At 70.8% G+C, this 110,817-nt stretch carries 110 protein-coding genes, 1 other RNA gene and 1 pseudogene (3 of these 112 running past the window's edge); 71 read left to right on the top strand and 41 right to left on the bottom strand.

Translation table 11 applies throughout. The features are described 5' to 3' along the window. Positions 1-16: the 3' portion of an ATP-binding protein gene (locus RIC31_RS20640; RefSeq protein ID WP_350112141.1), read on the top strand. The gene continues 1,556 nt to the left of window position 1, outside the view; only the last 16 of its 1,572 coding nucleotides appear in the window; its start codon lies off the left edge, out of view; it ends in the stop codon at positions 14-16. Then, positions 1-611: the 3' portion of a response regulator transcription factor gene (locus RIC31_RS20645; RefSeq protein WP_350112143.1), read on the top strand. It extends 7 nt beyond the left edge of the window; 611 of the gene's 618 nt are visible here — the last part of the coding sequence; the start codon falls outside the window, past its left edge; its stop codon occupies positions 609-611. Before RIC31_RS20640 ends, RIC31_RS20645 begins: the two co-directional genes overlap by 23 nt. Positions 612-985: 374 nt before the next feature. Continuing rightward, entirely contained in the window at positions 986-1,540 is a 555-nt protein-coding gene (locus tag RIC31_RS20650; protein ID WP_350112145.1) for a PAS domain-containing protein, read from the top strand. Here the strand turns inward: RIC31_RS20650 and RIC31_RS20655 are convergent. The 5 genes from RIC31_RS20655 to RIC31_RS20675 form a co-directional block, all read right to left on the bottom strand. Continuing rightward, positions 1,537-2,295, bottom strand: a complete 759-nt coding sequence (locus RIC31_RS20655) for a hypothetical protein (protein ID WP_350112148.1) — start codon at positions 2,293-2,295, stop codon at positions 1,537-1,539. The genes RIC31_RS20650 and RIC31_RS20655 overlap by 4 nt on opposite strands. 98 nt (positions 2,296-2,393) lie before the next feature. Then, complete coding sequence (locus RIC31_RS20660) at positions 2,394-3,287, bottom strand: HpcH/HpaI aldolase/citrate lyase family protein (protein WP_350112151.1); 894 nt, start codon at positions 3,285-3,287, stop codon at positions 2,394-2,396. A 20-nt stretch (positions 3,288-3,307) separates the two neighbouring features. Beyond that, positions 3,308-4,516 (bottom strand): CaiB/BaiF CoA transferase family protein, encoded by a 1,209-nt coding sequence (locus RIC31_RS20665; RefSeq protein ID WP_350112154.1) that lies wholly within the window; start codon positions 4,514-4,516, stop codon positions 3,308-3,310. After that, entirely contained in the window at positions 4,516-5,451 is a 936-nt protein-coding gene (locus RIC31_RS20670) for an NAD(P)-dependent oxidoreductase (protein WP_350112157.1), read from the bottom strand. The genes RIC31_RS20665 and RIC31_RS20670 overlap by 1 nt, the downstream gene beginning before the upstream one ends. Positions 5,452-5,560: 109 nt before the next feature. Continuing rightward, positions 5,561-6,448: a LysR family transcriptional regulator gene (locus tag RIC31_RS20675; RefSeq protein WP_350112160.1), complete on the bottom strand. Its 888-nt coding sequence runs from the start codon at positions 6,446-6,448 to the stop codon at positions 5,561-5,563. Between the two features lie 71 nt (positions 6,449-6,519). Here RIC31_RS20675 and RIC31_RS20680 point away from each other — a divergent pair, with 71 nt between their 5' ends. Further along, positions 6,520-7,539 carry a permease gene (locus RIC31_RS20680; protein ID WP_350112163.1) on the top strand — a complete coding sequence of 340 codons (1,020 nt, stop codon included), beginning with the start codon at positions 6,520-6,522 and terminating at the stop codon, positions 7,537-7,539. 18 nt (positions 7,540-7,557) lie between these two features. Here RIC31_RS20680 and RIC31_RS20685 read toward each other — a convergent pair whose 3' ends face one another. Further along, a complete protein-coding gene (locus RIC31_RS20685) occupies positions 7,558-7,956 on the bottom strand; it encodes a hypothetical protein (RefSeq protein ID WP_350112166.1) in 399 nt (132 codons plus the stop codon). A gap of 49 nt (positions 7,957-8,005) precedes the next feature. On the opposite strand from RIC31_RS20685, the gene RIC31_RS20690 reads away from it, so the two are divergent. Beyond that, positions 8,006-9,013 (top strand): RluA family pseudouridine synthase, encoded by a 1,008-nt coding sequence (locus RIC31_RS20690; RefSeq protein ID WP_502990137.1) that lies wholly within the window; start codon positions 8,006-8,008, stop codon positions 9,011-9,013. A gap of 76 nt (positions 9,014-9,089) precedes the next feature. Then, on the top strand, positions 9,090-9,986 hold the full coding sequence (rpoH, locus tag RIC31_RS20695; RefSeq protein WP_350112172.1) for an RNA polymerase sigma factor RpoH: 897 nt from the start codon (positions 9,090-9,092) through the stop codon (positions 9,984-9,986). Between the two features lie 64 nt (positions 9,987-10,050). Here rpoH and RIC31_RS20700 read toward each other — a convergent pair whose 3' ends face one another. Next, a complete protein-coding gene (locus tag RIC31_RS20700) occupies positions 10,051-10,548 on the bottom strand; it encodes a hypothetical protein (RefSeq protein WP_350112174.1) in 498 nt (165 codons plus the stop codon). A 52-nt stretch (positions 10,549-10,600) separates the two neighbouring features. Beyond that, positions 10,601-12,601, bottom strand: coding sequence for a hypothetical protein (locus RIC31_RS20705; RefSeq protein WP_350112177.1), 2,001 nt, complete (start codon positions 12,599-12,601; stop codon positions 10,601-10,603). Between the two features lie 134 nt (positions 12,602-12,735). On the opposite strand from RIC31_RS20705, the gene RIC31_RS20710 reads away from it, so the two are divergent. Then, positions 12,736-13,026, top strand: a complete 291-nt coding sequence (locus tag RIC31_RS20710; RefSeq protein WP_350112179.1) for a hypothetical protein — start codon at positions 12,736-12,738, stop codon at positions 13,024-13,026. Positions 13,027-13,035: 9 nt separating this feature from the next. Here the strand turns inward: RIC31_RS20710 and RIC31_RS20715 are convergent, their stop codons facing one another. Then, positions 13,036-14,334, bottom strand: coding sequence for an adenylosuccinate synthase (locus tag RIC31_RS20715; RefSeq protein ID WP_350112181.1), 1,299 nt, complete (start codon positions 14,332-14,334; stop codon positions 13,036-13,038). Continuing rightward, positions 14,331-15,524, bottom strand: a complete 1,194-nt coding sequence (locus RIC31_RS20720; protein ID WP_350112184.1) for an ATP phosphoribosyltransferase regulatory subunit — start codon at positions 15,522-15,524, stop codon at positions 14,331-14,333. Before RIC31_RS20720 ends, RIC31_RS20715 begins: the two co-directional genes overlap by 4 nt. Before the next feature lie 155 nt (positions 15,525-15,679). On the opposite strand from RIC31_RS20720, the gene RIC31_RS20725 reads away from it, so the two are divergent. The 7 genes from RIC31_RS20725 to RIC31_RS20755 all read left to right on the top strand — a co-directional run bounded on the left by RIC31_RS20725 (position 15,680) and on the right by RIC31_RS20755 (position 23,928). Continuing rightward, positions 15,680-16,228 (top strand): carboxymuconolactone decarboxylase family protein, encoded by a 549-nt coding sequence (locus tag RIC31_RS20725; RefSeq protein WP_350112187.1) that lies wholly within the window; start codon positions 15,680-15,682, stop codon positions 16,226-16,228. Between the two features lie 159 nt (positions 16,229-16,387). After that, entirely contained in the window at positions 16,388-17,149 is a 762-nt protein-coding gene (locus RIC31_RS20730) for a hypothetical protein (RefSeq protein ID WP_350112190.1), read from the top strand. 123 nt (positions 17,150-17,272) lie between these two features. Next, on the top strand, positions 17,273-18,562 hold the full coding sequence (locus RIC31_RS20735; RefSeq protein ID WP_350112193.1) for a sarcosine oxidase subunit beta family protein: 1,290 nt from the start codon (positions 17,273-17,275) through the stop codon (positions 18,560-18,562). A gap of 12 nt (positions 18,563-18,574) precedes the next feature. Then, on the top strand, positions 18,575-18,874 hold the full coding sequence (locus RIC31_RS20740) for a sarcosine oxidase subunit delta (protein ID WP_350112196.1): 300 nt from the start codon (positions 18,575-18,577) through the stop codon (positions 18,872-18,874). A 184-nt stretch (positions 18,875-19,058) separates the two neighbouring features. Beyond that, positions 19,059-22,076: a sarcosine oxidase subunit alpha family protein gene (locus RIC31_RS20745; protein WP_350112199.1), complete on the top strand. Its 3,018-nt coding sequence runs from the start codon at positions 19,059-19,061 to the stop codon at positions 22,074-22,076. Then, on the top strand, positions 22,069-22,680 hold the full coding sequence (locus RIC31_RS20750; RefSeq protein WP_350112202.1) for a sarcosine oxidase subunit gamma: 612 nt from the start codon (positions 22,069-22,071) through the stop codon (positions 22,678-22,680). Before RIC31_RS20745 ends, RIC31_RS20750 begins: the two co-directional genes overlap by 8 nt. Before the next feature lie 54 nt (positions 22,681-22,734). Continuing rightward, positions 22,735-23,928: an alpha/beta hydrolase family protein gene (locus tag RIC31_RS20755; protein WP_350112204.1), complete on the top strand. Its 1,194-nt coding sequence runs from the start codon at positions 22,735-22,737 to the stop codon at positions 23,926-23,928. Positions 23,929-23,945: 17 nt separating this feature from the next. Here the strand turns inward: RIC31_RS20755 and RIC31_RS20760 are convergent, their stop codons facing one another. From RIC31_RS20760 to RIC31_RS20785, 6 genes are all read right to left on the bottom strand, one after another. After that, the gene (locus RIC31_RS20760; RefSeq protein WP_350112207.1) at positions 23,946-24,371 is read right to left on the bottom strand and encodes an OsmC family protein; all 426 of its coding nucleotides are present in this window, start codon (positions 24,369-24,371) and stop codon (positions 23,946-23,948) included. Positions 24,372-24,461: 90 nt separating this feature from the next. Further along, positions 24,462-26,117: an ABC transporter ATP-binding protein gene (locus tag RIC31_RS20765; RefSeq protein ID WP_350112210.1), complete on the bottom strand. Its 1,656-nt coding sequence runs from the start codon at positions 26,115-26,117 to the stop codon at positions 24,462-24,464. 4 nt (positions 26,118-26,121) lie between these two features. After that, a complete protein-coding gene (locus tag RIC31_RS20770; RefSeq protein WP_350112213.1) occupies positions 26,122-27,183 on the bottom strand; it encodes an ABC transporter permease in 1,062 nt (353 codons plus the stop codon). Positions 27,184-27,193: 10 nt separating this feature from the next. Then, entirely contained in the window at positions 27,194-28,150 is a 957-nt protein-coding gene (locus tag RIC31_RS20775) for an ABC transporter permease (protein ID WP_350112216.1), read from the bottom strand. Positions 28,151-28,288: 138 nt separating this feature from the next. Then, on the bottom strand, positions 28,289-29,653 hold the full coding sequence (locus tag RIC31_RS20780; protein WP_350112219.1) for an ABC transporter substrate-binding protein: 1,365 nt from the start codon (positions 29,651-29,653) through the stop codon (positions 28,289-28,291). Positions 29,654-30,385: 732 nt separating this feature from the next. Continuing rightward, entirely contained in the window at positions 30,386-31,402 is a 1,017-nt protein-coding gene (locus RIC31_RS20785) for a hydroxyacid dehydrogenase (RefSeq protein WP_350112222.1), read from the bottom strand. A gap of 176 nt (positions 31,403-31,578) precedes the next feature. On the opposite strand from RIC31_RS20785, the gene RIC31_RS20790 reads away from it, so the two are divergent. Then, positions 31,579-31,866, top strand: coding sequence for a hypothetical protein (locus RIC31_RS20790; protein WP_350112225.1), 288 nt, complete (start codon positions 31,579-31,581; stop codon positions 31,864-31,866). A gap of 27 nt (positions 31,867-31,893) precedes the next feature. On the opposite strand, the gene RIC31_RS20795 is transcribed toward RIC31_RS20790, so the two are convergent. Then, on the bottom strand, positions 31,894-32,634 hold the full coding sequence (locus RIC31_RS20795; RefSeq protein WP_350112228.1) for a DUF3750 domain-containing protein: 741 nt from the start codon (positions 32,632-32,634) through the stop codon (positions 31,894-31,896). A gap of 40 nt (positions 32,635-32,674) precedes the next feature. Further along, positions 32,675-34,081: an FAD-binding oxidoreductase gene (locus RIC31_RS20800; RefSeq protein WP_350112231.1), complete on the bottom strand. Its 1,407-nt coding sequence runs from the start codon at positions 34,079-34,081 to the stop codon at positions 32,675-32,677. 230 nt (positions 34,082-34,311) lie between these two features. Here RIC31_RS20800 and RIC31_RS20805 point away from each other — a divergent pair, with 230 nt between their 5' ends. Continuing rightward, on the top strand, positions 34,312-35,157 hold the full coding sequence (locus RIC31_RS20805; RefSeq protein WP_350112234.1) for a flagellin family protein: 846 nt from the start codon (positions 34,312-34,314) through the stop codon (positions 35,155-35,157). A gap of 30 nt (positions 35,158-35,187) precedes the next feature. On the opposite strand, the gene RIC31_RS20810 is transcribed toward RIC31_RS20805, so the two are convergent. Together RIC31_RS20810 and RIC31_RS20815 are read right to left on the bottom strand one after the other, a co-directional pair. Further along, the gene (locus RIC31_RS20810; RefSeq protein ID WP_350112237.1) at positions 35,188-35,727 is read right to left on the bottom strand and encodes a cysteine hydrolase family protein; all 540 of its coding nucleotides are present in this window, start codon (positions 35,725-35,727) and stop codon (positions 35,188-35,190) included. Next, complete coding sequence (locus RIC31_RS20815) at positions 35,712-38,231, bottom strand: glycosyltransferase (RefSeq protein WP_350112240.1); 2,520 nt, start codon at positions 38,229-38,231, stop codon at positions 35,712-35,714. The genes RIC31_RS20810 and RIC31_RS20815 overlap by 16 nt, the downstream gene beginning before the upstream one ends. Before the next feature lie 155 nt (positions 38,232-38,386). On the opposite strand from RIC31_RS20815, the gene RIC31_RS20820 reads away from it, so the two are divergent. From RIC31_RS20820 to RIC31_RS20845, 6 genes are all read left to right on the top strand, one after another. Next, positions 38,387-38,731 (top strand): PilZ domain-containing protein, encoded by a 345-nt coding sequence (locus RIC31_RS20820; RefSeq protein WP_350112244.1) that lies wholly within the window; start codon positions 38,387-38,389, stop codon positions 38,729-38,731. A gap of 66 nt (positions 38,732-38,797) precedes the next feature. Beyond that, on the top strand, positions 38,798-39,532 hold the full coding sequence (locus tag RIC31_RS20825) for a TerB family tellurite resistance protein (protein WP_350112248.1): 735 nt from the start codon (positions 38,798-38,800) through the stop codon (positions 39,530-39,532). An 18-nt stretch (positions 39,533-39,550) separates the two neighbouring features. Then, the gene (locus tag RIC31_RS20830; RefSeq protein WP_350112251.1) at positions 39,551-41,407 is read left to right on the top strand and encodes an ATP-binding cassette domain-containing protein; all 1,857 of its coding nucleotides are present in this window, start codon (positions 39,551-39,553) and stop codon (positions 41,405-41,407) included. Next, positions 41,404-42,273 (top strand): DMT family transporter, encoded by an 870-nt coding sequence (locus tag RIC31_RS20835; protein ID WP_350112254.1) that lies wholly within the window; start codon positions 41,404-41,406, stop codon positions 42,271-42,273. Before RIC31_RS20830 ends, RIC31_RS20835 begins: the two co-directional genes overlap by 4 nt. Further along, on the top strand, positions 42,270-42,974 hold the full coding sequence (locus RIC31_RS20840; RefSeq protein WP_350112257.1) for an N-acetylmuramoyl-L-alanine amidase: 705 nt from the start codon (positions 42,270-42,272) through the stop codon (positions 42,972-42,974). The genes RIC31_RS20835 and RIC31_RS20840 overlap by 4 nt, the downstream gene beginning before the upstream one ends. A 152-nt stretch (positions 42,975-43,126) precedes the next feature. After that, the gene (locus RIC31_RS20845; protein ID WP_350112260.1) at positions 43,127-44,380 is read left to right on the top strand and encodes a type III PLP-dependent enzyme; all 1,254 of its coding nucleotides are present in this window, start codon (positions 43,127-43,129) and stop codon (positions 44,378-44,380) included. 55 nt (positions 44,381-44,435) lie between these two features. Here RIC31_RS20845 and RIC31_RS20850 read toward each other — a convergent pair whose 3' ends face one another. Then, entirely contained in the window at positions 44,436-45,086 is a 651-nt protein-coding gene (locus RIC31_RS20850; protein WP_350112262.1) for a glutathione S-transferase family protein, read from the bottom strand. 121 nt (positions 45,087-45,207) lie between these two features. Here RIC31_RS20850 and rnpB point away from each other — a divergent pair. The 3 genes from rnpB (at position 45,208) to RIC31_RS20865 (ending at position 48,542) form a co-directional block, all read left to right on the top strand. Continuing rightward, positions 45,208-45,654: RNase P RNA component class A (gene rnpB, locus RIC31_RS20855), an RNA gene on the top strand. 76 nt (positions 45,655-45,730) lie between these two features. After that, on the top strand, positions 45,731-46,324 hold the full coding sequence (locus RIC31_RS20860; protein WP_350112265.1) for a PAS domain-containing protein: 594 nt from the start codon (positions 45,731-45,733) through the stop codon (positions 46,322-46,324). An 85-nt stretch (positions 46,325-46,409) separates the two neighbouring features. Next, positions 46,410-48,542: a PBP1A family penicillin-binding protein gene (locus RIC31_RS20865; RefSeq protein WP_350112270.1), complete on the top strand. Its 2,133-nt coding sequence runs from the start codon at positions 46,410-46,412 to the stop codon at positions 48,540-48,542. 25 nt (positions 48,543-48,567) lie between these two features. Here RIC31_RS20865 and RIC31_RS20870 read toward each other — a convergent pair whose 3' ends face one another. After that, positions 48,568-48,777 carry a hypothetical protein gene (locus RIC31_RS20870; protein ID WP_350112273.1) on the bottom strand — a complete coding sequence of 70 codons (210 nt, stop codon included), beginning with the start codon at positions 48,775-48,777 and terminating at the stop codon, positions 48,568-48,570. 406 nt (positions 48,778-49,183) lie between these two features. On the opposite strand from RIC31_RS20870, the gene mraZ reads away from it, so the two are divergent. The 20 genes and pseudogenes from mraZ (at position 49,184) to RIC31_RS20970 (ending at position 69,418) form a co-directional block, all read left to right on the top strand. Then, the gene (mraZ, locus tag RIC31_RS20875; RefSeq protein ID WP_350112276.1) at positions 49,184-49,657 is read left to right on the top strand and encodes a division/cell wall cluster transcriptional repressor MraZ; all 474 of its coding nucleotides are present in this window, start codon (positions 49,184-49,186) and stop codon (positions 49,655-49,657) included. Then, positions 49,654-50,646 (top strand): 16S rRNA (cytosine(1402)-N(4))-methyltransferase RsmH, encoded by a 993-nt coding sequence (gene rsmH, locus RIC31_RS20880; protein ID WP_350112280.1) that lies wholly within the window; start codon positions 49,654-49,656, stop codon positions 50,644-50,646. Before mraZ ends, rsmH begins: the two co-directional genes overlap by 4 nt. After that, complete coding sequence (ftsL, locus tag RIC31_RS20885; protein ID WP_350112283.1) at positions 50,646-51,041, top strand: cell division protein FtsL; 396 nt, start codon at positions 50,646-50,648, stop codon at positions 51,039-51,041. The genes rsmH and ftsL overlap by 1 nt, the downstream gene beginning before the upstream one ends. Beyond that, entirely contained in the window at positions 51,038-52,735 is a 1,698-nt protein-coding gene (locus tag RIC31_RS20890; protein WP_350112286.1) for a peptidoglycan D,D-transpeptidase FtsI family protein, read from the top strand. The genes ftsL and RIC31_RS20890 overlap by 4 nt, the downstream gene beginning before the upstream one ends. Continuing rightward, complete coding sequence (locus RIC31_RS20895) at positions 52,722-54,197, top strand: UDP-N-acetylmuramoyl-L-alanyl-D-glutamate--2,6-diaminopimelate ligase (protein ID WP_502990138.1); 1,476 nt, start codon at positions 52,722-52,724, stop codon at positions 54,195-54,197. The genes RIC31_RS20890 and RIC31_RS20895 overlap by 14 nt, the downstream gene beginning before the upstream one ends. After that, positions 54,194-55,618, top strand: a complete 1,425-nt coding sequence (locus RIC31_RS20900) for a UDP-N-acetylmuramoyl-tripeptide--D-alanyl-D-alanine ligase (protein WP_350112288.1) — start codon at positions 54,194-54,196, stop codon at positions 55,616-55,618. The genes RIC31_RS20895 and RIC31_RS20900 overlap by 4 nt, the downstream gene beginning before the upstream one ends. A 4-nt stretch (positions 55,619-55,622) precedes the next feature. Next, on the top strand, positions 55,623-56,711 hold the full coding sequence (gene mraY / locus RIC31_RS20905; RefSeq protein ID WP_350112291.1) for a phospho-N-acetylmuramoyl-pentapeptide-transferase: 1,089 nt from the start codon (positions 55,623-55,625) through the stop codon (positions 56,709-56,711). A gap of 4 nt (positions 56,712-56,715) precedes the next feature. After that, on the top strand, positions 56,716-58,122 hold the full coding sequence (gene murD / locus RIC31_RS20910; protein ID WP_350112294.1) for a UDP-N-acetylmuramoyl-L-alanine--D-glutamate ligase: 1,407 nt from the start codon (positions 56,716-56,718) through the stop codon (positions 58,120-58,122). Continuing rightward, positions 58,119-59,243, top strand: coding sequence for an FtsW/RodA/SpoVE family cell cycle protein (locus RIC31_RS20915; protein WP_350112297.1), 1,125 nt, complete (start codon positions 58,119-58,121; stop codon positions 59,241-59,243). Before murD ends, RIC31_RS20915 begins: the two co-directional genes overlap by 4 nt. Further along, positions 59,240-60,394, top strand: coding sequence for an undecaprenyldiphospho-muramoylpentapeptide beta-N-acetylglucosaminyltransferase (gene murG, locus RIC31_RS20920; RefSeq protein ID WP_350112300.1), 1,155 nt, complete (start codon positions 59,240-59,242; stop codon positions 60,392-60,394). Before RIC31_RS20915 ends, murG begins: the two co-directional genes overlap by 4 nt. Next, positions 60,391-61,835: pseudogene (murC, locus tag RIC31_RS20925) on the top strand (UDP-N-acetylmuramate--L-alanine ligase); the annotation flags it as partial. The gene murG and the pseudogene murC, both read left to right, overlap by 4 nt. After that, entirely contained in the window at positions 61,815-62,771 is a 957-nt protein-coding gene (gene murB / locus RIC31_RS20930; RefSeq protein WP_350112306.1) for a UDP-N-acetylmuramate dehydrogenase, read from the top strand. The pseudogene murC and the gene murB, both read left to right, overlap by 21 nt. Beyond that, positions 62,768-63,688: a D-alanine--D-alanine ligase gene (locus tag RIC31_RS20935; protein ID WP_350112309.1), complete on the top strand. Its 921-nt coding sequence runs from the start codon at positions 62,768-62,770 to the stop codon at positions 63,686-63,688. The genes murB and RIC31_RS20935 overlap by 4 nt, the downstream gene beginning before the upstream one ends. Next, on the top strand, positions 63,676-64,551 hold the full coding sequence (locus RIC31_RS20940; protein WP_350112312.1) for a cell division protein FtsQ/DivIB: 876 nt from the start codon (positions 63,676-63,678) through the stop codon (positions 64,549-64,551). Before RIC31_RS20935 ends, RIC31_RS20940 begins: the two co-directional genes overlap by 13 nt. A gap of 36 nt (positions 64,552-64,587) precedes the next feature. Continuing rightward, a complete protein-coding gene (locus RIC31_RS20945) occupies positions 64,588-64,779 on the top strand; it encodes a hypothetical protein (protein WP_350112315.1) in 192 nt (63 codons plus the stop codon). Between the two features lie 9 nt (positions 64,780-64,788). Continuing rightward, positions 64,789-65,886, top strand: coding sequence for a cell division protein FtsA (gene ftsA / locus RIC31_RS20950; protein WP_350112598.1), 1,098 nt, complete (start codon positions 64,789-64,791; stop codon positions 65,884-65,886). Between the two features lie 214 nt (positions 65,887-66,100). Next, positions 66,101-67,777, top strand: a complete 1,677-nt coding sequence (gene ftsZ / locus RIC31_RS20955) for a cell division protein FtsZ (RefSeq protein WP_350112319.1) — start codon at positions 66,101-66,103, stop codon at positions 67,775-67,777. Positions 67,778-67,945: 168 nt separating this feature from the next. Beyond that, complete coding sequence (lpxC, locus tag RIC31_RS20960; RefSeq protein ID WP_502990139.1) at positions 67,946-68,902, top strand: UDP-3-O-acyl-N-acetylglucosamine deacetylase; 957 nt, start codon at positions 67,946-67,948, stop codon at positions 68,900-68,902. Positions 68,903-69,053: 151 nt separating this feature from the next. Then, positions 69,054-69,287 carry an antitoxin gene (locus tag RIC31_RS20965; RefSeq protein WP_350112325.1) on the top strand — a complete coding sequence of 78 codons (234 nt, stop codon included), beginning with the start codon at positions 69,054-69,056 and terminating at the stop codon, positions 69,285-69,287. Further along, on the top strand, positions 69,287-69,418 hold the full coding sequence (locus RIC31_RS20970; protein ID WP_350112327.1) for a hypothetical protein: 132 nt from the start codon (positions 69,287-69,289) through the stop codon (positions 69,416-69,418). The genes RIC31_RS20965 and RIC31_RS20970 overlap by 1 nt, the downstream gene beginning before the upstream one ends. Positions 69,419-69,505: 87 nt before the next feature. Here RIC31_RS20970 and RIC31_RS20975 read toward each other — a convergent pair whose 3' ends face one another. Next, positions 69,506-70,408 (bottom strand): branched-chain amino acid aminotransferase, encoded by a 903-nt coding sequence (locus RIC31_RS20975; protein WP_350112330.1) that lies wholly within the window; start codon positions 70,406-70,408, stop codon positions 69,506-69,508. 129 nt (positions 70,409-70,537) lie between these two features. On the opposite strand from RIC31_RS20975, the gene RIC31_RS20980 reads away from it, so the two are divergent. The 4 genes from RIC31_RS20980 (at position 70,538) to RIC31_RS20995 (ending at position 74,937) form a co-directional block, all read left to right on the top strand. After that, positions 70,538-71,074 carry a MarR family winged helix-turn-helix transcriptional regulator gene (locus RIC31_RS20980; RefSeq protein WP_350112333.1) on the top strand — a complete coding sequence of 179 codons (537 nt, stop codon included), beginning with the start codon at positions 70,538-70,540 and terminating at the stop codon, positions 71,072-71,074. 2 nt (positions 71,075-71,076) lie between these two features. Continuing rightward, positions 71,077-71,832 (top strand): response regulator, encoded by a 756-nt coding sequence (locus tag RIC31_RS20985; RefSeq protein ID WP_350112336.1) that lies wholly within the window; start codon positions 71,077-71,079, stop codon positions 71,830-71,832. 14 nt (positions 71,833-71,846) lie between these two features. Then, entirely contained in the window at positions 71,847-73,268 is a 1,422-nt protein-coding gene (locus tag RIC31_RS20990) for an ATP-binding protein (RefSeq protein ID WP_350112339.1), read from the top strand. 82 nt (positions 73,269-73,350) lie between these two features. Further along, the gene (locus RIC31_RS20995; RefSeq protein WP_350112342.1) at positions 73,351-74,937 is read left to right on the top strand and encodes an ATP-binding protein; all 1,587 of its coding nucleotides are present in this window, start codon (positions 73,351-73,353) and stop codon (positions 74,935-74,937) included. Positions 74,938-74,943: 6 nt separating this feature from the next. Here the strand turns inward: RIC31_RS20995 and RIC31_RS21000 are convergent, their stop codons facing one another. From RIC31_RS21000 to RIC31_RS21065, 14 genes are all read right to left on the bottom strand, one after another. Further along, on the bottom strand, positions 74,944-75,306 hold the full coding sequence (locus RIC31_RS21000) for a tRNA-binding protein (protein ID WP_350112345.1): 363 nt from the start codon (positions 75,304-75,306) through the stop codon (positions 74,944-74,946). A 171-nt stretch (positions 75,307-75,477) separates the two neighbouring features. Next, the gene (locus tag RIC31_RS21005) at positions 75,478-75,909 is read right to left on the bottom strand and encodes a phasin family protein (protein WP_350112348.1); all 432 of its coding nucleotides are present in this window, start codon (positions 75,907-75,909) and stop codon (positions 75,478-75,480) included. Positions 75,910-76,059: 150 nt separating this feature from the next. Beyond that, positions 76,060-76,926: a hypothetical protein gene (locus tag RIC31_RS21010; protein ID WP_350112351.1), complete on the bottom strand. Its 867-nt coding sequence runs from the start codon at positions 76,924-76,926 to the stop codon at positions 76,060-76,062. Positions 76,927-76,999: 73 nt separating this feature from the next. Next, positions 77,000-78,151, bottom strand: coding sequence for a M24 family metallopeptidase (locus tag RIC31_RS21015; protein WP_350112354.1), 1,152 nt, complete (start codon positions 78,149-78,151; stop codon positions 77,000-77,002). A gap of 2 nt (positions 78,152-78,153) precedes the next feature. Next, on the bottom strand, positions 78,154-78,918 hold the full coding sequence (pgeF, locus tag RIC31_RS21020) for a peptidoglycan editing factor PgeF (RefSeq protein ID WP_350112357.1): 765 nt from the start codon (positions 78,916-78,918) through the stop codon (positions 78,154-78,156). A 43-nt stretch (positions 78,919-78,961) separates the two neighbouring features. Further along, complete coding sequence (locus tag RIC31_RS21025; RefSeq protein WP_350112361.1) at positions 78,962-80,062, bottom strand: class I SAM-dependent methyltransferase; 1,101 nt, start codon at positions 80,060-80,062, stop codon at positions 78,962-78,964. Next, positions 80,059-80,877 (bottom strand): prolipoprotein diacylglyceryl transferase, encoded by an 819-nt coding sequence (lgt, locus tag RIC31_RS21030; RefSeq protein WP_350112364.1) that lies wholly within the window; start codon positions 80,875-80,877, stop codon positions 80,059-80,061. The genes RIC31_RS21025 and lgt overlap by 4 nt, the downstream gene beginning before the upstream one ends. A gap of 90 nt (positions 80,878-80,967) precedes the next feature. Beyond that, on the bottom strand, positions 80,968-81,168 hold the full coding sequence (locus RIC31_RS21035; RefSeq protein WP_350112366.1) for a YgaP family membrane protein: 201 nt from the start codon (positions 81,166-81,168) through the stop codon (positions 80,968-80,970). Between the two features lie 83 nt (positions 81,169-81,251). Then, positions 81,252-82,049, bottom strand: coding sequence for an aldo/keto reductase (locus tag RIC31_RS21040; RefSeq protein WP_350112369.1), 798 nt, complete (start codon positions 82,047-82,049; stop codon positions 81,252-81,254). Further along, positions 82,031-83,197, bottom strand: coding sequence for an FAD-dependent oxidoreductase (locus RIC31_RS21045; RefSeq protein WP_350112372.1), 1,167 nt, complete (start codon positions 83,195-83,197; stop codon positions 82,031-82,033). Before RIC31_RS21045 ends, RIC31_RS21040 begins: the two co-directional genes overlap by 19 nt. A gap of 12 nt (positions 83,198-83,209) precedes the next feature. Next, positions 83,210-83,926: an alanyl-tRNA editing protein gene (locus RIC31_RS21050; RefSeq protein WP_350112375.1), complete on the bottom strand. Its 717-nt coding sequence runs from the start codon at positions 83,924-83,926 to the stop codon at positions 83,210-83,212. 16 nt (positions 83,927-83,942) lie between these two features. Beyond that, complete coding sequence (locus RIC31_RS21055; RefSeq protein ID WP_350112378.1) at positions 83,943-84,527, bottom strand: HD domain-containing protein; 585 nt, start codon at positions 84,525-84,527, stop codon at positions 83,943-83,945. A 69-nt stretch (positions 84,528-84,596) separates the two neighbouring features. Continuing rightward, positions 84,597-85,163, bottom strand: a complete 567-nt coding sequence (locus RIC31_RS21060) for a hypothetical protein (RefSeq protein ID WP_350112381.1) — start codon at positions 85,161-85,163, stop codon at positions 84,597-84,599. Continuing rightward, positions 85,160-86,233: a hypothetical protein gene (locus RIC31_RS21065; protein WP_350112383.1), complete on the bottom strand. Its 1,074-nt coding sequence runs from the start codon at positions 86,231-86,233 to the stop codon at positions 85,160-85,162. The genes RIC31_RS21060 and RIC31_RS21065 overlap by 4 nt, the downstream gene beginning before the upstream one ends. A 165-nt stretch (positions 86,234-86,398) precedes the next feature. On the opposite strand from RIC31_RS21065, the gene RIC31_RS21070 reads away from it, so the two are divergent. The 8 genes from RIC31_RS21070 (at position 86,399) to ychF (ending at position 93,030) form a co-directional block, all read left to right on the top strand. Further along, positions 86,399-86,773 carry an accessory factor UbiK family protein gene (locus tag RIC31_RS21070; RefSeq protein WP_350112386.1) on the top strand — a complete coding sequence of 125 codons (375 nt, stop codon included), beginning with the start codon at positions 86,399-86,401 and terminating at the stop codon, positions 86,771-86,773. Positions 86,774-87,113: 340 nt separating this feature from the next. After that, the gene (locus RIC31_RS21075) at positions 87,114-87,617 is read left to right on the top strand and encodes a type III secretion system chaperone family protein (protein ID WP_350112389.1); all 504 of its coding nucleotides are present in this window, start codon (positions 87,114-87,116) and stop codon (positions 87,615-87,617) included. 52 nt (positions 87,618-87,669) lie between these two features. Beyond that, positions 87,670-88,491 (top strand): pyrroline-5-carboxylate reductase, encoded by an 822-nt coding sequence (proC, locus tag RIC31_RS21080; RefSeq protein ID WP_350112392.1) that lies wholly within the window; start codon positions 87,670-87,672, stop codon positions 88,489-88,491. A gap of 79 nt (positions 88,492-88,570) precedes the next feature. Next, positions 88,571-89,221, top strand: coding sequence for a TetR family transcriptional regulator (locus tag RIC31_RS21085; RefSeq protein ID WP_350112395.1), 651 nt, complete (start codon positions 88,571-88,573; stop codon positions 89,219-89,221). A 117-nt stretch (positions 89,222-89,338) separates the two neighbouring features. Continuing rightward, on the top strand, positions 89,339-90,286 hold the full coding sequence (locus tag RIC31_RS21090; protein WP_350112398.1) for a ribose-phosphate pyrophosphokinase: 948 nt from the start codon (positions 89,339-89,341) through the stop codon (positions 90,284-90,286). Positions 90,287-90,507: 221 nt separating this feature from the next. Continuing rightward, complete coding sequence (locus RIC31_RS21095; RefSeq protein WP_350112401.1) at positions 90,508-91,140, top strand: 50S ribosomal protein L25/general stress protein Ctc; 633 nt, start codon at positions 90,508-90,510, stop codon at positions 91,138-91,140. 104 nt (positions 91,141-91,244) lie between these two features. Further along, positions 91,245-91,922 (top strand): aminoacyl-tRNA hydrolase, encoded by a 678-nt coding sequence (gene pth / locus RIC31_RS21100; protein ID WP_350112404.1) that lies wholly within the window; start codon positions 91,245-91,247, stop codon positions 91,920-91,922. 4 nt (positions 91,923-91,926) lie between these two features. Next, positions 91,927-93,030, top strand: coding sequence for a redox-regulated ATPase YchF (gene ychF, locus RIC31_RS21105; RefSeq protein WP_350112407.1), 1,104 nt, complete (start codon positions 91,927-91,929; stop codon positions 93,028-93,030). A gap of 21 nt (positions 93,031-93,051) precedes the next feature. Here ychF and RIC31_RS21110 read toward each other — a convergent pair whose 3' ends face one another. Continuing rightward, a complete protein-coding gene (locus RIC31_RS21110; RefSeq protein ID WP_350112410.1) occupies positions 93,052-93,654 on the bottom strand; it encodes a tetratricopeptide repeat protein in 603 nt (200 codons plus the stop codon). Positions 93,655-93,901: 247 nt separating this feature from the next. Here RIC31_RS21110 and RIC31_RS21115 point away from each other — a divergent pair, with 247 nt between their 5' ends. From RIC31_RS21115 to RIC31_RS21140, 6 genes are all read left to right on the top strand, one after another. Then, positions 93,902-94,099, top strand: a complete 198-nt coding sequence (locus tag RIC31_RS21115; RefSeq protein ID WP_350112413.1) for a hypothetical protein — start codon at positions 93,902-93,904, stop codon at positions 94,097-94,099. A gap of 167 nt (positions 94,100-94,266) precedes the next feature. After that, positions 94,267-97,470, top strand: a complete 3,204-nt coding sequence (locus RIC31_RS21120; protein WP_350112416.1) for a formate dehydrogenase subunit alpha — start codon at positions 94,267-94,269, stop codon at positions 97,468-97,470. A gap of 14 nt (positions 97,471-97,484) precedes the next feature. Further along, entirely contained in the window at positions 97,485-98,084 is a 600-nt protein-coding gene (gene fdh3B, locus RIC31_RS21125; RefSeq protein ID WP_350112419.1) for a formate dehydrogenase FDH3 subunit beta, read from the top strand. 15 nt (positions 98,085-98,099) lie between these two features. Then, positions 98,100-99,314: a formate dehydrogenase subunit gamma gene (locus tag RIC31_RS21130; protein ID WP_350112422.1), complete on the top strand. Its 1,215-nt coding sequence runs from the start codon at positions 98,100-98,102 to the stop codon at positions 99,312-99,314. Between the two features lie 13 nt (positions 99,315-99,327). Continuing rightward, a complete protein-coding gene (locus tag RIC31_RS21135; RefSeq protein WP_350112425.1) occupies positions 99,328-99,465 on the top strand; it encodes a hypothetical protein in 138 nt (45 codons plus the stop codon). A 109-nt stretch (positions 99,466-99,574) separates the two neighbouring features. Continuing rightward, the gene (locus tag RIC31_RS21140; protein ID WP_350112428.1) at positions 99,575-100,243 is read left to right on the top strand and encodes a dienelactone hydrolase family protein; all 669 of its coding nucleotides are present in this window, start codon (positions 99,575-99,577) and stop codon (positions 100,241-100,243) included. 10 nt (positions 100,244-100,253) lie between these two features. On the opposite strand, the gene RIC31_RS21145 is transcribed toward RIC31_RS21140, so the two are convergent. Continuing rightward, positions 100,254-101,213 carry a zinc metalloprotease HtpX gene (locus tag RIC31_RS21145; RefSeq protein ID WP_350112430.1) on the bottom strand — a complete coding sequence of 320 codons (960 nt, stop codon included), beginning with the start codon at positions 101,211-101,213 and terminating at the stop codon, positions 100,254-100,256. 216 nt (positions 101,214-101,429) lie between these two features. Between RIC31_RS21145 and RIC31_RS21150 the strand changes: the two genes are divergently transcribed. From RIC31_RS21150 to RIC31_RS21170, 5 genes are all read left to right on the top strand, one after another. Continuing rightward, the gene (locus tag RIC31_RS21150; protein ID WP_350112433.1) at positions 101,430-102,404 is read left to right on the top strand and encodes a tripartite tricarboxylate transporter substrate binding protein; all 975 of its coding nucleotides are present in this window, start codon (positions 101,430-101,432) and stop codon (positions 102,402-102,404) included. Positions 102,405-102,447: 43 nt separating this feature from the next. Then, positions 102,448-102,924 (top strand): tripartite tricarboxylate transporter TctB family protein, encoded by a 477-nt coding sequence (locus tag RIC31_RS21155; protein WP_350112436.1) that lies wholly within the window; start codon positions 102,448-102,450, stop codon positions 102,922-102,924. Between the two features lie 10 nt (positions 102,925-102,934). Beyond that, positions 102,935-104,440, top strand: a complete 1,506-nt coding sequence (locus tag RIC31_RS21160; protein WP_350112439.1) for a tripartite tricarboxylate transporter permease — start codon at positions 102,935-102,937, stop codon at positions 104,438-104,440. A gap of 39 nt (positions 104,441-104,479) precedes the next feature. Next, positions 104,480-105,847, top strand: a complete 1,368-nt coding sequence (locus RIC31_RS21165) for a serine hydrolase domain-containing protein (protein WP_350112442.1) — start codon at positions 104,480-104,482, stop codon at positions 105,845-105,847. 267 nt (positions 105,848-106,114) lie between these two features. After that, entirely contained in the window at positions 106,115-106,999 is an 885-nt protein-coding gene (locus RIC31_RS21170; protein WP_350112445.1) for a CmcJ/NvfI family oxidoreductase, read from the top strand. An 84-nt stretch (positions 107,000-107,083) separates the two neighbouring features. Here RIC31_RS21170 and RIC31_RS21175 read toward each other — a convergent pair whose 3' ends face one another. Then, entirely contained in the window at positions 107,084-107,782 is a 699-nt protein-coding gene (locus tag RIC31_RS21175) for a hypothetical protein (protein ID WP_350112448.1), read from the bottom strand. A 323-nt stretch (positions 107,783-108,105) separates the two neighbouring features. On the opposite strand from RIC31_RS21175, the gene RIC31_RS21180 reads away from it, so the two are divergent. The 3 genes from RIC31_RS21180 to RIC31_RS21190 all read left to right on the top strand — a co-directional run bounded on the left by RIC31_RS21180 (position 108,106) and on the right by RIC31_RS21190 (position 110,464). Then, a complete protein-coding gene (locus tag RIC31_RS21180; protein WP_350112451.1) occupies positions 108,106-108,873 on the top strand; it encodes a DMT family transporter in 768 nt (255 codons plus the stop codon). Between the two features lies 1 nt (position 108,874). Beyond that, on the top strand, positions 108,875-109,525 hold the full coding sequence (locus tag RIC31_RS21185) for a helix-turn-helix domain-containing protein (protein ID WP_350112454.1): 651 nt from the start codon (positions 108,875-108,877) through the stop codon (positions 109,523-109,525). 108 nt (positions 109,526-109,633) lie between these two features. Further along, positions 109,634-110,464 (top strand): hypothetical protein, encoded by an 831-nt coding sequence (locus RIC31_RS21190; RefSeq protein ID WP_350112456.1) that lies wholly within the window; start codon positions 109,634-109,636, stop codon positions 110,462-110,464. 36 nt (positions 110,465-110,500) lie between these two features. Here the strand turns inward: RIC31_RS21190 and RIC31_RS21195 are convergent, their stop codons facing one another. Continuing rightward, positions 110,501-110,817, bottom strand: partial view of an ABC transporter substrate-binding protein gene (locus tag RIC31_RS21195; RefSeq protein ID WP_350112459.1) — the 3' portion only. 1,114 nt of this gene lie beyond the right edge of the window; only the last 317 of its 1,431 coding nucleotides appear in the window; its start codon lies off the right edge, out of view; its stop codon occupies positions 110,501-110,503.

Genomic DNA, 110,817 nt, shown 5'->3' on the forward strand with positions numbered 1-110,817 from the left:
CGGTAGCACTCGTTGACGATGATCCCGGCGTGCTGGATGCGTTGGGGACGCTGCTTGCCAGCCGGGGACATGCCGTGGATCGCTACGCCAACGCGACCGAGTTCCTGGCGGCGCCGCCGGCCTGTGGGTGCGTGCTCAGCGACGTTCGCATGCCGGGCCTGAACGGACTCGAACTGCTCGCGTCTCTGCAGGCAGCCGGCGACCCGCGGCCCGTCATCCTGCTGACGGCGCATGGCGACGTCGAGATGGCGGTGCGGGCGCTCAAGCAGGGTGCGTTCGATTTCATCGAGAAGCCCTTCGAGGAGGAGCGGCTGCTCGGTGCCGTCGCCAAGGCCGTCGAGGCCGGTCAGGCGACCGCGGTCCGAATGACGGAGCTCACGGACCTGCGGCAGCGCTACGAGACACTTTCGGACCGTCAGCGCGAGGTCATGTGGCTGGTGGTCGCCGGCTACGCCAACAAAGAGATCTCGGCTCGCCTCGGGATCAGCATCCGCACGGTGGAGACCTATCGCGCCTGGGCCTTCGAGAAAATGGGGGCGAAGACCCTGGCCGAGCTGGTGCGCCACGGCATCGCGCTCGAAGAGGCGCTCGGCGAGCGGGAGAAGCCCTGACCCGACGCCGTGGCGCCCGTCTCTGCCCGGCGAAGGATTTCGACGGCACCCGGCAGCCGGTCTTCTGTGTCGAAAAGCGGCGTGCGTCGCAGCGCACCGCCAGCCTGCTTCCGTCCGGCCTCTGGAGCACGGCGTCCGGGTCCGTCTGCGCGTGCCGGTCGCACAGCGCCAGAGCCTTGGCCGAGCGGTCCCGCAGCATGGTCGGCGGCTGGCGGTCCGGCGAGAGCGGAGCTGTATCGACGTCGGGGCTGGTGTCCCGCCGCCTGGCGATTAACAGCACGTTAGGAGCTTCGTGCGATTGTCGACACCGCGCGGCAGCCGCGCGCCGGTGCAGCCGCCCGGACAGACTTCGCCAAGGGTCGCCACGCAACGCCATGATCAGCTTTCGAAGTCGCCTGTGCCAGTCACTCTACGAGTACTGGCTCGGTCTGCCGAAGCCGGCCGGTGGGATCCTGCCGCTGAAGAGTGCGCTCGACCCGGCGGCGATTCCGCGGCTGCTGCCGCGCGTCGTGCTGCACGACCTGCGCCAGCCCGGGCGCTCGATCATCCGGCTTGCCGGTACCGGCATGGCCGCGCAGTACGGCTTCGACCCGTCCGGCCACGACTACATCCAGTACGTGGCGCCCGAGCGCCGGGAGTCGGCCCTGGGCGAACTGATCAAGGTCGCCGGCCATCCCTGCGGCATGAAGGTACTGATCGAGCAGATCCAGCCGTCCGGCGCGGGCATCGTCAGCGAGTCCGCCGGCTTTCCGTTCGAGTCGGATGACGGCGGCGGGCGCTTCCTGCTGTTCGTCGACGAACCGCTGGACCGGCCGAACTACTACGATCCCCTGCGCAAGCCGCTGGAGGTCCTGACCGTGCACGAACGCCTGTACATCGATATCGGCGCCGGCGTGCCGTCGGCAGCGACGGAGCCTCGCAAGGCCTAGCCCGCGGTCGACGGCCGGGCGAGAGAATCACCGGGTTCGCCGGTCGCGGCCTCTGCGTCCCGCAGCACCGCTGCCGGATCGAGCAAATCGCGCAGGTTGCGTCTTATCTCCTGCCAGCGGAACCGCACGGAATTCAGGACGATCGGCTCGTCGACCTGCTTGAGCTCGTCGACGATCGGCGCCCAGCGCACCAGCGCCGGGGGACTCTCGACGAAGGCCTCGCCGTCGTCGGAGACCGTCGTCCAGTCGCACGCCTCGATCCTGGCCAGCACGGCGCGCGCGGTGTCGGGGAACGCCGGTCCGGCGTCCGACGGCGTCCCGGTCTCAGCCAGGATCTGCGAGACCGCCGCATGAACGATGGCTCCGGCGCGGGCCGCGACCTCGGGCCGGTCGCGGGTCAGCAGTCCGCCGGCGAAGACCGCCAGGTCCGACAGGCAGGCCAGCCACATCTGCCACTTTGCGACGTTGATCGAGCCGATGAAGCCGTCGTCGTGGAACAGCTCCGGGTACCGCATACCGGCGCGGGTGCGTACATAGCCGTACAGCGAGGTCTGAGCGACGTGGCTGGCCCGGGTCTCCAGGAACCGCTTGAGGCCGTCGCGGTCGACGATCGGCTGCCGCCGGCGGCTGCGGCCCATCCCGACGTAGTCGCGGATGGTGGACCACAGCTCCCGCGGCCGGCGCAGCGCCCGCAGCATCTCGGCCAGCCCGGTGGAAAGGGCTTCCGGCTGCTCGACCTGTTTGACACGCCGCATGCCCGCCCCCCTCGTCCGACGGCCGCGCACCGGCCTGTTCCGGCAAGCCTAGGCAGGTTCGCGGGACCGGGCAACCGTACCGAAGCCGGTCTCCGCGATCAGGATCGGCGGGCCGCGATCCGGTCGCGGGCAGCCAGGACCCGGCGGGCCCGGTCGACGATCGGCTTGTCGATCATCCTGCCCTCATACGCGACCGCCCCCAGGCCGGCGGCCAGCGCCGACTCGAACGCCGCGAGCAGGCCCTCGGCATGGGCGACCTCGGCCGCGCTGGGCGCAAAGGCGGCGTTCAGCACCGGCACCTGCGCCGGATGGATCGCCATGCCACCCTCCGACCCGGCCCGCCGGCCGGCCTCGGCGCAGCGCCGGAACAGCTCCAGGTCGGTGAACTCGGCGATCGAGCCCGGATAGCCGATCGGCATCACCCCGGCCTCGCGCGCCGCCAGCCGGACCGCCGCCTCGTAGGGCGCCAGCATCTCCGGATCGGGTTCCGGCAGGCCCAGGTCGGCCGCCAGGTCCTCGCCGCCGGCGACGATCCCGGCGACCCTCGGGCCCTTGGCGATCTCGCGGACCTCGGCGATGCCCTGGGCGGTCTCGACCAGCACGCAGAACCGGATCCCGCCGACCGGCAGGCCGCGCTCGGCCTCCAGCTCGCCGACCACCTGGTCGATCTCGACGAGGTGATGGCGCGAGTCGACCTTCGGCAGGCACAGGCCGGTCACCCCGGCGACCACCGATGCCTCCAGGTCCGGCAGCGCCAGCCGCCAAGGCCGGTTGATGCGCACCAGCAGCTCGCCGCCGCCGGCCGCCACGGTCGGCACCGCCGTCGCCAGCGCCGCGCGCGCCGCCGCCTTGCCGTCCGGCGGGATCGAGTCCTCGAGATCCAGGATCACCCCGTCGGCGCCGCGGCCCGCCGCCTTGGCGACGAACCGCTCGGCGGTCGCCGGCACATACAGCAGAGACCGCCACAGCGGCGGCTCGCCCCGTCCGGCCATTGTCCTCGCCTCGCCCGTCATCACAGTGCTCCTTCCGCCGCCAGCGCCGCCGGGTCGTGCCCCAGCCCCCGCCAGATCTCGTCGTTGTGCTCGCCCAGCTCCGGCGCCGGCCGGCGCAGCCGTCCCGGAGTCTCCGAGAGCCGCGGGATGACGTTGTGCATGGCCAGCCGGCCGGTATCGGCGTCCGGCAGCGAGACGATCACCTCGCGGTCGAGCGGGTACGGGTGCTCGGCGAGCTGGGCCACGTCGGCGACCGCCCCGACCGTCACCCCGGCCTTCTCGAAGATCGCCAGGCACTCCTCCTGGGTGCGTTCGGCCATGAACGCAGCGACGATCGGGTCGAGCTCGTGGTTGTTGCGCACCCGGTCGGTATTGGTGCGGAAACGCGGATCGTCGATCAGCTCCGGCCGGCCGATGGTCCGGAACAGCCGCTCGGCCATGGCCTGCATCGAGCCGCTGAGGGCCACGTACTTGCCGTCGTTGCACCGGTAGACGTTGCGCGGTGCGGTCTGGTTGGACAGCGAGCCGAGCCGCTCGGGCACCCGCCCGGACAGGTCGTAGTTGGCGACGATCGGGCCGAGCACCGAATGGATCGGGTCGAACAGCGGCAGGTCGATCACCTGGCCGCGCCCGCCCTTGGCCTCGATCTCGCGGATCGCCACCATCACCGAGAACGCGCCGTACAGGCCGGCGATCATGTCGGCGAGCGCCAGCGGCGGCAGCACCGGCGGCCGGTCGCCGAAGCCGTTCATGGCGGCGAACCCGCTCATCGCCTCGACCAGGCTGCCGAAGCCCGGCTTGTGCGCCCACATGCCGTCCTGGCCCCAGCCTGAGATGCGCACCACGATCAGGTCCGGGTTGCGGGCGTGCAGCACGTCCGGCCCGATGCCCATGGCCTCGAGCGTGCCGGGCTTGAAGTTCTCGACCAGCACCCGCGACGTCGCCGCCAGATCCAGCATCAGGTCGACCGCCCTCGGATGACGGAAGTCCAGGGTGACGCTCTTCTTGTTGCGGCAGTAGACCTTCCAGTGCGTCGACACGCCCTCGGTCTTCCAGTTCCGCAGGTCGTCGCCGACCTTCGGCTTCTCGATCTTGATCACCTCGGCGCCATGGTCCGCGAGGACGTGGGTCACCGCATTGCCGGCGACCAGACGCGACAGGTCCAGCACGCGGACCCCGTCGAGCGCCCCGGGCGCCTCCGGTTCCCAGGACTTTTCGACGCCGCTCATCAAGCATTCCCTTCCAGGCTGGAAATCACCGCATCGGCGATCATCGCGCCGATGCGGGCGTTGCTCTCCTCCGTCACGCCCGCGATATGCGGGGTGAGGACGAGATTCGGGCAATCCGCGAACACCGCCCCCGCCGATCGCGGGAGCGGCTCGACCTCGAACACGTCGAGGGCGGCGCCGGCGATGGCCCCGGCGCGCAGGGCCCCGGCCAGGGCGGCTTCATCCACCACGCCGCCACGCGCGGCATTGATCAGCACCGCGTCTGGCCGCATGGCCGACAGCGCGGCGGCATCGACCAGATGGCGGGTCGCCTCGGTCAGCGGGACATGCAGGGAGACGGCGTCGGCCGCGGCCAGCAGCGCTGGCAGGGTCTCGGCCCGGGTCGCATCGCCCCAGGCCGGGTCGCCCGCCGGCACGAACGGGTCGAAGGCGGCGATCGTCATGCCGAGCGCGCGAGCCCGCGCCGCGGTCTTGCGGGCGACCGCGCCGTAGCCGACCAGCCCCAGGGTCTTGCCGGACGCTTCGCGGCCGATCAGCCGGGTCCGCGGCCAGGCGCCGCCCGCGACCTCGCCGGTTGCCGCGAAGGCACCGCGCAGCAGGTGCAGGACCATGGCGACCACGTATTCGGCCACCGAGTCGTCGCCGGTACCGACCGCAGGCACCACCGTCACGCCGCGCGCCTCGGCCGCTGCCAGGTCGATGTTGTCGAGATTGACGCCGAGCCGCCCGACGATCCGCAGCCGCGGCGCCTCCGCCAGCAGTTCGTCGGTCACGCTGGTCCGGTTGCGGACCACCAGGGCCCGGGCGCGCGCCAGCAGCCGCGGGATGCGCTCCGCCCGCTCGGCCAGGCCGGGGTCGTAGACGGTGTCGAAACGCTCGGCGAGCCGCGCCACGCTGGGCGCGTCCATGAACTCGGTGATGACGATGTCGGGCATCGGGGAAGTCCGAGGCGGGGAACGGTCGTCGGACGATAGCGATCCTGCGGGCCCAGGTGAAGATCGCAGGGCCCGGGTCGCAGTCCGCCCCGCTCGCTGCCCGGCGCACCTACGCCCGGGGAAGGCCGCCGGGCGCGAACGCCGCCGACACGATCGCCGCCAGCTGGTCCGTCACCCCGGCCGGCGCGCCCGCGGAGCGGGTGAGCACGAGGTCGGTGTCGCCGAGGGCCGGGAGTACCCCGTCCGCCAGCGGCCGCAGCCCGTCGGTCAGCGCGCTGCGCGGCAGCACGCCGACGGCGACCCCGGCGGCGATGGCGGCCCGGATCCCGGCGACGCTCTCGCTGGTGCAGACGACTCGGTGGTCCAGTTCCGATCGCCCCAGCAGGTCCAGGCAGCGCTCGCGCCACCAGCAGCTCTTGTCGAACAGGGCGAGCGGCAGCGGTCGCCGGCCCTCGGCGTCGTGCAGAACCGACCCGGCCCACACGGCGGCTTCCCGGTGGACGATACGGTCGCCGGCCGAGACCTGTTCCGGCGAGTGCAGGGCGAGATCCAGGTCGCCGGCGGCCAGCATCCGGGGGAACTCGGCACTCGAACCGCACCGTAGGAACAAGCGGGCATCCGGCCGGCGTCGCGTGAACGCCGCCAGGATCCCGGGCAGCATCGTGTCGCCGTATTCCTCGGGGACGCCGAAACGGATCTCCGACGCCCCCTGGCCGCCGCGCAAGGCGGTCATGGTCCGGTCGAGGGTGTCGACCACCCGGCGCGCGACCGGCAGCAGCTGCTCGCCGGCGGCGGTCAGCGACACCCCTCGGCCGTGGCGCCGGAACAGGCGCTGACCGACCGTGTCTTCCAGCTTCTGCACCTGCAGGCTGACGGCAGACTGGGTCCGCAGGAGACGGGTCGCGCCGCCGCTGACGCTGCCCGCCTCGAGCACGGCAAGGAAGGTGCGCAACAGGTCGCTGTCCAGATGGCCACCACGTCTATCGATCAAACTCATGGCTGATATTTAAGCTATACGATTTGCGCATGAAAGCGGTGGCGGTATGACGGTCATCGGAGGATGACCCCATGATGTCCGCGCTGCAGCAGCTTCGCCGACGCCCGATCCTCGCCGCCGGTGCCGCCCTGGCGGCGGCGGCCGTGGCATCGTCGCCGACCGCCGCGGCCGAGACCCTGGCCTTCGTTGTCCGGGGTCTCCTCGAGGTCGCGCCGGTCGTCGGCGTCGGGCTCCTGCTGGCGGCATGGGTGACGGCGAGCGGCGTCGGCGACGTGACCGCGCGACTGTTCCGGGGCAATCCGGCGACCGTGGTCGTCATCGCATCGGCGATCGGCGCCGTCACCCCGGTCTGCGGCGCCACCGTCCTGCCGCTGATGACCGGCTTCCTGGCGGCCGGCGTGCCGCTCGCCCCGATCATGGCGTTCTGGCTGTCGTCGCCGGTTACCGATCCGGGACTGTTCGCGGCGACCTGGGCGGTGCTCGGTCCCGCCTTCGCCGTCGGCAAGACCGTGGCTGCCTTCGCCCTCGGGTTGCTGGCCGGCGCCGGAACGGCGGCCTTCGGCGCGACCGACATGGTCCGGCACCCGCTGCGCGCGCGCCGGGGCGCCGCCCACCCCGCCTGCCGCACCGGCTCGGCGCCCGGCTACGGTCCCCGGATCTGGCGGGACCCGGCGCGGATGCGCGTGTTCCGGGCCGAACTGCTGTGGATGGCCCGGCTGGTCACGCTCTGCCTGGCCGGGGCCTTCGCCGCCGAACACCTGCTGCGCGATCTGCTGCCGCCGGACATGATCGCCTCGGCCGTCGGGAGCGGATCGCCCTACGCCATCCCCGTAGCGGTCACGGTCGGGGCGCCACTCTATCTCGACGGCTACGCGGCACTGCCGCTGGTGCGCGGCCTGCTGGAACTCGGCATGGCCCCCGGCGCCGCGCTCGGCTTCCTGGTCGCCGGCAGCGCGGTCAGCATCTGGGGCGTGCTGGCGGTCGTCCCGGTCCTGCGGGCGTCGACCGCGGTCCTGTTCGTGGCGCTCGCCGTCGCCGGCTCGCTGGCCGCCGGCTACACCTTCGAGGGGTTCTGGGCGCTGCTTACCTGACCCCGGGGAATGGCGACCTCACGGCTGCAGCGGGTCCGGCTCCAGCCGGATCAGGCCGAGCCGGCGGCCGTTCTCCAGGTCGACCACCATCAGCGCCTTGTCGCGGCCGGCGAGCTGCAGGTGCAGCACCAGCCGGCGCTGGTCCATGGTCATGTCGAGGATTCGGGCCCGCGGCGGCAGCTGCAGCGCGATCTCGCCGAACGCCGTCGGCGGTGCCGCCGCGACCGCCACGGCGGGCTGGGCCCCGGCCTCCTTGTCGCCGGCCCCGCCGACCCGCTTGGCGACGGTCACGCCGAGCACGCCGATGCCGACCACGATCATGATGGCCATCACCGCCGCCGCCACCTTGACCGCCCCGAGATACGGCACCACCGGCCGCTTCTCCGGGGTTCCGCCTTGCCCTATGGTGCCGGCCATGATTTCCGATCCCTCGTGCCCGCTTCCGGGCGAGACTGCAGTTTCGTCCGTGGTCATCGTCGACGCCTCGCCGGAGGCGCTCGCCGCGCAGCCGGGCGACCGGATCGACCGCTGGCTGGCGCACAGCCTCGGCGCCCGCGACGACGTCCCGCCGCTGTCCCGCAACCGATTGAAATCACTCATACTGGACGGTCAGGTCAGCGCCGACGGCGCGACCATATCCGACCCCTCGGATTCGGTCAAACCGGGTGCCCGCTACCGGATCGTGGTGCCGCCGGCGGCGCCGGCCGAACCGGAGGCGCAGGACCTTCCGCTGACGGTGGTGTACGAGGACGCGGCGCTGATCGTGATCGACAAGCCGGCCGGCATGACCGTGCATCCGGCCCCGGGCGCCCCCGACGGCACCCTGGTGAACGCGCTGATCGCGCATTGCGGCGACAGCCTGTCCGGGATCGGCGGCGTCCGGCGGCCGGGCATCGTGCACCGCATCGACAAGGATACCAGCGGCCTGCTGGTGGTCGCGAAAAACGACGCCGCGCACCACGCGCTCGCCCGGCTGTTCGCCGAGCACACCATCGAGCGGGTCTACCGGGCGATCTGCTGGGGCGTGCCGGTGCCGCCGGCCGGCCGGATCGAGGGTGCGATCGGCCGGCATCCGCGGGACCGGGTGCGCATGGCGGTGCGGCCCGAGGGATCCGGCAAGCCGGCGGTCACGCGCTACCGCACGCTCCGCCGGTTCGGCGACGCCGCCGCCCTTCTGGAATGCCGTCTGGAGACCGGCCGCACCCATCAGATCCGCGTCCATCTGGCCCATGTCGGGCATCCGCTGGTCGGCGACCCGGTCTATGGCCGCGGCCGAACCGCCCGCCTGGGCGGAATTCCCGAGTCGGCAAAGGACCGGCTGCGCGGCTTCGGCCGGCAAGCGCTGCACGCGGCCGTGCTCGGGTTCATACACCCCGTCAGCGGCGAGACCCTGCGCTTCGAGAGCCCTCTCCCAGCGGATCTTGCCGATCTTCTGGGCGGCCTGGAGGGTGCCGGGCAGCATGCCCCTCTTTAAATCAGACCTCGCTGGTCCTATTTTCACCACAAAGGCGGCGCACAAGGCTTTCTAGGACAGACAGGGACCAGATGAGATGGCGGCTCCACGCGCGAGTCTTCCGGCGATCAGTGTCGAGGGAAACCTCTCCCGCTACCTCCAGGAAATCCGGAAATTTCCGATGCTGGAGCCGGGGGAGGAGTATGTCCTCGCCAAGTCGTGGCGCGAGCACGACGACGTCGAGTCCGCCCACAAGCTGGTGACCAGCCATCTGCGGCTGGTCGCCAAGATCGCCATGGGCTACCGGGGCTACGGCCTGCCGCTTGCCGAGCTGATCTCGGAGGGCAACGTCGGCATGATGCAGGCGGTCAAGCGCTTCGACCCGGAGCGCGGGTTCCGGCTCGCGACCTACGCGATGTGGTGGATCCGTGCCTCGATTCAGGAATACATCCTGCATTCCTGGTCGCTGGTGAAGATGGGCACCACCGCGGCGCAGAAGAAGCTGTTCTTCAACCTGCGGCGGCTGAAGGGCCAGATGCAGGCGATCGAGGACGGCGACCTGTCGCCCGAGCGGGTCAAGGCGATCGCCGAGAAGCTCGAGGTCTCGGAGGCCGACGTGGTCTCGATGAACCGCCGCCTGCAGAGCCCCGACCATTCGCTCAACGCACCGCTGCGCCAGGACGGCGAGGGCGAGTGGCAGGACTGGCTGGTCGACGAGGGCCAGAACCAGGAGAGCCGGTTCGCCGAGGACGAGGAACTGTCGAAGCGGCGACGCCTGCTGAACAGCGCCATGGAGACGCTGAACGACCGCGAGCGCCACATCCTCACCGAGCGTCGGCTGCGCGACAATCCGACGACGCTCGAGGACCTGAGCCAGGAATACGACATCAGCCGCGAGCGGGTGCGGCAGATCGAGGTCCGGGCGTTCGAGAAGCTGCAGAAGGCGATCCGCAACGCCGCCATCGAGGAGAAGCTGGTGCAGGAGAACCGCTGACCGCGGCTTCCCCTCGCCTGGCGTCACCGGCCACTGGCTTCACCGGCCACTGGCTTCACTGGCTTCACTGGCCGCGGCCGGGCCGGCCGGTGGCCGGCTTGGTGTCCTCTTCGTCGCGACGGCCGCCGGCGACGCCCGGGCCCCACTCCTCGACCAGGTCGCGCTGGCGCCGCCGCAGGCGCTGGATCCGCTGTTCCGTGCGCATGCCGATGAACATGCCGACGATGCTGGGCGCCACGAAGTAGATCGACCATCCGATCGCGGCCGCCCCGTACATCACCAGCCAGGTGAACGGGTCGGCGATGATCTGGAAGGCCCGCTCGTAGGAGTGGTCCTCGGTCCACAGCGTGATCATGAACGGCAGCACCCCGGTGAAGTTCATCGCGCCCACGCAAAGCGTCGCGTACTTCTCCTTGCGGCGGTCCGAGATCATCGCCCCGACGGTCGGCAGCATGCCGAGCCCCAGGATCAGGATGGTCGGCAGGGTGAACAGCCCGACCACGGCCACGATCAGGCCGAATATCGTGCGCGTGGCGGCAGTGCTGGCCGAGGTGGTGGTCATGGCGATGCTGGCATGGTCGGTCGCTGACAGGAAAACAGGCCGGACGTCATTGCTATAGCATGAACAGGATGATGACCGCGGTCGACCCGACGCTTCCGACCACACCGGATGTGACCGCGGCAACCTGTTCGCCGAGTTCGGTCGCCATGTGGTCGCGGTTCTGCAGCTCGATGCTCAACTGCTGGATCTGCGCGCCGCAGTGCTGGTGCTCCTGCTGGGCCCGGGCATAGCCCTGCTGGTCGCGCTGCACCGACTTGGTGTCGCCGTAGATGTTCTGCAGTTCGATCAGCAGCCCGGTCTCGGCGGCACGCGATATGCTCTGCTCGATGGCCTTGCGCTGCTTGAGATTGTGGAACCCGTTGATCGCCGACTTCATCAGGTCGACGAACCAGGCCGCGAGGTTCGGGGCCGGGCCGTTCTTGGTCATCGCCTGGACCCGGGCCAGCAGGGTAAGCGCCGCCAGGATGTGATCGGTGCCGGAATTGTCGGCGCCGGACAGCGGCCGCACGAATCGTTCGTCGACGTCCGGCGAGCGCGCCACCGCGAACGCCGCGATGTGCCGGTCCATCGGCCGGCCGGTGCGGTCCTTCGAGGCCGCCACCCGCTCCAGGGCCGGCACCAGCTCCTCCACCCGGGTGACGTACAGGTGCTCGATCAGCGGGCTTCGGCAGTGGATGTGGTCGTTCAGCTCGTAGAGCACGCGCTCCATTCCGAACCCCGGCCCGGTCTGGTTCAGGATCAGCGGGAGCTTGTCGTACAGCGAATACAGCTCGCTCAGGTCCGAGCGCGTGCGTGCCTGCAGCGACATCCACAGGCCGACGAAACGGCCGTTGATGAAGTCGGCGACCTTCTGCCGGACGTCTTCGCGCTCGAAGTCCAGGGCCAGCGCCGCCCCGACCCCGTCGATATGCGCCGCGAAGCCCTTGTGGCGGATCGGGGCGCCCGGGTCGAGCGCCATGCAGGCACGGGTCACCAGGCGCGGCGTCTCGGCTTCCGACGCGTTCTGGATGGCGGCCTGGCTGCCGACCACCTTGCCGACGTTCTCGACCACCTTCTCGTCGCTCAGGCTGCGCCGCAGCCAGTTGTCGAAATCGTGCCCCCGCACCACCTCGCCGGACGTCAGCCAGTTGCGTCCGAGGGCCTCGGCGACAGAGCGGACGTTCTCGTAGTCGCGGCCCGCGATGGTCATCGGCCTCGCCGCCTTGGCCGGCAGCTTGGCCTGCTTCGGGGTCAACCGCCGGCCGCCGATCCACAGCTCGACCTCGCGGACCGACCAGCGCTCGCGCGCGTCGTCGGACAGCAGGCCGCGCAGCAATTCCATCATGTTCATCTGGATGCGCGCGCCGCCGGTCAGCGCCGCATAGGACCCGAGGCTGATCTTGCGTTCGATCATCTCCGTGGCCCCGAGTTCGTGGACCGGATTGCGGCCGAGCAGCAGGAAGATGACGCAGACCCCGAGCGAATAGAGATCCTCGGCGATTCCGCCGCGGCCGCGCGCCGACGGCTCGGCCATGGCCTGCTCGAGGGTCTCGCTGAACGCCGGATTGTGCAGCCCCGGGGGCGCCGTCAGGCATTCCCCGAGGATCACGAGCTTCTTCGCCGGGTCGGAGAAGTACAGGTTGTCCGGGCGGACGGCACGATGCGGCACGCCGCGCGTCGACAGGTCCCGCAGCACGGCGATCGCCGGCGTGATGAAGCCGCGCACGATCCGCTCGTCGCTCATCGGCTCGAGCACGTCGGTGGTCGCCTGCGCCACGCGACCGCCCTGCGGGCGCTCGTAGATCAGGATCGGCAGCCGGCGCCGGGCCGGCGCCCAGGCGGCGACGCCCCACTCCACGAACCGCATCATCGCGCCGGTCGACAGGCCGCGGATCGCCTCGACGTCGCTGTGCCGGTACGGGACCCGGGCCTCGCAGACATAGGCGATCAGGTCGCCGTGCTCCTCACGGCGGGCCATCGCCGCATAGGCCTTGGCGTTCGGCATGTCGAACTGCGGCAACGGCCGGTCGGGATCGACCTCGACCCGCTCCTTGATGACGACGCGCTCGGCCATGACCCGCTCCGGTGAACCGACGCCGAAAGTCTAGCACGACCGCCGATGGTGCAAGCCCCTCCAATGGCCGATTGCCGCTGCCGCGCGCGGATGCTACGGCAGGCGGATTGATCGCCACTGGCAGAGGAAACCCCATGCGTCACGTCCAGACCGGGATCGCCGCCGTCCTGACCGCCGCGGTCCTGGCCATCGGCTCGAACGCCGGCGCCCAGACCGAGGCCAAGTGCAGCCCGGACAAGCTGTCCCAGACCCTGCATGAGCGCATGTCGAAGGACGGCAAGAGCGACGCCGAGATCCGCGAGATCCTCGACAGCTCGTTCAAGCGCCGGGTGCTGCGCGGGCGCGTCGCCGACGGCAGCGGCTGCACGGCCGATCAGACCGACAAGGCGCTGGACAGCCTGGCCGCCCGCGTCAAGCAGGGCTGACCGGCCCGTTCAGAGGCCGGAGGCGAACGGGTCGCGCACCAGGATGGTGTCGTCGCGGTCGGGGCTGGTGGACAGCAGGGCGACCGGCGCCTCGATCAGCTCCTCGATGCGGCGGATATACTTCACCGCGCTGGCCGGGAGCTGCGCCCAGGACCGCGCGCCCTTGGTGCTGTCCTGCCAGCCCTCGATGGTCTCGTAGACCGGCTCGACACGGGCCTGGGCGGCCTGCCCGGCCGGCAGGTAGTCGAGCTCCTGGCCGTCCAGCCGGTAGCTGGTGCATACCTTGATGGTCTCGAAGCCGTCCAGCACGTCGAGCTTGGTCAGCGCGATGCCGTTGATGCCGCCGGTCTTGATCGCCTGGCGGACCATCACCGCGTCGAACCAGCCGCAGCGGCGCTTGCGGCCGGTGACCACGCCGAACTCCCGGCCGCGCTCGCCGAGGGTCGCGCCGATCTCGTCGGTCAGCTCGGTCGGGAACGGCCCGGAGCCGACGCGGGTGGTGTAGGCTTTGCAGATCCCCAGCACGTAGCCGATGTTGGTCGGCCCCATGCCCGACCCCGTGGCGGCCTGGCCGGCGACGGTGTTCGACGACGTGACGTAGGGGTAGGTGCCGTAGTCGACGTCCAGCATGACCGCCTGGGCACCCTCGAACAGGATCCGCTTGTTGGCGACACGGGCCTGCTCCAGCCGCTCCCAGACCCGGCCGGCGAACGGCAGGATCTTCGGGGCGATCTCGGTCAGCGACGCCAGCAGCTCGACCGGGTCGATCTCGGCCTCGCCGAGGCCGCGCAGGTAGGCGTTGTGATGTTCCGCCAGGTACTCGATCTTGGCCTTCAGCGTCTCCGGCTCGGCGAGATCGGCAACCCGGACCGCCCGCCGGCCGACCTTGTCCTCGTAGGCCGGGCCGATGCCGCGCCCGGTCGTTCCGATCTTGCCGTCGCCGCGGGCGGCCTCGCGGGCCTGGTCGAGCCGGCGGTGCACCGGCAGGATCAGCGCCGCGGTCTCGGCGATCAGCAGGTCCTTGGGCCGCAGGTCCAGGCCCTGGCCGCGGACCCGCTCCAGCTCGTCCAGGAACGCCCAGGGGTCGACCACCACGCCGCTGCCGATGATGGACAGCTTGCCGCCCCGCACCACCCCGGACGGCAGCAGGCTCAGCTTGTAGACCTGATTGCCGATCACCAGGGTGTGCCCAGCGTTGTGGCCGCCCTGGAAGCGGACCACCACGTCGGCACGCTCCGACAGCCAGTCGACGATCTTGCCCTTACCCTCGTCGCCCCACTGGGCGCCGATCACGGCAACGTTGCTCATGCCTTGTCCTCCGACGCCCCGGGATTCTTGGTTTCCCCGAGAGCGATGATCTTGCCATTCGTCCAGACCGCGGCGCAGCGCTGGTTGCGGGCCGCGGCCTCGACATCCTCGACCGGCTCCAGACCCTGCACCGTCACCCGCCCGTCGGCGCGCAACGCCGCCGCGACCTCGCGCGGCGTGCCGTGCGGCACGAACACCGCGGACCGGCGCTGCGGTGCCGGCAGGGCCTGCAGCACCTTCTCCATGTAGAGCGTGAAACCGGTCGCCGTCTCGTTCGGGTCGCCGTTCGGCCGGTAGCGGCCGCCGCGCCCGACCTCGGCGCGCACGCCGCGCACGAACAGGCTGAAGGCGATGCCGGTGTGATACTCGAAGCCGCGGTTCTCGACCGGATCGAGGGTGATGGTGAGTTTCGGTTCGGACCCGGCGACCAGGTCGGCGACCCGGGTCAGCCGGTCCAGCGCCGCGCGCGCCTCGGCCGGCAGGTCGATGCCGGCAAGTGCCGCCAGGGCCGCATCCTTGGGCCCGGTCGCCGCCAGCAGCCGGGTCAGCACCGGCGCCACCGGCCCGCCGAGCGTCTCGACGGCGGCCGTGTCCTTGCGGTCGATCGCCGCGCGCAGCCGCGCCAGCTCGGCAGCCGGCAGGTCGAGTCCGGCCAGCACGACCGGCACCAGCGGCGGCACCAGCAGGTCGAGCGACAGCCGCTCGACACCGGCGGCCCGCAGCGCCTCGATGCCCACCAGGATGATCTCGGCGTCGGCCTCGGCGGTGGCGCTGCCGATCAGCTCGGCCCCGACCTGCACCATCTCGCGCTCGGGGCTGACCTGCTCGGCGGTGGTGTGCAGCACCTCGCCGGCATAACAGAGCCGCAGCGGCCGCGGCACGTTCTTGAGCCGGGTCGACGCGATCCGCGCGACCTGCGCCGTCATGTCGGCGCGCACGCCCATCATGCGCTGCGAAATCGGATCCATCAGCCGGAACACCCGCGACGACAACGCCGCGCCGGGCCCCTCCATCAGGCTGGTCTCGAACTCGATCAGCGGCGGCTTGACCCGCTCGTAGCCATGGGTCGCGGTGCGCGCCACCATGACCTCGATCAGCCGCGCCTCGTTCTCGGCATGCGGCGGCAGCACGTCGCGCAGCCCTGCGGGCAGCAGGGCGCGGCGGCCGAGATCGGTCTGCGTGTCGGACACGGGCTCGCAAGCCTCTTCGTCGGGCGTGGAATGGCGCCCTGTCCTAGAGGAAACCGGCGGCCGGGGCAACGGCGGGATCGATCGGCGGGCGGTCCGGCCGCGACTGGGCTATCGTGCGGTCCCCTCGACGCCGCCACGCAAGGGAGCCGACGATCATGAGCCGCATCCCCGAGATCGACCCCGTTGCCCTGACCGCCGAGCAGCGGCGGGTCCATGACACCATCGTCGCCGGTCCGCGCGGCCGGGTCCGCGGCCCGCTGGCGATCTGGCTGCAGCGGCCCGAGCTGGCCGACCGGGCACAGGCGCTGGGGCGCTACTGCCGCTACGAGAGTTCGCTGCCGCCGCGCCTGTCGGAGCTGGCGATCCTGGTCACCGCCAAGGCCTGGGGCGCCGAGTTCGAGTGGTACGCGCATGCCCCGCTGGCGCGCGACGGCGGCCTGCCGGAAACGGTGATCGAGGCGATTCGCACCGGCGTCGAGCCGACCTTCGCGGCCGACGACGAGGCGGTGGTGTACACCGTCGCCCGCGGGATGACCGCCGACAAGCGGCTGCCGCAGGATCTCTACGACCGGGCGGTCTCGGTGCTGGGCCTCGGCGGGCTGGTCGACCTGATCGGGGTGCTCGGCTACTACAGCCTGGTCTCGATGACCCTGAACGCCTTCGAGGTCGAGCTGCCGGACGGCACCCCGCCGCCGTTCGGGTGACCCGATGACCGACCCCGCGGCTGCCGGCGATAGCCGAAGGCGCCGCGGCATGACCGCGCGCTGCGGCTGAATCGACGACAACACGCTGGCCTCGTCATCGCCGATCGGGTATCGCTCGATGCAGGACCGACGGGGGGACGACGACGGAGCCTGATCGCGATGCGCCTGTTGCTCATTGGCCTTGCCCTCACCCTTTTGTCCGGCTGCGTGACCGCCGGCGGCCAGGATGCCGCCCTGTCCCAGGCCGGGGCGCCGGCACCCACCCAGCCCAATGCCCGCAAGGCCGTCCTGGCCTCGACCATGGAGGTCAAGGTCGACACTTCGGCGGTCGGCGGCATCAGCCCCGCGCAGGTCGGCGAGCGGCTGGCTCTCGTGCTCGCCACGATCACCGAGTACCGGCCCGATACCGGGACCGCCATCACCCCGATCCGCAGCGCCGTCGCCCTGCCGGACGCCAGCGGCCAGATGACGCGGACCACCGTGTACAACGACAACGCCTACCGGCAGACCATGTGGATGGACGACTACGACAAGGTCCAGCTCGACCGGCGCGACGTCGATCCCGGGTGGTACCTGATCCACAGTTTCGGCTCGACCGCCGGCTTCGCCAGGGACAAGCCGCGCAACGGCCAGCGGGGCTGCCTGCAGTACGGCGGCGCCCCGGCCCCCGGCGTCACCCCGGTCGCGCTGCGCGCCGGCGAGATCGGCTATTTCGGACATTTCGTGGTCACCATCGCAGTCGAGCCCGGCAGCGGCGACGGCCCCTATGCGCTGTCGGTCGCCGATGCCCGGATCGACCCGGCGCCGGCCGACTTGGACGACCTGCTGCGGCGCGACGGGCTGGATCCCACCTATGTCCGGCGGATCCCGGCCGACCGCTTCCCCTGCCCGTGGACCGTGCCGCGGGTCGCCACCGGCTGACGCGCCCGCGGTCCCCTCCCCCCTGAAACCGACGTCGATCCGTCGCCCCCGGCAAAACGGCTGCGGCGGCGGGTTGTACGGTGCGCGCCAGAGATACCCAAGAGCATCCGGGGAGCAGGCCGCATGGCCGAGGCAGGACGCCGGCGCGGCCCGACGGGCAAGCCGCGCTACTCGATCTTCGCGCTGGCGCGCAACGCGCTGAGCTACCACGAGAACTGGCAGGCGGCCTGGCGCAATCCGGAGCCGAAGCCCGCCTACGACGCCATCGTGGTCGGCGGCGGCGGCCACGGCCTGGCGACCGCCTACTACCTCGCCTCGGTGCACGGCATCCGCAAGGTGGCGGTGCTGGAGAAGGGCTGGATCGGCGGCGGCAACACCGGCCGCAACACCACGATCATCCGCTCCAACTATCTCTGGGACGAGTCGGCGGCGATCTACGAGCACGCCCTCAAGCTCTGGGAGGGCCTGACGGGCGAGCTGAACTTCAACCTGATGTTCAGCCAGCGCGGCGTCATCACCCTCGCCCACTCCGAGCACGAGCTGAAGGAGATGCGCCGCCGGGTCGAGGCGATCCGCCTGAACGGCATCGACACCGAGGTGCTGGACACCGCCGGGGTGAAGAAGCTGGTGCCGATCATCAACACCGACCAGAGCATCCGCCATCCGGTGATGGGCGGCTTCATCCAGCGCCGCGGCGGCACCGCCCGGCACGACGCGGTGGCCTGGGGCTACGCCCGCGCCGCCGACGACCTGGGCGTCGACATCATCCAGGGCTGCGAGGTCACCGGCTTCCTGAAGGACGCCACAGGCGCGATAGAGGGCGTCGAGACCAGCCGCGGTACCATCCGCTCCAAGCGTGTCGGCTGCGTCGCCGCCGGCCACTCGGCCGTGCTGGCCGCCATGGCCGGGTTCAAGCTGCCGATCCAGGCGCGCCCCCTGCAGGCCCTGGTGTCGGAACCGATCAAGCCGGTGATCGACACCGTGGTGATGTCGAACGCGGTGCACATGTACGTCAGCCAGTCCGACAAGGGCGAACTGGTGCTGGGGGCCGGCACCGACAGCTACAACTCCTACGCCCAACGCGGCTCGCTCAACATCATCGAGCATCAGTTGGCCGCCGCCTGCGAGCTGTACCCGATCGTCTCGCGCCTCAGGGTGCTGCGGACCTGGGGCGGCATCGTCGACACCTGCCCGGACGCCTCGCCGATCCTGTCGACCACGCCGGTGGAGGGCCTGTACTTCAACTGCGGCTGGGGCACCGGCGGCTTCAAGGCGACCCCGGGTTCCGGCCACGTGTTCGCCGACCTGATGGCCAAGGGCCGCCCGAACGCCATCGCGGCCCCCTTCGGCCTGGAGCGGTTCAGCGGCGGCTACCTGATCGACGAGCACGGCGCCGCCGGCGTGGCGCACTAGGAGGGCGGGACCATGATGCTGATAACCTGCCCGTATTGCGGCCCGCGCGACGACGCCGAGTTCAGCTACGGCAACCAGGCCCACATCGCCCGCCCGGCCGACCCGGCCGCCTGCAGCGACCGGGAATGGGCCGAGTACCTGTATTTCCGCGACAACCCGAAGGGCCCGTTCGCCGAGCGCTGGATGCACGCCGCCGGCTGCCGCCGCTGGTTCCACGTGGTGCGCGACACCAACAGCCACGCGATCCTGCAGACCTACAGGGTCGGCGAATGGCCGGACCCGGCGATCCTGGGCGGAGAGGGCAAGTCGTGATGCGGACATGCCGGGGCGGCGGGTGGGTTCCGGATCGCGCTCCGCGCGTCCGGAATGACGGAAACAGTTGGTGCCGCGCGCTGCATCACCTCCTCCCCCCGTCGTCATTCCGGACGGACGCGCCGTCCCGGCGCGGTCGAGCCGGAACCCACGGCGCGACGGGCTTTCAACGGGAGACCGACCGATGAGCCGGCAGCCCAACCGCCTGGCCGAGGGCGGCCGGATCGACCGGCGCCGGCCGCTGGCGTTCCGCTTCGACGGCCGGACCCTGCACGGCTATGCCGGCGACACCCTGGCCTCGGCGCTGCTGGCCAACGGCGTCCACCTGGTCGGCCGCAGCTTCAAGTACCACCGCCCGCGCGGCATCCTCGGGCTCGGCTCGGAGGAGCCGAACGCGCTGATCCAGCTCGGCCGCGGCAACCGCACCGAGCCGAACCTGCGGGCCACCCAGGTCGAGCTGTTCGACGGGCTCGACGCCCACAGCCAGAACCGCTGGCCGAGCCTGCGCTTCGACGTCGGCGCGGTGAACTCGGCGTTCCACCGGCTGTTCCCGGCCGGCTTCTACTACAAGACCTTCATGTGGCCGGCCTCGCTGTGGAGCACCTACGAGGAGGTCATCCGCCACGCCGCCGGCCTGGGCAGGGCGCCGGAGGGACCGGACCCCGACCGCTACGAGCGCATGCACGCCCATTGCGACGTGCTGGTGGCCGGCGGCGGGCCGGCCGGGCTGGCAGCGGCGCTGGCGGCCGGGCGCAGCGGTGCGCGCGTCGTCCTGGTCGACGAGCAGGCCGAGTTCGGCGGCTCGCTGCTGGGCGACGACGACGTGACGATCGGCGGCAGCCCGGCGTCCGACTGGATCGCCGAGGTGGTGGCCGAGCTGGAGTCGATGCCGGACGTCACGCTGCTGCGGCGGTCGACCGTCAACGGCTACTACGACCACAACTACCTGACGGTGGCCGAGCGGGTGACCGACCACCTGGGCGTCGGCCTGCCGACGGTGCCGCGCCAGCGGCTGTGGAAGGTGCGGGCCAGGCGCGTGATCCTGGCGACCGGCGCGATCGAGCGGCCGCTGGTGTTCCGCGACAACGACCGGCCCGGGGTCATGCTGTCGAGCGCCGTGCGCGGCTATGCGGTGCGCTACGGCGTGCTGGCCGGCGACCGGCCGCTGGTCGTCACTGGCAACGACGACGGCTACCGGACTGCCCTGGCCCTGGCCGACCGCCGCGCCCGGGTCGCCGGCATCGTCGACCTGCGGTCCGAGCCGCCGGCGCATCTGGTCGCCGAGGCCGGGCAGCACGGCATCGAGGTGTTCGCCGGTCACAGCGTCGCCGGCGCCCATGGCGGCCGCCGGGTCGAGGCCGCCGAGATCGCCGAGATGACGCGCGACGGCTCCGGTCTCGCCGGGACCGTGCGCACGATCGAGTGCGACTGCATCGCCATGGCCGGCGGCTTCAACCCGACGGTCCACCTGTTCTCGCAGTCGCGCGGCAAGCTGCGCTGGGACCCCGAGCGGGCGATCTTCCTGCCCGGCACCAGCCACGAGGCCGAGGTTTCCGTCGGCGGCTGCGCCGGCACCGGGAGCGTCGGCCAGGCCATCAGGGACGGCATCAGGGCGGCGGTCGAGCAGGTCCGCGGCCTCGGCCTCACGGTGCGCCAGCCGGCCGCCCCGACGGTCGAGGAACCGGGGCAGGGCGGCGGCAACCGGGTGCTGTGGATCCTGCCGTCGACCGCCCCGGTCGGCCGCAAGGGCAAGCACTTCGTCGACTTCCAGAACGACGTCACCGCCGCCGACGTGATGCTGGCGACCCGCGAGGGCTACCGCTCGATCGAGCACGTCAAGCGCTACACCACCACCGGCATGGGCACCGACCAGGGCAAGACCTCGAACGTCAACGCGCTCGCCATCGTCGGCCAGACCCTGGGGGTCGACGTGCCGGCGGTCGGCACCACGACGTTCCGGGCGCCCTACACGCCAACCACCATCGGCGCCTATGGCGGCCGCGACGTCGGCCGGCTGTTCGCCCCGGTCCGCACCACTGCCATGGACCCGTGGCATCGGGCCAACGGCGCCAGGTTCGAGCACGTCGCCGACTGGATGCGGGCCTACTACTACCCGAAGGACGGCGAGAGCTTCCGCCAGGCCGTCGACCGCGAGGTCACGGCAGCCCGCGAGGGGGTCGGCGTGCTGGACGCCTCGACCCTCGGCAAGATCGACATCCGCGGCACCGACGCCGCCGAGTTCCTGAACCGGGTCTACACCAACGCCTGGATGAAGCTCGGCGTGGGACGCTGCCGCTACGGCCTGATGCTCAAGGAAGACGGCATGGTCATGGACGACGGCGTGACCACCCGCCTCGCCGACGACCACTTCCACATGACCACCACCACCGGCGGTGCCGCCCGGGTGCTGGGCTGGCTGGAGGAGTATCTCCAGACCGAGTGGCCGGACATGGACGTGCGGCTGACCTCGGTCACCGAGCAATGGGCGGTCGCCTCGATCTGCGGCCCGAAGAGCCGCGAGCTGCTGGGTCGCCTCTGCACCGACATCGACCTCGCGAACGACGCCTTCCCGTTCATGGCGATGCAGGAAGGCACGGTCGCCGGCATCCCGGCCCGGGTGTTCCGGATCTCGTTCACCGGCGAGCTCAGCTACGAGATCAACGTGCCGACCCGCTACGGCCTGGCGCTCTGGGAGGCGCTGATGGCGGCCGGCGCCGACCTCGGCATCACGCCCTACGGCACCGAGGCGATGCATGTGCTGCGCGCCGAGAAGGGTTTCATCATCGTCGGCCAGGACACCGACGGCTCGGTCAGCCCGATCGACCTCGGCATGGACTGGATCGTGTCCAAGCAGAAGCCGGACTTCATCGGCAAGCGCGGCATGGCCCGGCCGGACCTGACGAAGGCCGACCGCAAGCAGCTTGTCGGCCTGCTGACCCAGGACCCCGAGGAAGTGCTGCCGGAGGGCGCCCAGGTGGTCGAGGTGCTGAAGCCGAAGCCGCCGATGGCGATGCTCGGCCATGTCACCTCGTCCTACTACAGCCCCAGCGTCGGCCGCTCGATCGCTATGGCCCTGATCAGGGGCGGGCACGGCCGCAAGGGCCAGACCCTGCAGGTACCGCTGCAGGGACGCACGGTGACGGTGACGGTGGCCGACAGCATGGTGTTCTTCGATCCGGAAGGGAGCCGCCGCGATGGCTGAGGCCGCCACCCCGACCCCGCGCAGCCCGCTGGACGGCTACACCGGCCCGGTCGGCGGCCCGTCCGACGCCGGCGTGGTGCTGGGCGAGCTGCGCTTCCAGGGCAAGATCAACCTGCGCGGCACGGCCGACGACAAGGCGTTCTCCGAGGCGGTCGCGAAAGCCGTCGGCCTCGCACCGCCGGCGACCCCCGGCACCGTCGCGACCGCCGGCGACCGCGCCGTCCTGTGGCTCGGCCCCGACGAGTGGCTGGTCCTCATGCCGGCCGGCGAGGAGACAGCCGTGGCGACCGCCCTGAACGCGGCGCTGGCCGGCATGCAGGCCTCGGCCACCGACGTCACCGACAACTACACGACCGTCCGGATCGCCGGCCCGAAGGCCCGCTGGGTGCTGGCCAAGGGATGGGCGGTCGACCTGCATCCCGGCGTCTTCGGCCCCGGCCGGGTGGCGCAGGGCAACCTGGCCCTGACCAACGCCATCCTGCGGCAGACGACCGACGATCCCCCAAGCTTCGAAATCCTGGTCCGGCCGTCCTTTGCGAAGTATCTGTGGGACTGGCTGACCGACGCGGCGCTGGAGGTCGGCTACCGGGTCGAGGCCGGCTGACCGGCCCGGCGCCGGTCAAGCACGAGCGCCGTCTCCGGGGGGAGGGGCCGTCGCGTGATCCGAATCCGATATCTACTGATCGTTGCTGCCGTCCTGTCCGCCGTCTCGGCGCTGCCGCCGGCGGCTGCCGCGAAGGACGGGCAGCGGGTCGACCGGAGCTTCACGGCGTCGCCGCACGAGAGCCCGCGGATCGCGCCGATCCCCGTCGACGCCCTGACGGTCGAGGCCGGCATGCTCGCGGTCACCATCGACGGCGCCGCGCAGTCCCTGCAGACCCTGACCGTGACGCCGCCCGGCCCCGGCCCGTTCCCGCTCGCGGTGATCTCGCATGGCAGCCCGCGCGACGCCGCCAAGCGAGGCGGGATCAGGCTGCGCGGCTACCTGCCGATCGCCGAGGACTTCGCCCGCCGGGGCTACAAGGCGATCGTGTTCGCCCGGCGCGGCTACGCCGGGTCGACGGGCGACTATGCCGAGAGGGCCGAGGACTGCACCGCCGACGGCTACGCCCGGGCCGGGCATGTGGCGGCGTCCGACTATCTCGCCGTCATCGCCGCCGCATCCGCGGATCCGGCGGTCGACCGGAACACCGTGGTCGCGGTCGGCCAGTCGGCCGGCGGCTTCGCGGTCAGCGCGCTCGCCGGCACGGCGCCGCGCGGCCTGATCGCGGCGATCAGCTTCGCCGGCGGCCGCGGGTCGACCAAGGACTTCACCAACTGTGACGCAGAGGGGCTGACCGGCGCCTTCGACCTGTTCGGCCGCGACGCCACGGTTCCGGTGCTGTGGCTGTACTCGACCGCCGACCGATATTTCTGGCCGGACCTGGTGCACCGCAACTTCGAGGCGTACAGCGCCAACGGCGCGCCGGTCCGGCTCGAGATGGTCGGCCCGCTCTGGTATGCCGCGGACGGCCACGAGCTGCTCGACCTGGGCGGCCGGGCGTTGTGGCGGCCGCGGATCGACGCCTTCCTGGAAGCCGTCGGGGCGCCGACCTGGAGCGCCGACCCCGGCGACGCCGCGGTCCGCCGGATCGCCGCCCCGGCCGGGCTTTCGAAGAAATGGCACGGACGCTGGCTGCGCTATCTCGGCTCGGCCGGGCACAAGGCCTTCGCGCTCGGGCCGAAGTCGCGGTTCGGCTGGGCCAGCCGGCACGAAAGCCGGGGCGCGGCGGTCGCCGCCGCACTCGATGCCTGCCAGGCAAAGGGCGACACCTGCCGGGTGGTCTCGGTCGACGGCGCGGCTGTCGACTGACGCACCGCCGGACACCGTCACCCGCCGGCGGTGTCGACGACCTCGAAGTCGTGGGTGATCTCGGCGGTCTTCGCCAGCATCGCCGAGGCCGAGCAGTACTTGTCGGCCGACAGCTGGATGGCGCGCTCGACCTTGGCCGGCGCCAGGTTGCGGCCCTTCACGATGAAATGCATGTGGATGCGGGTGAACACCTTCGGCTCGGTCTCGGCCCGCTCGGCCTCCATCTCGACGATGCAGTCCTCGACCGCCTCGCGGCCCTTCTCCAGGATCTGCACCACGTCGAACGCGGTGCAGCCGCCGGTGCCGATCAGCACCAGTTCCATCGGGCTCGGCCCCGGGGTCGGCCCGTCCGGCGTCGCCCGGGTTCCCAGGACGATCTTGTGCCCGGTACCGGACTCGCCGACGAAGGTCCGGTCCTCAACCCACTTGATACGCGCCTTCATCGCCGCTCCTCGCCTCGCTTGCCGAACAGGTCGGCGGGCACAGTACGACGCTCCGGGGGCGACGGTGTAGGGGCGTTCTGTACGACGGCGTCAGACGTTGGCGGCGTCGCCGATATTGTCGACCCCCCGCTCCTCCAGCACCGTCGACAGCCAGTTCGGGTCCATCTCCGGGACCGAGGACAGCAGCAGGTCGGTGTAGGGATGGTGCGGCGGCGTGAACATCTCGTTCTTCGGCCCCTGCTCGACCACCTTCCCGCGCCGCATCACCACCACCTCGTCGGCGATCGCACGGACCGTCGCCAGGTCGTGGGTGATGAACATGTAGGCGAGGTTGAGGTCGCGCTGCAGCTTGTCCAGCAGCTTCAGGATCCCTTCGGCGACCAGCTGGTCGAGGGCCGATGTCACCTCGTCGCAGATGATGAAGGTCGGGTCGGCCGCCAGCGCCCGGGCGATGCCGATCCGCTGCTTCTGCCCGCCCGAGAGCTCCGGCGGGTAGCGGTTGTAGTACTGCGAGGGCTCCAGCTCGATGAGGTCGAGCAACTCGTCGACCCGTAGCTTGAGCGCCGCTCCCGACAGCCCTTGGTAGAACTGCGCCGGCCGGCCGATGATCTCGTGGATCTTGACCTTCGGGTTCAGGGCCGTGTCGGCCATCTGATAGATCATCTGCGCCTGGCGGAGCTGATCCTTGCTGCGGTCGCGGTAGCTGGCCGGCAGCTCCTCGCCCTTGAACAGGATCCTGCCCTTGGTCGGGGGCAGCAGCCCGGTGATGCAGCGCGCCGTCGTCGACTTGCCCGAGCCCGACTCGCCCACCACCGCCACGGTCATGCCGGCATGGACGTCGAACGAGACGTCCTCCAGCACCTTGACGGTCCCGTAGGAGGCGTCGATGTCCTGCACCGACACCACCGGCACGGCGTCGCCGCCCGGCCGCGGCTTCTGGTCCCGCTTGAAGCTGCGGACCGCCCACAGGCTCCGGGTGTAGTCCTCCTTCGGGTTGTCGAGCATCTCGATGGTCGAGGACTCCTCGACCTCGTCGCCCTTCAGCAGGACCTTGATCTTGTCCGCCATCTGGGCGACCACAGCGAGGTCGTGGGTGATGTAGATCGCGGCGGTGTCGAACTGGTCGACGATGTCGCGGATCGCCGCCAGCACCTCGATCTGGGTGGTGACGTCCAGCGCGGTGGTCGGCTCGTCGAAGATGATCAGGTCGGGCCGGCAGGCCATCGCCATCGCGGTCATCGCCCGCTGCAGCTGCCCGCCCGAGACCTGGTGCGGATAACGGAAGCCGATCTCCTGCGGGTTGGGCAGGCGGAGCCGCTCGTACAGCTCCATGGCGTCTTCCTGGGCCTCGGTCCGCTTCCGCATCCGGTAGTGCAGCGGCGCCTCGACATGCTGTTCGATCAGCCTGTGCGCCGGGTTGAAGGAGGCGGCCGCCGACTGCGCGACATAGGCGATCCGCGAGCCCCGGAGGACCCGGAGCTCGGCCTCGGTCGACGTCGTCAGCTCCATCCCGTCGAACTCCACCGAGCCGCCGGAGATCCGGCAGCCGCCGCGGGCATAGCCCATGGCGGCGAGGCCGATGGTCGACTTGCCAGCCCCCGACTCGCCGATCAGGCCCAGCACCTCGCCGCGACGGAGCGTGAGGCTGACGCCGTGGACGATCTCGATCCACTTCTCGTCGGAATAGCCCTCGATGCGGAGGTCCTTGATGTCGAGCAGGATGCTCTTTTCGGGTTTCTCTGCCATGTCGTCACTCCTTGATGCCGGCCGAACGCCACAGCATCCAGTCCACGACGAAGTTCACCGCGACGGTCAGCAGCGCGATCGCCCCGGCGGGGATCAGTGGTGTCATCTCGCCGAACGAGATCAGCGTCGCGTTCTCCCGCACCATCGACCCCCAGTCGGCGGTCGGCGGCTGGATGCCGAGGCCGAGGAAGGACAGGCCGGCGATCAGCAGGAACACGAAGCAGAACTCGAGCCCGAACTCGGCGATCAGCGGTGCCGTGGAATTCGGCAGGATTTCTTTGCGGATCAGGTACAGGTCGCCCTCGCCCCGGAGCCGCGCCGCCTCGATGTAGTCCATCACGACGACGTTGCCGGCGACCGCCCGGGTCAGGCGGAAGACCCGCGGCGCGTAGATGATCGCGACGATGATCACGAGAACGATCAGGTTGGTACCGAAGATCGAGAGCAGGAGCAGCGCGAAGATCAGGGACGGGATCGACATGATCACGTCCGCGACCCGGCCCAGGGCCTGATCGAGGTTGCCGCCCTTGGTGGCGGCGAACAGGCCTGCGAAGGCCCCCATGAAGAACGCCAGCAGGGTCGCGGCCAGCGCGAGACCGACCGTGTTCCGGGCGCCGTAGACGATCCGGCTCAGCATGTCGCGACCGAGCTGGTCGGCCCCGAGCAGCATGTTCTCGTCGGCCGGCGCGAAGGCCGAGGCGATCACCTCGGCTTCGCCGTGGGGCGCGATCATCGGCGCGAAGATCCCCATCACGGCGTAGGTGAAGATCACGAACATGCCGAAGGACGCAGTCAGCGGCGCCGTTCGCAGCGTCTTCGCCAACTCCTTGCTGGTGATGTTCACCAGGAACTCCCGGAAGGCGTAGGCGGTCCCCGCCGACAGCGCGAGAGCGCCGGCGCACAGCGTAATGGTCCACAGCGCCGACTCGCCGCCGACGATACCGACCACGAACGAGATCAGGGTCAGCGAGAACAGGGTCATGAACGCCCCGCGGCGGCCGTAGTAGGCGGCGGCGCAGGAGGTGCCGATCAGGAGCGCGTAGTAGCCGATGACGAAGTAATTCATGTCCGCGCCCTCACTTCGGATGCCGCAGGCGCGGGTTCGTCAGGATCGCCCCGATGTCCGCCGCGAGGTTGAGCAGGATGAAGGTCGCCGCGAAGATCAGGCAGACCGCCTGGACTACCGGGAAGTCCCGCTTGCTGACCGCATCGACCAGCAACTGGCCGATGCCGGGATAGACGAACACCACCTCGACGAGGACGACGCCGGTAATGAGGTAGGCCAGGTTCAGCGCGACCACGTTGATGATCGGCGCCCAGGCGTTCGGCAGGGCGTGCCGCACGATGACCTTCCAGGCGGGTGCGCCCTTGAGGCGCGCCATCTCGATGTAGGGCGAGGCCAGCAGGTTGATGATCGCGGCCCGCGTCATCCGCATCATGTGTGCGGTCACGACCAGAACCATGGTGAGCGCCGGCAGGAAGGTCCGGTGCAGCAGGTCCGGAAAACTCATACCCTGGGACAGGCTGGCGATCGCCGGGAACAGCGGCGCCTTGACGGCCAGGTACAGAATCAGGATGTAGCCGAGGAAGAATTCCGGCGACGAGATCGAGGTCAGGGTCAGCACGTTCGCGACCCGGTCGAACAGGGTGTTGCGCAGCAGCGCCACCATGACGCCGAGCACGATCGCCAGCGGCACCGCGATCACCGCGGCGTAGCTGGCCAGGAACAGGGTGTTGAGCAGCCGCGGCCCGATCTTCTCGCTGACGCGTTCGTCGGAGGTCAGGGAGGTGCCGAAGTCGCCGGTGACCGCCCCGGCGAGCCAGTCCAGATAGCGCACCGGCGCCGGCTGATCGAGACCGAGCTTCTCGCGCATCGCCGCCACGTTCTCGGCGGTCGCGCCCTGCCCGAGCACCGCCTCGGCGACGTCGCCGGGCAGCAACTCGACGGCGCTGAAGATCAGGACCGAGATCACGAGGAGCGTGAGGACCCCCAGCCCGAGCCGTTTGAGGATGATGGTCGCAACGTCGCCCACGATATCCCTCCGGTTATTCCGCCCCCCGGGCGGCGTTCTTGTCGATCGTGGCGGGCCCTGGTCGGCGGATGCCTACGCGGTCGCCGGGGCCCGGGTGACCGCGCCGCCCTCAGGGAGCGGCGCGGTCGAGGTCCAGCCTCAGGCGAACCACCAGCGGCTCGGCGCGCGGGCGCCGTCGCATGCCCAGCTGGCGGCGAGATCCGGGCCGTGCATCACGTTCTTGCCCCGTGCGAAGACGAAGTTGTTGAAGAACGGAATGATCGTCCCGCCGTCGTCGCGCATCAGCAGGCTCATCTCGTGGTACATCTCGGCCCGCTTGGCGTCGTCGAGCTCGGACTTGGCCTGCAGCAGCAGTTCGTTGAACCGCGGGTTCTTCCAGCGGCTCTCGTTCCACGCCGCGTCTTCCTTGTAGGCCAGCGTGAACATCACGTCCGGCGTCGGGCGGGCGCCCCAGGACACCGCCGTGAACGGCTTCTTCAGCCAGACGTCCGAGTAGTAGCCGTCGTTCGGCTCGCGCACGACCTTGAGGTCGATCCCGGCCGCCTTGGCGTGCTCGGAGTACAGGACGCACATGTCCACGGCGCCGGAGAACACGCTGTCGGCGGTGTGGATGCTCACCGAGAGCCCCTCGGCGCCGGCCTTCTTCAGCAGCGACTTCGCCTTGTCCGGGTCGTACTCGCGCTGCGGGATCTCGGCCGGGAAGTACGGCTGCACGGGCGCGATATGGAAGTCGTTGCCCATGGTCGCGGCCCCGAACGCGATCTTGTCGATGATCTCCTGGCGATTGATCGACAGCTTCAGCGCGTTGCGGACGTCGACGTTGTCGAACGGCGCGGTGTCGCAGAACATCGGCATGGTGATCGCCGCGCCGGACGGGACGTTGTCCACCTTGATGTTCGGCGAACGCTGCAGAAGCGCCAGGGTCTTGAGCTCGACCAGGGAGATGCAGTCGACATCGCCGGTGACCAGCGCCGTCTGGCGCGCGTTCGGGTCGTTCAGGATGATCATCGTCACCTTGTCGAACCAGGCGCCCTCGCCGTGCCAGCCGTCGTGGCGGCTCAGCGACCAGCTGACGCCGAACTCGCCGTCGTCGATCTTGTAGGGGCCGCAACCGTCGCCCGACTGCCAGTTGATCGTGCCGTCGGCGTTGGCCGGGCAGATCGCGAGGTGGTAGTCGGTCATCAGCCACGGCAGGTCGGCATTGCCGCGGCCGAGCTTGAACGTGACCGTGTGGTCGCCGTCGGCCACGATGTCGGTGACATCGGTCAGCAGCGACTTGGCGGCAGAGGTCGTGCTGTCGCCCCGGTGATGGTTCATCGACGCCACCACGTCTGCCGCCGTCACGGGCTTCCCGCTGTGGAAGGACGCATTCTTGTTCAACGAGAACGTCCACTCGGCGGCGTCCGGGGTCGCCTTCCACTCGGTCGCGAGATCCGGACCGAGCGAATTGTCGGGGTTGATCATCGTCAGATAGCTTCGGTACTGGTGCGCCAGGAAAATCATCTGACGCGTGACGTAGGTCCCCGGATCATGCGTATCCGATGTATTTCCGTCATGGATTCCCCATCGGAACGTGCCGCCTTTCTTGGGGGCAGCCAGCGCCTTGTCGACCCAGAGCCCGGACGCCGTCGACGCGGCAAGTCCCGCTGCCACTGAGTACTTGATGAATTCCCGACGCGGCAGCCTGCCCTCCCGGGCCGCCTTTTCCATATTATTCATGAGTTCTTGGTTGTTCTTGCCAGTCATGATGCCTCCTTAAGTCAACATGATCCCGGGAGATGACTCCTCCCAGTCTCATTCGCAATTCTTTCCCAGAGTGGATTATTCAAATTTTGCATTTTTGAATTGTCCCGTCAAAACTTTGCGCACAAGCAATGTTTCCGGTGACTGACGCGGCCTGCCCCGCATACTGAAAAGCGTCCACGCCAGCTGTTCCGGCAGCCGGAGTCGCCCCGCGCCGGACCGCCGGCAGCAGGAGCACGGACCCGTCGCAGTCTGTCGGGAAATTGCTTTACTTGGCGGCGGCGAAACGGAGTGCACCCCCGGACATTCCGGGCGCCGCAGGCTCGGTCCCCGGGATCCCGGGAACCGGCCGTGCACATGGCCGGCCTATGCTGACGACCGGGTCGTCGACCTCAGCCTGCAGCTCGACCGGCCGACGCGCAGTCCGGTCTGCAGGCCCGCACGCACCGACGCCCGGAGAGCAGACACCGCCGGCAGGCTGTCCCCGCGCCCCTACCCCTCGGCGAGGATCCGCATGGCGCGCTGCTTGGTGCGCTCCCAGGCCTCGGGGTTGCGGATGTTCTCGGGCCGCTCGCCGCGGAACACGCCCAGCATGGTGCGGGCCACGGTCGCCGCACTCTCCTTCATGAAGCCCGCGGTCAGGCCGCCGACATGCGGCGACAGCAGGATGTTGTCGAGCGCGCACAGCGGGTTGTCCGGGCCGACCGGCTCGACCTCGAACACGTCGAGGGCGGCGGCCCGGATGCGACGGTCGCGCAGCGCCCTATGCAGGGCGTCCTGGCTGACGATCCTGCCGCGGGCGGTGTTGATCAGGCAGGCATGCGGCTGCATGGCCGCGAACGCCGCGTCGTCGAACAGGTGATGGCTACCGTCGTTCAGCTCGGCATGCACCGAGACGTAGTCGGCGCGCCCCAGCAGGTCCTCCAGCCGCTCGACCTTCTCGACCCCCAGCTCGTCCATGGTCGCCCGGTCGACATAGGGGTCGTAGGCCAGCACGGCCATCGAGAACGCGCCCTGGCACTTGCGCGCCATCTCGCGGCCGATCTGGCCGAGCCCGACGATGCCGAGGGTCGAGCCCTCCAGGTCGCGGATGGTGTTGCCGGCGCCGAGCCGGTCGCTCCAGCCGCTGCCGGACCGGGTCATGGCGTCGTGCTCGAGGCCGTGGCGCGACAGGCTCATCATCATGAACAGCGCATGCTCGGACACCGGCACCTTGCCGAAACCCGGGTTGTTCACGACCGCGACACCGCGCTCTGTCGCCGCCGAGATGTCGATGGCGTCGGTACCGCGGCCGGACGAGCAGATCACCAGCAGATCCTCGGCCGCGGCGATCACCTCGGCGTCGACCTTGTTCGGATAACGTCCGCAGATGCCGTGGGCACCCCGCGCCGCCGCCAGCACCGCCGCCCGGTCGGGACTCAGCAGCAGCTCGACATCGGCATGCTCGCGCAGATGCGCCTCGCCGCCCGGATGATACAGCGGGTCGATCAACAGAATCTTGTGGCGCATCGGAAACCTGTCGGGATTGGCCGGCGGGCGCGGCGGAAGGACGCCGACCGTAGCGGCGGCCGTCCTCGCCGACAAGCGGCCTCCGGCCAGGCGGTCTTGACCCACGTCAACGCCGGCACTCCGACGCTGCGTCAGGATGACAGTTCGATGACAACGAGACACCCAGGGAGGCGACCGTGCTCACCTTCGAGGACTGCATCGCCCTGACCGACCTCACCGAGGACGAGATCGCGGCGATCGCCGAGCATGAACATCTGCCGGCCATCGTCGCCGCCGAACTCGGCAACTACCTAGTGCACGATTCCGCGGGCTGCCCGGCGATCCGGCGGATGATTCTCGACGACATCGACTCGGCCAGGGCGCGCGGCGACACCCGGCACGCGCTCGCCCTCAAACTGGTCCTGAAGCACTTCGTCGAGACCCATCCGGACGCCGTTTCGGCGACCACCGGGACCGGGGCGTAGTCCGGCGTCTTCCGGTCAGGCCGGCGGTCAGGGATCGACGCCGATCCGCCCCAGAGCCGGCAGCCGCAATGCCGGACTCGCCACGTCCAGCCCGACCGACAGGCCGAGGATGTTGATCTCCACGCCCTCCTCCGGCGACAGGATCAGCCCGGCCAGCCCGAACAGCGACAGCTGGACCCCGCCGCCGCTGGGCGCCCGGCCGACGATGCCGTCGAGCTCGCGATAGTCCTTGCCGATCGCCGTCGGCGGCAGGTCGAGCCCGAGCGCCGGCACGGAGCGCGCCACATGGGCCGTGAAGGTGTTGCTGTTCGGCCCGGGATAGCTGCGGTAGCGCTCCGGGAACGGATAGGACGCGACCGCCGCCTCGATCCCGGGGATCAGCGCGGCCGCCGCGTCGCCGCGCCGATCCGCCAGCAGGCGCGGGCGCTGCCCGTACCACATGGCGTCGGGTGCGGCGTAGTTGCGCCGGACCACCCGGCCGCCGCCCCAGCCGACCACGTCCCAGCGGGTATAGGCCTCGCCGCCGGCCGGCTTGGTGACGATCCAGGTGTGCACCGCCACCACACCGCGCCAGCCCCAGGTCTGGGCGGCATAGACCTGGACGACGGCGCGCGGCTCGTCCGCCGGATCCGGCGCCAGCCCGCTCGGCGCGCGCGACGCCTGGTGCCACGGCACCCCGGCCCAGGAATGCCCCGCACTCTTGATCAGCACCGGCCCGACCAGGGCGACGGCCGCCAGTCCCATGGACAGCTTGGCGAGAACGCTCATCCACCCACCCGCGTCATTCGATGACGCTACAGATGGGGTGTCAGTTCATCCGGAACAACTTGCCCGGGTTCATGATGTTGTCCGGGTCGAGCGCCTGCTTGACCGCCCGCATCACCGGGATCGCCTCCGGCAGCTCGGCCGCCAGGAAGTCGATCTTGCCGTAGCCGACGCCGTGCTCGCCGGTGCAGGTCCCGTCCATCGCCAGCGCTCGCAGCACCATGCGGTCGGCATGCTCCTTGGCACGCCGCATCTCGTCCTCGCTCGACGGGTCGATGACATAGACCAGGTGGAAATTGCCGTCACCGACATGGCCGACCAGCGGCGCGTACAGCCCGGTCTCCTCGAGGTCCTTCTTGGTCTCGACGATGCACTCGGCCAGCCGCGAGATCGGCACGCAGACGTCGGTCGGCCAGCCCTTGGACCCCGGCCGCTGGGCCAGCGCCGCGTAATAGGCGTTGTGCCGCGCCTCCCACAGCTTGGTGCGATCCTCCGGCTTGGTCGCCCATTTGAAGTCCGTGCCGCCCATCTCCTGGGCGATGCCCTCGACCGTCTCGGCCTGCTCGACCACGCCGGCGCTGGTGCCGTGGAACTCGAAGAACAGGGTCGGCTTCGGCTCCAGCCCCTCCAGCTTGGAGTGGGCGATGCAGGCCCCCATCTGGGCGTCGTCCAGCAGTTCCACCCGAGCCACCGGTACGCCGGTCTGGATGGTCAGGATGCAGGTGTTGACCGCGCTCTCCAGATCCGGGAACTGGCAGACCGCCGCCGACATCGCCTCGGGGATGCCGTAGACCCGGAGCTGAACCTCGGTGATCACCCCGAGGGTTCCCTCGGAGCCGACGAACAGCCGGGTCAGGTCGTAGCCGGCCGCCGATTTCTTGGCGCGCCGGGCGGTCCGCACGATCCGGCCGTCGGCCATCACCACCGTCAGGCTCATCACGTTGTCGCGCATGGTGCCGTAGCGCACCGCGTTGGTGCCCGAGGCCCGGGTCGCGCTCATGCCGCCGATGGTGGCGTCGGCGCCGGGATCGATCGGGAAGAACAGCCCGGTGTCGCGCAGGTGCTCGTTCAGCTGCTTGCGGGTCACCCCGGCCTGCACCCGCACGTCGAGATCGGCGGCATTGACCTCCAGCACCGCGTTCATCCCCGAGACGTCGATGCAGAGGCCGCCGCGCAGGGCCGCGACGCCGCCTTCCAGCGAGGTGCCGACCCCGAACGGGATCACCGGCCACTTGTTGGCGGCGCAGATCTTGACGGCCTCCGACACCTCCTCGGTGCTCTCGGCGAAGAACACCGCGTCCGGCGCCACCGTCGGGTGGTAGCTCTCGTCGGTGCCGTGCTGGCGGCGGATCGCCTCGCCGGTCGAGATCCGGTCGCCGAAGCGCGCCCGCAGGGCCGCGATCGAAGAGTCGCGGGCGGTGGCGTTGGAGGGAACGGCGTCGACCTTCATCGTCAGGTTCTCCGGTTCGGCGGTCGTGATGGGGTGGACAACAGCGGGTAGGCCGCAGAATGCCCCGCCGCCGCCGCCGGGTCGAGGGCGACCGGCATATTGCCACGACGGCCGCCCGGATTGCCGGATCGGCCCCGGGCGTCTATATTCAGTCTGGCTGCAAAACGCAGCGCCCAAGGCCCGGAACAATCCACCGGGCGACTGACGACGACAGGCCGAAGGTGGGGACCATGGCCATCGATTCGTCTGGATCCGGAAGCGGCACGGTCTCGATTCTGCGGGACACCATCACGTCGCTCCGGGGTCTGGATACCATCAACCGGATCAATCCGACCGCGCCCGATCAGGATCGGCCCGCGCCGGAGGATACCGTCCGGATCTCCGACTCCGCGACCACCGACCCGCGGCAGGCCGAGCAGCAGCAGCTCGACGACCTCCGGCAGGGGCTCAGCGACGCCTCGGCGACCGCCACGGTCGCCCTGGCCGGAGCCCAGTCGGTGTCCGGCACGCTCGACGAGATCGGTTCGCGGCTGCGCGAGCTCAGCGACGAGGGCCTGTCGGCCGAGCGCCGCGCCACCCTCGCCGGCGAGGTCCAGCAGTTGGCGCGCCAGGGGCTCGAGGCGATCGAGCAGTCGAGCTTCAACGGCGTGAACCTGATCGACGACCAGCGCGACGAGGATCTCGAGGTCGTCGCCGACCGCGAAGGCGCCACCGAGACGATCCGGGACCAGAACCTTCGCCCGGCCCTGGAGAATCTCCAGGAGTTGAATCTGGATACGGCGGAGAGCGCCCAGGCCGCGCTCGGCGGCGCGTTCGAGGAGGCCCGGACCGTCACCGATACGGCGGTGCGGCAGCTGACCGAGGACACCGGACGGGTCGGCGACCGGATCGCGGCGGTGCAGGACCAGCAGATCGACCTCGCCGCGACCGACGAAGGCGTCGACACCAGGCTCGACGCCGAAGGCGCCCAGTCGACCGCCGAACAGCTCTCGACCCAGCTTCAGGCCGCCCTCGACGGCGAGAATTTCGGGGTGGTGAACCAACGGCCCGCGACCCTGTCCGGCCTGTTCCGCTGACGCTCCGGGTCGCCCGCCGGGCGGCCTGAGCTAGCCGACCGGTACCTCGGCGCACGGCACGACCATGGCCGGGCCGGCAGGGGCGATGAAGTCGGCCCAGACCGCGTTGTGATGCTCGATGATCTTCGCTGCCGACAGGTAGGGCCGGTCGGCGGTGGTGTGCCCGTCGGCCGGAACCACGGTCGGGATGCCGCGGGCCAGCGCACTGCGCACCGTGGTGTCGACGCAGTAGTCGGTGGCGCAACCGGTGACGATCACGCGCTCGACACCGCGGGCCGCCAGCACCTCGTCGAGCGAAGTCCCCAGGAACGAGTCGCAGGCGGTCTTGTGCACCACCACGTCGCCGTCGCGCACCTCCAGTTCGGGCAGCAGGTGCCAGCCGGGGGCATCCGGATGGTGCGGATCGCCGTCCGGCCCGTCGTGCTGGACGAACACCACGGTGCCGTCGGCGGCGCGGACCCGGGCGGCCAGCCGGTTCAGCCGCTGCACCAGCCCGGCGGTATCGTGGCGCGGGCTCGCCTGCGTGAACGAGCCCTGCTGCATGTCGATGACGATCAGCGCTTGCCGCATGCGTCTGGCTCCCGGGGCGGCTGGGTGGCGGCGACCGGCCGCGGCGGGAAGGCGAGGTCGTAGGCCTTGCCCTCCGGGTCGATCGACAGGTTCGGGTTGTACCACGGATCGCGGTCGAGCAGATCGCCCCAGCGCGCCCGCATGACCGCGGTCTCGGCCTCCCAGCGCGCCAGCTTCGCCGCCGTCATGTACGGCCCGCGGGTCGCCGATTCGTGGTGCAGCAGCCGGGCGAACGGGGTCCACAGCGTCCGGTAGCCGGCGGCGCCGGCCCGCAGGCACAGGTCCATGTCGGAGTAGTCGACGGTGAGGCGTTCGGCGTCGAACCCGCCGACCGCCTCGAACACGTCCCGCCGGATCGCCAGGCAGGCGCCGGTCACCGCGCTCATGGTCTGGACGATGGCCGAGCGCCCGAGATAGCCGTCGTCGGCATCCGGCCGGCCGACGTCGACGTGCCGGGCGACGTAGTCGCCGGCCAGCACGACGCCGCCATGCTGGACGGTGCGGTCCGGGTACAGCAGCTTGGCGCCGACCGCGCCGACCTCCGGCCGGCAGGCCTGCCGCACCAGTTCGTCGAGCCAGCCGGGATCGCACGGCTCGACGTCGTTGTTCAGGAAAACCAGCACGTCGCCGCGGGCCGCCGCCGCCCCGTCGTTCATCAGGGCCGAGAAGTTGAACGGCCCGGGCCGCGACAGCACCCGCACCCGCGGGTCGCCGGCGATCTCGCGAAGCCAGGCCAGGGTCTCCGGCCGCTCGCTGCCGTTGTCCAGCAGGATCACCTCGCACACCGGGTAGTCGGTGGCATGCAGGACCCCGTCGACGCAGCGGCGCAGCAGCTCGAGGCGGTCGCGGGTGGCGACGATCATGCTGGCGAGCGGCGGCGGGTCCGGCAGCGGCCGGACGATCCGGTACCAGCGGTCGGTCTCGACCAGCCGGACATCGGGGTGCCGGCGCGCCAGGTGCTCGGCTACCGCCCGCCGGGTGGCGGCCACGGCGTAGGGCTTGGCCTCCATGGTCAGGGCCGTCGACCCGGCGATCGCCCGCCAGTGATAGAGCGCCCGCGGCAGGTGCCGGACCCGCTCGACGCTGCTGTTCTCCATGACCCGCAGCAGCAGGTCGTGGTCCTGGCTGCCCTCCAGGCCGACCCGCAGCCCGCCGACACGGTCGACCAGGGTCCGGCGGTAGACCGCGAGGTGGCAGACATAGTTCTGCGCCAGCACCCGGTCCTGGTCGTAGTCCGGCTTGAAATGCGGTCCGAAGCGCGAGCCGGTCTCGTCGATCTTGTCCTCGTCGCTGAACACCAGGTCGACCGCCGGATCCGCGACGATCGCCGCCGCGACATGGTGCAGCGCGTGGGGATGCAGCATGTCGTCGTGGTCGAGGAACGCCACCCATTCGCCCTCGGCCGTGGCCAGGGCGGAGTTGGTCGCTGCCGAGATGTGACCGCGCGCCGGCCGCCAGGTCACCAGGGTCCGGGGGTCGCGTTCAGCAGCCGCCGCCAGAACCGCGCGCACCGCCGGGTCGTTGGAGGCATCGTCGGCGATCCGCAGCCGCCAGTGCGGATAGGACTGCCGCTCGACCGACGCGATCGCCGCCTCGAGGATTCCCGGCGGCGGATCGCAGACCGGAACGACCACGGTGATGACCGGCGGCGCCGGCCACCCGGCACGGATCGCCGCAAGGGCCTCGGGATCGTCGACCTCGTAGGCGGCGAGCCATTGCTCGTAGCGGCTGCGCGCGGCTCGGGCCCAGGGAAGGCCGGCCCGTCGGCCGACCAGCAGCGCGCGTTCCGGCGGCTCGGCCCGGGACTCGAAGCCGGCCAGCGCGCGGGCCACGCCGGCGGCGTCGCCGACCGCGACCTGGGCCTCCGCGAGCGCCAGGGCCGCCTCGTCGTCGCCCGGGTCGATGCATTGCCAGCGCCGGCACTCGACCGGTGCCTTCGTCAGCCAGGCCAGATCGGCCGCGGCCTCGACCTGTGCCGGCGCCAGCATCAGGGCGCGCCGGACCAGGACGACCGCCCGCTCGGGGAATCCCAGGCGCACGCTCGCCCGGCACAGCCGGTCCCAGGTGCCGGGCCGCATCGGGTCGAGCACCGCCGCCCGGCGCAGCGAGCGCTCGCCATCCGCCCGGGTGCCGACCAGCGGCAGCATCACGCCGAGATTGTAGGTCGCGTCCGGGTCGCCGGGGCGCAGCACGGCCTGGCGCCGCAGGGCGACCGCGGCCTCCTCCATGCGGCGGGCGCCGTGGCAGGCGTTGGCGAGCGCGGCGTGGCGCTCGGGATCGCCGGGGTCCAGCCTGGCCGCCGTCCGGAACGCCAGGACGGCATCGTCGATCCGTCCGGCGCGCCGCAGCAGGACCGCGAGATTGGCATGCGCGACCGCAACCGACGGCCAGCGGGCGACGACTCCCTCGAATGCGGCGATCGCCGCGTCCACGGGGGCCTTGGACGCCAGCTCGGCGGCGGCGGCGAAGGCCGCCGGCAGGGTGACGCTACTTTCGGATGCCATGGTCGTTGTCGCGATACCCGGTTCGGCCGGCACCCCTCATACAGGTGCCGCCGGCGATGTTCACCTGGATTCCGGCCATTAACCGTTCCTTCACGCGCCCGCCCCTATGGTGCCACGTATTACGGCACGGACTTTCTCGGCAAAGGTGAGTCGGCATGTGGGCGGCGATCAAATCGGCATTGAGCGGCGGCGACGAGCGCCGGGTGGCGACGCGCGTCACCGCGCTCGGCACGGTGCACATCGACAGCCGAACCTACCCGCTCGAGAACTGGAGCGCTTCCGGCGTGCTGTTCAGCGGACATGACGGCCGGCTGGCGAAGGGCCAGCGCTTCAAGCTGCGGGTCGAGGTCCAAGGCGATCGCGGGCCGATCGAGTTCTCGGCCGAGGCGGTGGTCATCCGTACCGCCGGCGACAAGCTGGCCGCCCAGTTCTTCATGATCGACAAGGTGAAGAAGCGCATGATCATGGAGTACTTCGCCAGGGTTAACGGCGGCCGTTGACCCTCGCCGGCTCGGACGCCAGACTCCGCCCCCGACCAGGGGATTGCGGAACGGACCGGGTCAAGCGTGAGTATCTGGGGAAAGATCATCGGCGGCGCGGCGGGCTTCGCGCTCGGCGGCCCGATCGGGGCATTGCTCGGCGTGGTCGGCGGCCACGCCATCGACCGTTTTGCAGGACCGGACGAGCCCAAGGACGAGGACGCGGCCACCCGCAAGGTGGCGTTCACCATCGGGGTGATCGCGCTCGGCGCCAAGATGGCCAAGGCCGACGGTGTGGTGACGCGCGACGAGATCGCGGCGTTCCGCGAGGTCTTCCAGATCCCGCCTGAGGAAACCCGCAACGTCGGCCGGATCTTCGACATGGCCCGGCGCACCAGCGACGGCTTCGAGGCCTATGCCACCCAGATCGCGCGGCTGTTCAACCCCGGATCGCCGGTGCTGGAGCAGTTGCTCGGCTCGCTGTTCCACATCGCCCGCGCCGACGGCGTGGTGCATGAGAAGGAAATCGAGTATCTCCGCAACGTCGCCGCCATCTTCGGCTTCGACGATCTTGCGTTCGAACGCCTGCGCGCCATCTTCTCCGGCGACGCCGGCAACGACCCCTACTCGATTCTCGGCGTGGCAGCGGACGCCGACGACAGGACCATCCGCGACGCCTACCGACGCCTGGTGCGCGAGCATCACCCCGACCGCCTGATCGCCCAGGGCCTCCCCGAGGAGGCCGTGGCGGCGGCGACCGACAAGCTGGCGCGGATCAACGGCGCCTGGGACCGTATCAAGCAGCACCGAAACCTGGTGTGAACCAACTGGTCTGACGAAATGGCTTCACTGAGCGACAGGGCGACCCCGCCGGCCGTCGCGCTGCGCGGCGCACAACTCGGCTTCGGCGGCCGGCCGCTGTTCACCGGCGTGGACCTTCCGGTCGCCAAGGGCGAGCGGTGGTGCCTGGTCGGGCGCAACGGCTCCGGCAAGTCGACGCTGCTGAAGGCGCTGTCCGGCGAGATCGAGATCGACGGCGGCGAGCGCTTCGTGCAGCCCGGCGCCCGCATCGCCTACCTGCCCCAGGACCCGCGGCCGCCGGCCGGCCAGCTGGTCTTCGACTATGTCGCCGGCGGCCTGCCGCCGGCCCCGGAAGGCGTGCCGCAGGACCATCTCGTGGAGGCCGCCCTGGCCGGGCTGGTACTCGACGGCGGACGGTCGATGGGCACGCTGTCGGGCGGCGAGGCGCGGCGGGCGGCACTGGCCCGCGCCCTGGTGTCGGCGCCCGACGTCCTGCTGCTGGACGAGCCGACCAACCATCTGGACCTGCCCACCATCGAGTGGCTGGAGCAGGAGCTGGCGCGCAGCGAGGCCGGCCTGCTGATCATCAGCCACGACCGCGCCTTCCTGCGCCGGCTGGTGAACCGCACCCTGTGGCTGGAGCGCGGCGAGCTGCGCCGGCTCAACGGCGGCATCGACGAGTTCCCCGACTGGGCCGACCGGGTGCTGGCCGACGAGGAGGCGCAGGCCCACAAGCTGAACCGCAAGATCGCCGAGGAGACCCGCTGGCTGCGCGAGGGCCTTACCGCCCGGCGCAAGCGCAATATGGGCCGGGTGCGCTCGCTGCTCGGCCTGCGCCGCGACAAGGCCGAGCGCATCAAGCGCCCGGAGGGACTCAAGCTCGACGCCGGCGACGCCACCCGCAGCGGCAGCCTGGTCCTGGAGGCGATCAACCTCTCGAAGGTCTACACCGACGACCGCGGCATCGAGAAGACGGTCGCCGACGGCATCTCGTTCACCGTCCGCCGCGGCGACCGGATCGGGGTGATCGGCCGCAACGGCGCCGGCAAGACCACCCTGCTGCGCATGCTGCTGGGCCGCGAGGAGCCGGATTCCGGCCGGGTGAAGACCGGATTCGGGGTCGAGGCCGTGTATTTCGACCAGAAGCGCGCCCAGCTGAACCCCGACGACACCCTGTGGTCGACCCTCTGCCCCGGCGGCGGCGACACCGTCGAGGTGCGCGGCAAGCCGCGGCACGTGGTGTCCTACCTGCGCGACTTCCTGTTCGAGGACCGCCAGGCCACCGCCAAGGTCGCGACCCTGTCGGGCGGCGAGCGCAACCGCCTGCTGCTGGCCAAGCTGTTCGCCCAGCCGCACAACCTGCTGGTGCTCGACGAGCCGACCAACGACCTCGACGTCGAGACCCTGGACCTGCTGCAGGAGGAACTCGCCGACTACGACGGCACCATCGTGCTGGTCAGCCACGACCGGGATTTCCTGGACCGCACGGTGACCTCGATCCTGGCGGTCGAGGGCGGCGGCGGGATCCGGGAATATGTCGGCGGCTACAGCGACTACGCCGCCGAGCGCAAGCGCACCGGCGCCGACGATCCGCTTCCCGGGGCTCGCCCGAGCCGCCCGGCCAAGGCCGCCGAGCGACCGAAGTCGAAGGCCAACAAGCTCAGCTACAAGGACGCCCGCGAGCTCGAGCAGCTGCCCGGCCGGATCGCCGCCCTGGAGGCCGACATCGCGGCCCTGGAGACGGCGCTGGCCGACCCGGAGCTGTACGGCCGCGATCCCAAGCGGTTCGAGGCCACCACCGGCAAGCTGGCGGCCGCCCAGCAGGCATTGGCGGCGGCCGAGGACCGCTGGCTCGAACTGGAGGCCCTGCGCGAGGAACTGGAGGGCGTCTCTTGAGGCCGATCGACCTGCTGGCGGCGGTCGCGGTCAACCTGGCCTGGGGGCTCAACTTCACGATCGCCAAGCTGGGGGTCGCCGAACTCCCGCCGATGCTGATGATCAGCCTGCGCTACGGCCTCACGGCGCTGCTGCTGGTACGCTGGCTGCGCTGGCCGCGTGGCCAGTTCCGGCAGATCCTGGCGCTGTCCTTCGTCCTCGGCTTCCTGCACTTCTCGCTGATGATCACCGGCCTGGCCGGGATCGATTCGTCGGTGGCGGCGATCGCCGTCCAGGCGCAGGTGCCGTTCGCGGCGATCCTCGCCTTCGTGTTCTTCAAGGACGCGATCGGCTGGCGGCGGGCTGGCGGCATCGCCCTGGCGCTCGGCGGCATCGCGGTGCTGGCCGGCCAGCCGAGCGGCACGTCCGACCCGCTGTCGCTCGCCATGGTGATCGCGGCCTCGCTGGTCTGGGCGGTGTCGTCGATCCAGGTCAAGAAGCTCGGCTCGATCGACACCCTGGTCCTGAATGCCTGGATCGCCCTGCTGGCCGCCCCGCAGTTGCTGGTCGGCTCGCTGGTGTTCGAGGGCGACCGCTGGGCGACCGTGCCGCAGGCCGGGATCTGGGGCTGGATCGCCGTCGTCTACATGGCGGTCGCCGTCACCGTGTTCGGCTACGGGATCTGGTATCGCCTGCTGCTGCGCTATCCGGTGACCACGGTGATGCCCCTGTCGCTGCTGGCGCCGACCTTCGGGGTGCTGTGCGGCATCGTCCTGCTCGGCGAACCGGCGGACCCCGCGAAGCTGCTCGGCGCGGCGATCACGCTCGCCGGCGTGGCGGTCGTCATCCTGGCGCCCCGCCCGAAGCCGCCGGAGCCGGCGACATGAGGATCGTCGAGCGTCCCTCGCCGAACCACGGCCCGCGCCGCGCCGGCGCCGCCGCCGACGTCCTGCTGCTGCATTATACCGACATGACGCGGGCCGCCGACGCGGTCGACCGGCTGTGCGACCCGGCAGCCCAGGTCAGCGCCCACTATGTGGTCGGCGAGGACGGGACGGTCTGGCGGCTGGTGCCCGAATCGGAGCGGGCCTGGCATGCCGGGGTGGCCTGGTGGGCCGGCGACGGCGACGTCAACTCCCGCTCGATCGGCATCGAGATCGCCAACCCGGGCCATTCGCACGGCTACCGCGGATTTCCCGAATCGCAGATGGCTGCCCTCGAATCGCTGTGCCAGGGGATCCTGTCGCGCCACCCGATCCCGCCGCATCGGGTGCTCGGGCATTCGGACGTCTCGCCGGGCCGCAAGATCGACCCCGGCCACCTGTTCGACTGGCGCCGGCTGGCCCGCGCCGGAGTCGGGCTGTGGCCGGAGGAGCCGGCGACGGCCGACCTGTCGCCCGAGGACCGGGTCGAGGCGCTCGCGGCGATCGGGTACCGCACGGAAGGCCGCGATCCCGGGCACCCGACGAACCGCTCCGCACTGTTCGCGTTCCGCCGCCACTGGTGTCCAGGAACCCTGGAACGGCCGTTCGACAGGCACATGGCCGGCGTGCTCGTTTCGATACTCGCCGAAATAAAAAAAACCTGAAAAAGCCGTTGCGCCCTGGGGGGATAGAGCATATCTATCGATGACTGACGCGTGCGCACGTGCCGCTGGCCCCATAGTGGTTACGCAACGACGAGGCGTCTCTTTTCACAACCCCGGCCTTCGATGGCCGGTTGTCGAAGGGGGAACCCACGATGCTGCGACCCGAAACGGGCCTAGAGGCCCGTCGTCGTCACTACTCCGACATCGCTCCGTCCACCCCGGCCGCCCGGCCGGCCCTCAGTCTCGTGCCGGCCACCGTGCCGCCGCGGGGCGAGCCGTCCGAGGCGATCCGGCGCTTCTTCGCCGAGACCCCGCATGAGCACCCGGTGCTGGCGGTCGACCTGTCGATCGTCGAGTGGAACTACCGCTCGCTGGCGCTGGCCCTGCCCGACACCCAGATCTACTACGCGGTGAAGGCCAATCCGGCCGACGAGTTGGTGGATCGCCTGGCGGCGCTGGGCAGCCATTTCGACGTGGCCAGCCGCGGCGAGATCGAACTGTGCCTGTCGCGCGGCATCCCGGCCGAGCGGCTGTCCTTCGGCAACACCATCAAGAAGGAACGCGACATCGCCTTCGCGCACCAGGTCGGCGTGCCGATGTTCGCCGTCGACTGCGAGGCCGAGGTCGAGAAGGTCGCCCGGGCCGCCCCCGGCGCGGCGGTGTTCTGCCGCATCCTGACCTCGGGCACCGGCGCCGAATGGCCGCTGTCCCGCAAGTTCGGCTGCACCCTGGAGATGGCCCGCACTGTGCTCCTGCGCGCCGCCGAGCTGGGGCTGAAGCCGCGCGGCGTGTCGTTCCACGTCGGCTCGCAGCAGATCGACCTCGGGCAGTGGGATATCGCGCTCGCCGAGACCGCCGAGCTGTTCGACGAGATGGACCGCCACGGCATCAGCCTCGACCTGATCAACCTGGGCGGCGGCTTCCCGGCCCGCTACCGCGAGAACGTCGCCGGTGCCGAGGCCTATGGGGCGGCGATCCGCTCGGCCCTGGTCCGGCATTTCGGCGACCGCGCCATCGAGACCATCGCCGAGCCCGGCCGCGGCCTGGTCGGCGACGCCGGGGTGATCCGCTCCGAGGTGGTGCTGGTGTCCCGCAAGGACGCCAGCGAGGATACCCGCTGGGTGTTCCTCGACATCGGCAAGTTCTCCGGCCTGGCCGAGACCATGGACGAGGCGATCAAGTACCGGGTCACCACCGAGCACGACGGCGGGGCCGACGGCCCGGTCATCCTGGCCGGCCCTTCCTGCGACAGCGCCGACATCCTGTACGAGAAGGCGAATTATCGCCTGCCGCTCGGGCTGGAGGCCGGCGACACCGTGCTGATCCTGGCGACCGGCGCCTACACCTCGACCTACTCCTCGGTCGGCTTCAACGGCTTCCCGCCGCTGGAAACCGTCTGCCTCTGACGACGATCGCGACGGCGCCCCGGCTCAGTCCCGGGGCGCCGCCGTCTTCCCGCCCTCAATCGTCCACCGTCTCCAGCACCGTGCGGGTCGCAACCGCCGACGGCCGCTGCCGCATGCGCTCCAGCCAGGCCTCGATCCGCGGCATGCCGGCCAGCAGCTCCCGCCCCGGCCCGGTCTCCGCGAAGTAGACCATCATCGGCATGGCATGGGTGTCGGCCAGGGTGACGGCGTCGCCGGCGAGGAAGGCCGCGCCCTCGGGCATCAGCCGGTCCAGCGTCTCCAGCACCAGCCGGGACTGCGCCAGTCCCTGCTCCATCGGCAGCCGGCCCTGCGCGTGGTCGCGCGAATGCACGATGAACACCGTCCACACCATGGCCGGGTAACCGTAGGCATCCATGATCCGCATCGCCTGGGACATCCGACCGACACCGCGGGGATCGGACGGCGTCAGCGGATGCTCGGGATAGGCCGCCTCCAGGTAGCGCAGGATGGCGTCGCACTCATACAGCTCGAACGCGCCGTCGCGCAGGGTCGGGATCTTCCCGAACGGCTGCATCGCCCGGTACCAGTCGGGCGGCCCGCCATCCTGGAACGGATCGACCTCGTGCAGCCGGTAGGGCAGCCCCTTCTCCTCGAGCGCCAGGCGCACCGAGCGGACATAGACGCTGGGCGCGAAGCCATAGAGATCGAACGGCTGGTCGGGCATCGGACGCTCCTGCTGTCGCTCCAGCGACATGCTAGGCCAGGCGGTGCCCATCCGCATCCCGGGCGCCGATCGCGCACGCGACTTGACCGGCGTCGCCCGCATGCTAAGTCCTGGCCACGGATCAGACGGTCGGACGGCCGCCGGTCCCGGCCCTTCGGGTGTCCGGGGCGGGAGGAAAGTCCGGGCTCCACGGGAACACGGTGCCGGGTAACGCCCGGCGGGGGCGACCCCAGGGAAAGTGCCACAGAAAGCAAACCGCCCGCCCGACCCGGACCTCGGTCCAGATCCGGCAGGCAAGGGTGAAAGGGTGCGGTAAGAGCGCACCGCGCCGCCGGTAACGGCGGTGGCAGGGTAAACCCCACCGGGAGCAAGACCGAATAGGGATGGCCGGCCGCGGTCCTGGAAACGGGGCCGGCGGCAGACGCGTTCCAGCGTCGTCGTCCGGGTAGGTCGCGCGAGGCGGTCGGCAACGACCGTCCCAGATGAATGGCCGTCACCCGCCGGCAGGTCCCGGGCGACCGGGACACCGCGGCGGGAACAGAACCCGGCTTACAGACCGTCTGATCCGTGATTCAATCGGCACCCCGACCGCTCCGCGCGGGACCTTAATCGGATCTTAACCATGGTCCGGCGAAGCTGCGGTCATGGGCGGTCTTATGGACATGATCGCCGACCCCGAGCACCGGGCGCTGTTCGACTGGTGGCTCTCGGCCCGCGGCGCACGCGAGATGCCTTCCCGATCGGATTTCGATCCGCTCGACCATCCCGGCTTGCTGCCGCGCCTGTTCATCGTCGACGTCAACCCGCTCCCGCCGCACTTCCGCTACCGGCTGTGCGGGACCGAAATCGACGAGCAGCAGGGCTACCCGATGACCGGGCGGACCTTCGAGGACCTGTTCGAAGGCGAGCTCTACCGCTTCACCCAGGAGCGGTTCGCCGACGTCGCCTTCCACCGGCGCATCAGCTACCACACCACGTATTTCACCAACGACAATACCGCCAAGCGCTCGCGCTTCACCCGGCTGCTGCTGCCGATGTCGGAGGACGGCGACCGGATCGACACCGTGCTGGGCAGCCGCACCCGGGTCAGCGACTTCCGGCGCAACTTCGACGAGCTGGACCACGACGCGAAGATCCGTCGCCGGTACGAGATCGCCGTGGTGCCGGCGGCCGAGGCCGACCGGGCCGAGGCGACGGCGCTGGAGCGCCCGGGCTGCCGCGGCCGGACCCCCGCCTGAGCCTGCGCCGGGACCGTCCGGCCCGCGCAACCTCCGAAGCTCCGGGGGCGTTCCTCCCGCGCCAACCGCGCGCGAGGCCCGCCGAATGCATCCGATCCGCTTCTTCGCCACCCGGCCGCGGCTGACCCGGGGGCTGGTCCGCGGCGGCCTGATCGCGGCCGGTGCCTTGGCGCTCGGTGCCGTCGCGCTGCTCATACTGCTGTGGACCCTGCCGCTGCCGGGCAGCTTCCGCGAACCGGACCGGCTGGCCCTGGCGATCCTCGACCGCGACGGCCGGCCGCTGGCCCATCGTGGCGTCAGTCCAGCCGGAACGGTCGAGCTGTCGACCCTGCCGGCCCACCTGCCCGCCGCCTTCGTCGCCTACGAGGACCGCCGGTTCCGGGGCCATCCCGGCATCGACCCGATCGGGATCGCCCGCGCCGCGGCCGCCAACCTCGCCGCGATGGCCTGGCGGGAGGGCGGCAGCACCCTGACCCAGCAACTGGTCAAGAACACCTATCTCACGCCGGAGAAATCCCTGGTCCGCAAGGCCCAGGAGGCGGTCATCGCGCTCTGGCTGGAGCACCACCTGTCCAAGGACGAGATCCTGACGCGCTACCTGAACGCCATCTATCTCGGCGCCGGTGCCCATGGCGTCGATGCCGCCGCCCGGCGGTACTTCGGCAAGCCTGCCGCCGAAGTCACCCTGGCCGAGGCGGCAATGCTGGCCGGGCTGGCCCAGGCACCGTCCCGCACCGCACCGACCGCGTCCCTCGAGGCCGCCCGGCGCCGCGCCGCCCTGGTGCTCGACGCCATGGTCGAGACCGGGGCCGCAACCCCCGGGCAGGCCGCCGCCGCCAAGGCCGCGCCTGCCGTGCTGGCGGAGCCGCCGGTACCGCCGGCCGCGACCGCCTGGGCCGCCGACTGGGCGGCCGCCGAGGCGCGTACCGCCCTCGGAGAGGTATCCGGCTCGGTCGCGGTGCGCACCACCATCGATCCCGGCCTGCAGGCGACGGCGGCCGCCCTGGTCCGGCAGTTCCTCGCCGACCAGGGCGCGAAGGCCGGCGCCGGGCAGGCCGCCCTGGTCGCGATGCGGCCCGACGGCGGGGTGCTGGCGGTGGTCGGCGGCGTCGACCACGGCGCCTCCGAGTTCAACCGGGCGGTCCAGGCCCGCCGGCAACCAGGTTCGCTGTTCAAGCTGTTCGTCTACCTCGCCGCCCTGGAAGCCGGGGTTCGGCCAGAGGACCGGCTGGAGGACCGTCCGGTGACCGTCGGCGACTGGAGCCCGGCCAACTACTCCGGCCGGTTCCACGGCACGGTGACCGTGCGCGAGGCGTTCGCCCACTCCTACAACGCCGCGTCGGTCCGGCTTCAGGAGCAGGTCGGCCGCGACCGGGTGATCCGGCTGGCCCGCTCGATGGGAATCGACAGCCCGCTCGCCGCCAACCCGAGCCTGGCGCTCGGTACCAGCGAAGTGTCGCTCGCCGAGATCACCGGCGCCTTCGCCGCGGTCCGTGCCGGCAAGGCCGCGGTCCGCCCGCGCATCGTCGAGAGCCTGGTCACGGGCAGCGGCACGGAACTGGCGGCCGCGCCGCCCCCGGCCGACGCCGCCACCTGGCCGCGGGCGGCGATGCTCGGCCTGCTGCGCGCGGCGGTCGACGAGGGCACCGGGCGGGCGGCCGGCCTGTCGGTGCCGGCCTACGGCAAGACCGGCACCACCCAGGACAACCGCGACGCCTGGTTCGTCGGCTTCGCCGGGGACCTGGTGGTGGGGGTCTGGGTCGGCAACGACGATGGCCGGCCGATGAAGGACGTCACCGGCGGCGGGCTGCCGGCCCGGCTATGGCACGCCTTCATGGTCGAGGCGCTGCGCGGCGACGGCGGATCGGCCGGGATGCCGGTCGCCGCCCTGGAGGACAAGCCGGCGATCACCGGCCCGGCCCAGGTCATCGACACCGGGACCGTCGAGGTCGCCGGCCGGCGCCTGCGCCTGTTCGGCGTCTCCGGGACCGACGGTCCGGCGGTGCAGGCGATGAACGACTACATCGGCGACCGCGAGGCGCGCTGCCGGCCCGCCGCCGGCGAGCGGTACCGCTGCGAGGTCGACGGCTGGGACCTGTCCGAGGTGGTTCTGTTCAACGGCGGCGGCCGGGCGACGCCGGATGCGCCGGCCGGCTATGTCCGCGCCGAGCGGAAGGCCCGCAACGCGCGCCGCGGCATCTGGGCCGGCGACGGCTGATCCCGGCTTTCGCCGGCGGCACCGCCTATTCCGGGTTCTTCCAGGTACCGGTCTTGGCGTTCGAGGCGCTCGGGTTCTGGCCGGTCGACGGGCTGCCGCCCTCGGTCCCGAAGACCTTGCGGCTGTCCTTCTCCAGGCCCTCGATGGTGTTCGTGCAGGCCGCGAGCGCCGGCCCCAGGACCAGCGCCGTCGCCATCGCGAGGGCGAGGCGGCGGGCGACGGGGGACTTGGTCATCGATGCACTCCCTTGGATCAGCGGGCACCGGACGGCCCGCGGCGCGTCCGGAACGCCCGGGCCGGCCTGTGGTTCCCGGCCGAATTGAGAACATTACATGAACAGTAAATCCAAGCGACTGTTCCTGCCGGATCTTTTCAGACGCATTGCGTGTTCTTCCGACCACTTCGGGAACGACGGCGAAACCCGGTTTTCACCCTCGCACCCCAAGAGATGACAGGCTCGTCCCGTTGACGCCCACCTGGTCCCATGATATCCCATGCTATCCCATGAACGGGCGGCTCGATCCCACGCCGCACCGTTCGCCGGGCCGGGGCGATCGTCCGGCCGCTGGTCGGGGACGAGGAGGGCGATCGGGCCGCGAGGTCGATGACAAGGGCCGGTTAGCCGGCACGCGAGGGCAGCGGTGGCAGTGTTCCTGTCCACATTCGCGAATAGGGTCGACAAGAAGGGGCGGGTGTCCGTCCCGGCGACCTTTCGCGCCGCCCTCGAGCAGGAGCGGTCGGCCGGGGTCATCCTGTACCCGTCGTTCAAGCACCCCTGCATCGAAGGCTGCGGCGACGAGCGGATCGAACAGATCGCCGCCTCGATCGACGCGCTCGACGCATTCTCCGAGGAAGCCGAGAACCTGCAGACCATCCTGGCCGACTCCGTCCGCCTGACGGTCGACGGCGACGGCCGGGTGATGCTGCCGAAGGACCTGGCGGACTTCGCCCGGCTCGGCGAGACCGCGATGTTCGTCGGCCTCGGCAAGAGCTTCCAGATCTGGGAGCCGGCCGCCTACGAGGCGCATCGCGCCGAGGCGCGCGAGCGGGCCCGGCGGTCCGGCGCGACCCTGCGGCTGGTGTCCAGCACCGACGGCGGCGGAGGCGGCCGATGAGCGCCGCCGCCCTTCCCGCCTCCGACCTCCACGTCTCGGTCATGCTGGCGCCGGTGATCGAGGCGCTGGCGCCGCGCGACGGCGGCCGCTACGTCGACGGCACCTTCGGCGTCGGCGGCTATACCCGGGCCCTGCTGGCGGCTGCGAACTGCACGGTCTACGCCATCGACCGCGACCCCGAGGCGGTGGCGCGGGCCGGCGTGATGGCGGCCGCGGCCAGCGGCCGGCTGATCGCCATCGAGGGCCGGTTCGGGGCCATGGACCGCCTGGTCGCCGCGGCCGGCGCGGAGCATGTCGACGGCGTGGCGCTCGACCTCGGCGTGTCGTCGCCGCAGATCGACGAGGCCGAGCGCGGCTTCTCGTTCCGGTTCGACGGCCCACTCGACATGCGGATGGAGAAGGCCGGCCCGAGCGCCGCCGACGTCGTCAACAAGGCCAGCGAGCAGGAGCTCGCGGACATCGTCTTCCACCTGGGCGAGGAGCGCTATGCGCGCCGGGTCGCCCGGGCGCTGGTCGCGGCCCGGGCGCACGGCGCGATCCAGCGGACCGGCCAACTGGCCGAGATCGTCCGCCGGGTGGTGCCGTCCTCCAAGCAGGGCGGGATCGACCCGGCAACGCGCACCTTCCAGGCGCTGCGCATTCATGTGAACCGCGAGCTCGACGAACTGGACCACGGCCTCGAGGCCGCCGAACGGCTGCTCTCCCCGGGAGGCAGGCTGGCCGTGGTCTCCTTTCATTCCCTCGAGGACCGGCGGGTGAAGACCTTCCTGCGCAAGCGCGCCGGGAAGACCGCCGGGCCGTCGCGCCACGCCGCCGCCGCCATCGCCGGTCCGGCCGAAGGGCCGCGCCCAACCTTCCGGATCCTGACCGGCCGGCCGATCGCGCCGACCGACGAGGAATCCGCTCGCAACCCCCGCGCCCGCTCGGCCCGCCTGCGGGTCGGCGAGCGCACCGATGCACCGGCCTGGCCGGCCGGGGAGGTCGCGTGATGCGCCGGTCGACGGTTCTCTGGTTCCTGATCGCCACCTGTCTCGGTGTCGCGCTGTTCCTGGTGAAGCACGAGGTTCAGCAGCGCGAGGAGCAGCTGGCGTCCCTGCACCGCCAGATCCTGGCCAGCCAGGAGGCGATCCACGTGCTGGAGGCCGAGTGGAGCTACCTGAACCGGCCGGACCGGCTGGAGGCGCTGGTCCGCCGGCACCTGAACCTCGTCCCGCTGGACACCCGCCGCCTCGGCTCGGTCGAGATGCTGCCGATGCGCCTGCCTTTGCCGGGTCCCGGCGACGATCCGGCACTTCCGGTCGACGCCATCGCCCCGACCCTCGCCGGGCTGCCGCCGCTGCCGGTCGGCCGACCCGTCACGTTCACCCGGGAGGTCCGCCGATGAGGCCCCGTGCCGAGACCGTCCGGCTGGAAGGCCACGCCAAGCAGGCGATCGAGACCGGCCGCAACCGGCTGATCCTGGCGGGCTGCCTGATGGCCCTGGCGTTCACCGCCGTCGGCGTCCGGGTCGTGGAGCTGTCGGCCCTGCGCGACCACAACGAGCCCGGCGTGGCGACCGTCTCGCCGGACGCCCGGCTGGCGGTCGGCCGCGCCGACATCGTCGACCGCAACGGCCTGCTGGTCGCCACCTCGCTGCGCACCCCGTCGCTGTACGCCGACCCGCAGGAGGTGCTGGACGCCGAGGACGCAGCCTTCAGGCTGTCCACCGTCCTGCCCGGGATCAACCCGGCCGAGACCGCCGTCAAGCTGGCCTCCGACCGGCGCTTCGTCTGGCTGAAGCGCAACCTGACCCCGCGCGAGCAGCAGGAGGTCAACAGCCTTGGGATTCCAGGCCTGCACTTCCAGGACGAGTGGAAGCGGATCTACCCGCAGGGCAGCCTGACCGCCCATGTGGTCGGGTTCACGGACGTCGACGACCGCGGCATCGCCGGGGTCGAGAGCAGCTTCGACGACGTGCTGCGCGGCGGCCGGGAACCCCTGCGCCTGTCGATCGATCTGCGGGTCCAGCACATCGTCCGCGAGGAGGTTGCCCGCCAGATCGCGACGTTCAACGCGATCGGCGGCGCCGGCGTGGTCATGGACGTCGAGACCGGCGAGACCGTCGCCCTGGTGTCGCTGCCCGACTTCGACCCGAACATCCCGGGCCGGATGGATCCGGACGCCCTGTTCAACCGGGCGACGCTCGGGGTCTACGAGATGGGCTCCACCTTCAAGATCTTCAACACGGCGATGGCGCTGGACAGCGGCACCGCGACCATGCGCAGCGGCTACGACGCGACCCATCCGATCCGGATCTCCCGGTTCACGATCAACGACGACCATGCCAAGGCGCGGTGGCTGTCGGTTCCCGAGATCTTCAAGTACTCGTCGAATATCGGCTCGGTGAAGATGGCGCTCGACGTCGGCACCGAGGGACAGAAGGCCTTCATGGCCAAGCTCGGCATGCTGCGCGAGATCGCGATCGAGCTGCCGGAGCGCGGCCGGCCGATGGTGCCGAGCCCCTGGCGGCCGATCAACACCATGACCATCGCCTTCGGCCACGGCCTGTCGGTCAGCCCGATGCACCTGGTCAGCGGCGTGGCGTCCGTGATCAACGGCGGCATCCGGTACTCGGCGACACTGCTCGCCACCGACATCCCGGCGCGCGGCGAGCGGGTGGTCTCCGAGAAGACCTCGCACAGCATGCGCCAGCTGATGCGGCTGGTGGTCGAGGAAGGCACCGGCCGCAAGGCCGACACGCCCGGCTACCTGGTCGGCGGCAAGACCGGCACCGCCGAGAAGGCCGGCGGGCGCGGCGGCTATCGGCAGAAGTCGCTGATCTCGTCCTTCGTCGCCGCCTTCCCGATGCAGGCCCCGCGTTTCGTCGTGCTGATCATGGTCGACGAGCCGAAGGGCACGAAAGAGACCTTCGGCTACGCGACCGGCGGCTGGGTGGCGGCTCCGGCCGTCAGCCGTGTCATCGCCCGGTCGGCCCCTCTCCTCGGTGTGGCGCCGGTGGACCCGGAATCGCCCGAGATTCGCCGCGATCTGATGATCGAACTGCCGGCCGAGGGAGGTAAGCGCCTTGCGTCTTTCTGAGCTTCTCGACGGCCGCACCATGAGCCCGGCGATCCTCGCCGGCGCCGATCCGGACGTGGCCGGCATGACCGCCGACAGCCGCGAGGTCCGGCCCGGCTGGCTGTTCGCCGCCCTGCCCGGCAGCAAGCTGGACGGCCGCAGCTACATCGACGACGCGCTGGCGCGCGGCGCCTGCGCGGTGCTGACCACGCCGGACGCCGAGACCCGGGTGCGCGGCCGCGTGCCGCTGGTCGCCGACGCCGAGCCACGGCGGCGGCTGGCCCGCCTGGCGGCCCGGTTCTTCGCGGCGCAGCCGGAGACCGTGGTCGCCGTCACCGGCACCAACGGCAAGACCTCGGTTGCCGAGTTCACCCGCCAGCTATGGGCGCTGACCGGCGCCAAGGCGGCCAGCCTCGGCACCCTCGGCCTGATCGTCGAAGGCCAGCCGGAGGGCCCGAGCCTGACCACCCCGGACCCGATCCGCCTGCACGCGGTGCTGAAGGGACTGACCGACCGCGGCGTCGACCATGCGGCGATGGAGGCGTCCAGCCACGGCCTGCACCAGTCGCGGCTGGACGGCGTGCGCGTCAAGGCCGCGGCGTTCACCAACCTGACCCGCGACCATCTCGACTACCACGGCTCGATGGACGCCTATCGGGTCGCCAAGCTGGCGCTGTTCGACCGGGTGATGGTGTCCGGCGGCACCGCGGTCCTGAACGTCGACTCCGCCGAGTACCAGTCCTTCGCCGCCGTCGCCGGGCGGCGCGGCCACCGGATCGTCGGCTACGGCCGGCGCCCGGGCGCCGAGCTGCGGCTGGCCGGGCGCACCGCCACGCCGGAGGGCCAGACCCTCGACCTGATCGTGTTCGGCCGGGCCTACACCGTCGACCTCCCGCTGGTCGGCGACTTCCAGGCCTGGAACGCGCTCGCCGCCCTCGGCCTGGTGATCGCCACCGGTACCCCGCAGGACGCCGCGGTCGCGGCACTCGGCCGGCTGGCCGGCGTGCGCGGCCGCATGGAGCGGGTCGCGGTGCTGGACAACGGCGCCGCCGTGTATGTCGACTACGCCCACACCCCCGACGCGCTGGAGACCGTGCTGCAGGCGGTGCGGCCGCACACCCGCGGCAGGCTGTGGTGCGTGTTCGGTTGCGGCGGCGACCGCGACCCCGGCAAGCGGCCGATGATGGGCGCGGTGGTGGGCCGGCTGGCGGACCGGCCGATCGTGACCGACGACAACCCGCGCTCCGAGGATCCGGCGGCGATTCGCGCGGCCGCCCTGGCGGCCTGCCCCGGCGGCGAAGAGATCGGCGACCGCGCCGAGGCGATTCGCACCGCCGTCTTGCGGCTCGGCCCGGGCGACGTATTGATGCTGGCCGGCAAGGGGCACGAGCAAGGGCAGGAAATCAAGGGCGAGAAGCGTCCTTTCGACGACGCCACGGTGGCCCGCGAGGCCGCCGCAGCTCGCCTGGGAGATCCCGCATGACCGCCCTCTGGACCCGCGACGCCGCCGTCGCCGCGACCGGCGGCCGGCCGCTAGGCCGCGACTGGACCGCGGCGGGCGTGGTGATCGACAGCCGCAAGGCGGGTCCCGGCGACCTGTTCGTCGCGCTGCCGGGCGAGCGGGTTGACGGCCACGACTTCGTCGCCCAGGCGCTGCAGGCAGGCGCCGCCGCGGCCCTGGTCGCGCGCCGCCCGGACGGGCTGGGCGACGACGCCCCGCTGCTGCTGGTCCCGGACGTGCTGGAGGCCCTCGCCGCCCTCGGCCGGGCCGCCCGCGACCGATCGTCGGCCCGCATCGCCGCCGTCACCGGCAGCGTCGGCAAGACCGGCTCCAAGGAGATGCTTGCCGCGGCACTGGCGGCCTACGGCCCGACCCAGGCCAGCCAGGGCAACCTGAACAACCACATCGGCGCGCCGCTGTCGCTGGCGCGCCTCGCGCCGACCGTCGCCCATGCGGTGTTCGAGCTCGGCATGAACCATCCGGACGAGATCCGGCCGCTGGCCCGCCTGGTGCGCCCGCATGCCGCGCTGATCACCAATGTCGAGCTGGTCCACGCCGGGTATTTCACCGGCATCGGGCAGATCGCCGACGCCAAGGCCGAGATCCTGGAGGGGCTGGAGCCGGGCGGCGCCGCGGTGCTGAACCGCGACAACAGCCAGTTCGACCGGCTGGCCGGCCACGCCACGCGCCTCGGGGTCGGCCGGGTCGTGACCTTCGGCACCGGCGCCGGCGCCGACGTGCGGCTGCTGGCCGCCTCGTCCGACGCCGCCGGCACCCGCGTCGAGGCCGAAGTCGCCGGTCGGCGGCTGGCCTGGACGGTCGGGGGCATCGGGCGGCACTGGGCACTGAACAGCCTGGGCGTGGCCGCCACCCTGCTCGCCCTCGACCTGGACCCGGCGACCGGCATGGCGGCGCTGGGCGAAGTCGCGGCCATGCGCGGCCGCGGCGGCCAGGTCCGCCTGGACCTGCCCGGCGGCGCCCTCACCCTGATCGACGAAAGCTACAACGCCAGCCCGCCGGCGGTGCGGGCGGCACTCGCGGTGTTCGCCGACACCCGCCCGGCCACCGGCGGCCGCCGGATCGCCGTGCTCGGCGACATGCTGGAACTGGGTGCAGGCGCGCCGGCCGCCCATCGCGGCCTCGCCGCGGCGGTGACCGCGGCCGCCCCCGACGTCGTGTTCCTGGTCGGCCCGCAGATGCGCTCGCTCGCGGTGACGCTGCCGACCGGCCTGGTTGCCGGTCACGCCGACCGTTCCGAGGACCTCGCGGCAAAGGTCGCCGCCGCGGTGGGCCCGGGCGACGTGGTGCTGGTGAAGGGTTCGCTCGGCATGCGGATGAAGGCGATCGTGACCGCCCTCGAGGCGCTCGCCGTGCCGGCGCGGCACGCGGTCAACGGGGGCTGAACCGATGCTCTACAACCTGCTCGCCCCGCTCGCCGACCAGCACCAGATGTTCAACCTGTTCCGGTACCTGACGTTCCGGACCGGCGGCGCCACCATGACCGCGCTGCTGATCGCCTTCGTGCTGGGGCCGTCGCTGATCCGCTGGCTGAAGAGCCGGCAGCGCGGCGGCCAGCCGATCCGCGAGGACGGGCCGGAGAGCCACCTGCTGACCAAGAAGGGCACGCCGACCATGGGCGGGCTGCTGATCCTGATCGGGCTCAGCGTCTCCACCCTGCTGTGGGCCAACCTGGCCAACCCCTATGTCTGGGCGGTGCTGCTGGTGACCATCGGGTTCGGCGCCATCGGCTTCGGCGACGACTGGCTGAAGCTGACCCGCCGCAACTCCAAGGGCCTGCCCGGCCGGTTGAAGCTGGCCTTCCAGATCGCCATCGGCACGGCCGCCACCCTCGGGATCTCGGCGACCGTGGCCGAGCCGCTGACCTTCGGCGTGGCGGTGCCGTTCTTCAAGGACCTGCTGATCCAGCTGTCCTGGTTCTTCGTGCCGTTCGCGGTGTTCGTGATGGTCGGCGCCTCCAATGCAGTGAACCTGACCGACGGGCTGGACGGCCTGGCGATCGTCCCGGTGATGATCGCCGGCGGCTGCTTCGCGCTGATCGCCTACCTGTCCGGCAACGCGGTGTTCGCCAACTACCTGCAGATCCACCACGTCCCGGGCGCCGGCGAACTGGCCGTGCTGTGCGGCGCCATGGTCGGCGCCGGCCTCGGGTTCCTGTGGTTCAACGCGCCGCCGGCCATGGTGTTCATGGGCGACACCGGCTCGCTGTCGCTGGGCGGCGCGCTCGGCGCCATCAGCGTCGTCACCAAGCACGAGCTGGTGCTGGCCATCATCGGCGGGCTGTTCGTGCTGGAGACGGTCTCGGTGATCGTCCAGGTGGCCTCGTTCAAGCTGACCGGCCGCCGGGTCTTCCGGATGGCCCCGCTGCACCATCACTTCGAGAAGAAGGGCTGGCAGGAGCCCACGATCGTCATCCGGTTCTGGATCATCGCCTTCATCCTGGCGCTGATCGGCCTCGCGACCCTGAAGCTGAGGTGACGCGATGGTGACCCTCGGCTTCGCGCGCGACCACGTCTATGCGGTGATGGGCCTCGGCAAGTCCGGGGCCGTCGCCGCGCGGGCGCTCGCCGCCGCCGGAGCCAGCGTGCTGGCCTGGGACGACAGCGCCGAGCGGCGCGCCGCCCTGGACTCGACCCCGGGCGTCACCGTCGCCGACCTGGCGGCCCGCGGCCTGGCCGGCGTCGACGCCCTGGTGCTGTCGCCCGGCATCCCGCACACCCACCCCGAACCGCATCCGGTGGCGGCCGCCGCCAAGGCGGCCGGCGTGCCGATCATCGGCGACGTCGAGCTGCTGCTGCGCGCCCTGCCGGACCGCCGGCTGGTGGCGATCACCGGGACCAATGGCAAGTCGACCACCACCGCGCTGATCGGCCATGTCCTGGCCGGCGCCGGCGTGCCGGTCGAGGTCGGCGGCAACCTCGGACGTCCGGCGTTGGAGTTCGACGACCCGGGCGCCGACGGCGTCATCGTGCTGGAGCTGAGCTCCTACCAGCTCGAGCTGACCCCGTCGCTGGCGCCGACGGTCGCGGTCTGGCTGAACGTCACCCCGGACCATATCGACCGGCACGGGGACCTGGCGGGGTATGTCGCCGCCAAGCGCCGGATCTTCGCGCACCAGACCCCGAGCGGCCTGGCGGTGATCGGCTGCGACGACGCGATCTCGCGCGACGTCGCCGAGCGGCTGCGCCGCGACGGCCGCCGGGTCGTCGACGTCTCCGGCGAAGGGCCGGTGGTCGGCGGCGTCTACGCCGAGGACGGCGAACTGGTCGATGCCCGCTCCGGGCGGCCCGAGACCGTGCTCGTGCTGGCCGAGGCGCCGGCGCTGCCGGGCGATCACAACGCCCAGAACGCCGCCGCCGCCTATGCCGCCTGCGCCGCCCTGGGCCTCCGGCAGCAGGCGATCGCCGACGGTATCCGCGGCTTCCCCGGGCTCGCGCACCGCCAGGAGCGGGTCGCCGCGGCCGACGGCGTGCTCTACGTCAACGACTCGAAGGCCACCAACGCCGACGCGGCGGCCCGCGCGCTGGCCTGCTACAGCGCGATTTACTGGATCGCCGGCGGCCGCGGGAAGGAGGGCGGCGTCTCCTCCCTCGCCCCCTACTTCCCGCGGATCCGCAAGGCCTATCTGATCGGCGAGTCGGCCGGCAGCTTCGCGCGCCAGATCGGCGACGGCTGCCCGACCGCCCTGTGCCGGACCCTGGAGATGGCGGTCCGCCAGGCCCATCTCGACGCCCGTGCCGACGGCCGGCCGGACGCGGTCGTGCTGCTGTCCCCGGCCGCCGCCTCGTTCGACCAGTTCCCGAACTTCGAAGCTCGCGGCGACCGCTTCCGGGCGCTGGTGCAGGACCTGCTGGACGGCGACGGCGACCGCGAGCGGAGGGCGTCATGAGCGCGATCGCCCGCACCGATACCAGCGTGTTCGGCAAGTGGTGGTGGACCGTCGACCGCTGGACCCTCGGCGCGCTGTTCCTGCTGGTGCTGATCGGCGCGCTGCTGATCCTGGCCGCCAGCCCGGCGGTCGCCGAGCGCATCGGCCTGGACGCCTATCACTTCGTGCAGCGCCAGTTCCTCATCATGCCGGTCGCATTGAGCGTGATGGTCGGGGTCTCGCTGCTGCCGCCCCTGCAGATCCGCCGGATGGCGGTGCTCGGCTTCGTGGCCACCGTGGTCATGCTGCTGCTGGTGCCGCTGGTCGGGCAGGAGATCAAGGGGGCGAGCCGGTGGCTTTCGCTGGGCGGCTTCACGATCCAGCCGAGCGAGTTCGCCAAGCCGTTCTTCGCGGTGGTCACCGCCTGGATGTTCGCGGAGTGGCGGCGCGACGACGCGTTCCCGGGCCACATCATCGCCATCGGGCTGTACCTGATGACCGCCGCCCTGCTGCTGTCGCAGCCCGACCTCGGCATGACCGTGGTGGTGTCGGCGATCTGGTTCGGACAGTTCTTCCTGGCCGGACTGCCGATGATCCTGGTGGTCGGCTTCATCGCCGTCGGGGTGGTCGGCCTGATCGGCGCCTATTTCCTGTTCCCGCACGTCTCCAGTCGGATCGACCGGTTCCTCGATCCGTCGGCCGGCGACAGCTATCAGGTCGACCGCTCGCTGGAGGCCTTCATGAACGGCGGGCTGATCGGCACCGGACCCGGCGAGGGCACGGTGAAGGCCTATCTGCCGGACGCCCATGCCGACTTCATCTTCGCGGTCGCCGGCGAGGAGTTCGGCGGCATTGCCTGCCTGGTGATCATTGCGCTCTACGCCTTCGTCGTGCTGCGCGGCTATGCCCGGCTGCTGGGCGAGCAGAGCCTGTTCGTGCTGCTGGCCGCCACCGGCCTGCTCACCCAGTTCGCCCTGCAGGCGCTGATCCACATGGCGTCGTCGGTGCACCTGATGCCGGCCAAGGGCATGACCCTGCCGTTCGTCAGCTACGGCGGCTCGTCGCTGCTGGCGCTCGGCCTCGGCATGGGCATGGCGCTGGCCCTGACCCGCAAGCGCTTCGGCGGAGAGGACCTGCCATGAGCGGTCTCGTCCTGCTCGCCACCGGCGGTACCGGCGGCCACGTGTTCCCGGCCCGCGCCCTGGCCGAGGCCCTGCTGGCGCGCGGCCATCGGGTCGGCCTGGTGACCGACCGCCGCGGCACCGCCTTCGAGACCGAGAGCGGCCCGCTCGAGGTGCATCGCATCCGCGCCGCCGGCATCGCCGGCCGCGGCGTGCTGGCCAAGGTCCGGGCAGTCGGCGAGCTGGTACTCGGCTACCTGGAGGCGCGGCGCCTTATCGCTAGCCTGACCCCGTCGGTGGTGGTCGGCTTCGGCGGCTATGCCAGCGTGCCGACCGTGCTGGCCGCCTCGGCCCGCGGCGTGCCGGTGGTCCTGCACGAGCAGAACGCGGTGCTCGGCCGCGCCAACCGCCTGCTGGCCCCCCGCGCCGACGCCATCGCGGTGTCGTTCGCCGACGTCAGGAAGGTGCGCGCCGCCGACCGCCGCAAGCTCGAGCTGACCGGCAACCCGGTACGCGGGGCGATCCGCGCCGTGCGCGACCGGGTTCATCCGATGCTGGCGGGCGATGCCCCGATCCCGCTGCTGGTCACCGGCGGCAGCCAGGGCGCCAGCGTGTTCGCCGATCTGGTGCCGGCGGCGGTGAAGCTGCTGCCGACCGACCTGCGCGACCGGCTGCGCGTATCGCAGCAGGCCCGCGAGATCGAGCTGGAGCAGGTGGTCGCGGCCTATCGCGACATCGGCGTCGTCGCCGAGGTCCGCCGGTTCTTCGACGACATGCCGGCGCGGCTGGCCGACGCCCGGCTGCTGATCTGCCGCTCGGGCGCCTCGACGGTCGCCGAGAACACGGTCGCCGGGCGCCCGGCCCTGCTGGTGCCCTATCCGCACGCCATCGACGACCACCAGACCGCCAACGCCCGCGCCGTCGCGGCCGCCGGCGGCGCCCGCCTGCTGCCGCAGGCCGCCCTCGACGCCGCGACCCTGGCCGAGTGCCTCACCGAGGTGCTGTCGGACCGTACCGGTCTCGCGGCCATGTCGGCAGCCGCCCGCGGTGTCGGGGTGCCGGATGCCGTCGACCGGCTGGCCGACCTGGTCGAGCGCCATGCCCGCCATCCGGCGACCCGGAACGGGGCCGCCGCCACCACCGACAGTTCCGCCCGGAGGGCCGCCGCGTGAGACAGCTTCCGCTCAGCATCGGCACCATCCATTTCGTCGGGATCGGCGGGATCGGCATGAGCGGGATCGCCGAGATCCTGCACAACCTCGGCTATACCGTTCAGGGCAGCGACATCGCCGACAACCCCAGCGTCAAGCGCCTGAAGGGGCTGGGCATCCCGGTGTTCGTCGGCCACGACGCCGGCAATGTCGACGAGGCCTCGATCCTGGTGGTGTCGACCGCGATCAAGACCGACAACCCGGAGCTGGTCGCGGCCCGCAGCCGCATGCTGCCGATCGTCCACCGCGCCGAGATGCTCGGCGAGCTGATGCGGCTGAAATGGTCGATCGCGGTCGCCGGCTCCCACGGCAAGACCACCACCACGTCGCTGGTCTCCGCGGTGCTCGACGCCGCCGGCCTGGACCCGACGATCATCAACGGCGGCATCATCAACGCCATCGGCACCAACGCCCGGCTCGGCGCCGGCGACTGGATGGTGGTGGAGTCGGACGAGTCGGACGGCAGCTTCGTCAAGCTGCCCGCAACCATCGCCGTGGTCACCAACATCGACCCGGAGCACCTGGACTTCCACGGCTCGTTCGAGAACCTGCAGAAGGCCTTCGAATCCTTCGTGCAGAACATCCCGTTCTACGGCTTCGCGGCCATGTGCCTGGATCACCCGACGGTCCAGACCCTGATCCCGAAGGTCTCCGACCGCCGCATCGTCACCTACGGTTTCAGCCCGCAGGCCGACGTCCGCGGCATCGACGTCGAGATCACGCCGGCCGGCTCGCGCTTCACCGCGGTGATCGCCGACCGCCTGCAGGGCGGCGAGCGCCGGCTGGAGAGCCTGCTGCTGCCGATGTACGGCCAGCACAACGTCCAGAACGCCCTGGCGGCGATCGCCGTCGCCAACGAGATGGGCCTGCCCGACGACGTGGTGACCGCCGGCCTGCAGGGCTTCGCCGGCGTCAAGCGGCGCTTCACCAAGACCGGCGAGGCCGGCGGCGTCACCGTGATCGACGACTACGGCCACCACCCGGTGGAGATCGCCGCGGTGCTGTCGGCGGCGCGCGCCGCCTCGGGCGACGGCCGCACCATCGCGGTCGTCCAGCCGCATCGCTTCACCCGGCTGCGCGACCTGTTCGAGGACTTCTGCACCTGCTTCAACGACGCCGACGCGGTGATCGTCGCCGACGTCTACCCGGCCGGCGAGGCGCCGATCCCCGGGGTCGACCGCGACGCCCTGGTCGAGGGACTGCGGGCGCGCGGCCACCGCCGGGTGGTGGCGCTGCAGGACCCGGTCGACCTGGCCGCCCGGGTGGTCGAGCTGGCGCGCAGCGGCGACATGGTGGTCTGCCTCGGCGCCGGCAACATCACCGGCTGGGCCCAGGCGCTGCCCGACCAGATCCGCCACATCCTGGCGAGCGGAGACGGCCGATGATCACCCTCGCGTCCCCACGGCATCGCAAGCCCATGACCCATCTGATCGAACGGCTGCCGCCGGTGCGCGGCGAATACCGCGCCGACGCCCCGACCGCGCAGCTCACCTGGTTCCGGGTCGGCGGCCCGGCCGAGGTGCTGTTCCGCCCGGCCGACGAGGCCGACCTGGTCGACTTCCTGGCCGGCCGCCCGGCCGACATCGCCGTCACCGTGCTCGGCGTCGGCTCCAACGTCCTGATCCGCGACGGCGGCATGCCCGGCGTGGTGATCCGGCTCGGCAAGAGCTTCGCCGAGGCGCGGGTCGACGGCGGCCGGGTGATCGCCGGCGCCGGGGCGCTCGACGTCACGGTCGCCGCCACCGCCCAGCGCGCCGGGCTGACCGGCCTGGAATTCCTGTCGGGCATCCCAGGGACCATCGGCGGCGCCCTGCGCATGAACGCCGGCGCCTACGGGTCCGAGATCCGGGACGTGCTGGTCTCGGTGCGCGCCATCGATCCGCTGGGCCACGGCCACACCCTGGGCGTCGACGACATGGACCTGTCCTACCGGCACTGCGGCGTCCCCGAGGACTGGATCTTCACCAGCGCCGTGCTGCGTGCCCGCACCGGCAACCCGGAGACCATCGCCCAGGCCATGGCCGACATCCGCGACGCCCGCGAGGACACCCAGCCGCGCCGGGTCCGCACCGGCGGCTCGACCTTCGCCAACCCGCCTGGCGGCAAGGCCTGGCAGCTGATCGACGCGGCCGGCTGCCGCGGCCTGCGGATCGGCGGCGCCCAGGTGTCGGAGAAGCACTGCAACTTCCTGCTGAACGTCGGCGACGCCAGCGCCGCCGACATCGAGGCGCTCGGCGAGGAGGTGCGGCGACGGGTCCGGGAGACCAGCGGGATCGAGCTGCGCTGGGAGATCCGGCGGATCGGCGAACCCAAGCCTGCGAAGGGCGGTGCGGCATGAAGCGGTCCGACACCCATGTGGCGGTGCTGATGGGCGGCTGGTCGCCGGAGCGCGAGGTGTCGCTGTCGTCCGGCCGCGAATGCGCCAAGGCGCTGCGCCAGGCCGGCTGGCGGGTGACTGAGATCGACGTCGACCGCGGGATCGCCGGCAAGCTGTCGGCAGTCAAGCCGGACGTGGTGTTCAACGCGCTGCACGGCCCGGTCGGCGAGGACGGCAACATCCAGGGCATGCTGAACATCCTCGGCATCCCCTACACCCATTCCGGCGTGCGGGCCTCGGCCGTGGCCATGGACAAGCCGACCGCCAAGGACGTGTTCGCCCGCCACGGCCTGCGCTGCCCGGAGGGCCGGGTGGTGACGCTGGCCGACTTCGAGGACGGCGAGCCGCTCGAGCCGCCCTACGTCATCAAGCCGATCGACCAGGGCTCCAGCGTCGGCGTGCACATCGTGCGCGAGGGCGACAACTACCGGCCGACCAAGGCCGACTGGCCGTTCGGCGACGCCGTGCTGGTCGAACGCTACGTGCCCGGCCGCGAGCTGACGGTCGCGGTGTGGGACGGCGAGGCCATGGAGGTTACCGAGATCACCTCGGACCGCGGCTTCTACGACTACGAGGCCAAGTATTCCGCCGGCGGCTCGATCCACCTGCTGCCGGCCCCGGTGCCGGAGGACATCCGCCGGCAGGCCATGGACATTGCCGCCCGCGCCTTCCGGTCGCTCGGCTGCCGCGGCGTGAGCCGGGCCGATTTCCGCTACGACGACACCGGCGGCGGGCCCGGAGAGCTGTACCTGCTCGAGATCAACACCCAGCCGGGCATGACCCCGACCTCGCTGGTGCCGGAGCAGGCCGCCCATCTCGGGATCCCGTTCCCCGACCTGGTGTCGCGGATGGTGGAGGATGCGCGATGCGACGACTGATCGCCGGTCCCCGCAAGGCCGCCCCGCGCAAGGCCGCCGGCCGGCCGCGCCGCCGGGCCCGGCCGGCCTGGCTGGCGCCGGCGCTGCGCTGGACCGCCGGCGCGGTGGCGCTCGCCACGCTGGGCGGCGGGATCGGCTGGGTGGTCGAGTCCGGCCGCGCCGTGGCCGCCTGGGACACCGCGGTCGACGGCCTGCACCGGATCACCGCCGATGCCGGCCTGGCGGTCGGCGACGTGCTGGTCACCGGGCGACGCGAGACCGACGTGGCGGCCCTGCTGGACATGGTCGGCATCGAGCGCGGCATGCCGATCCTGGCGGTCGACCTGGACGCGGTGCGGCAGCGCGTCGAGACCCTGCCCTGGGTCAAGGACGCGCGGGTCGAGCGGCATCTGCCCGACACCCTGTTCATCACGCTGACCGAGCGCCGGCCGCTGGCCCTCTGGCAGCGGCACCGCGCCCTCGCGCTGGTCGACGAGGACGGCGTGGTGATCACCGACGGCAAGCTCGGCCGGTTCGCCGACCTGCCGATCGTGATCGGCGACGGGGCGCCGGAGCGGGCCCGCGAGGCGATCGCCATGCTGGCGCGCGAGCCGGACCTGCTGGCCCGGGTGCGGGCGCTGACCTGGGTCGGCGACCGGCGCTGGACGGTGCGGCTCGACGACCTGCAGGGCGGCGGCATCGACGTGCAACTGCCGGAGAGCGGCGCCGCCGCCGCCTGGACGCAGCTCGCGGTGATGGAGCGCGACCACGGCGTGCTGCGGCGCGAGGTGACCACCGTCGACCTGCGCATTCCGAACCAGCTGATCGTGCGGGTCCCGCCGGGCGCCGAGGAGCGCGCCAAGGCCCCCGGCAAGAACACCTGAGCCCAGAGACCAAGAGCGAATGAGGACAGACAACCCGTGAGAAAACCCCTCGGCAAGACGCGAAGTGGACTGGTCGCCGCGCTCGACATCGGGTCGAGCAAGGTGTGCTGCTTCGTCGCGCGGATCGGCGAGCCCTCGTCGAACCCGCTGCTGGCGCGGTCCAGCGGCGTGCCGGCGGGCTCGATCCGGGTCGCCGGGATCGGCCACCAGATCTCGCGCGGCGTGTAGAACGGCCAGATCGTCGACATCGACGCGCTCGAGGCGTCGATCCTGAACGCCGTGCACGCCGCCGAGAAGATGGCCGGCGAGACCCTGCGCGGCGTGATCGTCAACCTGTCCGGCGGCTGGCCGGAATCGCAGACCGTGCCGGTCCAGGTCTCGATCGCCGGCCACGAGGTCGGCGACAACGACCTGCGCCGGGTGCTGGACCAGTGGCGCAGCCTGGAGGGCCTCGAGGACCGCGACCTGATCCACTCGATCCCGGTCGGCTTCACGATCGACGGCGCCAACGGCATCCGCGACCCGCGCGGCATGTTCGGCCAGAACCTCGGCGCCCACATGCACGTGGTCACCGCCGGGACCGGCGCGGTGCGCACCCTCACGACGGTCATCGAGCAGTGCCATCTCGACCTGGAGGCCCTGGTGGTGTCGCCCTACGCCTCCGGCCTCGCGACCCTGGTCGACGACGAGATGGACCTCGGCGTGACGGTGGTCGACATGGGCGGCGGCACCACCAGCTTCGCGGTGTTCTACGACGGCAACGTGGTGCACACCGACACGATCCCGATCGGCGGCCATCACGTCACCAACGACATCGCCCGCGGCTTGTCGACGCCGGTGCTGGCCGCCGAGCGCATCAAAACCCTGTACGGCAGCGCCCTGCCGTCGCCGTTGGACGACCAGGAGACCATCGACGTCCCGACCATCGGCGAGGAGGAGCACGCCCAGCCGAACCACGTCGCCAAGTCGCTGCTGGTCGGCATCGTGCGGCCGCGCATCGAGGAAACCTTCGAACTGGTGCGCTCGCGCCTGGAGGCCAGCGGCTACGACCGGGTGGCCGGCCGCCGGGTCGTGCTGACCGGCGGCGCCAGCCAGCTGCCGGGCGTGCGCGAACTGGCGCAGCTGGTGCTCGACAAGCAGATCCGCATGGGCCGGCCGACCCGCGTGCAGGGCCTGGCCGAGGCCGCCGGCGGCCCGGCCTTCGCGACCTGCGCCGGCCTGCTCGCCTATGCCGCCGACCCCAGCCTGGACGCGCCGCGCCTGGCGCCGGCGCCGCAGCCGGTGCCGACCGGCCTGGCCGGCCGGGTCGGCTCCTGGTTCAGGGAGCATTTCTGATGCGCCCCGCCCCGCTCCACCAGCTTCACGAACCCGCCGGCAGAAGCCGGCGAACGGCCCCCGCCGGCGTGCGCCGGCGCATGGCCAGGGTCGACCGGACGCCCGTCGGCGATCCCCTGGCCCGACCACCCGGGTTTCCCCCGCCCGGTCCAAGACGAAGCGGCGAAAGCCGCCGCCCCACCCGAACAGAGACACCTCAGCCCCGGAGGCCCGAATGACCATCAACATCACCGTCCCGAACGAAGACAACGAGATGAAGCCCCGCATCGTGGTGATCGGCGTCGGCGGTGCCGGCTGCAACGCCGTCAACAACATGATCCGCTCGAACCTCGAGGGCGTGGAGTTCGTCTCGACCAACACCGACGCCCAGGCGCTCAAGCAGTCGCTGGCCGACCGCCGCATGCAGCTCGGCTCGGAGGTCACCCGCGGCCTCGGCGCCGGCTCGCGGCCGGACGTCGGCAAGGCGGCCGCCGAGGAGTCGATCGACCAGATCATCGAGCATCTGGGCGACAGCAACATGTGCTTCATCACCGCCGGCATGGGCGGCGGCACCGGCACAGGTGCCGCGCCGGTGATCGCCCAGACCGCCCGCGAGCGCGGCATCCTGACGGTCGGCGTGGTGACCAAGCCCTTCCACTTCGAGGGCCAGCACCGCATGCGGATCGCCGAGGCCGGCATCGAGGAGCTGACCCAGTACGTCGACACCCTGATCATCATCCCGAACCAGAACCTGTTCCGGATCGCCAACGAGAAGACGACCTTCGCGGACGCCTTCAACATGGCCGACGACGTGCTGCACTCCGGCGTGCGCGGCGTCACCGACCTGATGATCATGCCCGGCCTGATCAACCTCGACTTCGCCGACATCCGCACGGTGATGAGCGAGATGGGCAAGGCGATGATGGGCACCGGCGAGGCGTCCGGCGAGAAGCGGGCGATCGACGCCGCCGAGGCGGCGATCAACAACCCGCTGCTCGAGGACACCACGATGAAGGGTGCCAAGGGCGTGCTGATCAACATCACCGGCGGCTTCGACATGACCCTGTTCGAGGTCGACGAGGCCGCCAACCGGATCCGCGAGGAGGTCGACCCGGACGCCAACATCATCTTCGGCTCGACCTTCGACGAGAAGATGGACGGCATGATGCGGGTCTCGGTGGTCGCCACCGGCATCGCCGCCGAGGGCATGGCCGCCAAGCCGCCGCGCCCGCAACTGTCGCTGGTCCGCGCCCAGGCCCAGCGGGCAGCCGAGAGGGCCGCTCCGGCCGAGATGCCGGCCGCCGCCGCCGGGCCGATCACCGCCCAGCAGACGGCCGGCCAGCCGCTGCCGGCGGCCGCCGTGTCGGCGATGTCGACCATGGACATCAGCCGGCAGGCGGCGTCCGGAATCGGCGAGCTCAGCATGCCGGAGATGCCGTCCTCGATGGCGACCGACGGTGCGCTGGCGTTCGACCTGACCGAGGAGGTCATGGAGGCGCCGGAGGGTGAGCCGCCGGTGCAGCCGACGGTCGACGAGCGTCCGTTCATCGCCCCGGCCGCCCAGGTGCCGTCGCGTCGTCCCGAGGCCGCGCCGCGGACCGCCGACGCGTTCCGCGCCAGCGACCTGGTGAACGCCGCCCCGCGGCCCGAGCCCAAGGCCGAGCCGGCCAAGAGCCGCGGCCAGAGCCTGTTCCGGCAGATCACCGGGCTGGGCCTGAAGAGCGACAAGGCGGAGCCGGCCCCGGCCCGCGCCGAGTCGCCCCGCCAGCCGGCGCAGCCGCCGGCACCGCAGCAGCCGCAGGCGGCCCAGCCGCGTCTCGGCGCGCTCAACCCGAGCGACCGGGTCCGGCCGAGCCAGTCCGAGGACGAGATGCTGGACATCCCGGCCTTCCTGCGGCGTCAGGCGAACTGACGGCAGCGTCGAGGAACGCGGCGGAACTCCATGATTTCTGCGGGGTTTCACCGTAACACTCGGTAACAAAGAGTGATTTGGGTGCCCCGGTAGGTGTTGGTACATCTACCGGGGCTTTCTTTGAGTCCCAACTCTCCCGGCCGAACACGGCATCCGGAAGGCGCGTAGATGGTGAGCAGGACACAATTCCACGGCGACCGCGCCGGGGTGCGGAAGAACGGGCTTCGGCAGAAGACGCTGAAGCGCGCGATCCCGTGCCGTGGCGTGGGCCTGCACTCGGGCGCCGTCGTGGAGATGACCCTGCACCCGGCCGGCGCCGACGCCGGCATCCGCTTCCGCCGGACCGACGTGGCCGGCCGTGATCCCTGGATCGCCGCCCGCTACGACCGCGTGGTCGACACCCGGCTGTGCACCGTGATCGGCAACGACGATGGCGTGACCGTCGGCACCATCGAGCATCTGATGGCGGCCCTGGCGGGCTGCGAGATCGACAACGCGGTGGTCGACATCGACGCCGCCGAGGTGCCGGTCATGGACGGCTCCTCCGAACCCTTCGTGTTCCTGATCGAGTGCGCCGGTACCGTCGAGCTCGACGCGCCGCGGCGCGCCATCGAGATCCGCCGCCCGGTCACCGTCGGCGACGCCCGGCGCGGCCTGACCCTGGCGCCGGCCGAGGCCTTCTCGGTCGACTTCGAGATCGACTTCCCGAGCCCGGTGGTGGCGCATTCGACGCTGGACGTCCGGCTGGTCAACGGCACCTTCAAGCGCGAGATCGCCAAGGCCCGCACCTTCGGCTTCCTGGAGGACGCCGAGCGGCTGCGCGCCATGGGCCTGGCGCTCGGCGGCTCGCTGGAGAACACCGTGGTGGTCGACGGCGACCGCGTGCTGAACGAGGAAGGCCTGCGGTTCGACGACGAGTTCGTGCGCCACAAGGTGCTGGACTGCGTCGGCGACCTGTACCTGGCCGGCGCCCCGATCCTGGGCCGGGTCACCGCCACCAAGTCCGGCCACCACACCAACAACGAGGTCCTGCGTGCCCTGTTCGCGGACCCGACGGCCTACGCGATCGTCGAGATGACCGACGCCGCCCAGGCCTATGCCGAGGCGCTGCCGGCGACGGCTTGAGATAGGCGATCCCGAAGCCGGCCGGAGCCTCGGGCCGTTGCGTTGGCGCCGCCACACCGCCCGAAGCGACGCCGCCCCCGACCGTCGCCCACATCGACTCCAAAGCATTCTGCATGTGTTTCGGCATATGCTTTATGAACCGGAGGCGATCATGGGCTCCGAGCGACACGTCAAGCTGTTCAGGAACGGCCGCAACCAGGCGGTGCGTATCCCCACGGAGTTCGAACTGCCGGGCGAGGACGCGGTCATGCGCAGGAAGGGCGACCGGCTCACCATCGAGCCCGCCGAGCGTCGGACCTTGCTGGGTGTCCTGGCAGGCCTACAGCCGATCGAGGCGGAGTTTCCGCCGATCGAGGACGCCCCTCCCGATCCCGTCGAGATCTGATGCGCTACCTCCTCGACACCAATATCGTCTCCGACCTGGTGCGCAATCCCGGCGGCCGGGTGACCGACAACGAGCGCGAGTTTGCGCGCCTTGCAGAACTGCCCTGCGAGAACTGGCTGAGACAGGCATAGCCTCCCGCCCGCACCCCTCCCGGCCCCACAACGCAAAAGCCCCGGCCGGAGCCGGGGCTTTCGCGCGGATGCGACGGCGGCTGGAGCCTACTCCGCCGCCTGGGCGTTTGCCGGGGCGGCGCGAACCAGGGCGTCGTAGCCCTCGACCAGGGCCCGGGTGATGTCGCCCGGGGTGAAGCTGTACTGGGCGATCGAGCCGACCGGGGTGACCTCGGCGGCGGTGCCGGTCAGGAAGCACTCCCTGGCGTCGGCCATCTCCTCCGGGCGGATCTGCCGCTCGACCACCTCGTAGCCGAGCGACTTCGCCAGCTCGATCACGGTGCGCCGGGTGATGCCGTCGAGGAAGCAGTCCGGCACCGGGGTGTGGATCCGGCCGTCCTTCATGACGAAGAACACGTTGGCGCCGGTCGCCTCGGCCACCAGGCCGCGGTAGTCCAGCATCAGCGCGTCGTGGAAGCCGTCGCGCTCGGCCTTGTGCTTGGACAGCGTGCAGATCATGTACAGGCCGGCCGCCTTGGCGTGCACCGGGGCGGTGTCCGGGGCCGGGCGGCGCCAGGACGACAGCGCCAGCTTGATGCCCTTCATCTTGGCTTCCGGGTCGAAATAGGACGGCCACTCCCAGGCGGCGATCGCCAGGTGGATGCGGTTGTGCTGGGCCGACACGCCCATCATCTCGCTGCCGCGCCAGGCGACCGGACGGACATAGCCGTCGACGATGCCCATGCTGTCGATCACCGCCCGCTTGGCCGCCTCGATCTGCTCGGCGCTGTAGGGAATCTCGAAGTCCAGCGTCGCCGCCGAGCGCTGAAGCCGCTGGGTGTGCTCCAGCGACTTGAAGACCCGGCCGCCATAAACGCGTTCGCCCTCGAACACGGAACTGGCATAATGCAGGGCGTGGGTCAGCACGTGCAGCTTGGCGTCGCGCCAGGGGATCAGTTCGCCGTCGAACCAGATTGCGCCGTCACGGTCGTCGAAGGGAATCAGGGACATGGTGTCGCTTCCTGCCTGGATGTCGTCCGGCGCCCTGCCGGTCAGAAACGGTCCGTCGGCCGTTTCACGAGGTTCTTTTGTTTCTCGATCGGGACCGGACGAATAACATTCGGAAGAAAGTAAGTCAACATGGTTGACGTAAAAGGCATCGCCAATCCGCTGTTCCTGCGCGAGGAGGAGCTGCGCCAGGCGATCGAGATGTTTTTCTTCGCCTACCGCGACTTCACCGGCGAGCCCGACGTCATGCTGGCCGGCCTCGGCCTCGGCCGGGCCCACCACCGGGTGATCTATTTCGTCGGCCGCAACCCCGGCATCACCGTCTCGGAGCTGCTGCGGATCCTGCGCATTACCAAGCAGAGCCTGTCGCGGGTGCTGAGCCACCTGGTCGACGAGGAGTACATCGTGCAGCGCCCGGGCGACCGCGACCGCCGCCAGCGGCTGCTGACCCTGACCCAGAAGGGCGTCGAGCTGGAGCGCCGGCTGACCGCCAACCAGCGCGAGCGGATCGCCACCGCCTTCCGCAACGCCGGGGCCGACGCGGTCCAGGGCTTCAACCTGGTGCTGCACGGCATCATCGATCCGGAGGACCGCCGGCGCTTCGACGTGCCGGGCACCGGCGGGCCGCTCGGCAACGCCCGGCTGAAGGCCGGCGCCGGCAAGCGGTGACGATGGCAACGGGCCACGCCCTGTCCGACCGCCGGGACGCCGAGCCGGGCGACGCCGCGGCCGATCTTCCGCATATCCTGGTGGTCGACGACGACGGCCGGCTGCGCGAGCTGCTCCGCCGCTTCCTGTCCGACAACGGCTTCCGGGTCTCGGTGGCCGGCGACGCCGCCGAGGCGCGCGCCCGCATGGCCGGGGTGTCCTACGACCTGATGGTGCTCGACGTCATGATGCCGGGCGAGAGCGGCGTCGAGCTGACCCGCGACCTGCGCCGGCGCGAGCGCATCCCGATCCTGATGCTGACCGCGATGGGCGAGGCGGAGGACCGCATCACCGGCCTGGAGAGCGGCGTCGACGACTACCTTGCCAAGCCGTTCGAGCCCCGCGAGCTGCTGCTGCGGATCCGCACCATCCTGCGGCGGGTCGGGGAACCGGCGATGCCGCAGGCCGCCGCCACCGCCGCCGGGGAGGTCCGGTTCGGGGCGTTCCGCTTCGACCTCGGGCAGAACATCCTGTGGCGCGGCTCTGCGCCGGTGCGGCTGACCGAGGCCGAGGCGACCCTGCTGCGCGCCTTCGCCATGGCCCCGGGGGTCACCTTCACCCGCGAGGACCTGGTCGACGGCAGCGCCGTGAACGGCGGCACCCGGACGGTCGACGTGCAGATCACCCGGCTGCGCCGCAAGATCGAGCCGGACCCGAAGTTCCCGCGCTTCTTGCAGACCGTTCGCGGAAAGGGTTACGTGCTTCGGCTGGAAAGCTGAGGCCCGGAGACGGCATGGCCGACGCGACCCGAACCGACCGCCCTGCCTTCACCGGCGCCGCCCGCGCGCGCCGCCCGGAGGCCGACGCTGCGACCGGCCGCGGCGGCTTCAAGCTCGACCGCTGGATCAAGCAGTTCCTGCCGAAGACGCTGTTCGGCCGGGCGCTGCTGATCATCGTCACGCCGCTGGTGCTGATGCAGGCGATCTCGGCCTATGTGTTCTACGACCGCCACTGGGACATCATGACCCGGCGGCTGGTGCACTCCCTGGCCGGCGACATCGCCTTCCTGATCGAGGAGCTGCGGCCGCCGATCACCGCCGAGGCGGTGGCCGAGCTGTCCGAGCGGGCGGTCCGGCACTTCGACGTCGAGCTGATCTGGCGACCCGGGGAGATCCTGCCGAACCGGGCCCCGCTGACCCTGTTCGATGACACCCGCATCGCGATGCAGGACGCCATGCGCACCAAGGTGCGCCGGCCCTACGTCATGGACACCGACCTGACCGACCGGCAGATCGAGATCCAGGTGCAGCTGCCGGACGGGGTGCTGCAGGTGATGGCCCACAAGAAGCGGCTGTTCAGTTCCACGACCTACATCTTCCTGCTGTGGATGGTCGGTTCGTCGCTGGTACTGTTCGCGATCGCCATCGTGTTCATGCGCAACCAGATCCGGCCGATCCGCCGGCTGGCCGTGGCGGCCCGCGCCTTCGGCCTCGGGCGCGACGTCACCGGGTTCAAGCCCGAGGGCGCCACCGAAGTGCGGCAGGCGGCCAACTCCTTCCTGCAGATGAAGGACCGGATCAACCGCCAGCTTACCCAGCGGACCGAGATGCTGGCCGGCGTCAGCCACGACCTGCGCACCCCCCTCACCCGCATGAAGCTGCAGCTGGCGATGCTCGGCAGCGCCGCGGAGATCGCCGAGCTGCAGGCCGATGTCGGCGAGATGGAGAAGATGGTCGAGGGCTACCTCGCCTTCGTGCGCGGCGAGGGCACCGAGAAGCCGGTCGACAGCGACGTCGCCGAGCTGGTGGCCGACGTGGTGCAGTCCGAGCGACGCGACGGCCCGCCGATCGGCTACGAGCGACCGGACGCCGGCAGCGCCGCCCTGCCGGTGCGGCCCAACGCCCTGAAGCGGGCGATCGCCAACCTCCTGCAGAACGCCAAACGCTACGGGCAGCGGGTCTGGGTGACGGTGACGCGGTCCGGCGACCAGGTCGAGATCGTGATCGACGACGACGGCCCGGGTATTCCCGAGGCCAAGCGGGCCGACGCGTTCCAGCCGTTCGTCCGGCTCGAGCCGTCGCGCAACCCGGCGACCGGTGGGACCGGGCTCGGGCTGACGATCGCCCGCGACATAGTCCGGGGGCACGGCGGCGACCTGACGCTCGAGGATTCCCCGCGCGGCGGCCTGAGGGCGGTGCTGAAGCTGCCGGTGTAGGCGGTGCCGGCGGCAATCCGCCGGGGTTAACCATTTCTTTTCCGAATCCCGCCCATGCTCGCAGGATCCGGAAGAGGGATGCATGCGGGCAGCACTGAACTCCTTCCTGTGGCGCCGACCGGGCCTGTTGTCGATCGCGCTGCTCGGCCTGATCACAGGCTTGGCCGTCATGCTGGCAGTGGCGAGCTACCGCCTCAGCGTGCACTGGTTCGAAACCAACAAGTTCGAGGAGAAGGTCACGGCGCTGCAGCTGGTCGACGCCTTCGTGGCCGACTACACCGATATCCGCGGCCGGATGCTGGGCGACCAGGCGCCGGTCCCGGCCACCTTCCGGGCCCATGCGCTCACCCGCTTCAACCGCTCCCGCGAGGACGACCGGGTCCTGCATCTCGACTGGCTCGGGGTGCCGGGCCGCGAGATCCGCACGGCGCCGCGCGACGCCGCCACGGCCGAGGCGATCCTGGAGGCGGCGCGGACCGGCAACGCCGAGCCGCGCAGCCAGTGGATCGGATCGGAGGGTCAGCGGACATTCCGGACCATCGCCCCGTCGGTCGCCACCCAGCAGGCCTGCGTCGACTGCCACAACCTGCATCTCGACGGCCGCACGCCCTGGCGGCTGAACGACGTGATGGGAGCCTTCGTCATCGACGTGCCGGCCGAGGCCTTCCTGCTCGACGCGCGCAACCAGGCGGCCCTGCTCGGCGCCCTGCTGTTCGCGATCGCGACGGCGGTCGCCGCCTTCGTCTTCCGTCTCCTCCACCTGCGCCACATCGACGCCATCGACGCCGCGACCAGCGCCGAACGCGAACGGGCCGCCCTCGACAGCCAGCGCACCGCCGAGGCCGCCAACCGTGCCAAGTCCGAGTTCCTGGCGCTGATGAGCCACGAGCTGCGCACGCCGCTGAACGCCATCATCGGGTTCTCCGAGATCATGGCGCACGAACTGCGCGGCAAGATCCCGCTGGCGTACCAGGACTACGCCCGCGACATCCACCAGAGCGGCCAGCACCTGATGATGGTGATCGGCGACATCCTGGACATCGCCAAGGCCGAGTCCAGTCGCTTCGACCTCGACGAGGAGGAGATGCTCCTGGAGGACTTGATCGAACCCTGCCTGCGCCTGATGGCGCCGCGGGCGAGCAACGGACAGGTAGCGCTGGCCGCCCGGATCCCGGCCGGCGTGCGCCTGCATTGCGATGTGACCAAGCTGCGCCAGGTGGTGCTGAACCTGCTGTCGAACGCGGTGAAGTTCACGCGCGCCGGCGGCCGGGTCGAGGTCACCGGCTACCTGACCCGTGGTGGCGCGCTGACCATCGCGATCACGGATACCGGAATCGGCATCCGGCCGGAGGACGTGCCGCGCGCCTTCAAGCCGTTCGAGCAGGTTGAGTCGACGTTCCAGCGCAAGCACGAAGGCACCGGGCTCGGGCTGCCGCTCGCCAAGGCGCTGACCGAGTTGCATGGCGGCAGCCTGACGCTGGACAGCGTGCTCGGGCGGGGCACGCAGGTGTCGGCGACCCTGCCCGCCGGGCGCGTGGTCGCGCTGTCGATCCTGGAAAGCGCCGCCTCGCCGGAGCTGCGGTGGGACCCGTCGAGCGGATCGCTGATGCGCGCCCAACCGGTCACCGGCGCCGGCCCGGTCGACCAGCGCCACGCCGCGATCTGCTGACGCCGCTCAGAACAGGCGCCCGCCGTTCGGAACCTCATGGGTCGGCGAGATCAGCACCACGTTGCCGTCGGCGTCCGGAAAGCCCAGCACCAGGATCTCGCTCATGAACGGGCCGACCTGGCGCGGCGGAAAGTTCACCACCGCCGCGACCTTCCGGCCGATCAGGGTCTCCGGGGTGTACAGCCCGGTAAGCTGCGCCGACGACTTGCGGGTCCCGATCTCCGGGCCGAAGTCGACCCAAAGCTTGTAGGCCGGCTTGCGCGCCTCCGGGAACGGCTGGACGTCGGTCACCGTGCCGGCCCGGATGTCGACCTTCAGGAAGTCACCGAAGTCGATGGTTGCCGCCGTCGCCGCCTTGTCCGCCGCCATGCCCGCCTCCCGGCCCGTCCGAAATCGCCCCGGAGCCGGTAGCACGGGCCGTCCGCCGCTGGCAACCCGGCGCCGGGTTGCCAGCCCACGAGAACGGCAGCCCGAATGCAGGAAAGCCGCCCCGGTCGCCCGGCGCGGCTTTCACGAACACCCTTGCCTCGGGAGCAGGTGTTACTTCTTGGCGGCCTTGGTCAGGTCGCGGATCTCGTCCAGCGACTCGGCGACCCGCTTGTTGATCACGTCGAACGCCTCGGCATTCGACTTGGTGACCATCTCGGACAGCTCCTTCATGTTGGAGATGGCCTTCTCGAACGCGGTCTTGGTGAGCTCGGTGCCCTTCGCCACCTTCGCGTCCGGCGCACCGGTCTCCATGAAGGACTGCATGTTCTTCTGAACTTCCTCGGCCGTCTGGCGCAGGATCTCGGCCTGCCGCCGGGCCACCGCCTGCATGCCTTCGACGGCGAGCTGGTTGGCGCTGGTCAGCGCCTCGATGTTCTTCTTCTGGGCGGCGACGACGGCGTCGACGTCGACATTGGGGAGCTTGAACTCGCCCATCATCTTCTGCACGTCCATATCCAGAAACGGGTTCTTGAACTCGGCCATTTCGCTCTCCTGTCGTCCACTTCGGACGTTTCATCCCGACGCGGCGCGATGCTGCACCGCACAATTACGAAGTATAGATGCGTGCGCGTGGAGCCGATGTCAATGGCGATTGTGCAGTGCAGCAAAATTTCCTGGAGCCGGCGCCACGGCTCATTCCGGCAGCTTCGCCGGACCGTCGCCGGCGGCCGCCTTCACCGCCTCCGACTGCCTGAGCAGCGCCACGATGCCGCCGACGGCCGCGTTGGCGATCGGCGCTGCGACCGCCCCCCAGCTGGTGTCCAGCGAGCCGCCCGCGACCAGGTTGCTCTGGTCCACGGTCCCGACCTGCCGGCCGCGCGCGTCCATCACGATCCAGGAGACCACCACCTGGTCGCGGCCGTCGGGCTGGCGCTTCACCGAGACGTCGCCCTGGACCACGTGGCCGCTGTCGACCAGGTCGTTGGTCAGCTCGACCGGCGCCCGGTCGAGTGCCAGGGCCAGTGCCCGCCGCAGCAGGTCGTTGCCGTCGCCCGGCGCGCCGTCGACCGGATAGACGGCGACCTTCGGCACCGTCCGGACCGTCGGCACGCGCCGCGGCCGGAGCCACTCGGCGACCTTCGCCGTCGACTCCGCCAGCTGGGCGTCCGAGGCGATCGTGTCGGTCCGCTCGCCGACCACGGAACCGTCCGACCGCGCCAGTGTCCAGGTGATCTCGATGGCCCCGTCCAGGCGCCGGCGGCCGGAGCCGGACAGGAACAGGCTCGCCCGGTTGCTGGCCCGGGTGCCGGCGGCGACGTCCTGCTTCTGCAGGGCGGTGGCGGTCAGGTCGGCGATCAGCTGTCCGGTCTCGGGGTCGACCCCGTCGACCGGCAGCACCAGCACGCCCTCGGTGGTCGGCGCGATCAGGAACGGCGCCTTCGACAGGTTGGCATAGTCCTTGGCGAAGGGCTGCGGCACCTGCCCGCAGGCCGCCAACCCCAGCAGCGTTCCGGCCACCAGCACCACGGTCGCCAGCGACCTGATCACATGACCCAGCATCCGACCAGCAATCCGAGTATCAGCATTGCGAGGAAGATCCAGAGATGCGGCATCGGCAGTTTCCCCGAGCGCGCTAGCGGCAGACCAGTTCCAGCGGCAGCTTCGACAGCCGCTCGGGCGCATCTTCGGTGACGATCACGGTCTCGCCCAGGGTCATCGCCAGATCGGCCTCGCTGTCCATCAGGATCATGTGCAGGAAGAACACCATGCCGGGCGCCGCCGGCTCCGGGTTGGCATGGTAGAACATCGGGTAGTCCATCCAGATCGGCGCGAACACCGCGCCCAGGGAGTACCCGCAGGCGTTCAGCCGGGCATGCCGGAAGCCGTGCGAGTCCATGGCCCGGGCATGGGCGTCGAACACCTCGCCGATCGGTCGGCCGGGCCGCAGCGCCGCCTTGCAGGCGTCCAGCGCGGCGGCGCAGGCGTCGAACATCCGGCGCTGGTGGTCGGGCACCGGGCCGACCGGGATCGTGCGCATCAGGCAGGCGTGGTAGTGCCGGTAGGCCCCGGCGAACTCCAGGGTGAGTTGGTCGGTACTACCGAGCTTCCGGCGGCCGGTGAAGTAGCGGCACAGCAGGGCGTCCGGGCCGGAGCCGATGATGAACTCGTTGCCCGGGTAGTCGCCGCCGCCCTTGAACACCGCGCCCTGCATAGCCGCCAGGATCTCGCCCTCGTCGGCTCCCGGCGCGGTCAGCCGGTGCGCCTCGACCAGGGCGTCGTCGGCCAGCGCGGCGGCCCGGCGGACATAGTCCAGCTCGGCCGTCGACTTCACCATCCGCAGCCGCGAGACCAGCTCGGACGCGTCGACCAGGGTCGCGAAGCCGTCCATGGCGGCGTCCAGCCGCTTGCCGTTGCGGGCGTTCAGGCCGTAGCTGTCGTACTCGACGCCCAGGCGCTTGCCGCGCGCGCCCTTGCCGTCCAGCAGGTCGCGCAGGTCGTCGGCTGGGCTGGCGCCGTCACGGTCGACCCAGATCCGGATGTCCTCCAGCAGGCTAGTGTTGCGCGCCTGGCGCAGGTCCGGCGCCCGGGTCAGCAGCGCGAAGCTGCCGTCGGCCCCGAGATACAGGCACTGGAAGAAGCAGAACCCGAAGGTGTCGTAGCCGGTGAGCCAGAACATGCTCTCCTGCTTGAACATCAACAGGCCGTCGAGCCCGGCGTCGGCCATCGCCGCCAGGGCCCGGTCGCGCCGGGCCGCGAACTCCGCGCGCTCGAAATGCAAAGCCATGGTCAGACTCCGAGGGTGATGGCGGCGAGCTGCCGTCCGTAGTCCGGCTGCCCGCGCTGGCAGGACCGCCGGTAGCTGAAGAAGTTCGCCTCGTCCTGGCAGGTGTCGCAGTCGAGCCGGTAGATCTCGCCGATGCCGAGCGCCCCGAGGCGCCGCGCGAGATAGCCGGACAGGTCGAACAGGAAGTGACCGTCGCGCGCCGCCTTCTCGAAGAACCGCCCGTTCTCGCGGGTCTGGGCCAGGAACGGCTCCGGAAACTCCGGCCCGACCTCGTAGGAGGCGAAGCCGATGCACGGGCCGATCGCCGCCCGGATGCCGTCGGGCCGGGCGCCGAGCTCGATCATGGCGTCGACCGTGGCCTCGCACACGCCGCCGACCGCGCCGCGCCAGCCGGCGTGGCAGGCGCCGATCACGCCGTCGTCCGGCGCCGAGAACAGGACCGGCGCGCAGTCGGCCGCCAGCACGCCCAGCGCCACGTCCGGACGCGCTGTCACGAAGCCGTCGGCCTGGCGGCGCTGCTCCGGATCGCTGGTCTCGTCGATCGTCACCACGGTCGCGGAATGGATCTGGTGGTTGGTGAACAGGGCCGATGCCGGCAGGTCGAGCGCCGCCATCGCCCGGGCCCGGTTGGCATCGACCGACGCCGCCGAGTCGCCGCTGCCGCGCCCGCAGTTCAGCGAGGTGTAGATCCCGCGGCTGACGCCGCCGCGCCGCGTGAAGAAGGCGTGGCGCACCTTGCCGGCATCGAACTCGTCGATCTGGATCACCGGATCCGGACCCCGGTCTGGCGGGCTCGCAGCTGCTCTGGTCTCACGCGTCGGGCCTCTCGAATCCCGGGGGCGGGGATACGCCGGCGGCCGTCCAGGACACCGCCTTGAACAAGGTGCCCATTTCAGCCGGGTCGATCAAGCGAGCGCAGCCGCTGCGAATGGCCGCGCGTTGACCGTCGGTGGCGTTCCGGCACAGCGCCTCGACCCGCGCCTCGATGCCGAGCGCCCGCAGGAAGCCGCCCTGGGTCACCGGGCCGTACTGGACCGCCCCGGCCTGCGCCACCGCCCGGCCGAGCGCCGCGAAGTCGACATGCGCGGTCAGGTCCGCCTCGCCCAGGGTGGCGAGCGGGTCGACCGGCCGGTGAGCCTTCAGCGCCTGCAGGGTATCGCCGACGCCGCTCGGCGCGTGGCCGTAGTCGACCGCCAGCACCGCACCGCCGGACCGGGCCACGCGCTCGGCCAGGGTCCGGGCGACCGACAGGCCGGCCGGGCAGACCTCGGCCAGCGCCCGCTCGGGTGCCCCGGCCCGGATCGTCGGCGCCAGCAGGGCGGCATGCGGCGAGGCGCCCGGTGTCAGCGTCCACACGAACCTGCCGCCCGCCGGGTCGACCGCGACCCGGCGCTCGCGCCAGACGCCGCGGTCGCGCACCAGCTGGACGATCGGCAGGGCGTCGAAGAACTCGTTGGCGATCACGATCGCCGGGCCGTCCGGCAGGCCGTCGAGGTCGCCGTGCCAGTCCGGCTCGACGCCCTGCCCCGCCAGCGCCTCGGCCTGGTGCCGCCGCAGCACCGGGCTGGCCTCCACAAGATGCACCCGCAGCGCCGCCCGGAACGCCGGCACCCCACGGGCGGCCCGTAGGGCGTCGGCCATCAGGGTGCCGCGCCCCGGCCCGAGCTCGACCAGCGCGACCGGGTCCGGCGACCCCATGCCCTGCCAGACCACCGCCGCCCACAGGCCGATCAGTTCGCCGAACACCTGGCTGATCTCCGGCGCGGTGACGAAGTCGCCGGCCGCCCCGAACGGGTCGCGGGTGGTGTAGTAGCCGTGCTCGGGATCGACCAGGGCGGCCGCCATCACCTCGGCGACCGACAGCGGCCCCTCGGCCGCGATCCGCCGGCGGAGACGGTCGGCCAGGGTCATTTCGGCTTGGGCACCGCGGCCGGCCGGCTGCGGGCGTAGGCGATCAGGCCCAGCCCGACCAGCACCATGGGCACCGACAGCAGCTGACCCATGGTGGTGCCGAACGCCAGGAAGCCGAGCTGCGCGTCCGGCTCGCGGAAGAACTCCACGACGATCCGGAACAGCCCGTAGCCGGCCAGAAACGCACCGCCGACCTGGCCCGGCCGCGAGCGGATGTCCGCGCGCCGCGCCAGCAGGAGCAGCAGGAGAAACAGCACCAGGCCTTCGAGAGCCGCCTCGTAGAGCTGCGAGGGATGGCGCGGCACCGGCCCGCCGCGCGGGAACGCCATCGCCCACGGCACGTCGGGTGCGGTGCGGCCGAACAGCTCGCCGTTCACGAAGTTGGCAATGCGGCCGAAGAACAGCCCGATCGGGGTCGCCGCCGCGACGATGTCGCCGACCGCCAGATACGGCGCCCCGACCCGCCACGCGAACACCCCGATGGCGGCCAGCACGCCGATCATGCCGCCGTGGAACGACATGCCGCCCTGCCAGATCATCAGCGCGTCGAGCGGGTGCTCCAGATAGAAGGGCAGGTTGTAGAACAGCACGTAGCCGAGGCGGCCGCCGAGCACGATGCCGAGCGTCGCGTACAGCACGAAGTCGTCGATCGCCGCCGGCTCGAAATACTGCGGGCGCCGGCGCGCCAGCCACAGGCAGTAGCGCCAGCCGATCAGGATGCCGGCGATGTAGGCGAGCGCGTACCAGCGCACCGCGAACGGGCCGACGGCGATCGCCACCGGGTCGATGACGGGGAAGACGATGGCGGGCAGCATGGCGAACCTGGCGTGGCTGGTCGATGCCGCAGGTTTAGGCGTTCCGGCGGGCGGCGGCAAACCCCGCGTGCCGCCGGCCCGCCGCCCGGGTCAGCCCCGCTTCAAAGGGCAGGTGCTCAGGCCGATCAACCGGTAGGCGGGGCAGAAGCCGAGGACCCCGGTGAGGATCGGAATCACGCCGATCCAGCCGAGCCAGGCATAGGGATGGGCAACCAGCAGGGCTACCGCGAGCAGGGCCGCACCCGCGACGACCCGCAGCACGCGATCGACCGTTCCGACATTCGCTTGCATCGCCGTTCTCCATCACGACGCAGGCCTGATGCCCGCGGCTCCCGCATTGAAGCGTCGGGTCGGCCGGCCGTCCCTGATCTGGATCATCCGGCCCGGCGTTCCGCCGTTGCGGCGTCGACACAGGCCGCGATCTGCCGGAGATGGGCCGGGTTGATGGTGCCGATCACCGCGCTGGCGACCCCGGGATGCGAGAACGCGAAGCGGATGGCGGCCGGCACGTCGGCGGCGTGGCCGCTGGACAGCACCTTCTTCAGGATCACGCCCTTGCCGAGCGCGGCCGCCCGGTCGAGCACCGGCTCCTCGTCGCGATACCCGGCGGTGTAGGTCGCCATGACCACGTCCATCAGGTCGAGCGTCCGGAGCCCGCCCTCGACGGTCTTGGTGGATACCCCGATCGCCCGCGCCGTGCCCTCGGCCCGGAAGTCGGCCATGGTCCGCATCAGCGCGTCGTCCTGCAGGATCGCCATGTCCGAGCCGTCGGAATGGATCAGCAGGATATCGATCCGGTCGGTGCGAAGCCGGGTCAGCGACCGCTCCAGGCTGCGGCGGAAGTGGTCGGGCGTGAAGTGGTGCGACGACATCCCGGCGTCGAACTCCTCGCCGACCTTGCCGATCAGCACCCAGTCGTCGCGCTGCCCCGCCAGCAGCCGGCCCAGCCGCTCCTCGCTGGCGCCATAGGCGGGCGCGGTGTCGAGCAGGTTAATGCCGAGCGACCGGGTCAGGTCGAGCAGGTCGGCGAGCGTCTCCTCGTCCGGCAGGTCGAAGCCGGACGGATACTTGACGCCCTGGTTCCGCCCGAACTTGACGGTGCCGAGCCCGAGCGGCGAGACCCGCAGGCCGGTCCGGCCGAGGTCCGCCGGGGTCATCTTGGCGAGGTCCATTCGGCGTTGTCCCACGGGGCGACGGCGTAGTCGACCGGCGGCAGGTCGGAGAAGTCGGTCGCGCGTCCCGACGGCGCGATGCCGAGCCTGTCCAGCTCCGCCGCGACCATGTCGCCGAGCATCGGGGTGAAAGTCAGCTTTGTCGGCCAGCCGTACAGCACGTTGCCGGCGCGGTGCAGGGTCGGGGTATCGGGCATGTGGAAGCCCTGGGTACGGCCCTCGACCCGGTCGATCGGCAGCACCGCCCATTCGACACCGTCCAGGTCGACACCCGGCAGGTAGTCGCGGAACGCCTTGGCCGCGGCCGCGTAGACGTCCCGCGGGTCGGCCTCCTTGGACCGCTCGGCGACGGCGGCACCGAGATACCACACCAGGGTGCCGTCGGCCGCCGCATGGGTGGTGACGGTCGCCACCGGCTTGTCCGACGTCCCGACCAGATGCGCGAACAGCGGGAACGGCGCGGGCCGCATCAGGCCCTGCAGCAGCGGCCGGTGCTGGGTCTCCAGGCCGTTGTCCTGGCCGCGGTCGCGGGCGATGCCGTGGTTGCTGCCGGCCGCAGTGAACAGCATGGCGCGCGGCTCGATGCCGTGGGCGCGCAGGAACTCGGCCGGCCGCCCCGCCTGGCCCGCCGCGATCCCACGCACGGCGCCGCGATCGGGCTCGGCGAGCGCGCGCAGCACGCTCGGCACGTCGAGCACCGGCTCGTCCATGAACACCGCCGACCCGCGGAACCCCGACCGGCGCAGGCCGTCCGGCCAGTCGGACGCCGGCACGGTGTGGCTGTTGCCGCCGAGCGCGCGCTGCGCCACCAGCCGGGTCAGACCGCCGAGCACGCCGCCGGGGATCAGCAGGAACTGCGAGTCGGCGCTGGTCCGCGCCGCCGACAGGTCGACCTCGCCCTCGCCGCGCAGCGCCGCCCGCCAGCGGTCAGGCATCGCGCTGATCGACCGCGCGGTCTCGTTCAGCTTGCCGGCCAGCGAGTATTTCAGGCCGGAATGGACGATCCCCTGGGACGCGATGGTTTGCCCGGAGCCGATCGCCTCGCGCTCCAGCAGCAGCACGTCGTAGCCGGCGCGCTTCAGCCGCGCGAAGGTCCACAGCCCGGCGATCCCGGCCCCGAAGATGGCGATGTCGATCGGTCTGGCCATGATCTCCCGGCGCTACGCCTCGCCCACCCCGACCTTGATCCGCCGGTTGTGCCGCCCCTTGTTGTCGATCTTCAGGATGCGCGCAAGCCGGGCCCGGCCGGTCGAGGCGAGATGCGTGCCGCCGCAGGCCTGGCGGTCCAGGCCGGCGATCTCGACGACCCGTACCAGCCCGTCCGGGCTCGGCGGCGGGGCCACCGACCTGCTGCGGAACATCCCCAGGATCGACTCGGCCTCGGCCCGCGGCAGATAGCCGGCGGTCACCGCCAGGTCCTGCCGGACGACGTCGTTCATCGAACCCTCGAGCTTGCGCAGCGCCGCGCCGTCGGCGCCCGGCAGGTCGAAGTCGACCCGGAAGCTGCCGTCGGCCGACAGCTGGGCACCGGTCAGCAGCACCCCGCCATGCTGGGTGTAGACCAGGGCGTTCAGCACATGCGCCAGGGTGTGCAGCTCGCTCATCAGCCGCCGGAAGCCGGCGTCGACCTCCAGCAGCACCGTGCCGCGCGGCTCGCCCGTGCCGGCGAAGCGGTGCCAGGCGCCGTGCGCGTCGACCTCGACCCCGGCGAACCCGAGGCGGCCGCCCGCCCAGGTGAGCGTGCCGCGGTCGGCGAGCTGGCCGCCGCCGCCCGGGAAGAACGGCGAGCGGTCGAGCAGCACGGCGTCGCCGCGCCGGTCGAGGACCGTGGCCTCCACCGAGAAGGTGTCGGGGTGCTCCAGGTAGAAGGCGCGCATCGCCGTCCGTCGGCCCTCAGCCCTGCGGCGGACGGAAGGTCGCGGGCCGGGCCAGGATCCGCCGCACGATCGGCTCGAACGCCTCCAGCGGCATGGTGTCGTAGGCCGGGTCGAAGGCCGGGGCGTCGTAGCGCTCGCAGAACAGGGCGGTGCGCTCGAACGCCGGGTGGCCGCGGTAGGCCTCGCGCTGGGTATTGTCGCGGCCGAGGTGCTGCCAGTAGTAGTAGCCCTGGAACACCCCGTGCATCAGCACCATCCAGGTGTTCTCCTCCGAGACATAGGGACGCACGATGGCCGCCGCGAAGGACGGGTGGTCGACCGGTGCCATCAGCTCGCCGATGTCGTGCAGCAGGGCGCACAGGATCATCTCCTCGTCCGCCGGGTCGGCACGCCAGGCGCGGGTCGCGGTCTGCAGCGAATGCTGCAGCCGGTCGACCTGGAAGCCGGCGTTGGCGCCGTCCATCAGCCGCAGCTGGGCCAGCACGTGGTCGGCCATCTCGGTGCGCTGGATCTCGGCCTCGTTGCGGGCCAGCATCCGGATGTCCTCGGGCGAGGCGTCCTTCAGGTCGGTGAACCGGACATGGTCGCGAATGGTCGCCATGAAACCCTCCTGCCGTTCGGAGCCGCGCACAGGGTACAACGCAATGATCGCGCATGCGACCGCGCGCCCCTATTGCGGCCGCGCCAGCACCAGGCCTTCGATCGCAAATCCGAGGCACAGCGTCAGGGCCAGAACCATCGTAATGTATTTGACGGTCATCTGGCGGCGGGTGGCGACCACTGCCTTGGGCGACCATATCTCATGCGACTGCGCTTCCCCTGCCTTGGCCAGGATCGCGGCGTGCGCGCCGTCGAGCTCGGGTTGAGCCGCGACCAGCAACCGACCGGCGGGCGCGTATTCCGGGGCGGCCAGCATGATCCTTCCGTCGGGTTCGCCTTCGGGGAACCGGAACGTGTACCGATCGACGAAGTACAGGTAGGACACGCCGTTCACCACGAACACGCCGCCCGACAGCGTCGCCATCACCAGCGTCACGACCATCATCGTTCTGGCGGGCAGGAGGCTCATGTAGAGCTTGGCGAGAACGAAGACGACCACCGCCACGAACGACGCCAGGCCGACCGCCGATGCGGTGTCGTTGGCGCCGGGGGGCGGCGCGACGACGGTCAGGAAGCCGCCAAAGGCGGCGAACAGCATCACGACGATCTCGATCACCGATTGCAGGACCGCCTTCACCGGCATTCCCCCCCGTCACGGACCGGAAGGTCCAGCCTCACGTCATCGGTGGCGTAGACCAGGTCCACCTTATCGCGGTTCGACACGACGGAGCCCCGCCACTCCGCCCAGACCCTGATCTCCGACACCGGGACCGTTCCGCTCGCGGGCGAACTCAGCATCAGAAGGCGCTGCTTCCGCTCCTCGGTTCTGCCGATCACATGATGGAATTCGGAGACGGTATAGATCGACAGGTTGCAGTGCTCCTGACCGGTGGCCTCGTGGACCGTCCGGACCTGCAGCGTGCGATGGGCCGGACGCTTGCCCTGGCTGGCCTGCACGCCATAGTCGACGGTCGCGGTCGCGGACCGTGCAAGGCTCTCCAGTTCCGCCGGCGACAGCTTCGAATATGCAGAACGTTCCGCCTCCGGGAGCGCCTGCAACATGGCCGGATCGCCGTCCAGGAACACCTGCGCCAGGCTTGCCGCCCTGGCTTGCTCGCGCATCAGCGCCAGATAGTCGCCCGGCACGTCGGCGCGATGCCGCTCGATCGTCGAGACCGAGCGCTCGAGTTCCGACAGCTTCACGCGCAGCCCCGGATCGGTGCCAGCCGCCGGAAGCCGGATGTCCGCGAAGACCTCGGCCGGCCTGGCACGTTTCGCACCGTCGACCAGGGTCAGACGCGGCGACGACGCGCCCGGCACCTCGGGCAGCAGCAGTTCCTCGCCCAGTGTCAAGCGGTCGAGATCGAGCTTGCCCGGGTTCAACGCCCGGACCACCCCGAGCAGATCGGCATTGGTGTTGAAGCCGCGTCGCTGGAGGACGTTCCAGACCGACTCCCCATCGACGACCTTGTGCCCGCTGATCGCCAGATCCGGGACCTTGACCGGGACGCCGCGCCCCGAGCGCGTGTCGAACCACTCCGGGCTGCCGGCCCCGGGCAATGTGCCCGACCGGCCGTCTACGACCACCGGGAGCCCGCCCCCAACCAAACCCGCGCCGCCGGTGGCCATGGCGTTCTGGGCCGATGCCGGGCCGATCACCGTCGCCAGCGCGAGCAGGGACAGCACGATCCAGCGCATGTCGACCATTCCAACCTCCCCCCCCGAAAGGCAAATTGCTCATACGGAATCCGAAGATTAACACGGAATGAGGGCACGGCGGTCCTCGCCGGAGCCCCCCCTGGTGCTCGCGTCCAGGCCGGCCGGTTGCAGCCGCCCCGCCCGCATGCCATATCCCGAAGTCGGAGGTGAGCCATGCAGACCCAGAGCCGTTTCTTCGACGACCTCGCCCGCGTCGCCAACGGCGCCCTCAGTGCCGCCGCCGGCATGCGCGCCGAGATCGAGCAGCTGGTCCGCCAGCAGTTCGACCGCTTCCTGGCCGACCGCAACCTGGTGACCCGCGAGGATTTCGAGGCGGTCGAGGCGATGGCCGTCAAGGCACGCGACGAGCAGGAGAAGCTGGCCGCCCGGGTGACCGAGCTGGAAGCCGCGCTGGCCGCCAAGACCCGCAAACCGGCCCCGGCCGCCGCCAAGCCTTCGGCCCCGCGCCGCCGGGCCGCCACCAGCGCCCGCCGGCCGGCGCCGCGCCGCAAGTCCGGCGACGAGACGCCGTCGGGCGCCGACGAATAGGCCGCCCGGCAAGCCGCCCCGCAGGCCGCCGGCGGAAGGTGATTCGGCGTCCCCAGGCGCCGAACGGTTAATAGATAGAATTCGTTCGAAGATTCCGGGCCTTCCGGACGAAGGCCGGCTTTCCGTCGTTTTCAACACCTTCGCGGACAAGCCTATATCTACCTGTGAATCTTTTTTGACCCGCGAAATCTTGTGTTGAACCGCGATTCCGACTTTGAAACTCTAGTGCTCGTGGTGACTTGGCGGCCTACGCCACAAAATGTGGCCGACAAGACGATCTGTCGGCCGCACCCAGGCCGCCCCTACGCGCCGGCCCGCGCGCCAGAAGGGAGCCTTCAGTATGTCCCTGTCCTATGTCGAATCCGGCACCACCCAGGCCAATCCGCTCGACCTGCTCGAGGAGCTGGTCGGTGCCAACGACTGGGCATTCGACCGTGCCGGCCCCGACGAGCTGGCGGTCGAGATCGCCGGACGCTGGTGCGACTACCGGCTGTACTTCCTGTGGCAGGAGGACCTCGGCGCCCTGCACTTCTCCTGCCTGCTGGAGAGCCGGGTGCCGGTCGAGAAGCGCCGCGAGGTCAGCCTGCTGCTGGCCCTGCTGAACGAGAAGATGTGGCTCGGCCATTTCGACATGTCGTCGGACGACGGCACCCCGATGTTCCGCCACACCCTGCTGGTGCGCGGCGCCGGCGGCGTCTCGGTCGAGCAGATGGAGGACCTGGTCGAGGTCGCGCTTGGCGAGTCGGAGCGGTTCTTCCCGGCCTTCCAGTTCGTGATCTGGGGCGGTAAGACTGCCGAGGAGGCGGTCGCTTCCTCGCTGCTGGACGTCCAAGGAGAGGCGTGACGCGGGCGGGCGAGGCGGCAGCCGGACCCTTCACAACGCGAGGCACCCCGTCATGACTGTAGCGCCCCTGCTCCTGATCGGTTGCGGCAAGATGGGTGGCGCCATGCTGGCCGGCTGGCTGGACGGCGTCGAGGCGTCCGGCGGCGTCCACGTGGTCGAGCCGCACAGCGGCTCGCTGGGCGGCCTGGCCGACCGCAAGGAGGTCACCATCCACGCCGGCGCCGACACGCTGCCCGACGGGCTGGTGCCCGGCACGGTCGTGCTGGCGGTCAAGCCGCAGTCGATGGACGACGCCCTGGTGCCGCTGAAGCGCTTCGTCGCTCCCGGGACCTGCTTCCTGTCGATCGCCGCCGGCAAGACCATCGGCTATTTCGAGAAGCATCTGGGGGCCGGCGCCGCGGTGGTGCGGGCGATGCCGAACACCCCGGCCGCGGTCGGCCGCGGCATCACCGCCTATGTCGCCAACGGCAATGTCAGCGCCGACCAGAAGACCCGGGCGCACAAGCTGCTTGAAGCGGTCGGCGAGGTGCTGGAGGCGCCGTCCGAGGATTCGATCGACGCGGTCACCGCGCTGTCCGGCGGCGGGCCCGCCTATGTGTTCCTGCTGATCGAGACCCTGGCGGCAGCCGGCGTGAAGGCCGGGCTGCCGGAGGACTTCGCCATGAAGCTGGCGCGCGCCACCGTGTCCGGCTCCGGCGAGCTGGCCCGCCGGTCGGCCGAGCCGGCGTCGCAGCTGCGCATCAACGTCACCTCGCCCGGCGGCACCACCGCCGAGGCGCTGAAGGTGCTGATGGACCCGGCGTCCGGCATCCAGCCGATCTTCGACCGGGCGATCGCCGCGGCGACCGCGCGCTCGAAGGAGCTGGCCGGGTAGGCGGCCGCATCCCCCGACCTCCTGGAGACGAACCGGGGACGCACTGGACGCGGGCCGCCAGCGGAGCAATATGTCCGCCATGACCGACACGAGCCCCGATACCGCCCCCGACCCGACCGCCGGCGCCGATCTCGGCGCCTTCCTGGATGCCGCCCTCGACCTCGCGGCCGAGCGCGGCTGGCTGGCGGTCACGGCCGGCGAGGTGACCGCGCGCTGCGGCGTCGAGGCCCGGGTGCTCGGCGGCGTCGGGCCGTTCCGGGCGCGGCTGCTGGCCCGGCTGATCGAGCGGATCGACGCCGACATGACGGCCGGCCTGGACGACGACGCCCGCGACCCGGCGCTGCCGGTGCGCGACCGGCTGTTCGAGGCGCTGATGGCCCGGCTCGACGTGCTGGCGCGCCGGCGCGACGGCATGGCGGCGGTGCTGCGCGGCGTGCCGCTCGACCCGCCGAGCGCGCTGGCGGCGATCCCGCTGCTCGGCTGCTCGATGGCGCGCGTGCTGAGCGCGATCGGCGAATCGCCGCGGCCGCCGTTCGGCCCGCTCAAGGTGAAGGGCCTGTCCTGGGTCTGGCTGACCACCCTGCGGGCCTGGCTCGGCGACGACAGCCCGGACATGGCGGTAACCATGAAGGCGCTTGATTCCGCGCTGGCCCGGGCCGAGGAGGCGGCGAACTCCCTGCTCCCCGGGGCCCGCCGGGCGCCCCCGGCATCGCCGCCCCCGGCGCAATAGACGTCATATTTCCTACTTCCGGCTTGCGAGCGGCCCGCCCGGGCGGTTAAGTTCCGGCGCGTTTTGACGGGACGGTATTCCGCCTCCCGGCGTGCCGTCCACCAGCCCGGTTCACGCATGAGTCTTCGTGACCCCAAGATCCTGGCCTGCAACAGCAACCGCCCGCTGGCAGAGGCCATCGCCGCCTATCTCAACCTGCCCATGACCAAGGCCGACATCCGCCGGTTCTCGGACATGGAGGTGTTCGTCGAGATCCAGGAGAACATCCGCGGCGAGGACGTGTTCGTCGTGCAGTCGACGAGCTACCCGGCCAACGACAACCTGATGGAACTGCTGGTCACCCTGGACGCGCTGCGCCGCAGCTCGGCGCGCCGGGTCACCGCGGTCATCCCGTACTACGGCTACGCCCGCCAGGACCGCAAGTCGGGGCCGCGCACGCCGATCTCGGCCAAGCTGGTGGCCAACCTGGTCACCAAGGCCGGCGCCGACCGGGTGCTGACGATCGACCTGCATGCCGGCCAGATCCAGGGATTCTTCGACATCCCGACCGACAACCTGTACGCCGCCCCGCTGTTCACCGACGACATCAAGGAGCGCTACGGCGACGAGCGCCTGATGATCGTCTCGCCGGACGTCGGCGGCGTGACCCGGGCCCGCGCCGTGGCGCGGCGGATCGACGCCGACCTGTCGATCATCGACAAGCGGCGCGAGCGCGCCGGCGTATCCGAGGTCATGAACATCATCGGCGACGTCGACGGCCGGCGCTGCATCCTGGTCGACGACATCGTCGATTCCGGCGGCACGCTGTGCAACGCCGCCGAGGCGCTGATCGAGGCGGGTGCCGTCTCGGTCGACGCCTACTGCACCCACGGGGTGCTGTCGGGCGGTGCCGTGGCGCGCGTCACCTCGTCGCCGCTGACCTCGCTGGTCACCACCGACTCGATCCAGGCGACCGCCGCCGTGCGGGTCGCCCGCAACATCCGCCAGCTGACCGTCGCCTCGCTGATCGGCGAGGCGATCCGGCGGATCAGCGAGGAACGCTCGGTCTCCAGCCTGTTCAACTGACGGCGCGGCAGCGCCGTCATCCCGGACGGCCGGCGGGCCGATCCGCGATCCCCGCGCCGCGTCGCGGGCCCCGGCTCCGTCCCGCCTATGGCGTTCGGGTCCGGGATGACGGCAGGCAAGAGGGTGGCGCATCTTTACTGGCGTTCCGGCCCATTTCGGTATATGCACCGCCCCTCTCGTCCGGCACCCCTGGAGGCCGGGCCTTTTCATAGGAGACGCCAATGTCGGAAATTTCGACGCTGAGCGCCCGCGCACGCGACCGGGTCGGTAAGGGGTCCGCCCGGGCAGCGCGCCGCGAGGGGCTCGTCCCCGCCGTGATCTACGGCGACAAGAAGGATCCGTTCTCGATCGCGATCGTCGAGCGTGACCTGAACAAGCTGCTGAAGGCCGGTTTCTTCTCGCACCTGATCGACATCGAGGTCGCCGGCGAGAAGCACCGCGTTCTGCCGCGCGACCTGCAGCAGCATCCGGTCAGCGACCGCGCCCTGCACGTCGACTTCCTGCGGGTGTCGGCGACCAGCGAGCTGACGGTCGAGGTGCCGGTCGAGTTCATCAACGAAGAGAAGTGCCGCGGCCTGCGGCGCGGCGGCGTGCTGAACGTCGTCCGCCACGAGGTCGAGGTGTACTGCCTCGCCAACAACATCCCGGAGAAGATCGAAGTCGACCTCTCCGGTCTGGACATCGGCGACTCGCTGCACATCTCGGCGGTGAAGCTGCCGGAGGGCGTGCGCCCCAGCATCGAGCGCGACTTCACGATTGCGACGATCGCCGCGCCGACCCTGGTCTCCGAGGAGGCCGCAGACGCCCAGACCGAGGGCGAGGAAGAGTCGGAGGAGGAAGCGGAAGAGGAGTGATCCTCGGCCGCCGGTTCTTCGCCCGGCCCTGTCTGCCGGAGTCAATGCCCGGGGGGACCGTCGCTGCGGTCCCCCCGGTTTCGTTCCTGCATCGGGAGTGAGCGATGCTGCTGTTCGTCGGGCTCGGCAACCCCGGGCCAACCTACGAAGGCAACCGCCACAACATCGGCTTCATGGCGATCGACGAGATCGTCCGTGTGCACGGCTTCGGGCCGTGGCGCGCCCGGTTCCAGGGCCTGGTGGCCGAGGGCCGGATCTCCGGCGCCAAGGTCATGGCGCTGAAGCCGCTGACCTACATGAACGAGTCCGGCCGGTCGGTCGGCGAGGCGCTGCGGTTCTTCAAGCTGGAGCCGTCGGCCGTGCACGTGTTCTACGACGAGCTCGACCTGGTGCCCGGCAAGGTCAAGGTGAAGACCGGCGGCGGCGCCGGCGGCCACAACGGCATCCGCAGCATCGACAGCCACATCGGGCAGGCCTATCACCGGATCCGGCTGGGTATCGGCCATCCCGGCGACAAGGCCAAGGTGCACGGCTACGTGCTCTCGGACTTCGCCAAGGCCGAGCGCACCGGCTGGCTGCCGGTGCTGATCGACGCGGTCGCCCGCGAGGCGCCGGCGCTGGTCTCCGGCGACCAGGGCCGGTTCATGAGCCGGGTGGCGCACGCGGTGTTCCCGCCGCCCCCGAAACCGGATAAACCGAAACCGGCTAAACCCGAGCCCGCCAAACCCGCGGCGACGGCCGAGTCCCCGGCCGAGTCCCCCCTTTCGAAAGACGGAGCGTAGTCCCATGGGCTTCAACTGCGGCATCGTCGGGCTGCCGAACGTCGGCAAGTCCACGCTGTTCAACGCCCTGACCGCGACCGCGGCGGCCGAAGCCGCGAACTACCCGTTCTGCACCATCGAGCCGAACACCGGCCGGGTGGCGGTGCCGGACCCGCGGCTGGACGCGCTGGCGCGCATCGCCAAGTCCGGCAAGATCCTGCCGACCCAGATCGAGTTCGTGGACATCGCCGGCCTGGTGCGCGGCGCCAGCAAGGGCGAGGGCCTGGGCAACCAGTTCCTGGCCAACATCCGCGAGACCGACGCGGTCATCCACGTGCTGCGCTGCTTCGAGGGCGAGGTCACCCATGTCGAGGGCTCGGTCGACCCGATCCGCGACGCCGAGACCGTCGAGACCGAGCTGATGCTGGCCGACCTGGACAGCGTCGAGAAGCGGGTCACCGCGCTGGAGAAGCGCGCCCGCGGCAACGACAAGGAAGCCAAGGACCTGCTGCCGATCGCCAACCGGGTCGCCGAGGTGCTGCGCGAGGGCAGGCCGGCGCGCACCCTGCTGCCGGTTCTCGACGCCGACGAGCGCCGCCAGCTCCGGCTGCTGCAGCTGCTGACCGCCAAGCCGGTGCTCTACGTCTGCAACGTCGAGGAAGAGAACGCCGCCACCGGCAATGCTCTGTCGGAGAAGGTCGCCGCCATGGCCGCCGGACAGGGTGCGGAGTCGGTGGTGATCTCGGCCGCCATCGAGTCCGAGATCGCCCAGCTCTCCGACCCGGCCGACAAGGCCGAGTTCCTGGAGACCCTGGGGCTCGAGGAGCCCGGCCTGGCCAAGCTGATCCGCGCCGGCTACCGGCTGCTCGACCTGCTGACCTTCTTCACGGTCGGCCCGAAGGAGGCCCGCGCCTGGACCGTGCGCCGGGGCGCCAAGGCGCCGGAGGCGGCCGGCGAGATCCATACCGACTTCCAGCGCGGCTTCATCCGGGCCGAGACCATCGCTTGCGACGACTACATCGCCTGCAACGGCGAGACCGGCGCCAAGGAGGCCGGCAAGATGCGGGTCGAGGGTGCGGAATACGTGGTGAAGGACGGCGACTGCTTCCACTTCCGCTTCAACGTGTAGGCCGCGCGGGCCGGCCGCCGCCTACTGCCCGCAGGCCCTCTGGATCCCGAGCTTGCAGGCACGCGCCATAAGCTGGGCGGACTTGCCGGCGTCCTGCGGGACCCCGTCGCCGGACCGGAACGCGACCCCCAGGTTCAGGCAGCCGGCGCCGTCGCCGGCCTTGCAGGCGACGTAGAAGTACTTCGCGGCGGTCTCCAGATCCGGGGCCGTGCCGCGACCCTGGCTGAGCATGACGCCGACATTCGAGCAGGCGGTCAGGTGGCCGCCCTCGCAGGCGCGGCGCATCAGGGCCAGCGCCCGGGCGTCGTCCCGCGGCGCGCCGCGGCCCTGGGAATACTGGACCCCCTGGTTGAAGCAGCCGCCGGCGTTGCCGCCCTCGCAGGCCCTTTCGTACAGCGCCGTCGCCTTGGCCTCGTCCTTCGGCACGCCGCGGCCCGCCGCGTGCATCTCGCCGAGCTGGAGGCAGGCCTCGGCCTTGCCGGCGTCGCAGTCCTGTCGGAACGCGGCCGCCGCCTCGGCCGGGTCGGCGGCAACCGCCGGGGAGGCCGCCATCCCGACGATGCCGACCAGCAATCCCGCCACGACCAGGGCCGCCCGTCGCCCGGCGCCTCTGTGCTTCTGCATGGCTCTACAAGGTCCCATCCTGACAGCCCCTCGCAACCGACCGTAACGTGAAACACCGTCCGGCACCCGCTTGCAGGACCATGGGGGCGGTCGGGCCCGCCGAGAACCGTGCCCGATCGTCACACCCGCGTGAGAAGCCGGCGGCCGGAACTGACGGCGCCGGGCATTGTTCTATGATCGGCAAAGACAAGAAGAGTCCTCCGGGGGGGGCAATGCCATCCGATCGCGAGATCAGTGGAGGATTGCCATGGTCGCCAACGTGAGGCCGCAGGCGCGGCCGCCCCGCCGCTCGCAGCGCTATCCCGATCCGATACCGCTGCCGCCGGCCGACACCGATGCCGTCGACTACTGGGAGGAGGTCGCGCTCGCCCGGCTCCGGCTGGCGCGGCTGGCGCTCATCGTCACCCTGTCCGGCACCGCCATTCTCGCGTTTATCGTCGGGTAGCCGAGCCGAAGGCGGGCCGACTGGTCTTGCCCAGATACCGGCCCGGCGACAGCACCCGTGGCGTGGCGCGCGACGCCGACGCACAAGCCAAAGCCGGGAACCCGTTCTGAACTCATACGTTGCCGGTCCGTTATCCAGACAACGTCTTCGTTGCGAGGAGAACGGGAATGCTGCGCAGGAAGGGCGTGTCCGGCCCCTCCCGGCCGAGAGTTCAAGTCACCGTCACACCTCAGGGCGCGACGGTCGATCGGCGGACGTTCCTCAGGAACTCCGGTATTGCCGTCGGCGGCGTCGCGCTGGCCTCGAGCTTCGGCCCGGGGACCCTCCGAAAGGCGGAGGCCGCCCAGCCTGCCCCGTCGTCGATCGAGCGCCGCAAGACCATCTGCCCGTTCTGCGCGGTCGGCTGCTCGATCTGGGCCGAGGTCGAGAACGGCGCCTGGATCGGACAGGAGCCGGCGTTCGAGAGCCCGGTCAACATGGGCACGCACTGCGCCAAGGGCGCCGCCACCCGTGAGCTGGCGATCGGGCATCGCCGGCTCAAGTATCCGACCAAGCTGGTGCAGGGTCGCTGGCAGCGCGTCAGCTGGGAGCAGGCGATCGCCGAAATCGGCGACCGGATGCTGCAGATCCGGGAGGAGTCGGGGCCGGATTCGGTCTACTGGCTCGGCTCGGCCAAGTTCTCCAACGAGGCCGCCTACCTGTTCCGCAAGTTCGCCGCGCTGTGGGGCACCAACAACGTCGACCACCAGGCCCGCATCTGCCACTCCACCACCGTGGCCGGCGTCGCCAACAGCTTCGGCTACGGGGCGATGACCAATTCCTTAAACGACATTCACAATTCGAAGTCGATCTTCCTGCTCGGCGGCAACCCGGCCGAGGCCCATCCGGTATCGATGCTGCACCTGCTGAGGGCCAAGGAGACCGGCGCCAAGCTGATCGTCGTCGACCCGCGCTTCACCCGCACCGCCGCGCATGCCGACGAGTATGTGCGGGTGCGCACCGGAACCGACGTCGCGTTCCTGTGGGGCGTGCTCTGGGTGATCCTGGAGAACGGCTGGGAGGACAAGGAGTACCTCAGGCAACGCGTGTTCGGGTTCGACGACTTCCGCAAGGTCGTCGCGGACTATCCGCCCGACGAGGTCTCGGACATAACCGGTGTACCGAGCGACCAGATCGAGCGGGTCGCAAGGCTCGTCGCCGAGAATCGCCCCGGCACGCTGATCTGGTGCATGGGTCTCACCCAGTCGACGATCGGCAACAACAACACCCGCGCCGCCTCGATCTTCCAGCTGGCGCTCGGCAATGTCGGCCGGGTCGGCGGCGGCACCAATATCTTCCGCGGCCACGACAACGTGCAGGGCGCCACCGACCTCGGCGTCCTGTGCCACACCCTGCCAGCCTACTATGGGCTGACCACCGGCGCCTGGAAGCACTGGGCCCGGGTCTGGGACGTCGACTACGAGTGGCTGAAGGGCCGGTTCGCCTCCCAGGACCTGATGGAGGCCGACGGGATCCCGGTGTCGCGGTGGTTCGACGGCGCGCTGGAGGACAAGGAGAACCTCGAGCAGCCGGACAACGTCAGGGCCATGGTGTTCTGGGGCCACGCCCCGAACTCGCAGTCGCGCGGCCCCGATGTAAAGGCCGGGCTCGAGAAGGTCGACCTGCTGGTGGTCGTCGACCCGGTGCCGACCCTGTCCGCGGTCCTGGCCGACCGCCGGGACGGCGTCTACCTGCTGCCGGCCGGGTCGACCATGGAGATCGCCGGCTCGGTCACCAACTCGCAGCGCGCCCTGCAGTGGCGCGAGAAGGTTATCGAGCCGATGTTCGAGGCCAAGGGCGACTACGAGATCATGGCGCTGTTCGCCGAGAAGCTCGGCTTCGCGGAGCAACTGCTGAAGCACATCGCAGTCGAGAACGGCGAGCCGGTGCCCGAGGACATCCTGCGCGAGATCAACCGCGGGACCTGGACCATCGGCTACACTGGCCAGTCGCCGGAGCGCCTGAAGCTGCACATGCAGCACCAGGACAAGTTCGACACCACGACGCTCCTGGGCATGAGCGGCCCGGTGAAGGGCGAGTATTACGGCCTGCCCTGGCCGAGTTGGGGACCGCCGGAGATGAAGCATCCCGGCACCCGCAACCTGTGGGATCCGTCCCTGCCGGTCGCCGCTGGCGGGTTGCCGTTCAGGGCCCGCTGGGGCGTCGAGCACGACGGCCACAACCTGCTGGCCGAGGGCTCCTTCCCGCCCGGCTCCGAGATCGAGGACGGCTACCCCGAGTTCACCTATGCCGTTCTCGAGAAGCTGGGCTGGCACCGGGAGCTGACGCCGCGCGAGCGGCTGGTGATCGCCGCGGTCGCCGCCGGATCGTTCGAGCCGGGGATGCTGGAACTCTCCGACACCACGGCCGGGCGGCGTTTGCGGGAGGTGCTCGAGGCGCACGCCGTGAAGTCCCCGCCGCCGGGCGAGAACGGCCATCTCGGCCTGACGGAAGGCGATTCCACCTCGGGTCCGACCGGCATCACACAGACCGACCCGTTGGCCGAGGCGGCCGCGCAGACCTATGAGGCGTTCACGCCCGAGAATATCGAGAAGGGCAAGTCCGGCGGCCAGGATTCCGGCACCGGCAAGGCCGACTCCGGCGGCGGCGGCGAGCATGCCGGCGCGAAGATGAGCGACGGTCACAGCTTCGCCGGAAAGCTGCTTCGGGTGAACTGGAAGACCGACCTGTCGGGCGGCATCCAGCGGGTGGCCATCGCCCATGGCTGCGCGCCGTTCGGGAACGGCAAGGCGCGTGCGGTGGTCTGGAACTTCCCGGACCCGATTCCCGTGCATCGCGAACCGCTCTACAGCCCGCGCCGCGACCTGGTTGCGCGCTACCCGACCTACAAGGACCGCCGGAAGTACCGCCTGCCGGTGCTGTACGAAACCGTCCAGAAGCGCGACTTCACCCGCGACTTTCCGCTGATCCTGACCTCCGGGCGGCTTGTGGAGTACGAAGGCGGCGGCGACGAGACCCGCTCCAACATGTGGCTGGCCGAGCTGCAGCAGGAGATGTTCGCCGAGGTCAACCCCGAGGACGCCCGGGCCAACGGTATCGCCGACGGCGACATGATCTGGCTGTCGACCCCGGAGACCGCCCGTATCCGGGTCGCCGCCATGATCACCCGGCGGGTCGGCCGGGGAACCGTGTTCCTGCCGTTCCACTTCGGCGGCTTCTACCAGGGCCGCGACCTGTCGGAGAAGTACCCGCCCGGCACCGTTCCCTACGTCGTCGGCGAGGCCGCCAACACGGTCGCGACCTACGGCTACGACGTCGTGACATTCATGCAGGAGACCAAGGGCACGCTCTGCCGCATCGAACCGGCCTGAGGAGGCGATAGGCCATGGCGAGAATGAAATTTCTGTGCGACGCCGAACGCTGCATCGAATGCAACGCCTGCACCACCGCCTGCAAGAACGAGCACGAGGTGCCCTGGGGCATCCAGCGCCGCCGCCTGATCACCGTCAACGACGGCGAACCAGGCGAGAAGTCACTCTCGGTGTCCTGCATGCACTGCACCGACGCCCCGTGCATCGCGGTCTGCCCGGTGTCCTGCATCTACCAGACCGACCTGGGCATCGTGTTGCACGACAAGGACATCTGCATCGGCTGCGGCTACTGCTTCTACGCCTGCCCGTTCGGCGCCCCGCAGTTCCCGAAGGCGTCGAACTTCGGGTCGCGCGGCAAGATGGACAAGTGCACGTTCTGCGCCGGCGGCCCCGAGGCCGACGGATCCGAGACCGAGTATCGCAAGTACGGCCGCAACCGGATCGCCGAAGGCAAGCTGCCGCTGTGCGCCGAGGTCTGCTCGACACGCGCCCTGCTGGGTGGCGACGGCGACGTGGTCGCCGACATCTACAAGGAACGCGTGATCCGCCGCGACTACGGCAGCGGCGCCTGGGGTTGGTCGACCGCCTACTACGGCCCGAACCGGCGGAGCTGACCGAAGGAGAGAGCGATGCTCCGGACCATTGCCACAACCGTCACGGCCGCCCTGGTCGTCCTGCTGGTCTACACGGTCTACCTCGCCGCTGTTTCCGACGACCTGGTGGTGCCATCCAACGGTGTGATCGGAAAAGCGGCGGTGGACGATCCGGCCGAGGGCAATGCCGACCTGCAGGCGCTCAGGGCGCGGACCGGTTTGCAACGCTGGCGGGCGGAGTCCGGCCCGAGTCCCGAGCAGTCGTCTCCCGCCGGCGCCCCCTCCGCGACGCGCGGCGCGGGAACACCGGCAGACAGCGCGGACGTCGCACGGCTCGACGGCGGTGCCCGGGTGCGCGACTGGCTGAACCGCGAGGCCGGCCAGTCGGGCCTGCTTCAGGCCCCGGAGCGGGTCGAAGGCCACACCACCCTGCCCGGCCCGGTCAAGGATGTCTTCGTACAGCCGGCCGGCCGCGACTGGCGCAGTGCCCGCAACGGGCCGATCGTGTTCGGCGGGGCGCTCTACATGGTGGGGGTCCTGACGCTGCTGGCCGTGTTCCTGGCGATCCGCGGCCGGGTGCCGATCAAGGAAGGGTTCAGCGGCCGATCGGTCCGACGGTTCGATGCCTTCGAGCGGGCCAACCACTGGATGACGGCCGTCGGCTTCGTGCTGCTGGCGCTCACCGGCCTGATCCTGCTTTACGGCAAGTCGCTGATCCGCCCGTGGCTCGGTCCCGACGCCTTCGGAGACCTGGCGGAGGGGAGCGCCTGGCTGCACATGGCGCTGATCCTGCCGTTCGCGCTCGGCCTGATCGGCATGATCGTGGCCTGGCTCTGGCAGAACCTGCCTGCCAGGGTCGACCTGGAGTGGCTGAAGCAGGGCGGCGGAATGCTTCGCGCCGACGGCCCCAATCCCCCGGCCGACCGGTTCAACGCCGGACAGAAGCTGATCTTCTGGGCCGTGATCCTCGGCGGCATCACCCTGATCGCCAGCGGTGTCGCCATGATGTTCCCGTTCCTGTGGGCCGGCTATGCCGGCATGCAGCTCGCCCAGAGCATCCACGCGATCGTCGCCCTGGCGATGATCGGGGTCATCTTCGGCCACATCTACATCGGCACCGTCGGCATGGTCGGCGCGTTCGACGCCATGTGGAGCGGCCGGGTCGACCGGAACTGGGCGAAGGAGCACCACAGCCTGTGGTACCGGCGGCTCGTCGGATCCGAGCAGCCGCCGAGTCGACCGGCAGAATGACGGAGGCCGCGGCATGAAGGCATTTCTAACCGGACTCACCGTCGTCGTGGTCCTGGCCGCTGTCGCCGCCGGGGCCTACGACCGGCTGGCCGTGGAAACCACGACCGGGTTCGCGCCGCGCCCGCAGGTGCACGCCGATGGCGGGCGCTGAAGGTCCGCCCCCGGACCGATGTTCTCTTCTACCCCCGCGCCAACTGTGCAAACTTCCCGGCGATGTCCGACACGCCGATCCGGCAGCCGATATTCCGGGAGGAACCGCCATGGCCGACACCCTGACCCTGACCGCCGAGGACGGGCACAAGCTCGCCGCCTATCTCGCCCAGCCGGACGGCCGTCCGAAGGGCGGCGTGGTGGTCATCCAGGAGATCTTCGGGGTCAACAGCCACGTCCGCGCGGTCGCCGACGACTACGCGGCCCAGGGCTATCTGGCGATCGCGCCGGCGCTGTTCGACCGGGTGATGCCGGGAATCGAGCTCGGCTACAGCGAGGACGACGTTACCAAGGGCCGCGAAGTCCGGGGCCAGGTGCGGAACGAGGACGCGCTGCTCGACATCGCGGCGGCGTCCGAGGCGGTGAAGTCGGCCGGGCGGATCGCCGCCGTCGGCTACTGCTGGGGCGGCACCCTCGCCTGGTTGACCGCGACCCGGCTCGACGGGTTCTCGGCGGTCGCCTCCTACTACGGCGGCGGCATCGGCACCTTCGCGGCCGAGAAGCCGCATTGCCCGGTGATCCTGCATTTCGGCGAGAACGACCACGCCATCCCGATGACCGAGGTCGACGCGGTCCGCCAGGCGCATCCCGAGCTGCCGGTGCACGTCTACCCGGCCGGCCACGGCTTCAACTGCGACCAGCGCGGCAGCTTCGAGCCGAAGAGCGCCGAGATCGCCCGCGAGCGCACCCTGGCGTTCTTCGCCAAGAACCTCGGCTGAGGTCCGCCCCTCAATACCAGAGGCCGGGCCAGCGCCAGCGCGGCGCGGCGCCGACCACGCGATAGCCGCCGGGCAGCACGACCGGGCCGGGCCGGTCGTCGGTCCGGCGCGGTCGCTCCCCGGACAGCGCCATCAGGCGGCGCACCCGCTCGTCGGTCGGCGGGTGGGTGCGCAGCAGCGACGGGTCCGGGACGTTGCGGCCGGGCAGCAGCAGGCTTTCCCAGATGCGGCCCTGTCGGCGCTCCAGCTTCAGCAGTGCCGAGGCCAGGCCCTCGGGATCGCCCGAAAGCCCGACCGCGTCGATGTCGGCCTCGTACTCCCGGGCCCGCGAGAGCGCCAGCTGCAGCAGGCTCATCGCGGTCGGCGACAGCACCAGGACCAGCACCAGCGACCACGGCACCGTGACCGCGCCGGCCAGCACCAGCGGCAGGTTCAGGAGCAGCAGGATCATGCCGACCTGGGACAGCACCGCGGTCGCCCGGCTCATGGCGTCGGCCAGGTTCATGATCCACAGGTCGTTGTTGACGATGTGGCTGATCTCGTGCGCCAGGACACCGGCGAGCTCACGTTCCGTCAGGGTCCGCAGCATCCCGTCGCTGACGGCGATCGCGGCGTCGCGCCGGTTGCCGACCGCGAAGGCGTTGGCCACCGCGCTCGGAACGTAGTGCAGCCGCGGCACGCCCGGCAGCCCGGCCCGCCGGCTCAGCGCGTCGAGCAGGGCATAGCCCTCGGGGAACTCATGCCTGGCTACCGGCTGCGCCCGATACAACGACAGCACCAGGCCGGACGGGATCGACGGCGTCACGACCATGGCGATCGCGACCGCCGCCATCGCCCAGAGCACGCCCTCCCAGCCCCAGATCGCCCAGGCGCAGACCGCCGCGATCAGCGCCATGCCCAGCACCAGCAGCACCGAGTGCAGGACGTTGCGCAGCTTGTGCAGGCGCTGTCGCCGATCGCCCGTCGTCATGATGTTCTCCCGACTCGAACCGGTAACGTAGGAACGATCACCATCCGGTGAAGGGATCCACCGCGGCTCTGGACATCGGCCAGGGTCCAGGAGATCGTTGCCATGCCCACGATTGATGACGTTTCGACGTATCACCAAGTCGTCAGACGTATGGTTATCTGATCTATCGTGATGATAGCCTTCCGGGAAAATGATCACAGTCGGGAGGAAACCCTCATGAATCGCATGCTTTCCGCCGCCGTGGCCGGTCTGGCCCTGGCCGGCGCCGCGCTGTTCGGCCCGTCGGCCCAGGCCGCCTACCCCGAGCGGCCGATCACCGTCATCGTTCCCTGGGGCGCCGGCGGTGGAACCGATGCCACCGGCCGGATGATCGCCAAGATCATGCAGGACGAGCTCGGCGTGCCGGTCAACGTGGTCAACCGCACCGGCGGCAGCGGCGTGGTCGGCCACCAGGCGATCGCCTCGGCCAAGCCGGACGGCTACACCATCGGCATCGTCACGGTCGAGATCGCGATGATGCACTGGGTCGGCCTGACCGACCTGGACTACAAGGCCTACACGCCGATCGCGCTGTACAACGCCGACCCGGCCGGGGTCTCGGTCAACGCCGATTCCAAGTTCACCGACGTCAAGCAGATCCTCGACGCAGCCAAGGCGAACCCCGGCAAGATGAAGGGCTCCGGCACCGGCCAGGGCGGCATCTGGCACCTGGCGCTGGCCGGCATGCTGGTCGAGGCCGGCCTGGATCCGAACACCATCCCGTGGGTGCCGTCGCAGGGCGCCGCCCCGGGCCTCGCCGACCTGGCGGCCGGCGGCATCGACGTGGTCACCGCCTCGGTGGTCGAGACCCGCGCGCTGAAGGAGGCCGGCAAGGTCAAGGTGCTGGCGGTGATGGCGGATGAGCGCCTGCCGGCGTTCCCGGACGTCCCGACCCTGAAGGAGGCCGGCGGCCCCGACTGGAAGACCGCCGCGTGGCGGACCGTGGCCGGCCCGAAGGGTCTGCCGGACGACGTCACCGCCAAGCTCTCGGCGACCATCGAGAAGGTCTACAAGAGCAAGGAGTTCCAGGACTTCATGGCGGGCCGCGGCTTCGGCCTGACCTGGGCCGATGCGGCCGGGCTGGCCAAGCACTACGAGGCGGCCGATGCCAGCTTCGGCAAGGTCCTGAAGGCCGTCGGCCTCGCGAAGTAACGCGCGTCCGGCATTCGTTCGACCGACATACCCGGGTGGCGCAATGCGCTTCAACGACGCGATCATCGGCGGCATTCTCATCGCCTTCGCGCTGGTGGCGGGCTACGCCACCCGGGACTTCCCGCAGATCCCAGGCCAGTCCTACGGGGCCGCCCTGTTTCCCCGCCTGCTGTGCGGCGGGTTCGCGATCTGCGGCCTGTTGCTGATCCTTTCCGGGCGGCGCCAGCGGGCAGCCCGCGGACCATGGCTCGATCTCGACGACTGGGCGCGAACGCTGTCCGGCCCGCTGACCCTGGCCATCACCGTCGGCGGCGTCGTCTTCTACATCCTGGTCTCCGAGTGGCTCGGCTTCATCCCGACCGCTTTCCTGATGAGCGCCGCCCTGCTCCTGCGCCTGCGCGGCCGCTGGGTCAGCTCACTCGCCATCGCCGCGATCGTGACGCTGGCGATCCACCAGATCTTTTACGGACTGCTGCTCGTGCCGCTGCCCTGGGGCGTGCTCGAGCCGCTGGTGTTCTGAGGCATCGGTCATGGACGCGTTCCTGCTGGCACTGCCACTTGTGTTCCAACCCAACGTCCTGGCAGTCATGGCCCTGGCCGCGATTTTCGGCCTGTTCGTCGGGTCGGTTCCCGGGCTGACCGCCACCATGGCGACAGCGCTGCTGGTGCCGCTGACCTTCTTCATGGACCCGGTGCCGGCGATCGCCGCCATGGTGACGGCGACCGCCATGGCGATCTTCGCCGGCGACATCCCGGGCGCCCTGCTGCGCGTCCCCGGTACTCCGGCCTCGGCCGCCTACGCCGCCGAGGCTTACGCCATGACCCGCAAGGGACTGGCAGAGCGCGCGCTCGGCACCAGCCTGGTCGGCTCGGCGATCGGCGGCATGTTCGGCACCGTCGTCCTGGTGATCTCGGCGCCCCAGCTCGCCGAGGTGGCGCTGCAGTTCACCCAGTTCGAGTATTTCTGGCTGGCCTGCCTGGGACTCAGCTGCGCGGTCTTCGTCTCGACCGCCTCGCCGGTCAAGGGCACGGTGTCGCTGCTGATCGGGCTGATGATGGCGACCGTCGGAATCGACATCACCGCCGGCCACCCGCGCTACACCTTCGGCATCCCCGACCTGCTCGGCGGCATCGCCTTCATTCCGGCGATGATCGGCATGTTCGCGGTCGCCGAGATCCTGCGCAACGTGGTCTCGACCGCGCCGGTGGAACCGCCTCGGCTGGAGCATCTGTTCCGGGTGTTCCAGGGCCTCGGCGGCGTGTTCATGCGCTACTGGCGCGGGCTGGTGCGCGGCAGTGTGCTGGGCACCGCGGTCGGCATCCTGCCGGGCGCCGGCGGCGACATCGCCGCCTGGGTCGCCTATGCGCTCAGCAAGAAGCTGTCGAAGGAGCCGAAGAAGTTCGGCACCGGCCATGTCGAAGGCATCGTCGACGCCGGCGCCGCCAACAACGCCGCGCTCAGCGGCGCCTGGGTTCCGGCCCTGGTGTTCGGCATTCCCGGCGACTCCATCACCGCGATCGTGATCGGCGTGCTGTACGTCAAGGGCATGAACCCCGGCCCGACGGTGTTCCTGCAGAACCCGGAACTGATCTACGGCGTGTTCATCACCTTCTTCCTGGCCAACATCGTGCTGATCCCGTTCGGCTTCGCCGCGATCGGCCTGGCCCGCCACATCCTGCGGATCCCGCGCAGCATCGTGTGGCCCATCGTGCTGCTGTTCTCGATGGTCGGTGCCTACGCCATCGACAACAGCCTGTTCGGTATTGTCGTCATGCTGACGGTCGGGGTCCTGGCCTTCCTGATGGAGGAGAACGGCTTTCCGGTCGCCCCGGCGATCCTCGGCCTGGTGCTGGGGCCGATGCTGGAAGGCAACTTCATGACGGCGATGATCAAGGCTGACGGCAACCTGCTCGGGTTCTTCGAGCGTCCGATCGCGGCTGTCCTCGGCGTCATCACCCTGCTGCTCTGGGCGACCCCTCTGATCCTGGTTGCGCTGCGCCGCGCCCGGCTACGCGCCGCCGGCGAACGGGGATAGACTGCCGCCTCCCGACAAACGGCGAGGCGGACGACGGACATGCAGGGTTGGCTCACCGCGGCACTCGACTACATCCCGCGCTGGCTCGAGCACCAGATGCGCCTATCGGAACAACCCGGCTGCGCGATCGCGGTCGCGTATCGCGGCAGGGTCGTTCTGGAGCGGGCGTTCGGCCACGCCAACCTGAGAACCGGCGAGCTACTCACGCCGCGCCACCGCTTCCGGGTCGCCTCGCATTCCAAGACCTTCACCGCCGCCGGCATCCTGAAGCTGCGCGAGGCCGACCGGCTGCGCCTGGACGACCCGGTCGGCCGCTACGTCGACGGCCTGCATCCGAAGGTGGCGGCGGCGACCATCGGCCAGCTGCTGTCGCACAGCGCCGGGCTGATCCGTGACGGCCTCGACGCCGGGCAGTGGCAGGACCGCCGTCCCTATCTCGACGAGGCCGAGCTGCGGGCCGCGCTCGCCGAGCCACCGGTGCTGCCGGCCGGCAGCCGGTTCAAGTACTCCAACCACGGCTTCGGCCTGCTGGGGCTGGCGATCGAGCGGGTCACCGGCAAGCCGTACCGGGAGTGGATCGCGCGCAATGTCGTCGCCCGGGCCGGGCTGCAGGAGACCGTGCCCGACATGCCGGTCCCGGCGGGCGCCCCGATGGTCGGCGGCCACAGCGGCAAGCTGCCGCTCGGCCGCCGGCTGGTGGTGCCCGGGACCAACGACACGAGGGCGCTGTCGTCGGCCACCGGCTTCGTGTCGACCGCCGGCGACCTCGCCCGGTTCTTCGCCGGCCTCGACCCGGCCGCCCGGCGCAGCGTGCTGTCGCCGGAGAGCCGGCGCGAGATGGTGCGCCGGCACTGGCACGAGGAGCACTCCAGCCTCGCCCGCCACTACGGCCTCGGCACGATCCTCGGCAGGGTCGGCGACTGGGAGTGGTTCGGCCACGCCGGCGGCTTCCAGAGCTGCATCAGCCGCACGGTGGTCCTGCCCGGCCGCGACCTGGCGGTGTCGGTGCTGACCAACGCGGTCGACGGCTACGCCCACCAGTGGTCGGACGGCGCCGTCCACATCCTGCGCGGCTTCGCGAAGCGCGGCGCCCCGACCGCGAAGACCCGCGACTGGGCCGGCCGCTGGTGGGGGCTGTGGGGTTCCACGGACCTGGTGCCGATGCGCGACCACGTCCTGATATGCACCCCGAACCTGGTCAACCCGTTCCTGGATGCCGGCGAGATCGCGGTCACCGGCCCCGACGCCGGCACCATCCGGCTGGCCGGCGGCTTTGCCAATCACGGCGAGACCGCCCGACTGGTCCGCGACGGCGACGGCAAGGTGGCCGAGGTCTGGCTGGGCGGCGGCAAGTGGCTGCCGGAGGCCGCGATGGCGGCGGAGATGGTGCGGCGCTACGAAGGGTAGGCAGCCGTCGAGGCGATGGCGGGTCGCACCCGGCGACGGTCCGGCGGCGTGAGCGGGACTCCGCAGGCCGGGATCACGCCGTCCGCTTGAGCCTTGTTCAGTCCGAAGCCCCCCAGCTTGCTCCCACCAGAACCAGGGCTTGAATTCTGTTCAAGTAATCCTGAACTGAACTCGTTGGCGACCGGTGCCGCCCTTCCCCACCTTCCTGGCATCGAACGTCGGCGACAGGTGCCCCCACCGCCGCCGCGCCAACCGAGGAAGCAAGCCATGAGCGTCCAGACCGCACACCGGCCCGCGACATCCACCCCCGGTCTCTCGACCCGCGCCTCCATCGCCGCGATCGAGGCCACGCTGACCTTCATCACCCCGTCCGACACCAAGCCGTCGTTCCACAGTTCGGCACTCACCGGTGGCGCACCGCGAGTTCTGTTCGAGACCGAGCGGCACACCGTTCCGATCCACGACATGCGGCCGCTGGCCGGCACCCTGTCGCTCGACCGCGAGGGCTTCGAGCTGCTGCGCCGGCCGACCGCGGTCGAGGACCTGTATGACGACGAGGCCGTCGAGACCCGCTACTACGCCGAGGTCGAGGCGCTGCTGAAGGAGGCCCTGGGCGCCACCCGGGTGGTGATCTTCGACGCGACCCGCCGGTCCGACGCCGGCCCGGGCGCCCCGAACCGCGACGGTGCCCGCGGCCCGGCCGGCCGGGTCCATGTCGACTACACCGAGAAGAGCGGCCCGCAGCGGCTCAGGGACCTGCTCGGCGAGGCTGAAGCGGCGCGGCTGGCGGCGTCCGGCGCGCGCATCGTCCAGGTCAATGCCTGGCGGCCGATCCGCGGCCCGGTCGAGCGCTCGCCGCTGGCCCTGGCCGACGCCTCGAGCGTGCGGCCGGAGGACCTGATCGCCACCGACCAGGTGTTCCCGAACCGGGTCGGCGAAATCTACCACCTCGCCCACGAGACCGGTCAGCGCTGGTACTACGCGCCCTGGATGACGGCCGACGAGGTGCTGCTGATCAAGGGCTGGGACAGCCTCGACGACGGCCGCGCCCGGTTCACCCCGCACAGCGCCTTCGAGCAGCCCGACGCGCCGGCGGACGCCGCCCCGCGCGAGAGCATCGAGGTCCGCACCCTGGCGATCATCGAGGACTGAACACCACGTGCTGCCGCCCCTCTCCCGCCTCGGCGCCCGGATTCGCGAGCGCCGAGGCGGGTCCGGCAGGTCACGACCGGCCGGCTAGGCAGCGGCGGTCCGGGCCGTTCCGGTATCGGGTGCCTGGAACAGCGCCAGGCCCTGATCCAGGAACGACAGGGCATCGTGCACGATCATCAACGGCGGGTGGTATCCGAACCACATCGGGATATCCGCGCCGTCGTGGTGCCAGACGATCCCGGGCTCGGTGATCGAGAGCCGGTAGCGCTGGCCGATGCCCTTGCGCATGACCTGCTCGGGCATCATCGCGAACACGTGGTCGACTCCCCAGCACTCCACGGCGATCGCCCTGCCCAGCAAGGGCAGCATCGGCACCAGCAGGTGGCTGAGCGGCGTGCCCCTGTAGGCCTTGGAGACCCAGATCCCGCCGGAGAAGCCGACCGACCCGCGCATGGCATGGAACCACTGGCGGGCCTTCGGGCCTTCGATCCGCAGGTGGTCGTCGGACCCGTCGAAGTACAGCCCCGGGCCTTCCATCACCTCGCTCATGCTCGGATGCGCGTCGAACAAGGCGCATGCGTAGGTGCCGATCTTTCGGCCCTGGTGCTTGACCACGATGCAGGTTCCCCGCGATGCGCGGGTGAACCGGTTGTCGTACGCGCCGAAGGTGTAGCCGCCCTCCCGATCGACCTGCCCGAAGGCCTGGAAATCGCCGTGGACCGACAAGGTCGCCCCGAACTCGGCGGCGACGCTCGCGCGCGCCTGACGCAGCAACTTTCGCAAGAGGTACGAGCCTTCTCGCTCAATGTCCGTCTTGCGGATATTGGGCGTCTGATGTTTCATGAACTTCCTCCGTTGGTTGTCGTCGCGCAATGCGACGCCTCACTGTACGGGGGAGCGATCCGAAAGCGCGATTCGTCGATTGGCGGCTCCCCCCTTCGCCAACCGGAACGTATCTTCGCAGGATGGTGACTCAGGAGGCCCGGTCGCACATGCGGGACTGGTGGAACGGTCAATCGGACATATTCAAGGGATCAGCGTGCCTGTCCGGAGCGGGTGCCGCCTTCGTCGCCATCAATGCGATTGTACATGCCCTGGGAAGCGCCGTGCCGGCCTTCCAGATCGCGTTCCTGCAGCAGCTGGTGGTGGTGGCGCTGATCGCGCCGGGCATCCTGGCCAAGGGCATCGGCGTCATGAAGAGCCCGGCCCCGGCGATGCATATCGGGCGCTGCCTGGCGACCGGGATCGCGATCTACACCGGGTTCCTCGCCATGGCCAATCTGCCGGTGTCGGAGACCACGGCCCTGCTGTTCTCGCGCATGCTGTTCACGGCGGCGCTCGCCGCCCTGTTCCTGCGCGAGGTGGTCGGGCTGACCTCGTGGCTGCGGATCGGCATCGCCACCCTGGGCGTGGTGCTGGTGCTGTCGCCCGATACCGCGACCGGCAATCTCTATGTGCTCGCCGCCCTGGTCTCGGCCCTGTCGATCTCGGTCACCATGCTGCTGATCCGCGCGATGAAGACGGAATCCGCCGAGGCGATCGTCGGCTGGCAGGCGATCGGCCTGGTCTTCCTGTTCGGCGGCCCGGCGCTGTACGGCTGGGTCCCGCTGGACTGGCCGGCCGTCGCGGGCTGCGCCGCGGTCGGCGTGCTGCTCTGGCTGGCCCAGCACCTCAACGTGCTCGCCTACCGGTTCGCACCGGCCGCCGCGATTCAACCGGCGGACGCCAGCCGACTAGTTGTCGCCTTGGCGATCGATAGTCTGCTATTCGGTGTGTTGCCCACGGCCGTTGTGATGGGCGGTGCGATCCTCATCCTCGCAGCCGCGACATATGGCAGGGTCGCGTGGGGCCGGAGACGCACGGAGAACGCCTGACATGACGCGCGAGCTGAGCGGACGCGACCTCCAGGAAGCCGCTCGCAAGCTGGGGCTGAGTCAGCGGGACATCTCCAAGGCCACCGGCCTGTCGGTCCGCACGATCAACCGCGTGTTCAACAGCACCGGCCCGGCCGACGCCCGGCAGTCTACCCTCGACGTCATCGCCAAGGTGGTCGGCCTCGGCGCCGCCCCCAGCCTGCATTCCCCCGATCCGCTGCTGGTCATCGACCTGCCGCCGGAGAAACTGCTGCGGGCCCGCATGGCGCTGCCCGACCTTTACGCGATGCTGGAAGTCGCCTCGGTCACCCGCCGCAAGTCCGACGTCCTCGAGCAGATGGCGAAGATCAACGCCAAGCGGACGACCTCGGTGTCGCTGCGCGACAACGACCTGTTCTTCGACTGGATCGGCGACGGCATCCGCTGGGCCGGCAACCACGTGAGGGGAACGCGGGTGCTGTCCCTGGCCGACCCGGCGGTCGCCCGGGCGGCGGCCGAGCGCTACTGGAAGGCGCTGATCACCAACGACCCGGTGTTCCAGTATGTCCGGACGCCGCTCGGACTGGAGTTCGTGGCGCTGACGATACCGACCGATACCGGGTCGGAGCCCGGGCTCGTCACCATCACGTCGCTCGGCCGACCGCAGTTCTGACCGGCACACTACGAAAAATGCGCCAATTGGCATTTTTGTGGTTCGCTAACGTCGCCATTGTGATTATCTAGTTCGCGCAGTGAGTGTGTTTGGGCGAACGGAGCGAACGTGTCAGCAACCATGATCGAGTCGATCTGGGTAGACGGGGCGGGCTGTACCGTCCCGGCCAACGACACCGAGGGGCTGCGTTCGCAGGACGACCGGATCGACGCGGTCGACCGCCGCGGCTGGATCCACCTGCGGTCCGAGCCGGAAGCGATCGAACTCTGGGTCAACCCGCTGTGCGCCGAGCACCGGACCGTCTGCGCGGCGGTCGAGATCCTGCGCGGCACCACCGGCGACCGGCCGCTGGTCGTCCGGGTTCATGACCGCGGTTCGCGCGGCTCGCTGATCGCCGAGTCGGTCGACCAGCTTCCCGAGCTCATCCGGGAATCGGTCGGCCTGACCTCGCGGCCGGTCTACCCGCTGAGCCAGGACCGGCTGTCCGGGTGCCTGCCGACGGAGATAAACGACCCGCATGTCCAGGACATGTGGCGGTTCCTGGTCGCCAACCAGTTCGCGGCATCGGTATCCCTGGTCGACCGGGTGCTCGCCACCGAGGGCCGTGCCAAGCTCGTCTCGATCTGTGCCCGCCGCGACACCGTCCGATACATCGCCCACGACCGGCGGACGGCGGAACTCTGGAAGCATCCCGCCGGCTTTGCCGGACGCGCTCTCGAGGACATCCCGATCCCGGCCCCGCTGAAGCGCTCGGTCCGTGCCGACCTGACAGCCATGCTGCGGGAGCGCCAGGTCGTGGTGTCCTTCGTGCGCGGCCTGCGCCGGGTGATGAAGGAGGACGCGCCGATGGACAGCTACTTCCGGGTCAGCATCCCGCTGCGTCGGCAGCCGGGCACGGCCGAGCGGTCCGCCCTGGTGCTGCTCTCGCCCTACGCCTGACCTCGCGGCGGCCAACGCGCCGCCGCCCGTCCCCGCTCAGAGAGCCGGCAAGGCCCGCAGGTCGAGAACCCCGTCCCCCCGCATGCGCCATCCCGGTTGCCGCCCTGCCAGGGCGACGTGCCGCGAGTGGTTGTAGAGATACAGCCACGGCGGGTCGACCTGCAGCAGCCGGTAGCATTGCCGGTAGATCGCCTTGCGGCCGGCGTCCTCCACGGTCGCCCGGGCCCGGTCCAGGAGCGCTTCGACTTCCCGGTTGCAGTAGCCCTGCCACCAGGATCCTCCAACCCGCGAGTCGATCTTCTCGTAGAGCACCCGGAAGCTGCTCATCGGGCTGGAGTCGAACACGCAGAGGT

Origin of the sequence: Thalassobaculum sp., from assembly GCF_040219615.1 — a bacterium.
GTDB lineage: Bacteria > Pseudomonadota > Alphaproteobacteria > Thalassobaculales > Thalassobaculaceae > Thalassobaculum_A.

What these genes read in the sequence shown, in the direction of transcription:
- RIC31_RS20650 (WP_350112145.1), top strand. Translation starts at nt 986, where the DNA reads ATGATCAGCTTTCGAAGTCGCCTGTGCCAGTCACTCTACGAGTACTGG.
- RIC31_RS20655 (WP_350112148.1), bottom strand. Translation starts at nt 2,295, where the DNA reads ATGCGGCGTGTCAAACAGGTCGAGCAGCCGGAAGCCCTTTCCACCGGG.
- RIC31_RS20660 (WP_350112151.1), bottom strand. Translation starts at nt 3,287, where the DNA reads ATGGCCGGACGGGGCGAGCCGCCGCTGTGGCGGTCTCTGCTGTATGTG.
- RIC31_RS20665 (WP_350112154.1), bottom strand. Translation starts at nt 4,516, where the DNA reads ATGAGCGGCGTCGAAAAGTCCTGGGAACCGGAGGCGCCCGGGGCGCTC.
- RIC31_RS20670 (WP_350112157.1), bottom strand. Translation starts at nt 5,451, where the DNA reads ATGCCCGACATCGTCATCACCGAGTTCATGGACGCGCCCAGCGTGGCG.
- RIC31_RS20675 (WP_350112160.1), bottom strand. Translation starts at nt 6,448, where the DNA reads ATGAGTTTGATCGATAGACGTGGTGGCCATCTGGACAGCGACCTGTTG.
- RIC31_RS20680 (WP_350112163.1), top strand. Translation starts at nt 6,520, where the DNA reads ATGATGTCCGCGCTGCAGCAGCTTCGCCGACGCCCGATCCTCGCCGCC.
- RIC31_RS20685 (WP_350112166.1), bottom strand. Translation starts at nt 7,956, where the DNA reads ATGGCCGGCACCATAGGGCAAGGCGGAACCCCGGAGAAGCGGCCGGTG.
- rpoH (WP_350112172.1), top strand. Translation starts at nt 9,090, where the DNA reads ATGGCGGCTCCACGCGCGAGTCTTCCGGCGATCAGTGTCGAGGGAAAC.
- RIC31_RS20700 (WP_350112174.1), bottom strand. Translation starts at nt 10,548, where the DNA reads ATGACCACCACCTCGGCCAGCACTGCCGCCACGCGCACGATATTCGGC.
- RIC31_RS20705 (WP_350112177.1), bottom strand. Translation starts at nt 12,601, where the DNA reads ATGGCCGAGCGCGTCGTCATCAAGGAGCGGGTCGAGGTCGATCCCGAC.
- RIC31_RS20710 (WP_350112179.1), top strand. Translation starts at nt 12,736, where the DNA reads ATGCGTCACGTCCAGACCGGGATCGCCGCCGTCCTGACCGCCGCGGTC.
- RIC31_RS20715 (WP_350112181.1), bottom strand. Translation starts at nt 14,334, where the DNA reads ATGAGCAACGTTGCCGTGATCGGCGCCCAGTGGGGCGACGAGGGTAAG.
- RIC31_RS20725 (WP_350112187.1), top strand. Translation starts at nt 15,680, where the DNA reads ATGAGCCGCATCCCCGAGATCGACCCCGTTGCCCTGACCGCCGAGCAG.
- RIC31_RS20730 (WP_350112190.1), top strand. Translation starts at nt 16,388, where the DNA reads ATGCGCCTGTTGCTCATTGGCCTTGCCCTCACCCTTTTGTCCGGCTGC.
- RIC31_RS20735 (WP_350112193.1), top strand. Translation starts at nt 17,273, where the DNA reads ATGGCCGAGGCAGGACGCCGGCGCGGCCCGACGGGCAAGCCGCGCTAC.
- RIC31_RS20740 (WP_350112196.1), top strand. Translation starts at nt 18,575, where the DNA reads ATGATGCTGATAACCTGCCCGTATTGCGGCCCGCGCGACGACGCCGAG.
- RIC31_RS20745 (WP_350112199.1), top strand. Translation starts at nt 19,059, where the DNA reads ATGAGCCGGCAGCCCAACCGCCTGGCCGAGGGCGGCCGGATCGACCGG.
- RIC31_RS20750 (WP_350112202.1), top strand. Translation starts at nt 22,069, where the DNA reads ATGGCTGAGGCCGCCACCCCGACCCCGCGCAGCCCGCTGGACGGCTAC.
- RIC31_RS20760 (WP_350112207.1), bottom strand. Translation starts at nt 24,371, where the DNA reads ATGAAGGCGCGTATCAAGTGGGTTGAGGACCGGACCTTCGTCGGCGAG.
- RIC31_RS20765 (WP_350112210.1), bottom strand. Translation starts at nt 26,117, where the DNA reads ATGGCAGAGAAACCCGAAAAGAGCATCCTGCTCGACATCAAGGACCTC.
- RIC31_RS20770 (WP_350112213.1), bottom strand. Translation starts at nt 27,183, where the DNA reads ATGAATTACTTCGTCATCGGCTACTACGCGCTCCTGATCGGCACCTCC.
- RIC31_RS20780 (WP_350112219.1), bottom strand. Translation starts at nt 29,653, where the DNA reads ATGATTTTCCTGGCGCACCAGTACCGAAGCTATCTGACGATGATCAAC.
- RIC31_RS20785 (WP_350112222.1), bottom strand. Translation starts at nt 31,402, where the DNA reads ATGCGCCACAAGATTCTGTTGATCGACCCGCTGTATCATCCGGGCGGC.
- RIC31_RS20795 (WP_350112228.1), bottom strand. Translation starts at nt 32,634, where the DNA reads ATGAGCGTTCTCGCCAAGCTGTCCATGGGACTGGCGGCCGTCGCCCTG.
- RIC31_RS20800 (WP_350112231.1), bottom strand. Translation starts at nt 34,081, where the DNA reads ATGAAGGTCGACGCCGTTCCCTCCAACGCCACCGCCCGCGACTCTTCG.
- RIC31_RS20805 (WP_350112234.1), top strand. Translation starts at nt 34,312, where the DNA reads ATGGCCATCGATTCGTCTGGATCCGGAAGCGGCACGGTCTCGATTCTG.
- RIC31_RS20810 (WP_350112237.1), bottom strand. Translation starts at nt 35,727, where the DNA reads ATGCGGCAAGCGCTGATCGTCATCGACATGCAGCAGGGCTCGTTCACG.
- RIC31_RS20815 (WP_350112240.1), bottom strand. Translation starts at nt 38,231, where the DNA reads ATGGCATCCGAAAGTAGCGTCACCCTGCCGGCGGCCTTCGCCGCCGCC.
- RIC31_RS20820 (WP_350112244.1), top strand. Translation starts at nt 38,387, where the DNA reads ATGTGGGCGGCGATCAAATCGGCATTGAGCGGCGGCGACGAGCGCCGG.
- RIC31_RS20830 (WP_350112251.1), top strand. Translation starts at nt 39,551, where the DNA reads ATGGCTTCACTGAGCGACAGGGCGACCCCGCCGGCCGTCGCGCTGCGC.
- RIC31_RS20840 (WP_350112257.1), top strand. Translation starts at nt 42,270, where the DNA reads ATGAGGATCGTCGAGCGTCCCTCGCCGAACCACGGCCCGCGCCGCGCC.
- RIC31_RS20845 (WP_350112260.1), top strand. Translation starts at nt 43,127, where the DNA reads ATGCTGCGACCCGAAACGGGCCTAGAGGCCCGTCGTCGTCACTACTCC.
- RIC31_RS20850 (WP_350112262.1), bottom strand. Translation starts at nt 45,086, where the DNA reads ATGCCCGACCAGCCGTTCGATCTCTATGGCTTCGCGCCCAGCGTCTAT.
- RIC31_RS20860 (WP_350112265.1), top strand. Translation starts at nt 45,731, where the DNA reads ATGGGCGGTCTTATGGACATGATCGCCGACCCCGAGCACCGGGCGCTG.
- RIC31_RS20865 (WP_350112270.1), top strand. Translation starts at nt 46,410, where the DNA reads ATGCATCCGATCCGCTTCTTCGCCACCCGGCCGCGGCTGACCCGGGGG.
- RIC31_RS20870 (WP_350112273.1), bottom strand. Translation starts at nt 48,777, where the DNA reads ATGACCAAGTCCCCCGTCGCCCGCCGCCTCGCCCTCGCGATGGCGACG.
- rsmH (WP_350112280.1), top strand. Translation starts at nt 49,654, where the DNA reads ATGAGCGCCGCCGCCCTTCCCGCCTCCGACCTCCACGTCTCGGTCATG.
- ftsL (WP_350112283.1), top strand. Translation starts at nt 50,646, where the DNA reads ATGCGCCGGTCGACGGTTCTCTGGTTCCTGATCGCCACCTGTCTCGGT.
- RIC31_RS20890 (WP_350112286.1), top strand. Translation starts at nt 51,038, where the DNA reads ATGAGGCCCCGTGCCGAGACCGTCCGGCTGGAAGGCCACGCCAAGCAG.
- RIC31_RS20900 (WP_350112288.1), top strand. Translation starts at nt 54,194, where the DNA reads ATGACCGCCCTCTGGACCCGCGACGCCGCCGTCGCCGCGACCGGCGGC.
- mraY (WP_350112291.1), top strand. Translation starts at nt 55,623, where the DNA reads ATGCTCTACAACCTGCTCGCCCCGCTCGCCGACCAGCACCAGATGTTC.
- murD (WP_350112294.1), top strand. Translation starts at nt 56,716, where the DNA reads ATGGTGACCCTCGGCTTCGCGCGCGACCACGTCTATGCGGTGATGGGC.
- RIC31_RS20915 (WP_350112297.1), top strand. Translation starts at nt 58,119, where the DNA reads ATGAGCGCGATCGCCCGCACCGATACCAGCGTGTTCGGCAAGTGGTGG.
- murG (WP_350112300.1), top strand. Translation starts at nt 59,240, where the DNA reads ATGAGCGGTCTCGTCCTGCTCGCCACCGGCGGTACCGGCGGCCACGTG.
- murB (WP_350112306.1), top strand. Translation starts at nt 61,815, where the DNA reads ATGATCACCCTCGCGTCCCCACGGCATCGCAAGCCCATGACCCATCTG.
- RIC31_RS20935 (WP_350112309.1), top strand. Translation starts at nt 62,768, where the DNA reads ATGAAGCGGTCCGACACCCATGTGGCGGTGCTGATGGGCGGCTGGTCG.
- RIC31_RS20940 (WP_350112312.1), top strand. Translation starts at nt 63,676, where the DNA reads ATGCGACGACTGATCGCCGGTCCCCGCAAGGCCGCCCCGCGCAAGGCC.
- ftsZ (WP_350112319.1), top strand. Translation starts at nt 66,101, where the DNA reads ATGACCATCAACATCACCGTCCCGAACGAAGACAACGAGATGAAGCCC.
- lpxC (WP_502990139.1), top strand. Translation starts at nt 67,946, where the DNA reads ATGGTGAGCAGGACACAATTCCACGGCGACCGCGCCGGGGTGCGGAAG.
- RIC31_RS20965 (WP_350112325.1), top strand. Translation starts at nt 69,054, where the DNA reads ATGGGCTCCGAGCGACACGTCAAGCTGTTCAGGAACGGCCGCAACCAG.
- RIC31_RS20970 (WP_350112327.1), top strand. Translation starts at nt 69,287, where the DNA reads ATGCGCTACCTCCTCGACACCAATATCGTCTCCGACCTGGTGCGCAAT.
- RIC31_RS20975 (WP_350112330.1), bottom strand. Translation starts at nt 70,408, where the DNA reads ATGTCCCTGATTCCCTTCGACGACCGTGACGGCGCAATCTGGTTCGAC.
- RIC31_RS20980 (WP_350112333.1), top strand. Translation starts at nt 70,538, where the DNA reads ATGGTTGACGTAAAAGGCATCGCCAATCCGCTGTTCCTGCGCGAGGAG.
- RIC31_RS20985 (WP_350112336.1), top strand. Translation starts at nt 71,077, where the DNA reads ATGGCAACGGGCCACGCCCTGTCCGACCGCCGGGACGCCGAGCCGGGC.
- RIC31_RS20990 (WP_350112339.1), top strand. Translation starts at nt 71,847, where the DNA reads ATGGCCGACGCGACCCGAACCGACCGCCCTGCCTTCACCGGCGCCGCC.
- RIC31_RS20995 (WP_350112342.1), top strand. Translation starts at nt 73,351, where the DNA reads ATGCGGGCAGCACTGAACTCCTTCCTGTGGCGCCGACCGGGCCTGTTG.
- RIC31_RS21000 (WP_350112345.1), bottom strand. Translation starts at nt 75,306, where the DNA reads ATGGCGGCGGACAAGGCGGCGACGGCGGCAACCATCGACTTCGGTGAC.
- RIC31_RS21005 (WP_350112348.1), bottom strand. Translation starts at nt 75,909, where the DNA reads ATGGCCGAGTTCAAGAACCCGTTTCTGGATATGGACGTGCAGAAGATG.
- RIC31_RS21010 (WP_350112351.1), bottom strand. Translation starts at nt 76,926, where the DNA reads ATGCTGGGTCATGTGATCAGGTCGCTGGCGACCGTGGTGCTGGTGGCC.
- RIC31_RS21015 (WP_350112354.1), bottom strand. Translation starts at nt 78,151, where the DNA reads ATGGCTTTGCATTTCGAGCGCGCGGAGTTCGCGGCCCGGCGCGACCGG.
- RIC31_RS21025 (WP_350112361.1), bottom strand. Translation starts at nt 80,062, where the DNA reads ATGACCCTGGCCGACCGTCTCCGCCGGCGGATCGCGGCCGAGGGGCCG.
- lgt (WP_350112364.1), bottom strand. Translation starts at nt 80,877, where the DNA reads ATGCTGCCCGCCATCGTCTTCCCCGTCATCGACCCGGTGGCGATCGCC.
- RIC31_RS21035 (WP_350112366.1), bottom strand. Translation starts at nt 81,168, where the DNA reads ATGCAAGCGAATGTCGGAACGGTCGATCGCGTGCTGCGGGTCGTCGCG.
- RIC31_RS21040 (WP_350112369.1), bottom strand. Translation starts at nt 82,049, where the DNA reads ATGGACCTCGCCAAGATGACCCCGGCGGACCTCGGCCGGACCGGCCTG.
- RIC31_RS21045 (WP_350112372.1), bottom strand. Translation starts at nt 83,197, where the DNA reads ATGGCCAGACCGATCGACATCGCCATCTTCGGGGCCGGGATCGCCGGG.
- RIC31_RS21050 (WP_350112375.1), bottom strand. Translation starts at nt 83,926, where the DNA reads ATGCGCGCCTTCTACCTGGAGCACCCCGACACCTTCTCGGTGGAGGCC.
- RIC31_RS21055 (WP_350112378.1), bottom strand. Translation starts at nt 84,527, where the DNA reads ATGGCGACCATTCGCGACCATGTCCGGTTCACCGACCTGAAGGACGCC.
- RIC31_RS21065 (WP_350112383.1), bottom strand. Translation starts at nt 86,233, where the DNA reads ATGGTCGACATGCGCTGGATCGTGCTGTCCCTGCTCGCGCTGGCGACG.
- RIC31_RS21070 (WP_350112386.1), top strand. Translation starts at nt 86,399, where the DNA reads ATGCAGACCCAGAGCCGTTTCTTCGACGACCTCGCCCGCGTCGCCAAC.
- RIC31_RS21075 (WP_350112389.1), top strand. Translation starts at nt 87,114, where the DNA reads ATGTCCCTGTCCTATGTCGAATCCGGCACCACCCAGGCCAATCCGCTC.
- proC (WP_350112392.1), top strand. Translation starts at nt 87,670, where the DNA reads ATGACTGTAGCGCCCCTGCTCCTGATCGGTTGCGGCAAGATGGGTGGC.
- RIC31_RS21085 (WP_350112395.1), top strand. Translation starts at nt 88,571, where the DNA reads ATGACCGACACGAGCCCCGATACCGCCCCCGACCCGACCGCCGGCGCC.
- RIC31_RS21090 (WP_350112398.1), top strand. Translation starts at nt 89,339, where the DNA reads ATGAGTCTTCGTGACCCCAAGATCCTGGCCTGCAACAGCAACCGCCCG.
- RIC31_RS21095 (WP_350112401.1), top strand. Translation starts at nt 90,508, where the DNA reads ATGTCGGAAATTTCGACGCTGAGCGCCCGCGCACGCGACCGGGTCGGT.
- pth (WP_350112404.1), top strand. Translation starts at nt 91,245, where the DNA reads ATGCTGCTGTTCGTCGGGCTCGGCAACCCCGGGCCAACCTACGAAGGC.
- ychF (WP_350112407.1), top strand. Translation starts at nt 91,927, where the DNA reads ATGGGCTTCAACTGCGGCATCGTCGGGCTGCCGAACGTCGGCAAGTCC.
- RIC31_RS21110 (WP_350112410.1), bottom strand. Translation starts at nt 93,654, where the DNA reads ATGCAGAAGCACAGAGGCGCCGGGCGACGGGCGGCCCTGGTCGTGGCG.
- RIC31_RS21115 (WP_350112413.1), top strand. Translation starts at nt 93,902, where the DNA reads ATGGTCGCCAACGTGAGGCCGCAGGCGCGGCCGCCCCGCCGCTCGCAG.
- RIC31_RS21120 (WP_350112416.1), top strand. Translation starts at nt 94,267, where the DNA reads ATGCTGCGCAGGAAGGGCGTGTCCGGCCCCTCCCGGCCGAGAGTTCAA.
- fdh3B (WP_350112419.1), top strand. Translation starts at nt 97,485, where the DNA reads ATGGCGAGAATGAAATTTCTGTGCGACGCCGAACGCTGCATCGAATGC.
- RIC31_RS21130 (WP_350112422.1), top strand. Translation starts at nt 98,100, where the DNA reads ATGCTCCGGACCATTGCCACAACCGTCACGGCCGCCCTGGTCGTCCTG.
- RIC31_RS21135 (WP_350112425.1), top strand. Translation starts at nt 99,328, where the DNA reads ATGAAGGCATTTCTAACCGGACTCACCGTCGTCGTGGTCCTGGCCGCT.
- RIC31_RS21140 (WP_350112428.1), top strand. Translation starts at nt 99,575, where the DNA reads ATGGCCGACACCCTGACCCTGACCGCCGAGGACGGGCACAAGCTCGCC.
- RIC31_RS21145 (WP_350112430.1), bottom strand. Translation starts at nt 101,213, where the DNA reads ATGACGACGGGCGATCGGCGACAGCGCCTGCACAAGCTGCGCAACGTC.
- RIC31_RS21150 (WP_350112433.1), top strand. Translation starts at nt 101,430, where the DNA reads ATGAATCGCATGCTTTCCGCCGCCGTGGCCGGTCTGGCCCTGGCCGGC.
- RIC31_RS21155 (WP_350112436.1), top strand. Translation starts at nt 102,448, where the DNA reads ATGCGCTTCAACGACGCGATCATCGGCGGCATTCTCATCGCCTTCGCG.
- RIC31_RS21160 (WP_350112439.1), top strand. Translation starts at nt 102,935, where the DNA reads ATGGACGCGTTCCTGCTGGCACTGCCACTTGTGTTCCAACCCAACGTC.
- RIC31_RS21165 (WP_350112442.1), top strand. Translation starts at nt 104,480, where the DNA reads ATGCAGGGTTGGCTCACCGCGGCACTCGACTACATCCCGCGCTGGCTC.
- RIC31_RS21170 (WP_350112445.1), top strand. Translation starts at nt 106,115, where the DNA reads ATGAGCGTCCAGACCGCACACCGGCCCGCGACATCCACCCCCGGTCTC.
- RIC31_RS21185 (WP_350112454.1), top strand. Translation starts at nt 108,875, where the DNA reads ATGACGCGCGAGCTGAGCGGACGCGACCTCCAGGAAGCCGCTCGCAAG.